The sequence below is a fragment of the Bradyrhizobium sp. IC3123 genome (assembly GCF_020193625.1).
Taxonomy (GTDB): domain Bacteria; phylum Pseudomonadota; class Alphaproteobacteria; order Rhizobiales; family Xanthobacteraceae; genus Bradyrhizobium; species Bradyrhizobium yuanmingense.
In genome coordinates, this window is sequence record NZ_JADYVF010000004.1 from 1 (window position 1) to 112,691 (window position 112,691).

Annotated in this window: 101 protein-coding genes and 2 tRNA genes (1 of these 103 running past the window's edge); 43 read left to right on the forward strand and 60 right to left on the reverse strand. The window is 65.4% G+C overall.

The annotated features are described in order from the left end of the window. The coding region (locus I6F20_RS14260; protein WP_225126671.1) for a chemotaxis protein CheA at positions 1-1,987 on the reverse strand (1,987 nt) is incomplete at its 3' end. Positions 1,988-2,185: 198 nt separating this feature from the next. Then, a complete protein-coding gene (chpT, locus tag I6F20_RS14265; protein ID WP_036009803.1) occupies positions 2,186-2,839 on the reverse strand; it encodes a histidine phosphotransferase ChpT in 654 nt (217 codons plus the stop codon). Between the two features lie 199 nt (positions 2,840-3,038). On the opposite strand from chpT, the gene I6F20_RS14270 reads away from it, so the two are divergent. After that, complete coding sequence (locus I6F20_RS14270; protein ID WP_225126673.1) at positions 3,039-3,869, forward strand: 3'(2'),5'-bisphosphate nucleotidase CysQ family protein; 831 nt, start codon at positions 3,039-3,041, stop codon at positions 3,867-3,869. A gap of 10 nt (positions 3,870-3,879) precedes the next feature. Here the strand turns inward: I6F20_RS14270 and I6F20_RS14275 are convergent, their stop codons facing one another. Then, the gene (locus I6F20_RS14275; RefSeq protein WP_036009801.1) at positions 3,880-4,365 is read right to left on the reverse strand and encodes a YHS domain-containing (seleno)protein; all 486 of its coding nucleotides are present in this window, start codon (positions 4,363-4,365) and stop codon (positions 3,880-3,882) included. Between the two features lie 139 nt (positions 4,366-4,504). Here I6F20_RS14275 and I6F20_RS14280 point away from each other — a divergent pair, with 139 nt between their 5' ends. The 4 genes from I6F20_RS14280 to I6F20_RS14295 all read left to right on the forward strand — a co-directional run bounded on the left by I6F20_RS14280 (position 4,505) and on the right by I6F20_RS14295 (position 7,509). Beyond that, positions 4,505-5,110: a DUF1134 domain-containing protein gene (locus tag I6F20_RS14280; RefSeq protein ID WP_036009799.1), complete on the forward strand. Its 606-nt coding sequence runs from the start codon at positions 4,505-4,507 to the stop codon at positions 5,108-5,110. Between the two features lie 120 nt (positions 5,111-5,230). Beyond that, on the forward strand, positions 5,231-6,544 hold the full coding sequence (locus I6F20_RS14285; RefSeq protein WP_225126676.1) for a coiled-coil domain-containing protein: 1,314 nt from the start codon (positions 5,231-5,233) through the stop codon (positions 6,542-6,544). A 160-nt stretch (positions 6,545-6,704) separates the two neighbouring features. Then, a tRNA-Val gene (locus I6F20_RS14290) sits at positions 6,705-6,779 on the forward strand. A 298-nt stretch (positions 6,780-7,077) separates the two neighbouring features. Next, positions 7,078-7,509 carry a hypothetical protein gene (locus I6F20_RS14295; RefSeq protein ID WP_225126677.1) on the forward strand — a complete coding sequence of 144 codons (432 nt, stop codon included), beginning with the start codon at positions 7,078-7,080 and terminating at the stop codon, positions 7,507-7,509. Positions 7,510-7,537: 28 nt separating this feature from the next. On the opposite strand, the gene I6F20_RS14300 is transcribed toward I6F20_RS14295, so the two are convergent. From I6F20_RS14300 to I6F20_RS14315, 4 genes are all read right to left on the reverse strand, one after another. After that, positions 7,538-8,080 carry a 2'-5' RNA ligase family protein gene (locus I6F20_RS14300; protein ID WP_225126678.1) on the reverse strand — a complete coding sequence of 181 codons (543 nt, stop codon included), beginning with the start codon at positions 8,078-8,080 and terminating at the stop codon, positions 7,538-7,540. A gap of 69 nt (positions 8,081-8,149) precedes the next feature. Beyond that, positions 8,150-8,989 carry a universal stress protein gene (locus tag I6F20_RS14305; RefSeq protein WP_225126679.1) on the reverse strand — a complete coding sequence of 280 codons (840 nt, stop codon included), beginning with the start codon at positions 8,987-8,989 and terminating at the stop codon, positions 8,150-8,152. 118 nt (positions 8,990-9,107) lie between these two features. After that, positions 9,108-9,497, reverse strand: coding sequence for a response regulator (locus I6F20_RS14310; protein ID WP_036009791.1), 390 nt, complete (start codon positions 9,495-9,497; stop codon positions 9,108-9,110). 14 nt (positions 9,498-9,511) lie between these two features. After that, entirely contained in the window at positions 9,512-12,544 is a 3,033-nt protein-coding gene (locus tag I6F20_RS14315) for a GAF domain-containing protein (protein ID WP_225126680.1), read from the reverse strand. A 288-nt stretch (positions 12,545-12,832) separates the two neighbouring features. Between I6F20_RS14315 and I6F20_RS14320 the strand changes: the two genes are divergently transcribed. Beyond that, complete coding sequence (locus I6F20_RS14320) at positions 12,833-13,606, forward strand: SDR family NAD(P)-dependent oxidoreductase (RefSeq protein ID WP_225126681.1); 774 nt, start codon at positions 12,833-12,835, stop codon at positions 13,604-13,606. A 48-nt stretch (positions 13,607-13,654) separates the two neighbouring features. On the opposite strand, the gene I6F20_RS14325 is transcribed toward I6F20_RS14320, so the two are convergent. The 6 genes from I6F20_RS14325 to I6F20_RS14350 form a co-directional block, all read right to left on the reverse strand. Further along, a complete protein-coding gene (locus I6F20_RS14325; protein WP_225126682.1) occupies positions 13,655-14,329 on the reverse strand; it encodes an SNARE-associated domain-containing protein in 675 nt (224 codons plus the stop codon). Positions 14,330-14,453: 124 nt separating this feature from the next. After that, complete coding sequence (gene greA / locus I6F20_RS14330) at positions 14,454-14,936, reverse strand: transcription elongation factor GreA (RefSeq protein WP_036009784.1); 483 nt, start codon at positions 14,934-14,936, stop codon at positions 14,454-14,456. A 55-nt stretch (positions 14,937-14,991) separates the two neighbouring features. After that, positions 14,992-15,495 carry a hypothetical protein gene (locus I6F20_RS14335; protein WP_225126683.1) on the reverse strand — a complete coding sequence of 168 codons (504 nt, stop codon included), beginning with the start codon at positions 15,493-15,495 and terminating at the stop codon, positions 14,992-14,994. Positions 15,496-15,775: 280 nt separating this feature from the next. Next, positions 15,776-16,114: a hypothetical protein gene (locus I6F20_RS14340; protein WP_128266570.1), complete on the reverse strand. Its 339-nt coding sequence runs from the start codon at positions 16,112-16,114 to the stop codon at positions 15,776-15,778. Between the two features lie 175 nt (positions 16,115-16,289). Continuing rightward, positions 16,290-16,808: a hypothetical protein gene (locus I6F20_RS14345; RefSeq protein WP_036009755.1), complete on the reverse strand. Its 519-nt coding sequence runs from the start codon at positions 16,806-16,808 to the stop codon at positions 16,290-16,292. 38 nt (positions 16,809-16,846) lie between these two features. Further along, positions 16,847-18,394, reverse strand: coding sequence for an acetolactate synthase large subunit (locus tag I6F20_RS14350; RefSeq protein WP_225113926.1), 1,548 nt, complete (start codon positions 18,392-18,394; stop codon positions 16,847-16,849). A gap of 259 nt (positions 18,395-18,653) precedes the next feature. On the opposite strand from I6F20_RS14350, the gene I6F20_RS14355 reads away from it, so the two are divergent. After that, the gene (locus tag I6F20_RS14355) at positions 18,654-19,232 is read left to right on the forward strand and encodes a L,D-transpeptidase (RefSeq protein WP_036009766.1); all 579 of its coding nucleotides are present in this window, start codon (positions 18,654-18,656) and stop codon (positions 19,230-19,232) included. Between the two features lie 71 nt (positions 19,233-19,303). Continuing rightward, positions 19,304-20,119, forward strand: coding sequence for a DUF2927 domain-containing protein (locus tag I6F20_RS14360; RefSeq protein ID WP_225126684.1), 816 nt, complete (start codon positions 19,304-19,306; stop codon positions 20,117-20,119). Positions 20,120-20,138: 19 nt separating this feature from the next. Here I6F20_RS14360 and I6F20_RS14365 read toward each other — a convergent pair whose 3' ends face one another. Beyond that, positions 20,139-21,167: a YcjF family protein gene (locus tag I6F20_RS14365; protein ID WP_036009749.1), complete on the reverse strand. Its 1,029-nt coding sequence runs from the start codon at positions 21,165-21,167 to the stop codon at positions 20,139-20,141. Then, positions 21,164-22,633: a YcjX family GTP-binding protein gene (locus I6F20_RS14370; RefSeq protein WP_036009746.1), complete on the reverse strand. Its 1,470-nt coding sequence runs from the start codon at positions 22,631-22,633 to the stop codon at positions 21,164-21,166. Before I6F20_RS14370 ends, I6F20_RS14365 begins: the two co-directional genes overlap by 4 nt. A 185-nt stretch (positions 22,634-22,818) precedes the next feature. Here I6F20_RS14370 and trhA point away from each other — a divergent pair, with 185 nt between their 5' ends. Both trhA and I6F20_RS14380 read left to right on the forward strand, forming a co-directional pair. Then, the gene (gene trhA / locus I6F20_RS14375) at positions 22,819-23,514 is read left to right on the forward strand and encodes a PAQR family membrane homeostasis protein TrhA (RefSeq protein ID WP_036009743.1); all 696 of its coding nucleotides are present in this window, start codon (positions 22,819-22,821) and stop codon (positions 23,512-23,514) included. Positions 23,515-23,558: 44 nt separating this feature from the next. Further along, the gene (locus tag I6F20_RS14380) at positions 23,559-24,353 is read left to right on the forward strand and encodes an SDR family oxidoreductase (protein ID WP_225126685.1); all 795 of its coding nucleotides are present in this window, start codon (positions 23,559-23,561) and stop codon (positions 24,351-24,353) included. Between the two features lie 163 nt (positions 24,354-24,516). On the opposite strand, the gene I6F20_RS14385 is transcribed toward I6F20_RS14380, so the two are convergent. After that, positions 24,517-24,975 (reverse strand): MarR family winged helix-turn-helix transcriptional regulator, encoded by a 459-nt coding sequence (locus tag I6F20_RS14385; RefSeq protein WP_225126686.1) that lies wholly within the window; start codon positions 24,973-24,975, stop codon positions 24,517-24,519. Between the two features lie 76 nt (positions 24,976-25,051). On the opposite strand from I6F20_RS14385, the gene I6F20_RS14390 reads away from it, so the two are divergent. Continuing rightward, complete coding sequence (locus I6F20_RS14390; RefSeq protein WP_225126687.1) at positions 25,052-25,828, forward strand: SDR family NAD(P)-dependent oxidoreductase; 777 nt, start codon at positions 25,052-25,054, stop codon at positions 25,826-25,828. A 96-nt stretch (positions 25,829-25,924) separates the two neighbouring features. On the opposite strand, the gene mdlC is transcribed toward I6F20_RS14390, so the two are convergent. The 4 genes from mdlC to I6F20_RS14410 form a co-directional block, all read right to left on the reverse strand. Beyond that, entirely contained in the window at positions 25,925-27,547 is a 1,623-nt protein-coding gene (gene mdlC / locus I6F20_RS14395) for a benzoylformate decarboxylase (RefSeq protein ID WP_225126688.1), read from the reverse strand. Between the two features lie 148 nt (positions 27,548-27,695). Next, positions 27,696-28,547, reverse strand: a complete 852-nt coding sequence (locus I6F20_RS14400; protein ID WP_225126689.1) for an HTD2 family dehydratase — start codon at positions 28,545-28,547, stop codon at positions 27,696-27,698. 14 nt (positions 28,548-28,561) lie between these two features. Then, positions 28,562-29,662 (reverse strand): CaiB/BaiF CoA transferase family protein, encoded by a 1,101-nt coding sequence (locus tag I6F20_RS14405; RefSeq protein WP_225126690.1) that lies wholly within the window; start codon positions 29,660-29,662, stop codon positions 28,562-28,564. Between the two features lie 10 nt (positions 29,663-29,672). Further along, entirely contained in the window at positions 29,673-30,842 is a 1,170-nt protein-coding gene (locus I6F20_RS14410) for an acyl-CoA dehydrogenase family protein (RefSeq protein ID WP_225126691.1), read from the reverse strand. 126 nt (positions 30,843-30,968) lie between these two features. Between I6F20_RS14410 and I6F20_RS14415 the strand changes: the two genes are divergently transcribed. Next, the gene (locus I6F20_RS14415) at positions 30,969-31,889 is read left to right on the forward strand and encodes a LysR substrate-binding domain-containing protein (RefSeq protein WP_036009724.1); all 921 of its coding nucleotides are present in this window, start codon (positions 30,969-30,971) and stop codon (positions 31,887-31,889) included. A 230-nt stretch (positions 31,890-32,119) separates the two neighbouring features. Here the strand turns inward: I6F20_RS14415 and I6F20_RS14420 are convergent, their stop codons facing one another. Together I6F20_RS14420 and I6F20_RS14425 are read right to left on the reverse strand one after the other, a co-directional pair. Then, entirely contained in the window at positions 32,120-33,394 is a 1,275-nt protein-coding gene (locus tag I6F20_RS14420; protein ID WP_225126692.1) for a cytochrome P450, read from the reverse strand. Positions 33,395-33,418: 24 nt separating this feature from the next. Continuing rightward, the gene (locus tag I6F20_RS14425) at positions 33,419-34,684 is read right to left on the reverse strand and encodes a cytochrome P450 (RefSeq protein ID WP_225113917.1); all 1,266 of its coding nucleotides are present in this window, start codon (positions 34,682-34,684) and stop codon (positions 33,419-33,421) included. 307 nt (positions 34,685-34,991) lie between these two features. Here I6F20_RS14425 and I6F20_RS14430 point away from each other — a divergent pair, with 307 nt between their 5' ends. Both I6F20_RS14430 and I6F20_RS14435 read left to right on the forward strand, forming a co-directional pair. After that, complete coding sequence (locus tag I6F20_RS14430; RefSeq protein WP_225127147.1) at positions 34,992-36,137, forward strand: DUF898 family protein; 1,146 nt, start codon at positions 34,992-34,994, stop codon at positions 36,135-36,137. Between the two features lie 3 nt (positions 36,138-36,140). Then, positions 36,141-37,250, forward strand: coding sequence for a M48 family metallopeptidase (locus I6F20_RS14435; protein ID WP_225126693.1), 1,110 nt, complete (start codon positions 36,141-36,143; stop codon positions 37,248-37,250). A gap of 18 nt (positions 37,251-37,268) precedes the next feature. Here the strand turns inward: I6F20_RS14435 and I6F20_RS14440 are convergent, their stop codons facing one another. From I6F20_RS14440 to I6F20_RS14455, 4 genes are all read right to left on the reverse strand, one after another. Further along, positions 37,269-37,481: a hypothetical protein gene (locus tag I6F20_RS14440; protein ID WP_225126694.1), complete on the reverse strand. Its 213-nt coding sequence runs from the start codon at positions 37,479-37,481 to the stop codon at positions 37,269-37,271. A gap of 68 nt (positions 37,482-37,549) precedes the next feature. Beyond that, positions 37,550-38,179, reverse strand: coding sequence for a uracil phosphoribosyltransferase (gene upp, locus I6F20_RS14445; protein WP_036009715.1), 630 nt, complete (start codon positions 38,177-38,179; stop codon positions 37,550-37,552). A 167-nt stretch (positions 38,180-38,346) separates the two neighbouring features. Continuing rightward, positions 38,347-39,585 carry a URC4/urg3 family protein gene (locus I6F20_RS14450; RefSeq protein WP_225126696.1) on the reverse strand — a complete coding sequence of 413 codons (1,239 nt, stop codon included), beginning with the start codon at positions 39,583-39,585 and terminating at the stop codon, positions 38,347-38,349. A 5-nt stretch (positions 39,586-39,590) separates the two neighbouring features. Further along, a complete protein-coding gene (locus tag I6F20_RS14455) occupies positions 39,591-40,847 on the reverse strand; it encodes a GTP cyclohydrolase II (protein WP_036028644.1) in 1,257 nt (418 codons plus the stop codon). Positions 40,848-41,195: 348 nt separating this feature from the next. Between I6F20_RS14455 and I6F20_RS14460 the strand changes: the two genes are divergently transcribed. Continuing rightward, positions 41,196-42,323, forward strand: coding sequence for a threonine synthase (locus I6F20_RS14460; RefSeq protein ID WP_225126697.1), 1,128 nt, complete (start codon positions 41,196-41,198; stop codon positions 42,321-42,323). Between the two features lie 8 nt (positions 42,324-42,331). Here the strand turns inward: I6F20_RS14460 and I6F20_RS14465 are convergent, their stop codons facing one another. After that, entirely contained in the window at positions 42,332-43,894 is a 1,563-nt protein-coding gene (locus tag I6F20_RS14465; RefSeq protein WP_225127148.1) for a glycosyltransferase family 39 protein, read from the reverse strand. 192 nt (positions 43,895-44,086) lie between these two features. Here I6F20_RS14465 and I6F20_RS14470 point away from each other — a divergent pair, with 192 nt between their 5' ends. The 4 genes from I6F20_RS14470 to I6F20_RS14485 all read left to right on the forward strand — a co-directional run bounded on the left by I6F20_RS14470 (position 44,087) and on the right by I6F20_RS14485 (position 47,964). Then, positions 44,087-45,814 carry an adenylate/guanylate cyclase domain-containing protein gene (locus I6F20_RS14470; protein ID WP_225126698.1) on the forward strand — a complete coding sequence of 576 codons (1,728 nt, stop codon included), beginning with the start codon at positions 44,087-44,089 and terminating at the stop codon, positions 45,812-45,814. Between the two features lie 220 nt (positions 45,815-46,034). Then, on the forward strand, positions 46,035-47,234 hold the full coding sequence (sorA, locus tag I6F20_RS14475; protein WP_225126699.1) for a SorA family sulfite dehydrogenase catalytic subunit: 1,200 nt from the start codon (positions 46,035-46,037) through the stop codon (positions 47,232-47,234). A gap of 12 nt (positions 47,235-47,246) precedes the next feature. Beyond that, the gene (gene sorB / locus I6F20_RS14480) at positions 47,247-47,555 is read left to right on the forward strand and encodes a SorB family sulfite dehydrogenase c-type cytochrome subunit (protein ID WP_225126700.1); all 309 of its coding nucleotides are present in this window, start codon (positions 47,247-47,249) and stop codon (positions 47,553-47,555) included. A gap of 208 nt (positions 47,556-47,763) precedes the next feature. After that, positions 47,764-47,964, forward strand: coding sequence for a cold-shock protein (locus I6F20_RS14485; protein ID WP_008563500.1), 201 nt, complete (start codon positions 47,764-47,766; stop codon positions 47,962-47,964). Between the two features lie 172 nt (positions 47,965-48,136). On the opposite strand, the gene I6F20_RS14490 is transcribed toward I6F20_RS14485, so the two are convergent. Beyond that, positions 48,137-48,598, reverse strand: coding sequence for an Lrp/AsnC ligand binding domain-containing protein (locus tag I6F20_RS14490; protein ID WP_036009699.1), 462 nt, complete (start codon positions 48,596-48,598; stop codon positions 48,137-48,139). A gap of 113 nt (positions 48,599-48,711) precedes the next feature. Between I6F20_RS14490 and putA the strand changes: the two genes are divergently transcribed. The 3 genes from putA (at position 48,712) to I6F20_RS14505 (ending at position 53,869) form a co-directional block, all read left to right on the forward strand. Further along, the gene (gene putA, locus I6F20_RS14495; RefSeq protein WP_225126701.1) at positions 48,712-51,711 is read left to right on the forward strand and encodes a bifunctional proline dehydrogenase/L-glutamate gamma-semialdehyde dehydrogenase PutA; all 3,000 of its coding nucleotides are present in this window, start codon (positions 48,712-48,714) and stop codon (positions 51,709-51,711) included. Between the two features lie 115 nt (positions 51,712-51,826). After that, entirely contained in the window at positions 51,827-53,032 is a 1,206-nt protein-coding gene (locus I6F20_RS14500; RefSeq protein ID WP_109145231.1) for a CaiB/BaiF CoA transferase family protein, read from the forward strand. Positions 53,033-53,221: 189 nt separating this feature from the next. Then, positions 53,222-53,869, forward strand: a complete 648-nt coding sequence (locus I6F20_RS14505; protein WP_225126702.1) for a glutathione S-transferase family protein — start codon at positions 53,222-53,224, stop codon at positions 53,867-53,869. Between the two features lie 158 nt (positions 53,870-54,027). On the opposite strand, the gene I6F20_RS14510 is transcribed toward I6F20_RS14505, so the two are convergent. The 6 genes from I6F20_RS14510 to I6F20_RS14535 form a co-directional block, all read right to left on the reverse strand. Next, entirely contained in the window at positions 54,028-54,192 is a 165-nt protein-coding gene (locus I6F20_RS14510) for a hypothetical protein (protein ID WP_193374981.1), read from the reverse strand. 79 nt (positions 54,193-54,271) lie between these two features. Next, a complete protein-coding gene (locus I6F20_RS14515) occupies positions 54,272-55,810 on the reverse strand; it encodes a hypothetical protein (RefSeq protein WP_225126703.1) in 1,539 nt (512 codons plus the stop codon). Between the two features lie 93 nt (positions 55,811-55,903). Further along, positions 55,904-56,899 (reverse strand): hypothetical protein, encoded by a 996-nt coding sequence (locus I6F20_RS14520; protein ID WP_225127149.1) that lies wholly within the window; start codon positions 56,897-56,899, stop codon positions 55,904-55,906. A 313-nt stretch (positions 56,900-57,212) separates the two neighbouring features. Next, positions 57,213-57,710 carry a TPM domain-containing protein gene (locus tag I6F20_RS14525; protein ID WP_225126704.1) on the reverse strand — a complete coding sequence of 166 codons (498 nt, stop codon included), beginning with the start codon at positions 57,708-57,710 and terminating at the stop codon, positions 57,213-57,215. 5 nt (positions 57,711-57,715) lie between these two features. Next, positions 57,716-58,630, reverse strand: a complete 915-nt coding sequence (locus I6F20_RS14530) for a TPM domain-containing protein (protein WP_036009682.1) — start codon at positions 58,628-58,630, stop codon at positions 57,716-57,718. 131 nt (positions 58,631-58,761) lie between these two features. After that, positions 58,762-59,370, reverse strand: coding sequence for a LemA family protein (locus I6F20_RS14535; protein WP_036009681.1), 609 nt, complete (start codon positions 59,368-59,370; stop codon positions 58,762-58,764). A 143-nt stretch (positions 59,371-59,513) separates the two neighbouring features. On the opposite strand from I6F20_RS14535, the gene I6F20_RS14540 reads away from it, so the two are divergent. From I6F20_RS14540 to I6F20_RS14550, 3 genes are read left to right on the forward strand one after another with little or no spacing between them, the layout of a single operon-like run. Beyond that, entirely contained in the window at positions 59,514-60,368 is an 855-nt protein-coding gene (locus I6F20_RS14540; protein WP_036028670.1) for an enoyl-CoA hydratase, read from the forward strand. Positions 60,369-60,373: 5 nt separating this feature from the next. Continuing rightward, positions 60,374-61,522 carry an acyl-CoA dehydrogenase family protein gene (locus I6F20_RS14545; RefSeq protein WP_225126705.1) on the forward strand — a complete coding sequence of 383 codons (1,149 nt, stop codon included), beginning with the start codon at positions 60,374-60,376 and terminating at the stop codon, positions 61,520-61,522. A 13-nt stretch (positions 61,523-61,535) separates the two neighbouring features. Next, positions 61,536-62,732: an acyl-CoA dehydrogenase family protein gene (locus I6F20_RS14550; protein ID WP_225126706.1), complete on the forward strand. Its 1,197-nt coding sequence runs from the start codon at positions 61,536-61,538 to the stop codon at positions 62,730-62,732. Between the two features lie 202 nt (positions 62,733-62,934). Here I6F20_RS14550 and I6F20_RS14555 read toward each other — a convergent pair whose 3' ends face one another. The 4 genes from I6F20_RS14555 to I6F20_RS14570 all read right to left on the reverse strand — a co-directional run bounded on the left by I6F20_RS14555 (position 62,935) and on the right by I6F20_RS14570 (position 68,564). Continuing rightward, entirely contained in the window at positions 62,935-65,259 is a 2,325-nt protein-coding gene (locus I6F20_RS14555; protein ID WP_225126708.1) for a xanthine dehydrogenase family protein molybdopterin-binding subunit, read from the reverse strand. A gap of 126 nt (positions 65,260-65,385) precedes the next feature. Then, the gene (locus tag I6F20_RS14560; RefSeq protein WP_225126709.1) at positions 65,386-66,492 is read right to left on the reverse strand and encodes a S1C family serine protease; all 1,107 of its coding nucleotides are present in this window, start codon (positions 66,490-66,492) and stop codon (positions 65,386-65,388) included. Between the two features lie 167 nt (positions 66,493-66,659). Continuing rightward, positions 66,660-67,535 carry a dihydrodipicolinate synthase family protein gene (locus tag I6F20_RS14565; protein ID WP_225126710.1) on the reverse strand — a complete coding sequence of 292 codons (876 nt, stop codon included), beginning with the start codon at positions 67,533-67,535 and terminating at the stop codon, positions 66,660-66,662. A 63-nt stretch (positions 67,536-67,598) separates the two neighbouring features. Beyond that, positions 67,599-68,564 (reverse strand): VOC family protein, encoded by a 966-nt coding sequence (locus I6F20_RS14570; RefSeq protein ID WP_225126711.1) that lies wholly within the window; start codon positions 68,562-68,564, stop codon positions 67,599-67,601. Positions 68,565-68,755: 191 nt separating this feature from the next. Here I6F20_RS14570 and I6F20_RS14575 point away from each other — a divergent pair, with 191 nt between their 5' ends. Then, a complete protein-coding gene (locus I6F20_RS14575) occupies positions 68,756-69,622 on the forward strand; it encodes a S1C family serine protease (RefSeq protein ID WP_225126712.1) in 867 nt (288 codons plus the stop codon). Continuing rightward, positions 69,619-69,990 carry a response regulator transcription factor gene (locus I6F20_RS14580; protein WP_057027757.1) on the forward strand — a complete coding sequence of 124 codons (372 nt, stop codon included), beginning with the start codon at positions 69,619-69,621 and terminating at the stop codon, positions 69,988-69,990. Before I6F20_RS14575 ends, I6F20_RS14580 begins: the two co-directional genes overlap by 4 nt. A 25-nt stretch (positions 69,991-70,015) precedes the next feature. Here I6F20_RS14580 and I6F20_RS14585 read toward each other — a convergent pair whose 3' ends face one another. Continuing rightward, on the reverse strand, positions 70,016-72,352 hold the full coding sequence (locus I6F20_RS14585) for a Tex family protein (RefSeq protein WP_225126713.1): 2,337 nt from the start codon (positions 72,350-72,352) through the stop codon (positions 70,016-70,018). A 242-nt stretch (positions 72,353-72,594) separates the two neighbouring features. Here I6F20_RS14585 and atzD point away from each other — a divergent pair, with 242 nt between their 5' ends. After that, positions 72,595-73,704 (forward strand): cyanuric acid amidohydrolase, encoded by a 1,110-nt coding sequence (atzD, locus tag I6F20_RS14590; RefSeq protein ID WP_225126714.1) that lies wholly within the window; start codon positions 72,595-72,597, stop codon positions 73,702-73,704. A 116-nt stretch (positions 73,705-73,820) separates the two neighbouring features. Further along, positions 73,821-75,293, forward strand: a complete 1,473-nt coding sequence (locus tag I6F20_RS14595; RefSeq protein ID WP_225126715.1) for an amidase — start codon at positions 73,821-73,823, stop codon at positions 75,291-75,293. Between the two features lie 220 nt (positions 75,294-75,513). Here I6F20_RS14595 and I6F20_RS14600 read toward each other — a convergent pair whose 3' ends face one another. Beyond that, entirely contained in the window at positions 75,514-75,834 is a 321-nt protein-coding gene (locus I6F20_RS14600; protein ID WP_036009675.1) for a hypothetical protein, read from the reverse strand. Between the two features lie 136 nt (positions 75,835-75,970). Here I6F20_RS14600 and I6F20_RS14605 point away from each other — a divergent pair, with 136 nt between their 5' ends. Continuing rightward, positions 75,971-76,879: a PaaI family thioesterase gene (locus I6F20_RS14605; RefSeq protein ID WP_225126717.1), complete on the forward strand. Its 909-nt coding sequence runs from the start codon at positions 75,971-75,973 to the stop codon at positions 76,877-76,879. Between the two features lie 68 nt (positions 76,880-76,947). Then, positions 76,948-77,307: a hypothetical protein gene (locus I6F20_RS14610; RefSeq protein WP_225126718.1), complete on the forward strand. Its 360-nt coding sequence runs from the start codon at positions 76,948-76,950 to the stop codon at positions 77,305-77,307. 2 nt (positions 77,308-77,309) lie between these two features. Here the strand turns inward: I6F20_RS14610 and poxB are convergent, their stop codons facing one another. The 3 genes from poxB to I6F20_RS14625 form a co-directional block, all read right to left on the reverse strand. Then, positions 77,310-79,046, reverse strand: a complete 1,737-nt coding sequence (poxB, locus tag I6F20_RS14615) for a ubiquinone-dependent pyruvate dehydrogenase (RefSeq protein WP_225126719.1) — start codon at positions 79,044-79,046, stop codon at positions 77,310-77,312. A gap of 109 nt (positions 79,047-79,155) precedes the next feature. After that, positions 79,156-79,788: a 2-dehydro-3-deoxy-6-phosphogalactonate aldolase gene (locus tag I6F20_RS14620; RefSeq protein WP_225126720.1), complete on the reverse strand. Its 633-nt coding sequence runs from the start codon at positions 79,786-79,788 to the stop codon at positions 79,156-79,158. Between the two features lie 14 nt (positions 79,789-79,802). Further along, positions 79,803-80,717, reverse strand: coding sequence for a 2-dehydro-3-deoxygalactonokinase (locus I6F20_RS14625; RefSeq protein ID WP_225126721.1), 915 nt, complete (start codon positions 80,715-80,717; stop codon positions 79,803-79,805). 234 nt (positions 80,718-80,951) lie between these two features. On the opposite strand from I6F20_RS14625, the gene I6F20_RS14630 reads away from it, so the two are divergent. Then, positions 80,952-82,049: an LLM class flavin-dependent oxidoreductase gene (locus tag I6F20_RS14630; RefSeq protein WP_036009650.1), complete on the forward strand. Its 1,098-nt coding sequence runs from the start codon at positions 80,952-80,954 to the stop codon at positions 82,047-82,049. A 115-nt stretch (positions 82,050-82,164) separates the two neighbouring features. Beyond that, positions 82,165-82,734 carry a flavin reductase family protein gene (locus I6F20_RS14635; RefSeq protein ID WP_193760499.1) on the forward strand — a complete coding sequence of 190 codons (570 nt, stop codon included), beginning with the start codon at positions 82,165-82,167 and terminating at the stop codon, positions 82,732-82,734. Positions 82,735-82,904: 170 nt separating this feature from the next. On the opposite strand, the gene I6F20_RS14640 is transcribed toward I6F20_RS14635, so the two are convergent. The 5 genes from I6F20_RS14640 to I6F20_RS14660 form a co-directional block, all read right to left on the reverse strand. After that, positions 82,905-84,758 carry a sigma-54-dependent Fis family transcriptional regulator gene (locus tag I6F20_RS14640; RefSeq protein ID WP_225126722.1) on the reverse strand — a complete coding sequence of 618 codons (1,854 nt, stop codon included), beginning with the start codon at positions 84,756-84,758 and terminating at the stop codon, positions 82,905-82,907. A gap of 96 nt (positions 84,759-84,854) precedes the next feature. Continuing rightward, positions 84,855-88,160, reverse strand: coding sequence for an acetyl-CoA carboxylase family protein (locus I6F20_RS14645; protein WP_225126723.1), 3,306 nt, complete (start codon positions 88,158-88,160; stop codon positions 84,855-84,857). A gap of 8 nt (positions 88,161-88,168) precedes the next feature. Further along, positions 88,169-89,890, reverse strand: coding sequence for an AMP-binding protein (locus tag I6F20_RS14650; RefSeq protein ID WP_225126724.1), 1,722 nt, complete (start codon positions 89,888-89,890; stop codon positions 88,169-88,171). A 146-nt stretch (positions 89,891-90,036) separates the two neighbouring features. Then, the gene (locus I6F20_RS14655; protein ID WP_225126725.1) at positions 90,037-90,708 is read right to left on the reverse strand and encodes an aspartate/glutamate racemase family protein; all 672 of its coding nucleotides are present in this window, start codon (positions 90,706-90,708) and stop codon (positions 90,037-90,039) included. A gap of 12 nt (positions 90,709-90,720) precedes the next feature. Continuing rightward, on the reverse strand, positions 90,721-92,403 hold the full coding sequence (locus tag I6F20_RS14660) for a methyl-accepting chemotaxis protein (RefSeq protein WP_225126726.1): 1,683 nt from the start codon (positions 92,401-92,403) through the stop codon (positions 90,721-90,723). Positions 92,404-92,696: 293 nt separating this feature from the next. On the opposite strand from I6F20_RS14660, the gene I6F20_RS14665 reads away from it, so the two are divergent. Together I6F20_RS14665 and I6F20_RS14670 are read left to right on the forward strand one after the other, a co-directional pair. Continuing rightward, positions 92,697-93,197: a hypothetical protein gene (locus tag I6F20_RS14665; protein ID WP_225126727.1), complete on the forward strand. Its 501-nt coding sequence runs from the start codon at positions 92,697-92,699 to the stop codon at positions 93,195-93,197. A 14-nt stretch (positions 93,198-93,211) separates the two neighbouring features. Then, positions 93,212-93,682, forward strand: coding sequence for a hypothetical protein (locus tag I6F20_RS14670; protein WP_225126728.1), 471 nt, complete (start codon positions 93,212-93,214; stop codon positions 93,680-93,682). A 3-nt stretch (positions 93,683-93,685) separates the two neighbouring features. Here the strand turns inward: I6F20_RS14670 and I6F20_RS14675 are convergent, their stop codons facing one another. Continuing rightward, entirely contained in the window at positions 93,686-94,285 is a 600-nt protein-coding gene (locus I6F20_RS14675) for a TetR/AcrR family transcriptional regulator (protein WP_074447723.1), read from the reverse strand. A 158-nt stretch (positions 94,286-94,443) separates the two neighbouring features. On the opposite strand from I6F20_RS14675, the gene I6F20_RS14680 reads away from it, so the two are divergent. Then, positions 94,444-94,821 (forward strand): tautomerase family protein, encoded by a 378-nt coding sequence (locus I6F20_RS14680; protein WP_225126730.1) that lies wholly within the window; start codon positions 94,444-94,446, stop codon positions 94,819-94,821. Between the two features lie 37 nt (positions 94,822-94,858). Here I6F20_RS14680 and I6F20_RS14685 read toward each other — a convergent pair whose 3' ends face one another. From I6F20_RS14685 to I6F20_RS14695, 3 genes are all read right to left on the reverse strand, one after another. After that, positions 94,859-95,716: an urea carboxylase-associated family protein gene (locus I6F20_RS14685; protein WP_518513057.1), complete on the reverse strand. Its 858-nt coding sequence runs from the start codon at positions 95,714-95,716 to the stop codon at positions 94,859-94,861. A gap of 88 nt (positions 95,717-95,804) precedes the next feature. Then, positions 95,805-96,734 carry a CobW family GTP-binding protein gene (locus I6F20_RS14690; RefSeq protein ID WP_225126734.1) on the reverse strand — a complete coding sequence of 310 codons (930 nt, stop codon included), beginning with the start codon at positions 96,732-96,734 and terminating at the stop codon, positions 95,805-95,807. Between the two features lie 3 nt (positions 96,735-96,737). Then, positions 96,738-98,303, reverse strand: a complete 1,566-nt coding sequence (locus I6F20_RS14695) for an amidohydrolase family protein (RefSeq protein WP_275945381.1) — start codon at positions 98,301-98,303, stop codon at positions 96,738-96,740. Between the two features lie 1,405 nt (positions 98,304-99,708). Between I6F20_RS14695 and I6F20_RS14700 the strand changes: the two genes are divergently transcribed. The 3 genes from I6F20_RS14700 (at position 99,709) to I6F20_RS14710 (ending at position 101,951) form a co-directional block, all read left to right on the forward strand. After that, positions 99,709-100,692, forward strand: coding sequence for an alpha/beta hydrolase (locus I6F20_RS14700; protein WP_225126735.1), 984 nt, complete (start codon positions 99,709-99,711; stop codon positions 100,690-100,692). Positions 100,693-100,881: 189 nt separating this feature from the next. After that, on the forward strand, positions 100,882-101,352 hold the full coding sequence (locus I6F20_RS14705; protein ID WP_036009608.1) for an aminoacyl-tRNA deacylase: 471 nt from the start codon (positions 100,882-100,884) through the stop codon (positions 101,350-101,352). Between the two features lie 179 nt (positions 101,353-101,531). Beyond that, positions 101,532-101,951: a CBS domain-containing protein gene (locus tag I6F20_RS14710; RefSeq protein WP_036009620.1), complete on the forward strand. Its 420-nt coding sequence runs from the start codon at positions 101,532-101,534 to the stop codon at positions 101,949-101,951. A gap of 320 nt (positions 101,952-102,271) precedes the next feature. On the opposite strand, the gene I6F20_RS14715 is transcribed toward I6F20_RS14710, so the two are convergent. The 3 genes from I6F20_RS14715 to I6F20_RS14725 form a co-directional block, all read right to left on the reverse strand. Beyond that, complete coding sequence (locus I6F20_RS14715) at positions 102,272-104,089, reverse strand: DEAD/DEAH box helicase (RefSeq protein ID WP_225126737.1); 1,818 nt, start codon at positions 104,087-104,089, stop codon at positions 102,272-102,274. A 117-nt stretch (positions 104,090-104,206) separates the two neighbouring features. Further along, a tRNA-Glu gene (locus I6F20_RS14720) sits at positions 104,207-104,281 on the reverse strand. Positions 104,282-104,337: 56 nt separating this feature from the next. Beyond that, a complete protein-coding gene (locus I6F20_RS14725) occupies positions 104,338-104,682 on the reverse strand; it encodes a hypothetical protein (protein WP_036009606.1) in 345 nt (114 codons plus the stop codon). Between I6F20_RS14725 and I6F20_RS14730 the strand changes: the two genes are divergently transcribed. Continuing rightward, positions 104,681-105,688, forward strand: coding sequence for an RluA family pseudouridine synthase (locus tag I6F20_RS14730; protein WP_225126739.1), 1,008 nt, complete (start codon positions 104,681-104,683; stop codon positions 105,686-105,688). The two genes, I6F20_RS14725 and I6F20_RS14730, sit on opposite strands and share 2 nt — an antisense overlap. Positions 105,689-105,906: 218 nt before the next feature. Then, complete coding sequence (gene rpoH / locus I6F20_RS14735; RefSeq protein ID WP_036009602.1) at positions 105,907-106,806, forward strand: RNA polymerase sigma factor RpoH; 900 nt, start codon at positions 105,907-105,909, stop codon at positions 106,804-106,806. Positions 106,807-106,927: 121 nt separating this feature from the next. Here the strand turns inward: rpoH and I6F20_RS14740 are convergent, their stop codons facing one another. From I6F20_RS14740 to I6F20_RS14755, 4 genes are all read right to left on the reverse strand, one after another. After that, positions 106,928-107,554, reverse strand: coding sequence for a peptidoglycan recognition protein family protein (locus I6F20_RS14740; RefSeq protein ID WP_225126740.1), 627 nt, complete (start codon positions 107,552-107,554; stop codon positions 106,928-106,930). Positions 107,555-107,587: 33 nt separating this feature from the next. Continuing rightward, the gene (locus I6F20_RS14745; protein ID WP_225126742.1) at positions 107,588-108,787 is read right to left on the reverse strand and encodes a GGDEF domain-containing protein; all 1,200 of its coding nucleotides are present in this window, start codon (positions 108,785-108,787) and stop codon (positions 107,588-107,590) included. Between the two features lie 704 nt (positions 108,788-109,491). Next, entirely contained in the window at positions 109,492-110,103 is a 612-nt protein-coding gene (locus I6F20_RS14750; protein ID WP_225126744.1) for a LysE family translocator, read from the reverse strand. Positions 110,104-110,147: 44 nt separating this feature from the next. Further along, positions 110,148-110,522 (reverse strand): response regulator, encoded by a 375-nt coding sequence (locus tag I6F20_RS14755; protein ID WP_225126746.1) that lies wholly within the window; start codon positions 110,520-110,522, stop codon positions 110,148-110,150. 121 nt (positions 110,523-110,643) lie between these two features. Between I6F20_RS14755 and I6F20_RS14760 the strand changes: the two genes are divergently transcribed. Next, positions 110,644-111,480 carry an SDR family NAD(P)-dependent oxidoreductase gene (locus I6F20_RS14760; RefSeq protein WP_225126748.1) on the forward strand — a complete coding sequence of 279 codons (837 nt, stop codon included), beginning with the start codon at positions 110,644-110,646 and terminating at the stop codon, positions 111,478-111,480. A 146-nt stretch (positions 111,481-111,626) separates the two neighbouring features. Here I6F20_RS14760 and I6F20_RS14765 read toward each other — a convergent pair whose 3' ends face one another. Then, positions 111,627-112,433 (reverse strand): lytic murein transglycosylase, encoded by an 807-nt coding sequence (locus tag I6F20_RS14765; protein WP_036030385.1) that lies wholly within the window; start codon positions 112,431-112,433, stop codon positions 111,627-111,629. A 171-nt stretch (positions 112,434-112,604) separates the two neighbouring features. On the opposite strand from I6F20_RS14765, the gene I6F20_RS14770 reads away from it, so the two are divergent. After that, on the forward strand, positions 112,605-112,691 hold the beginning of the coding sequence (locus I6F20_RS14770; protein ID WP_225126750.1) for a hypothetical protein. The gene runs 420 nt beyond the window's last position; only the first 87 of its 507 coding nucleotides appear in the window; it begins with the start codon at positions 112,605-112,607; its stop codon lies beyond the right edge, outside the window.

Genomic DNA, 112,691 nt, shown 5'->3' on the forward strand with positions numbered 1-112,691 from the left:
TGGTCTGCTCGCCACTTCCGATGTGATGGCCGGCCGCTTCGTCACCCATGCCATGGGCCGAGGAGCCGGCGGCGCCGAGCGCCTTGGCGATGCCGTTGGGATCGATGATCATGATGACCGCGCCATCGCCCAGAATGGTGTTGCCGGAGAACATGTCGATGTGACGCAGTTTTGTCGACATCGGCTTGACCACGATTTCTTCGGTGTGGAACACGCCGTCGACGACGATGCCGAAGGTCTGGCTGCCGACTTGCGTCACCACGATGAAGCCGTTCTCGGGATCGGAGGCCGCGCCGTCGTCGATCTTCAGGAGCTTCTTCAGATGGATCAGCGGCAGCAGCTTGTTGCGCAACCTGAGCACCGCGGTGTCCTTGATGCGCTCGATGCGGTGCTCGGAGTTGGCGCGGGCACGGACCAATTCCACCACCGAGAGCTGCGGGATCGCAAAGCGGTCGCCGGCGGCTTCGACGATCAGCGCCGAGACGATGGCGAGCGTCAGCGGGATCTTGATGGTGACGGAGCTTCCTTCGCCGGCCACGCTCTTGATGTCGATGGTGCCGCCGATCTGGTCGATATTGGTGCGGACCACGTCCATGCCGACGCCGCGGCCCGAGACCGAGGTGATGGCAGCGGCAGTGGAGAAGCCCGGCGCGAAGATGAACTTGTGGATCTGGGCTTCGCTCATCTTCTCGAGCTCGGCCTCGGTGACGAGACCGGACGAGAGCGCCTTGGCCTTGATCTTCTCGGTGTTGAGGCCGCGGCCGTTGTCGGCGATGCAGATGATGATGTGGCCGCCCTCGTGATAGGCGGACAGGCGAATGGTGCCCTGCTCGCCCTTGCCGCTGGCGAGGCGCTCGGCAGGGGTCTCGAGGCCATGATCGGCGGAGTTGCGCACCATGTGGGTGAGCGGGTCCTTGATCAGATCGAGCACCTGGCGGTCGAGCTCGGTGTCGGCGCCGTGCATCTCGAGCTCGATCTGCTTGCCGAGTTCGGATGAGAGGTCGCGGACAATGCGGGGCAGCTTCTGCCAGGCATTGCCGATCGGCTGCATGCGCGTCTTCATGACGCCTTCCTGCAGCTCGGCGGTGACGTTGGAGAGGCGCTGCAGCGGCACCTTGAACTCGGTGTCCTCGTTGCGGCGGGAGATCTCCAAGAGCTGGTTGCGGGTCAGGACCAGCTCGGAGACCATGGTCATCAGGTGCTCCAGCGTATCCACGTTGACGCGGATCGACTGGTTGGCGATGCGGTCGCCCTCGCCGGCCATCTCGTCGGCCATCGACTTCTTCGGCGCGGCCTTTTCCTTGGCGGGCTTTGCGGCTTCCTTCGCCACGGGGGCTTCAGCCGCGGGCTCGGCCTTTGCCTCAGCCTGAGCAACGGGCACCGGCGCTTCGATCGCGGTCTCGCGGAAGGCGCGCTCGAGCTCGTCGAGCGAAACCTCGCCCGGACGCAGCGGACGCTCCAGGGTCTGATCGACCAGCGTGCCCATGGTCATCTCCTTGGCGGGGGCGGCTGCAGCGGCGGGCGCTTCCGGCACCAGCGGCGGCGCATCGGCAACGGGAGCCGCAGTGCCGGCAGTCGGCATCGGCTGCGCCGAGCCTGACATGGCCGCCATGCCCTGCTCGACCATTGCTTCCAGCTTGTCGATGAGATCGCGGTCGTTCCCCTCGGGCTCGGCCTCGGTCGCCTCCAAGCCAGCCAAAATCTCCTTGATGCGGTCGATCGAGGACAGGATCACCGTCACCGCCTCGGCAGTCACAGGCATGCCGTCACGGAATTTGCCCATCAGGGTCTCGCCGGCATGGGCCAGCGCTTCCAGCCGCGGCAGGCCGAGGAAGCCGCAGGTGCCCTTGATGGTGTGGACCAGGCGGAAGATGTTATCCAGGATCTTGGCGTTGTTCGGCTCCTGCTCGAACTTCACCAGCTGATTGTCCACGGTGTCCAGGCTCTCGCTGGTCTCCGTCAGAAACTCCCGCAACAGATCATCCATGAAAACAGGCCTTCATACAGGAAGGGCGCGCACGAGGCGTGATGCGCCATTTCGGAATGGGGCCAGCTTCACCGCAAAGCGTTTAATATTGGTTGAGTATGTGCAAAAGAACGGCACCAACAAAGAGATAAGGCGCTCCGGACAAGCCGAAGCGCCTCGTAAAGATTGCATTAACGCGTCGGAAACGACGCTTCGCGTTTACGAAGCGGTAACGATGATGGCTTCGCCTTCCGGCTTGAGCGTCACGGTGAGCCCGCAGGCCTGCGCGAGCAGCCGCGTATAATAAGGCTGGATCGCATGCGCATCGGCAGCCGGCCCGCGCTCGCCGCTCAGGAGTTCGGAGATGTTCTGCGGCAGGCGTGCATTGTGTCCGGTCGCGGTGATGCGAAAGCTCATCACCTCGCCCTCGCCGACCGGATCGACCGTCAGCATGCCGCCGCGCGGGATCGTGTGCTGGGCGACGACCAGCATGTTGAGCAGCAGCTTGACGCGGTTCTTCGGCAGCAGCAGCCGCGGCAGATTCCAGGTGATCGAGCACTTGCCGTCCTCGATATGGCCCTTCGCCATGGTGTGGGCATCGCCGAGATCGATCTGCGCGCCGGAGGAGCCGGCCGCGCCGAAGGCAAGGCGGCAGAACTGCAGCCGGGCGGAGGCCGTCTTGGCGCTTTTGCGAATCAGGTCGAGCGCGAACTCGCGGTCCTCGGGCTTGGGATCGTCGTCGAGCACTTCGAGCCCGTTGACGATGGCGCCGACGGGGCTGATGAGATCGTGGCAGACCCGCGAGCAAAGCAGCGCGGCGAGTTCGAGCATATCGGGAGCGGCAGTGGTCGCGGGCGACGAAGCGTCAGACATATAATGGGGTCCTGGAGGGTTCCTGGAATTGCACGGCGCTGGACGCCGCGAATCACGCATGCTTGACGGATGCTGCGGGTTCTAACATTCGCAACCCCGCGGCAGCTAGCTTGCGATCGGTTCGAGGCGGCCATAAGCCCCAAGCGAATCGATCGGGGCGAATCAGTGGACGAGGAACGATATTGCCGACAGATGAGGCATGCAGGTGAAACGGATCATTGACGGAGCGGCCGCTGCCGGCCTGATGGAGCCGCTGACTGCGCTGGTGGTGAAGGCGGGCGAGGCGATCCTCGCCGTCAACCGCGCGGCCATGCGGATCGACGGCAAGCAGGATGGCTCGCCGGTGACCGAGGCCGACCTTGCCGCCGACCGCATCATCGCGGACGGACTCGCGCAGCTCGCGGGCGACGTTCCGACGCTGTCGGAGGAGCGGACCCAGCTCGCCTCCCCGCCGTTCCAGGGCAGCTTCTTCCTGATCGATCCGCTCGACGGGACCAAGGAGTTCGTCGCCGGCCGCGACGAGTTCACCGTCAACCTCGCCTTGGTGACGGACGGCGTGCCGCTGCTCGGCATCGTCTCCGCACCCGCACTCGGCCTGCTCTGGCGCGGCATCGTCAGCCGCGGCGCCGAGCGCGTGAGGTTCAACGGCGCGACGATCGCCGCCGCCGAGCCGATCCGCACCCGCAAGCTGCCGGCGCGCGGGGAGCCTTGGATCGCCACAGTGAGCCGTTCGCACGGCGATGCCAGAAGCGAGGCGTTCATCGCCGACAGGCCCAATGCCGTCAGGATGACGTGCGGCTCGGCCGTGAAATTCGGCCGCATCGCGGAAGGCGGCGCCGACATCTATCCCCGTTTCGGGCCGACCTCGGAATGGGACGTCGGAGCCGGCTGCGCGGTCGTGACCGCGGCCGGCGGCAAGGTGACCGACGGCAAGGGCGGCGAGCTCCGATTTGGCCAGCGCCGCGATACCGGCTTCATCATCCCGGAATTCATCGCGTGGGGCGACCCGCAGGCGGTAGGCTGCGACTGACCAGGGCTCGTTACTGCCCGAGCTTCTCCTGCAGGGCCGGCCAGCGCTTGCCCACCTCATAGAGGAAGCGCTCGGGATCGGCGACGAAGGCGTCGCGATTGTCTTCCCGGCTGAACAAATAGAGCCGCTGCGCCACGATCGCGAAGAAATGCGGATTGGCGGGGACGGTGACGCCGCGGGCGATATCGACCGGATCATAGCCGCCGAATTGCGGTCCGTAGATTTCGGGATGGGCCTGGAAAGAGGCGCGGTTGCCCTCGTTCCGGAAGCGCCAGACGGCCCCCCAGAGGTTCGCCTCGAACTCCGCCGTCCCCTGCACGGCCGCGCCGGCGACGAAATAAGCGACGGGGTCGAAGCCCTCGATGGCGACGCCGCTGAAGCGGTTGACGACGATCCGCTCGGTGGTGGCGGCCCCTGTCGGTCCGCCGGCACCGAGGATCCAAATGCCCGCCAGCAGGCAGAGGCGGCGGGCGATCAAGGCAATTCCGGGGCGCAAAGGGCTATCTTCCTGCCGTTGTGCCGTCATAGTTGCTGCGGATAACATCCGAGTCGAGGGGACATCCGGCGCAACCTAGGGCCATGCCTGTTGGCGTGAGGTTAAGGAAGCGACCGGATTCGGTACCAGGGGTTCTTTTATGACTTTCGCATCACGCCTTGCTGCGCTCGCGCTTGCCGCGATGATCGGCTGGATCGTGCCGGCCTCCGCCCAGCAGGCGCCGCCGCCTGACCTGCCGCCGCCGCAGCGGACCCCGACGCCCAATACCTATGGGCCGGACGAGCTCGTCACCGCCGGCCATCGCTTCTTCGGCAACGTCTCGCGCGGGCTCGCCTCGATCATCGAGAAGGCGGTCAGCCAATGGGGCCTGCCGAACGGCTACATCCTTGGTGAGGAAGGCTCCGGCGCCTTCGTCGCCGGCCTGCGCTACGGCGAGGGCACGCTCTACACCAAGAACGCCGGCGACTTGCGCGTCTATTGGCAGGGCCCCTCGCTCGGCTTCGACTGGGGCGGCGACGGCGCCCGCACCATGACGCTGGTCTACAACCTGCCGGCCACCAACGCGATCTACCAGCGCTTCGCCGGCATCGACGGCTCGGCCTACATCATCGGCGGCTTCGGCATGACGGCGCTGACCTCCAACAACATCGTGCTGGTGCCGATCCGCTCCGGGCTCGGCCTGCGCCTCGGCGCCAATATCGGCTATCTCAAATACACCCCGCGGGCGACCTGGAACCCGTTCTAGGCCCACGTCCTCCCCACTGCCCACCGATCAAGGTTAACGACAGAGCGGGGCTGGCTTTCTGCCGGCCCGCCATGGCATTGTCGTTGGTGAATTTTTCCTTAAGCTTGGGAGTTCTGGCCCATGGTCGAACCGATCATGTATCTGGCGATCGGTTTCCTACTCTCGATGCTGTGCGGGCTTGCGATCGTGCCGCTGGTGCATAACCGCGCGGTGCGCCTGACCACGCGCCGGCTCGAGGCCGCCACCCCGCTCTCGATGGCCGAGATCCAGGCCGACAAGGACCAGCTCCGCGCCGAATTCGCCATGTCCGCGCGGCGGCTCGAGATGAGCGTCGAGCAGCTCAAGAACAAGACCACGAGCCAGCTCGCCGAGCTCGGCAAGAAGAGCGACGCCATCAACCGCATGAAGATCGAGCTCGGCGAGAAGAACGCCACCATCTTCGCGCTGGAGGCGCGCGAGAAGGCGGTGAAGGAGCAGCTCCGCGCCACCGAGGAGGAATTCGCCGCCAAGACGGCGTCCTTGCGCGAAGCCGAGATCGCGTTGACGGACAAGCAGGCCGAGCTCGCCAAGATCAACTCCGAGCTGTCCGACCGCTCGATGATGGCGGAGAGCCGCCAGGTCGAGCTGGTCGCAGTGCGCGCGCAGATCGAGGAATTGAAGCACCGGGTCGGCGATGCCGAGAAGGAATTTGCCGCGACGCAAGCGCGCCTCGCACAGGAGCGCACCGAATCCGAGACCGCCTCGCGCGAGCTCGGCGAGGCGCGCGGCCGCGTCGAGAATCTGAGCCAGCGCGTCACCGAGCTCGACCGCCAGCTCATCGTGCAGGTCAAGGAGGCCGAGATGCTGTCGAGCCGCGTCGCCGATCTCGAAGGACGCCTTGCCACGCAGGGCAAGCTGCTCGCCGAGCGCGACTACGAGAACAACCAGCTGCGCCAGGCCAACGAGGCCAACGAGCGCACCATCAAGGAGCTGCGCGTCGAGATCGCGGGCCTCAGCGGCGGCAAGTCGTCGGCTGCGATGGAGCAGCTGCGCGCGGAAAAGGCCGCGCTGGAGGAGCAGCTGCGCAGCGCACGCGACGAACGCGCGAAACTCCAGCGCGACATCAACGCGATCCAGCAGCAGGCCGAGAGTTCCTGGGCGACCGAGCGCATGGAGAACGCGCTTCTGCGCGAGCGCATCAACGACATCGCGGCCGAGGTGGCAAAACTCGCGATGCAGCTCGAAGGCCCGAACTCGCCGATCGAGGCGCTGCTCGCGGCCGAGGCCGGCCAGCCGCCGAAGCCGGCGCCGCGCCCGGCCAACGACGCCGCGACGGGCGGCGCCGCGACCAGCAGCGGTTCTGCGCCCCGCCTGCCCGAAGGCGGTGGAACGCTGGCCGAGCGCATCCGCGCGCTCCAGGCCCACGCCTCCCGCGCCCGCCAGCAGGGCGCGTAACCGGCCAAAAATCCGGCTTCCCCTGCGGAAGGCGCGACCTGACCAAGGTTTTCCGCCCCGGCGACGGCTTGAAAACTTGACACCTTGGGCCGGCACTTCTAAATCGCGGGCTCCGATGTGCCGGCCGGCCCAAGGTTGCGGCCGCCTGCATGATGGTCCCGGGCGCATAGCTCAGCGGGAGAGCGTTCCCTTCACACGGGAGAGGTCCAAGGTTCGATCCCTTGTGCGCCCACCACGCTTCGCCAAGAGGCTTCGCGTGGCGCAGCCACCCCCAATGGTAGCGAAGCGTGGGCGGCGTAGCTCAAAGAGCGTAGACGGACCGGGGGTCTTGCTTCCGCTCTGAAAAGAAACTCGAAAACAACCCCATGCACAGTAGCCGACCTCAGTCGGATCAAAGGGTTACGACTTTTCCGAATTTTTCTTGCTCCGTCGGGCAAAACAGGGGCATGATGGCATCGTCGGGAGGGGCGCACGCTTGATGAGCATGCTGCGCCTGAGGGCCCGCACGGCATCGCCGGCTTAGAGATTCAGGGATGAGCTGGATGACGCTCCCTCGCCCTCCTTCGAAACTCTGGGTACGAATCGCGATCGCGGTGCTTGCTGTGGCCGGCATCGGAATCGCGGCCATGGTTGGTCTCATCTGGTTCGCACTCGAAGGATTTGCCAGCTGCCGCAACGTGGTCCTGAGCTCGACGTGGTCGCCCGACGGCACCAAGGCCGTGTTCGTCTTCAGGCAGGAATGCAACGCAACGGTTCCGGATTCCACATATGCGAGCATCGCACCGATGGACCGGACCTTTTCACCTGATCGCAACCACGCATTCCTTGGCTTCGCCGGTCACGCGGAGATACTACCCAGCTGGCGCGGGAGCAACGTCGTCGAAATTGCGATGATGCCAGGGGTCGAGGGAGGCTTCATCCGGCACGATGAGAAGGTCGGCTCGATCCGGATCGATTACAAATGATCTGCGGGCTCGACGAATGATCACCACTTCATGGAGCCCGAACCGGCAATCTCTGCTCCGCAACCACGCGCACTGGTGGAAAAGAAACGCAATCCACGACGTCGAACAGCACGCTGATGCTGCCGCTGAATGACTGCGCGAAAGCGATCGCGTCATCGCGCTTTGCGTCGGCGATTTGTGTGCCGAGCGTGCAATGAGGTCGCCAGTTTTCCGGCCGATAATGCAGCCGACACAAGGCTGGATCGATTGCAGCGCTGATGGAAGCGTGCCACCGGACGAGCGTTTCATCGAACTCCGGCTCCGCCCAGAGCACGAGCGGCGGACCTGCGAACCAACAAATTCGCCTGAACGCGACCTGCAATGGCCCTTCGCCTCCAACTGCGCGGAGCATGGTCTCCCACGCGGTCTTCGCGGTAATCTCGGGCGCATCATAAATGGCGAATGTGAAATGCGGCCGATAACCGAGCCCCCTCATCGAAGGCTGGCTCTCAAACGCGGCAACTTCATCCCACAAGGCTTCGATGCGCTCTGCGGAGGAATGGTCGGACCGAATGTTGATAGCCAAAGCCATGCGCCGGTCGCTCTGTAAAGCAATGGATTTTTGCCTCACCAATGGCGATAAAACCAGGCCTTTTGCGCGCTAGTGAGCCATAAGGACGGAGATATCCGCGTGCTCCATGATATAGCTGGTCGCTCCACCGAATATCATCTGCCGTAGCCGCGTGCGGGTGAAGGCTCCTTTGATCAATAGATCGCAACCGTGTGCCCTGGCGGCATCGAGGACCGCCTCACCAGTTTCGCGCCCGTCCAGCTCAACGCTGATCAAGCTGGCCGCAATGCCATTGTATTGGAGTTGCCGAGCGATCTGACCGGCAGACGGTCCTGGCACCGCTTGGCCGCCGACAACGGTTAGGACCGATACCCTTTCGGCCAGACGAAGCAACGGCATGGCAAATGCGTTTGCCCGAGCTTGCTCGGTACTCCCGTTCCAGTGGATCATAATGTTCGTTGCGACGCTTCTTGGTCCATTCGACGGCGCCAGTAGAACGGGCCTGCCGCTCTCAAACAGCGCGGACTCAATCGCGCGGCGGTGAGGGCCCACCGCATCAATGTCAGACCGCGCCATCACGATCAGATCGAAAGCGCGCCCATAACTTCCGACAAAGTCTTCGCCCTCAGGCGCGGTCTCCAGCCAGCCGAAGCAAGGCGGGTTCGACCCTGCGGTGGCGCGGGGAACATCATGCTTCAGCATGAATGCTTCGAAAAAGTTCCGCATGTCGTTCAGTTCGGCTTCGCTCTTCACTTGATACGTGTCCAGGAGAATGCCGGTGGCCAATTCGGCGGCCGCATATTGAGGGATGCCGAACCGGAGTGGAAAGCCTTCGATATAGGCGCCGGTGCGACGCGCTAGGCCTACGGCCACAGCGAGCGTAGCTGTCATCATCGGAATATTCTGAAGCGGGACCAGGAGCGTCTTCATTTCGAATCTCCGATTTTCTGACGAAGATTGACGGTGGATGCATGCTCTCAATTGGGGCGGCGTCTGCAACAGCTTCACTTTGCGAGCCGCTCTCGTTTGCCACCGGCAACGGTTGCAATCATGCGGCCTGCTCAAGCCTCGCATCGATCTCCTGGCGCAGCGCGGCGAAGTCGATTGGCTTGGTCAACAGGTCGGCGGCGCCCTTCTCCAGCGCCTTGCGCTTGGTCTCGGCATCACCGTAGGCCGTGATCATGATAACCGGTACATCGGGGCGGGCCGAGCGCACGATAGGCAGCATCTCCAGTCCGCTCATTCCGGGCATGTTGATGTCGGACAGGATCAGAATCAGGGTGGCATCCGCTATCTCGGCCGCGCGCTGCAATGCCAGGGGCGCCGAGGATACAAACTCCATCAGAAAACGACCGGCGCGCAGATCGCGCCGAAACTGCTGGCGGAACAGCGCCTCGACATCGGGCTCGTCGTCGACCACCATGATATAGACGCTCAATTTCTGCCTCCGCTCTACAATGGTGCCGCCCGCGTACGCGGCAGCGTAATGATGAACTCGGTATATTCGCCCGGCTCGGTATCGACCTCGATGCTGCCGCCGTGCTGCTTCACGATGATGTCGTGGCAGATCGAAAGCCCAAGGCCAGTTCCTTCGCCGGCCGGCTTGGTCGTGAAGAATGGATTGAATATCTTCTCTCTGACGTCGGCCGGGATGCCGGTGCCATTGTCGCGAATGCGAATTTCGACGGCGCCGCCGAGGTCTGTGGTCGTCGCACGCAGCCTTGGCTCGAAGCCGTCACCGACGACCTCCTTTTGTTTGCTGGCCGCGTAGAAACCGTTTGAAACCAGATTGAGGAACACCCGCGTGATTTCCTGCGGATACAGCTCGAGGGCTCCCGCAGACGGATCGAGTTTTCTTTCAAGCGTGATATTGAAGCCGGCTCTTTCAGCGCGGGCTCCGTGATAGGCCAGGTTGAGACTTTCTTCGAGGATGGCGTTGATCTCCGCCGCGCGGCGTTCGCCGGACCCCTCGCGGGAGTGCAGAAGCATATTCTTGACGATGGAATCGGCGCGCGCTCCGTGCTGCACGATCTTTTCCAGGTTACCTTGCAGCATGTGGATCAGCGCGTCGATGTCCTGCCTTTCCACCTCGCCGAGGCCGGCTGAGCGCAGCGCGTCGCCGAGCTCGTCGGTCAGTTCGGAGGATAGCGCAGCAAAATTGTTGACGAAATTGAGCGGGTTCTTGATCTCGTGCGCAATGCCGGCGGTGAGTTGCCCGAGCGAGGCAAGCTTCTCGGTCTGGACCAGCCGATCCTGCGTATTTCGCAATTCCTCGAGCGATTGCGACAATTCCATGGTGCGCTCGCGCAGTTCATTCAGCAGGCGTGCATTCTCGATCGCGATCACGCCCTGGTGTGCGAAGTTGGACACGAGCTCGATCTGCTTGTCTGTGAAGGGTTTCACTTCCTGGCGGAAGATCGTGATCGTGCCAATCAGCTCATCTTCCTTGAGCATGGGAACGATGACGAGGGTCCTTGCGCCGGCAAGGTCAGCGAGCGCGCGAACATTGGGGTTGCCTTCGATATAGGGCGGCTGCGTCCTGATGTCGTCGATATGAACGGTCTGATGACTCTTCTCGACGGTGCCGAGCCCGCTCGCGGGATGTGGGCGAATGTTCTGGTAGAGCCGGGTATCGACATAAGCTTGCGGCGCGTTGTGCAATGCGACCGTGCGAAAGCCGCCCTCCTCGTACAGATTCATGGTGCCAAAGCCGGCGCCGCAAATTCGCGTCGCATTCTCCAGCATCTTGTGGAAGACCGGAGCGAGCGCGCCCGATGAAGCGCTTATGATCTCCAGCACCTCCGACGTTGCCGTCTGCCGCGCCAGCGATTCATTCAATTGCTCGAACAGACGCACATTGCCGATGGCGATCACGGCCTGGTCGGCAAAGGTGGCGACGAGTTCGATCTGCTTTTCGGTGAAGGGCTGCACGCGCTTGCGGGCGACCACGATCGCGCCGATCGGCTCATTTTCGCGCAGAAGGGGAACACCGAGCGCCGTGCGCTGACCAGCGATCGTGATCGACGCCTCCAGGCCGTATTCGGGATCAGCAGCGACGTCGAGGATTTGCACCGGACGGCGTTCGAGGACGGCTCGACCCGTGACCGTGCCCCGGCCGGGAGCGATCGGATGAGCCCGCAGAAAGGCAATGTAGTCCTCGGAAAACCCGACCGCTGCTCCGGCCTGATATTCATCGCCCTCGCGGCGCATGATGAAGGCCATCTCCGCCTCGCACAGCCGTGCCGCCGAATCGACCAGCGTGTCGAGCACGGTTTGCAGGTCGAAGGTCGAGCGGCTGATCACCTTCAGCACGTCGGCGGTCGCAGTTTGCTGCTGGAGCGATTCGGCGAGATCGCGCGTCTTCGCCTGGACCTCATCGAACAGCCGCACATTCTCAATCGCGATCACGGCCTGATCAGCGAAAGTGGAGACCAGGTCGATCTGCTTGTCCGTGAACGAGTTCGCGGTCTTGCGGCCTAGGAATAGCACGCCGATCACTTCTCCGGACCGCAGCAGGGGTACGCCCAGAAGGGTGCGGTAACCGCCGGCCCTCTGTTGCTCGGGATAGGCATAGTCGGGATCGACCAGGACATCCGGAATCTGAACAGCCTTGCCGCACAGCAGGACGCGCCCAACGAGGCTACCGCGTCCAGCATTGAGCCGAACGCCCGCCGAGACCTTGGCCCACTCCGGCGAGAAATTGTACCGAGTTGCGTGATAGAAGGAGCCATCGGCGTCCTGCCGGAGGATTGCCGCCATGTCGGCCCCACACAGCGACGCCGCCGATTCCGTCAGCGTGTCGAGAACCGTTTGCAAATCGAACGCGGAGCGACTGATGACTTTCAACACATCGGCGGTCGCGGTCTGCTGCTGCAGCGATTCCCGCAAGTCGTCGGTACGCGCCTGCACCTCGTCGAACAGCCGCACGTTCTCTATGGCGATGACGGCCTGGTCGGCGAAGGTCTGCAGAAGCTGCACGTGATGCGGAGCGAAGGCCCCCGGCTCTGCCCGCGTGACGCTGATCATGCCGATCACCACGCCGCCAGTCGCGAGCGGAACGAACAACATGCTGCGAAAGCCGCGGGCGCGCGCGATGAATTTGATCTCGTTCGTCAACGCTTCCGTATCGGGGGTCGGCACCACCTTGCCCGCCTGTGTCCTCGCAAAACTCTCGAAATCGGTGATCGGACGCGGAAACATCTTCTTCAAAGCTTCATCGGCGGCAGAATTCGTCGGCGTGAACGCCGCCAAGTGGGCATTGCCGTCGATGAAGCGGAATACGGTCGTCGAAAAGCCGCCGAGCAAGGCATTTGCGCGCCTCGCGATTGCATCGAATACCGGCTTCACCTCCGATGGCGAGCTGGCAATGATCTTGAGAATGTCCGCGGTGGCGGTCTCGCGATCTTGTGCGGCGCGCAACTCGGCCAGGAGCCGCGCGTTCTCCTGCTGCAATTCCGCCACAACGCCCTGAGGAAGCGCGGCCATGATGAAAATCCGTGTCGGCAGCCGGTTCGCGGCCGACGTCAAAATTTAATCAAGAAAGCGCCGGGAATTATTTCACCATCAGGTGCTTCCGACCAGACATACCGTGAGTTGATTTTCGATCGACTACGCGTCAATTCGTCCTCGTGATCGACTGAAGCGGCAAGTTTCACACAATGCCGCTGGAGGCCGATTTACCTCGGGTCCGCCTGGTGCTGGCGCCAGGGGGATCCCGGGACCCACGTGCCGCGAGCGCCGTAGATTGCGTCCCGAAACACCTAGGAGAGCCCCATGGCGACCATATTCATCACCGGCAGCACCGATGGCCTCGGCCGGGCGGCGGCCCAATCGCTGCTCGATCAGGGGCACCGCGTGGTGCTGCACGCGCGTTCAGCCGATCGTGCCGCGGCTCTCGGCGGCCTCACTTCGCGTGCGAAGGGATTGGTGATCGGCGATCTCAGGAGCGCGGCGGAGACGCGGAGCATCGCCGACCAGGTCAACGCGATCGGGCGCATGGATGCGGTCATTCACAACGCCGGCGTCTACACGCGGCCGAGCCGCGGCGCGACGCCGGAAGGCCATGCCGAGACGCTGGCCATCAACACGCTTGCGCCGTTCATGCTGACGGCTCTGATCGCGCGGCCCGCTCGATTGATTTATCTCAGCAGCGGATTGCACCGCGGCGGAGAGGGCTCGCTCGACGACCTCGATTGGACCAAGCGGGCCTGGAACGCCGCCACGGCCTATGCCGAGAGCAAGCTGCACGTCGTCGCGCTCGCCTACGCGCTGGCGCGGCGGTGGCCCGACGTCCTCTGCAACGCCGTCGATCCCGGTTGGGTGCGCACGAAGATGGGCGGCGCGGGCGCCCCGGTCGATATAGACACCGGGCAACGGACCCAGACCTGGCTGGCAGTCAGCGAGGATCCCGCGGCCCTCGTGAGCGGGCGCTACTGGCATCGCCTCGAGCAGCAAGCGCCGGCCCGTGAGGCGACCGATCCGAGGTTTCAGGACCGGCTCATCGGCAAATTGACCGAGCTGACGGGCGTCGAGCTGCCGGAGGAGTGACGCACAACGATTCGTTGTCATTGCAGACTCGCAATGACGAAGCAGGCTTCAGGCGGCCTTCGGCCGCCAGGCCGTGTAGAGACCGATCAGTGTCCCCATGGCGACCAGCGCGGCTGCCAGCAGCACCTGCAATTCGCCGTTGTCGGTGGGGCCGATGGACGACACCAGCCGGGATACGATGACGAACAGAATGCCCACTGCGGCCGCGGCACCCACGCAGAGATAAGCGAGCTCGCGCGTCAGGCTGCGGCCGAGCAGTCCGAGGGCCGTGAAATACATCGAACAGGCGTTGGGATGAACGAACAAGGCAATGCGCGCATAGCGGCCATAGGCGTCGAACAGGGACTCGCATCGGCGCAAGGCCGCCTTCGAGGCCACCCGCTGCAGAAACGGCCTGAAGAAACGCGCTTGTCCATAGCTGAGAACGGCGCCCAGGATGATGGCGAGCCACGCCGCGAGGAAGACGGAGCCATCCACGGCCTTCGGACTGAGCGCCACGGACATCAGGATGAGGGCGGTGCCGGGAAAATAGCCGAAATACGGGAAGACCGCTTCCACCAGCACGCAGGCGAACATGAAGGCTGGAAACCATGCCGACCCGGCCGCGCCATGGACGATGGCGTTCAGGTCGAACAGGCTCGTCCTGTAGAGAACGAGGTACATGCACATGGCGAGGCCCGCCAGCGCATAGAACGGCAAGGCTCCAGACAAAAACCGTCTCATCCAATCATCAACTTCGTTTGGCGGAGACGACGGCCTCGCGCTGTTCCGGATCTGCTTTAGGCGAATGGGATTGAGGCTGTCGATGGCGCTCTTTGCCACGCAACTCACCTCGGCTTGCGCACCCCTACGCAATCGACAGGATCTCGATCTCCTGCGCACCTGAACCGACGACGTCGCCGACCGCCTTGCCCATCAGCGACCTCGCGACGGGCGCGACGAACGAGATCGAGCCGGCCTTGGGATCGGCTTCGTCCTCGCCGACGATGCGGTAGGTCTGGACGCGGCCGTCAGCGCGGCTGAAGCTCACGGTGCTGCCGAACGCAACGATTTCGGTCGCGACAGGATCGGGCATCACCTGCGCCGTGCGCAAGCGTTCCGTGAGATAGCGGAGATCGCGCAGGGGCACGGCGGACTGCCGGCGCTTCTCGTTGACGTCCTCGATGGCTTGCGCGGCTTCATAGGCCGCCCGCGCTTCGGCGAGCTGCGCCTGCAATGCGTTGAAGCCTGCTTCCGTCACGAGGTTCGGATGCGGCGAGATCGGGCGGTCCGGCAACAGCGTCTCGGACGCGGTTTCGGCGCTCTCTTCCTTGGTGAAGGCGACGCTCAATTGAAGATCCTGTCGAACTGTTTCGCTTGCGACGCCATGGCGCCGACGACCGAGATTATATCTCAAGTTCGACGAAACGGCGGAGCTTGAAGACGAGGTCCGGCACGGCCTGGCGGAACCGGATTGCGTTCTGGAAACTGGTGGAGAACGGCGCGAAAGTGAGCATCGCGTTCCAGTGCCGGTAACCGTAGACCGTGACCGAGACGCCGGAACTCGGGAAGTTGTCCAGCTTGCGCAGCTCGCCGAGCACGAGATCGGCGATCGCCTCCGCCGGCAGCAGCCGCTTGCCGTCCCGCGTGGTTGCGATTTGCGCGGGCGGCTCGGCCGGCTCGGCGGCCGCCGCTGCGGCATCGGGCGCGCTCTCGGCTTCGGCCGCATCGGACCTGGACTCGGACGTGGACTCGGACCTGGACGTCGCGGCCGGCTCCATGGGATCCGCCGGCACGATCGGCGGGACCTCGGCGAGCGGAGGCGGTGCAGCAGGGTCTGCGCGCTTGTTGCCTCCCAGGATGCTGCTGATCATGGCCACAAGGCCGGCATCCTTCACCTCATCGCTCATCATTCCCCCCGGGCTTCGGCCTACTCTAGCACCGCTCGCGCAGACCGCCACCGGCGATGTGGCAGGGCTATCGCACATGGGAGCTCTTCCCTTGCGGCCATCCTTCGAGACGCCCGCTTTGGCGGGCTCCTCGGGATGAGGTCCGAGTGCGCGGCAGCAGCTTCAACGAGCGCTGGTGCCGCAGAGCCTCATCCTGTGAGGAGGCGCGTAAGCGCCGTCTCGAAGGACGAGGCGTGCGCGCCGGCCGCGCCACAAGTCATAGGCGATAGCGTGCGATCCGTTACTGCTTAGCGAACGGAATGTATTGGTGGTACCGCTTGGGCACCGAGCTGCGATAGCGCGCCGGCACGGTGCCGGTGTCGACCGAATGATCGATCTCCTGCTGGCGGGTCATCTTCTTCTTCGCCGGCTTCTTCGACGCGCTCTTCTTGCCGTCAGTGGGCTGGCTGGACGTGTCGGTGGTCGCGCTTGGCGCTGTGGTCGTCGCAGCCGGCGCAGTGCTTGTCGCGGCAGGCGCAGCGGTTCCGCCCGCGGCCGGCGCGCCCTGCGCCAGCGCGAGCGGCGATTGCATCATGAGCATCAGCGCTGCCGTCGCAGCCAGCAAATATGATTTCTGCATCAGAACCTCCAAAATACCTGATCCGAATGAGCCAGCGTAGGCCTCCGGCATCGACGCGTGCAAGTCCGCCCACGATAGGCCCGATCGCACGCCGGAACTGTGGTGGGGGTCACACTCCCGGCGTGGTCTGCCTCACGACCTCGCAGCGTGCGCAGGTTCGCAATGGCGCGCTCGGCTATGCGCGAGCTGCGCGGCCGGTCTCCTCCAGTCGCGAGGCGAACCAGCGTGACAGCGGCTCGTCGACGGCACCGCTGACATAGACCTCCGACATCGTCACATGTTGCCTGTCCAGCACCAGGAGCAGGCCGATCCAATAGGGAAACCAGACATGGACGTCGGTCAGCGCCCGCAGCTTGTGCTGGTCGTGATCGAGCGGCGTGTGGTTGCTCGCCTTGCGGATCTCCACGGCGAGCAGATTGTTCGGGATCTCGCGCTGATGCACGACGACATCGGGGTAGATCGACTTACCGAGATGGTCGTCGGTCGAGATGATGGTGCCGTGCGGCAGATGCAGCGTGCGCTCGCCGAGCCGGTCGTAGTTGCAGTCGACCGACCAGCCCGAGAACTGCTTCTCCAGATGCACGGCGAAACGGTGCGTGACCGCCCGCTCGCCGACGTCCTTCTCGAACAGGAAGCCCTCGTGGGCGTAGAAGTCCCTGACAGCCGCGATCACCTTATTCAGCTCGGTCTGCATCGTGCCTCCGGGCTCACGGCGCTCTGTCTGCTGCAGTCCTACATCTGAACTTCGATCAGGCGCGGGCCGGGCTCGGCGACGGCCTCTGCCAGCGCCTTGTTGAACTCGTCGGCGTTGGTGACGGCGCGGCCGGGAACGCCCATGCCCTTGGCCAGCGCCACGAAGTCCAGGGTCGGGCGGTCGAGGCGGAGCATGTCATTGGCGCGCTGGCCGGGCTCGCCGGCGCCGACATTGTCGAACTCGCCGCGCAGGATCTGGTAGATGCGGTTGGCGAACACGATGGTGACGATGTCAAGGTTCTCGCGTGCCTGGGTCCACAGCGACTGGATCGTGTACATCGCGCTGCCGTCGCCGACCATGGTGATCACCTTGCGGTCCGGGCAGGCGATCGCGGCACCGATCGACAGCGGCGTCGAGAAGCCGATCGAGCCGCCCATGTTCTGCAGCCAGTCGTGCGGGGCGGCCGCTGCCGTCGGCGGGAAGAAGCCGCGGCCGGTGGTGAGGGATTCGTCGACCATGATCGCGTTCTCGGGGATCGCACAGGCAATGGCCTGCGCGATCGAGGCGAAGGTGAGCGCGCCGGTCGGCTTGACCAGCTCAGCCAGAGCCTGCGGCTTGACGTCCCTGGTGCTGGCCTTCACGGCGCCGGCGAGTGCCTCGAGCGCGGCGACCGAATTCTCGCCCCAGGAGGTCATGCGATGCACCTCGCAGCCCTGCGGCTTGAGCATGCTCGGCTTGTTCGGATAGGCGAAGAACGCCACGGGGTCGTCGGACTCGACCAGCACGATGTGACGGAATTTCGCCAGCATCGGCAGGGCTTGATCGATGACGTAGTGGATGCGGTCGATCGAGAAACGGCCACGGCCGCGCGCCATCTTCGGACGGAAGGTCGGGCCCATCACGGTGCAGCCGGTCTTGCCGGCGATGCGCTCGGCCAGCGCCAGACCCTGCGCGCTCAGCGCGCTGCCGGTCATCAGGAGCAGCGTGCCTTCGCCGTCGCCATGCAGGATCTTTGCGGCCTGCTCGACCGCCTGCGGCGAATAGCCGGCGCGCTGCTGCTCGGCCGGAACCTCGGCGATGCCGTCGGCCTCGTTCCAGGCGGTGTCGGCGGGCAGGATCAGGGTCGCGATCTGCGGCGGCGCGCTTTTGGCGGCGGCAATGGCGGCGGCGCCGTCCGCGGCGACCGATTTGGCATCCGGCGAGGTGCGGACCCAGGACGACATCGGCCGGGCCAGGCCCTCGATGTCGGAGGTCAGCGGCGCGTTGTAGCCGATGTGGTAGACGGCGTGCTGGCCGACGATGTTGACGATGCCGGAATTGGCCTTCTTGGCATTGTGCAGATTGGCAAGGCCGTTGGCGAGGCCGGGGCCGAGATGCAGCAGGGTCGAGGCCGGCGTGCCCTTCATGCGGAAATAGCCGTCGGCCGCGCCCGTCACCACGCCTTCGAACAGGCCGAGCACGCATCGCATGCCGGGGACACGGTCGAGCGCCGCGACGAAATGCATCTCGGAGGTGCCGGGGTTGGTGAAGCAGACGTCCACCCCGCCCTTGACCATCGTCCGCACCAGGCTTTCCGCACCGTTCATTCTGTCTGCTCCCGCAACCTGCCAGTGATCCGTTCGGTCAATCATTGTTCGCGCGGCGCGTCAAAGCAATAGCGGGCATTGCGGCCCTGCCCCGCGTGGTGAGACGCGGATTTGGCTAACGCTTTCCAGCAAATTGGCGCAGTTGCGATTTGGTAACGCCAGTCGTTAACGATGCGACCCTCACGGGCCCGTGGCTTGCGAAACGCGCGCAAATATGGCCTCTGGGTCCGGTTGAATCGATTTTTTTCTGGGGGAGATGATGATCCGGTTTTTTGCCGCACCGATGGCCGCAATGGCGCTGCTGCTGGCTGGCGCAGCCGACGCGTCCGCGACGGGGATGATAGACTTCACGGGCACCAGTTCCACCAGCTATATCGGCCGCGGCGGCGCGAGCCCGATTCCCCGCACCACCGTCATGTATAACGGCAGCTACGCCCCGGGCACCGTCGTGGTGAACACCGCCGAGCGGCGGCTCTATTTGGTGCTCGGGAACGGGCAGGCGCTGCGCTACGGCATCGGCGTCGGCCGCGACGGCTTCCGCTGGGCCGGGGTGCACAGGATCACCGCCAAGAGGGAATGGCCGGACTGGACGCCGCCCTCGCAGATGCTGGCGCGCCGGCCGGACCTGCCGCGCCACATGAAGGGCGGCATCGACAACCCGCTCGGCGCCCGCGCCATGTATCTGGGCTCGACGCTGTACCGCATCCACGGCTCCAACGAGCCGGAGACGATCGGTCAGGCCGTTTCCTCGGGCTGCTTCCGCATGACCAACGACGACGTCACCGACCTCTATAGCCGCGTCTCGATCGGCACCCCGGTGGTGGTGCTGAACAACTGACCAGGAACCCGCGCGGCGCGTGAATTTGCGCTCTTGTGCACGCGGGGCGAATGCGGCAGCGTCACAGCACGATGAGCGCATTCGTCCCGCCCTCGCCCGGCTTTCGCTTCGCCCTGCTGGCCCTCGCGACGCTCGCCTGCGCGCCTGACATCGCACCCATGGCTGCCGCCGGCGAGCTGCCCGCGGTGTCCTCGCGCCAGCGCGCCGAGAAGAAGAGCTTCACCGACGGCGAGATCATTGAAGGCTTCCTGAAGACGGCATTCGGCGCCGAATACCATCTTGCCGGCCGCGTCGACCGCATCCGCAAGTTCGACGGGCCGGTACGCGTCTACGCCGAGAGCGACCGCGAGGATCGCAAGACGCAGCTCGCCAAGGTCGTGGCCGACATCGGCAAGCGCGTGCAGCATCTCGACATCGCCATGATCGACACCAACGAGGCGGCGAATGTGCGCGTGAAGCTGGTGCGCGACCGCGATCTCTTCCGCACCATCTCGAGCTTCTACGGCGCCGAGAAGGCGCGCGAGATCCGCTCCTCGCTCGATCCGCAATGCCTGTCCGGCTTCCGCAAGAACGACAATTTCGAGATCGAGCATTCCGACGTCATCCTCACCGTCGACAACGGCGATTTCACCTTCCTCGATTGCGCCTATGAGGAGCTGCTGCAATCGCTCGGGCCGATCAACGACACCACGAGCGTGCCCTGGACCATGTTCAACGACAACGTCTCGATGGGCTATTTCGACGTCTACGACCAGTACATCCTCAACCTTCTGTACGATCCCCGCATCAAGCCGGGCATGACCGTGGCGGAGGTCAAGACCGTGCTTCCCGCCGTCCTCAAGGACGTGCGCGCCTGGGTGAAGCGGGCGAATAATCTGAAGGAGTGAGGCGGTCCAAGGGAGCGATCTACTCGTCGGCGTCCTTCTTCCGCAGCAGATCCGTCGCCAGATCCGACAGCTTCGGCGGCGGCAGGGCCGCGAACGGCAGCGGCCGCGTCACATCGATCGCGGCCAATCCCAGTCGCGCGGTCAGCAGCCCGTTCAGCACGCCTTCACCCAGGCGCTGCGACAGCTTCGCCGCGATGCCGTGGCCGAGCATCTGCTGCACCAGGCTGTCGCTCGCGGCCATGCCGCCGGTGATGGCGAGATGGGCGATGACGTGGCGAAGCAGGCGGATCATGCCGAGCGCGCCTGGGCGGCCGCCATAGAGATAAGCGAGCTGGCGGATCAGGCGCAGCGCCGCCACGAACACGAACAGCACGTCGATGGCGGCGCGCGGGCTCACCGCCGTCACGATCGAGACCTTTTGCGCCGCCGACGACACCAGCCGCCGCGCCTCGGCGTCCAGCGGCGACATCAGCTCGCGCTCGGCGAGGCGGATCATGTCGGCGCCGTCGATGATCTCGCCGGCGTGGCTCTCCAGCGTCGCGCGGGCGCGCGCCAGCTGCGGATTCTGGTGCGCGATCTTGAGCAGGTCCTGGACGATGACGCGGCTCTCCTTGCGATCGTCGCTGGCCAGCACGGAAGCTGCGCGTTGATGCAACTTCTCGATGGTCGCAAGCCGCGCGAGGCCGAACGCCTCGCGTCCGATCACCACGGCAAGCGCCAGCGCGGTGACGGCGGCGAAGGCAAGCCCGACGAAACCGAGCGTCTCGTTGCGCGCGAACAGATCCTCGATCAGATGCACCACGCCGAGCCCGGTGCCGAGCAGCGTCAATCCGGCGAGCCCCGACCAGAACAGAGTGCCCCAGGGAAAGCCGCGCCGCGCCGGGACTGCGGCTTGCACCGGCACCGGCAGCATCGCCGGGTCGGGCTCCGGCGTGATCTGGATGGTGGCGCGACCGAGACGGCCGGTCTCGTCGGCCTCGGCGACGACGACGCCGGGATCATCGAGCCGGAACGTCGCCGGCCGCCGGGGCTTCGATCGGTCGTTCATGCGAGCTTGTCTCCGATCAGGAACTGCAAGGCACGGTCGAGGCGGATGTGTGGCAGCGTCGGCTCGTCGGCACCCTCGCGTTCGAGCTTCGGCGGGCGGAAGCGCAGGAAGCGGAAATCGCTGTTCCCGGCCGCCTCCGACGCGAGCCCGCGGAACGCATCCGTCCCATTGAACAGCGGCTCGGGATCGAGCGGCAGATCGCCCGGAAAGGTCGCAACCTCGGTGTTGCCGTCGAAGAACTCGCCGCCGGCGCTTTCGCCCGCGGCAGGTGTTCCCAGGATCGACGGCAACTTGTCGCGGCCGTGCGCCACCTGCGCTTCGCGCGTGGCGCGCACGGCGGCGAGCGCGACGACGTCGATCGCCGCGCCGGTGTTTTCCGCGCGCGCGACCGCGCGCGAGACGGCGCGGCGCAGCACCGCCTCGAGCCGGTCGTGGCTGGAATGATGCAGATGATCCGCCTTGGTCGCCGCGAACAGGATGCGGTCGATGCGCGGCCGGAACAGGCTGGAGAGGATCGTGCTGCGGCCGGTGTTGAAGCAGTCGAGAATGCCGGCGAGCGCGGCTTCGAGATCGTGCAGCGCCTCGGGGCCGGAGTTGAACGCGGCGAGCGCATCGGCCAGCACGATCTGACGGTCGAGCCGCGCGAAATGATCGCGGAAGAACGGCCGCACCACGACGTCCTTGTAGGCTTCGAAGCGCCGCACCATCATCGCCCACAGCGATCCCTCGCCCGCCTGCCCGCCAGCAGGCACGTCCAGCGGCGCAAAGGTCAGCGCCGGCGTATCGGCGAGATTGCCGGGCATCAGGAAGCGACCGGGCGGCAACAGGCTCATCGCAAACCGCTCGTCGCGGCAGGCGCGCAGATAGTCGGTGAAGAGCTTTGCGGCCGTCAGCGTCGCCTGCTCGTCCTCGCGCGCTTCGGGCTTGAGCGTCGCGAGATGACTGTGCCACTCGGCCGCGAGATGCGCGCGCGGCGCCTCGCGCGACAGCGCCAGGCTCTCCGCCGACCATTGCTCGTAGCTCTTGTGGAGCAGCGGCAGGTCCAGCAGCCATTCGCCGGGATAGTCGACGATGTCGAGCGTCAGCGTGCGGTCGGCGCCGTTCGGGCGCTGGTAGTCGATCACGAGCCTGAGCTCGCTGATGTCCACGGTCGAGCTCGGCCAGCGCCGTTCCTCGATCAGCGCGCGCAGATGGCTCTCATATGCAAAGCGCGGCACGGCATCGTCCGGCTGCGGCGCCAGGTGCGCCCGCGCGATCCGGCCCGAGGCGTAGGCCTCGAACACCGGAAACCTGCCGCCACGCGTCAGTCCATGGATCAGCGCGGTGATGAATACGGTCTTACCGGCGCGCGACAGACCGGTGACACCAAGCCGCACCGTCGGGTTGAAGAAGTGCTCGCCATAGTCGATCAGCGCCCGCGCCGACAGCCGCGCTTCCTCGACCATATCCTGGAAACTGAATGCCATATGAACGTGAGGGGATCTCGGGCGAGGGATACGCAAAACGGATTAGTCACAAAAGTGGCAATTGCCTGAAGAAATTCAAGCTTTCATACTTCCACCGCCTTTCTCGGCAAATCAGCCGTTTGAACGACCCGCCGGTCCTGAAACACCCATCTAGAGGGCATTGCCTCGAGCCTTTGCGGATTGCCATGACCGTCTTCCAGTTGAAGCAGCTTGCATCCTCTTCCGTCCACGCCGCAGCCGACGCGATCGGCTGGGACTACGATCGCGCCGAGCTGATCGCCGACGGCATCGTCCACGGGATCGGCGTGCTCGCGGGCATCATTGCCGCGACGGTGCTGGTGGTGCTGACGGCGGTCTATGCCGACGCCACCGACATCGTCGGCGTCTCCGTCTATGTCGCCGGCCTGCTCTCGATGCTGGTGCTGTCGGCGACCTATAATCTCTGGCCGGTCTCGCCGGCCAAATGGCTGCTGCGCCGCTTCGACCATTCCGCGATCTATCTCTTGATCGCCGCGACCTACACGCCGTTCATCCTGGAGCTGAAGGACAGCGTGTTCGCGTTGGTGCTGCTGGCCGGCGTCTGGTGCGTCGCAATCCTCGGCATCGTGCTGAAGCTGCTCTATCCCGGCCGGTTCGACCGCGTCTCGGTCGGCATCTATCTCGCGATGGGCTGGAGCGGCATGATGCTCTACGATGCCGTGGTCAGGGCGTTGCCCACGCTGGTGCTGGGCTTCATTCTTGCCGGCGGCCTGCTCTACAGCTTCGGCGTGATCTTCCACGCCTGGCGGCGGCTGCGCTTTCAGAATGCGATCTGGCACGGCTTTGTCTTGGCCGGCGCGGCATGCCATTATACCGCGGTGCTCGACCTCGTGTTGAGCTGAGAAGTTTCCGCGAAGCGGTATAAGAAGACGAGAGGAGACGTCGCATGCAGGTGACCGGCAAGGTCGTGGTCGTCACGGGCGGCGCAAACGGCATCGGCAAGGCGCTGTGCGAGGCCTTTCACAGTGCGGGTGCGGCCAAGGTCGTGGTCGCGGACATGGACGCGGCCAATGCGCGAGCGGTCGCGGCCATGGTCGATGGCGCCGCGTTCAAATGCGACGTCGCGCAGGAAAAGGACATCGTCCACGTCATCGAGGAGACCGAGCGGCAGTTCGGCCCGATCGCGCTGTTCTGTTCCAACGCCGGCATCGGCGGCGGCTTCGATCCAATGTCGGAGAACGCCGGTGGCGCTTCCGACGAGCCTTGGCAGCGCAGCTGGGCGATCCACGTCATGGCGCATGTCTATGCGGCGCGGCATCTCGTCCCTCGGATGAGGGCGCGCGGCGGCGGCTATTTCCTCAACACCATCTCGGCCGCGGGCCTGCTGTCGCAGGTCGGCAGCCCGGCCTATTCGACGACGAAGCACGCGGCGGTCGGTTTTGCCGAGAATCTCGCGATCTCGCACAAGGCCCACAACATCAAGGTCTCGATCCTGTGTCCGCAGGGTGTCGACACCAACATGCTGCGCTCGATTCCCAAGGGCCCGCAATCCGGCGACGGCGACCTGACGCCCGAGCAAGTGGCGAAAGACGTGCTCGCCGGCCTCGAGCAGGAGACGTTCCTGATCCTGCCGCACCCGCAAGTGCTCGGCTACATGCGCAAGAAGACCGAGAATTACGACCGCTGGATCGGCGGCATGGCCAAGATCCAGGCGAAGATGCGGGAGGAGTTCGGGAAGTGACCGTTAGGTGCTCCCACGCTAGACGCTGTCATGCCCCGCGGAGGCGGGGCATCCAGTATGCCGCCCCTGTCGGCTCAACCACAACCGTCTCAGAGTACTGGATCGCCCGCCTTCGCGGGCGATGACACCGAGCGTGTAGAAGCAGCTTCAGCAACCTCGCGCATCACACCACCGCCACCGTCTCCCCCACCCGGCTCGCGCGCAGCGCCTGCGCATAGAGCATCATGCCCTCGCACACCGTGCGCTGCTCGGCCGGCGTCAGCGCCGCCAGCGCGCCGCGGACCTGCTGCCGGCCGAACGCGTGGAGGGCCTCCAGCGTGCGCCGGCCCTTCGCCGTCAGCGACAGCAGCTTGCTGCGCGCATCCACCTCGTCCGGCGTCTCCTTGAGCTCGCCGCAATCGATCAGCTTGCGCACCAGACGGCTGACGCTGGATTTCTCCAGCCGCAGGAAATCGCCGAGTTCGCCCGACGTCATGGGGCCGCGGATGCCGATCTCCAGGATGGTGTGGACCGCCGAGGGGGGATAGCCCGAGGCCGCCACCGTGGCGTCCATGAAACCGAGCTCGCGCACCATCAGGCGCGAGGCGGCGCGGATGTCGTCGATCAGCGAAAGCTCGGCCATGGCTTGACTCGACCCATATAGTTGTATCATACAACTATATGGGCGCAACGGCGCGCGCAAGTGTTTGGAGTAGACCATGAGCGAAGCCTTGCCGACCGGTCAGCGGATGAGCGGCAAGGTCTGCCTGGTCACGGGCGGCGGCAGCGGCATCGGGCGTGCGACGGCGCTGAGGATGGCGGCCGAAGGGGCGGAAGCGATCGTCGTCGCCGGCCGGCGCGAGGCCGAGATCGAGGCCACCGCCGCCGCGTGCCGCGAGCTCGGCACGGAGGCGATCGCGCTTCAGACCGACATCACGAAGGAAGACGAGGTCGCGCGCCTCGTCGGCACAGCCGTCGGGCGCTGCGGCCGGCTCGACGTTGCCTTCAACAATGCCGGCTTCCAGGAGCGCCGCGCGCCACTGGAGGAGCAGGGCACGGAGATCTACGACAGCGTGTTCGACACCAATGTCCGCGCGCTGTTCCTCTGCCTGCGCCATCAATTGCCGGCGATGCTGGCGCAGGGGCGCGGCAGCATCGTCGTCAACACCTCCGTCAGCGGGGTGCGCAATCCCAATCCAGGCTTTTCGCTCTACTCGGCCTCAAAGGCCGCCGCGATCTCGCTGACGCGCTCGGCGGCGATGGAGAACGCGCCGCGCGGCATTCGCATCAATGCGATCGCGCCCGGCCGCGTCGTCACAGACATGATGCTGCGCGCCGGCGTCGGCGATGTGGCGACGGTCAGCGCAGGCCTGCCGCTGCGGCGGATGGGCAGCCCGGAGGAGGTCGCCGAGGCCGTGGTGTGGCTGTCGTCGGATGCGTCGTCGTATGTCGTCGGGCATGTGCTCGCGGCCGACGGAGGTTTTTTGGCGTCGTGATGTCGTAGCCTGGATGGAGCGCAGCGCAATCCAGGGCCGACTCGCCTGTGGCAGGATTCCCGGATGACGCTGCGCTCCATCCGGGCTACGAGACGGTCAATGCTTCTGCCCGTACAGCACAGGCACTGCGGAATCCACGACGACCTCAACGAGGCTCGTGCCCGCATACGCCATGCCGCGCTTCAGCGCTTCGCCCAGCTCCGCGGCCTTCGTCACCCGCACCGCATGACAGCCCATGCCTTCGGCAAGCCGCACGAAATCGATCCCCGGCAGCTCCAGCCCCGGTACATTGCGCACCTGCATCACCTGGCTGAACGAGCGCATCGCGCCGTAGCCGGAATTGTTGATGACCACGACGGTGAGCGGCAGCTTGCGCTGCACGGCGGTCCAGAGCGCCTGGATCGAATACATCGCCGAGCCGTCGCCGATCAGGCACACCGTGCGCTGCTTCGGCTTGCCGAGCGCCATACCGACGGCGGCGGGCAGAGAATAGCCGAGGCCGCCGCTCGACATGGTGTAGAAACTGTCCTGGCCGCGCATCGGCAGGAATTTTTGCATCGCCGGCCGGTGCGAGGGCACTTCCTCGACAAGTGATGCATCATCCGGCATTGCCTGCGACAGCGAATGCAGCAGGAATTCGACCGGCAGCGGATCGACGGGCTGCGGCGCCGGCGGCAGCGTGCGGCCTTTTGGCGCCGCGCGCTTGCTCTCCGGCAGCAGGTCGAGCAGCAGGCTCAGCGCCGGCTCCATCGTCGCGATGATGCTGGTGCCTGATGGCGTCACCGCGGCGGCATCCGCGTCATCCGTGATCTGGAAGATGGTCGCGCCGCGGTCGAAGATCGCGGCATGGCCCTCGACATGGAAGGTGAACACCGGCGCGCCGATGACGATGACGACATCGTGCTCGCGCAGCGCGTCGGACAGTTGCGCCGGCGAGGCATGCAGAAAGCCCGCGAATTGCGGATGCCGCTCGGGGAACGAGCAGCGTGCCGAGAACGGACTGACCCAGACGCTCGCCTTGGCCTTCTCGGCAACGCGCACCATCAGCTCCACCGCACCGGCGCGATCGATTCCGGGGCCAACGACGAGCGCAGGGTGTTTGCTTGAGGCGAGCGCCGCAACCAGCGCCTTCATCGGCTCCAGCTCAGGGCCGATCTCGCGGCTCACTTTCCGCGCCTCGACCGGCGCGCAGGCATGGGCCCAGTCGTCGATCGGGATCGACACGAAGGTCGGCCCGCACGGCGGCTGCATCGCGGTGTAATAGGCCCGAGCGATCGCGGCGGGCACGTCCTCCGGCCTTGCCGGCTCGACGCTGTATTTCACATAAGGCCGCGGAAACTCGGAGGCGCGCTCGGCATAGAGGAAGGCCTGTAAGGGCAGGATCGAGCGCGCCTGCTGGCCTGCGGTGATCACAAGCGGGGTCTGGTTGCGATGCGCGGTGTAGATGTTGCCGAGCGCATTGCCGACGCCGGCCGCCGAATGCAGATTGACGAAGCCGGCATTGCGCGTCGCCTGCGCATAGCCATCGGCCATGCCGACGGCGGAAGCTTCCTGCAGCGCCAGCACGTAGTCGATATCGTCGGGCCAGTCGCTCAGGAACGGCAGTTCGGTCGAACCAGGGTTGCCGAACACCCTGTCGATGCCGAAGGCGCGCAGAAGGTTGAGCGTCGCCTGCTTCACGGTGACGGGCTTGGTGCCAGTCTTGCCGTTCTTGGCCATTGGTTCCGTCCCCGTGTTGTTGATTGAGGGTAGCAGCCTCACCCCGTCATTGCGAGGAGCGAAGCGACGAAGCAATCCAGATTATCTCCGCGGAGGGATTCTGGATTGCTTCGCTACGCTCGCAATGACGGGAAGAAACAGTGGTGGCTCACCACACCGCCGTGCCCTTCATCGTCGGCTGCCCCTCCGCGTTCGCGGTCCACAGCTCCATGCCCGCCTCAGTCTCGTTGGCGTTGACCGAGAACTCCGTGCCTTCGAATAGCGGCTGCACGCCGCGATACGAAAACTTCTTCGGCGCCTTGCCGCCACGAAGCTTGGCCGCCATCTCGACGATCAGCGCTGCCTGTAGTGGACCGTGGAAGATCAAGCCCGGATAGCCCTCGACCTCAGTGACGTAGTCGCGGTCGTAGTGGATGCGGTGGCCGTTGAAGGTCAGCGCGGAATAGCGAAACAGCAGCACGGGATCGGACACATGCGTTTCGCGATGCTGCGCCTGCGGCGGCGGAGGCGACGCCTTGCCGCCAGCCGGCGCGCCGCCGGTCATCTCGCGATAGACGATGTCCTGCCGCTCGCGGATCGCCGTGCCCCGCGGTGAGGAGATGCTATGCTCGACCGAGACGAAGCACAGCGTGCCGGTCGATCCTGATTTCACCTGCACGTCGGCAATGCGCGAAGTCCGCGTCGATTCATCGCCGACGCGCAAGGGCTGCAAGAACTCGATCTCGCCGCCGGCCCACATCCGGCGCGGCAGCGGCACCGGCGGCAGGAAGCCGCCGCGGGTCGGGTGGCCGTCAGGACCGAGCATCGACATTGGAAACACCGGCTGCGCCAGGCACCAATGCACCGTGAACGGCGCAGCGTCGCCCGCCTTGGGCTCGCCGACCTCCTGGAACAGCGTCGCGCGCAGGCCCTTCACGAGCTGCGCGGTGACGATGTCCGTGGCCTCCTGGCTGCGGCCGATCCATTGCCTGAGATGATCGATGTCGAGCTTCTCGGTCATGGCGCCTCGCTCTCTTACTTGGACTGGGGACGCTCGCCGATGGCGGGCACGGCGCCGTAGCTGCGCGCCTCGCCGACGATGATCGGCGCCGGCGCGGGATAGCTGACGCGGCCGTTCGGCGTGTCGACCTCGATGCGGCGCAGATGCGGATGGTTGGCGAGGTCGGCCATGGTGTTGACCTCGGCGAATGCGATGTCGGCGTCCGACAGCCGCTTCAACAGCTCGTCGCGCGTCATCCTGCCGAAGATGTCGGCCACCGTCGTGTCGGTGAAGTCGCGGTTGCGCACGCGCTCGACCATGTTGGCGACGCGGGGATCGGCCGGCAGGTCCGGCTGATCCAGAACCTTCGCGCACAGCGTCTTCCACTCGCGCTCGCTCTGGATCGAAATCAGGATGTCCTTGCCGTCCTTGGAGGTGAACACGCCGTAGGGTGCGATCGAGGGATGGCGCAGGCCCATGCGCTTGGGCGGATTGCCGGCTTCGGCATTGAGCAGCGGCACGGTGCACCAGTCCGCCATCACGTCGAACATGGAGATGCGGATGTCGGCGCCCTTGCCGCTGCGCCCGCGCGCGATCAGCGCTTCCAGAATCGCCGCATGCGCGGTGGCGCCGGTCGCAACATCCACGATCGACATGCCGACGCGCGAGGCGCCGTCGGGATTGCCGGTGATCGAGGCAAGGCCGCTCTCGGCCTGGATCAGGAGATCATAGGCCTTGCGATGAGCATAGGGGCCCTCGTCGCCATAGCCGGTGATCGTGCACGAAATCAGCCTGGGATAGTCCTTCAGGAGCCGCTCGCGCGAGAAGCCGAGCTTGTCCATCGAGCCGGGTTTCAGGTTCTGGATCAGCACGTCCGCGCTCGCGATCAGCTTCTCCAGCTCGGCGCGGCCTTCCTTCGTGGTGAGATCGACCACGACCGATTGCTTGCCGCGGTTGAGCCAGACGAAATAGCTGCTCTGGCCCTTGGCCGCCGCGTCATAGCCGCGGGCGAAATCGCCTTCGGGCCGCTCGATCTTGATCACCTCCGCGCCGGCATCCGCCAGGCGCGAGGAGCAGAACGGCGCCGCCACCGCCTGCTCGACCGCAATCACCCTGATCCCGTCAAGTGCTCCCATGGCTGTGGCCTCAGTACGAGCGCGGCATGCCGAGCACGTGCTCGGCGACGTAGGACAGCACGAGGTTGGTCGAGATCGGCGCCACCTGGTAAAGCCGCGTCTCGCGGAACTTGCGCTCGACGTCGTATTCCTCGGCAAAGCCGAACCCGCCATGGGTCTGGATGCAGGCATTCGCCGCTTCCCAGGACGCATCCGCCGCCAGCATCTTGGCCATGTTGGCCTCCGCGCCGCAATCGAGCCCGGCCTCGTATTTGCGCGTGGCTTCCTTCACCATCAGTTCGGCCGCGCGCATCGAGGCATAGGCCTTGGCGATCGGAAACTGGATGCCTTGATTCTGGCCGATCGGCCGACCGAACACGGCGCGCTCCTTGGCGTAATTCGTCGCCTTCGCGATGAACCACTTGGCGTCGCCGACGCATTCGGCCGCGATCAGGATGCGCTCGGCATTCATGCCGGAGAGGATGTAGCGAAAACCCTTGCCTTCCTCGCCGATCAGGTTCTCCGCCGGCACCCTCATGTCGGTGAAGAACACTTCGGTGGTGGCGTGGTTCATCATGGTGCGGATCGGGCGGATCTCGAGGCCGTTGTTCTTGGCCTCGCGCATGTCGACGATGAACACCGACAGGCCGTCGGTGCGCTTCTTGACCTGGTCCTTCGGGGTGGTGCGCGCCAGCAGCACCATCAGATCGGAATGCTCGGCGCGGCTGGTCCAGATCTTCTGGCCGTTGACGATGTAGCTGTCGTTGCCGTCCTTGCGCGCTAACGTCTTCAGCGAGGAGGTGTCGGTGCCGCTGGTCGGCTCGGTGACGCCGAACGCCTGCAGGCGCAACTCGCCGCTCGCGATTTTCGGCAGGTATTTTGCCTTCTGCTCGGCATTGCCGTGCCTGAGCACCGTGCCCATCGTGTACATCTGGGCATGGCAGCCGCCGCCGTTGCAGCCCGCGCGCTGGATCTCTTCCAGGATCGCCGCGGCCGCCGACAGCTTCAGGCCCGCGCCGCCATATTCCTCGGGGATCAGCACCGAGAGATAGCCGGCCTCGGTCAGCGCATCGACGAACGCCTTGGGGTAGGCCATCTCGCGGTCTAGCTTGCGCCAATATTCGCCGGGGAACTGCGCGCAGAGCTTGGCTACGGCCTCGCGGATGTCGGCGTAATCTTCGGCGTGGTGTTCTTGACTCATGGCGTTTCCAATTCTCAGCGGCAGTTAAAGATAACGCCGGCCAACCCACGGGCGTTGTGAAAACAATGCCCGCCCCCTATGCTCATTTGTTATAGCGTATGGAGTAGCCTTCCAGGATTGGCAAGCATGGATTTCCGGCAGCTCAGGACCTTCAGTTGCGTGGCGGAGCTCGGCAGCCTGTCCAAGGCCTCCGACACCTTGCGCGTGGCGCAGCCGGCGCTCTCCAGGCAGATCAAGCTCCTGGAACACGAGCTGCGCACCGAACTCTTCACGCGCAACGGCCGCGGCATGGTGCTGACCGAGGCCGGCCGCCTGCTGCTCGCACGCACCTCCGGCATCGTGCGGCAGATCGACCAGATCCGCGACGACATCCAGTCGGCCAAGGGGCCGCCGTCCGGCCAGGTCGTGCTCGGCCTGGTTCCGACCGTGAGTTGCGTGCTGTCGGCGCGCTTTGCACGGCGCTGTGTCGAAAAATTTCCCGGCATCTCGCTGCGCATCGTCGAGAGCTACAGCGGGCATCTGGTCGAATGGCTGCATCGCGGCGAGATGGATCTCGCCATCCTCTACGGCCGCTCGGCCGACCTGCACCTCAACGTGCAGAGCCTGGGGCGCGACAACATCGTCGCGGTAGGTCCGCGCGGCTGCGGCTTGGCGCGCAAGAAGAGCGTCGACATCGGCTGGCTGCTGCGGCAACGCCTGGTGCTGCCCTCTCATTCCCACGGCCTCCGCGCGCTGATCGAGCACGCCGCGGCCCAGCGCAAGATCAAGCTCGACGTCCAACTGGAGGCGGATTCGTTTCGCGTGCTGACGAGCCTGGTCGAGGAGGGCCTCGGCTTCGCGCTGCTGCCGCCGTCCTCGGTCCACGGCGAGGTCGCGGACGGGCGGCTGGAAACCGCCCCCGTATCCAAGCCGATGACGCGCGAGCTCATCTTTGCCTCTCCAATCGACCGCCCGGCCTCGACGGCCTCGCTCGCCATCACCGCGCTGCTGCGCGAGGAGGTCGCCGCCTGCCGCAAGGACGGCGTGTGGGACATCAGGTTGAGTTAGATGGCGTGTCGTAGAACAGCCGCGCGCGGTCGTGCCTTCGCATCTGGCGCGAGCTGTCATGCCGGAATTTTATAGCTGGGGAGTGCCGTGCCTGCCGGTGCGGGCGTGACGAGCAGGTGTGTCCAGGACCCCGTCATTGCGAGCGCAGCGAAGCAATCCAGAAATCCCTCCGCGGTGACAGTCTGGATTGCTTCGTCGCTTCGCTCCTCGCAATGACGGTAGGAGAGAGCTCAGCCCGGAATCCGCACCGGCAGCGTCTCATATCCCTTGATGAAGCTCGAATAGATCCGCTTGGGCTCGCCGACCACCTCGATGCGGTCGAAGCGCTTCAGCATCTCCTCCCAGACGATCTTGAGCTGCAGCTCGGCGAGGCGCATGCCGACGCAGCGGTGGATGCCGAAGCCGAAGGAGAGGTGCGTGCGCGGGCGGGGGCGGTCGATGATGAACTCGTTCGGCTTGTCGAACATCTCCTCGTCGCGATTGCCGGAGACGTACCACATCACGACCCGGTCGCCCTTCCTGATGTGCTTGCCGCCGATCTCGGTATCGGCAAGCGCGGTGCGACGCATATGCGCCAGCGGCGTCTGCCAGCGGATCACCTCCGGCACCATGGAATCGATCAGCTCCGGATTGGCGCGCAGCTTTTCGTATTGCTCCGGGTTCTCGTTCAGCGCCAGCACCGAGCCGGTCATGGTGTTGCGCGTGGTGTCGTTGCCGCCGACGATGAGCAGGATGATGTTGCCCATGAGGTTGTCGGGGTCCATGTGGCGCGTGGCCTCGTTGTGGGCCATCAGCGACAACAGGTCGTTGCGCGGCGCGGAGTTGACACGCTCGTTCCAGAGCTTGGACATGTAGGCGTAGCACTCGTCCATCTCGCGGCGGCGCTCTTCGGCGCTGGCGACGATGCCGCTCTTGGGCAGCGCGGTGGAAACGTCGGACCAGCGCGTCAACTTGCGCCGCTCCTCCCAGGGGAAGTCGAACAGGGTCGCCAGCATCTGCGTGGTCAGCTCGATGGAGACGCGCTCGACGAAGTTGAACGTCTCGTTGCGCGGCAGATTGTCCAGCACGGTCTGCGAGCGCTGGCGGATCAGCTTTGCCAGCTCGTCCAGGTGTGTCGGCGTGAACATCGGCGACACCGTCTTGCGCTGCGCCGAATGCCGGGGCTGGTCCATCGCGATGAAGCTCGGATAGTCGTAGCCTTCCGGCACGTCGCGGATCGAGATGCCGCCGAGCTTGGAATCCGAGGAGAAGATGCCGTGATTGGTGTCGACATGCATGATGTCGTTGTACTTCACCACCGACCAATACGGCTCGATCGGCGCATTGGTGCAGTAATGCACCGGCTCTTCCTTACGCAGCCGCTCGAACCAGGGCCACAGCGTGTCGTCCTGGAACAGCCGGGGCGCGCCGGGGTGGAATTGCGACAACGGCGTCGCATAGGCCTCGTCGCGCGCCTTCCGCATGCGTTCGGCCTTGTCCACTTTAACCGGCGCTTGGATGTTCATGATCGTGGCTCCGTTGCGTTCGACTCACGCAGCAATCTTCACCGGCAGCGTTTCGATACCCTTTACAAAACTCGAATAGACCCGGGTGGGTTCGCCGACCACATCAATATGGTCGAACCGCTTGAGAATTTCCTCCCAAATAATCTTGAGCTGGAGCTCGGCGAGCCGCAGGCCGACGCAGCGATGGATGCCGAAGCCGAAGGACAGGTGCGTACGCGGGCGGGCGCGGTCGATGATGAACTCGTAGGGCCTGTCGATCACGTCCTCGTCGCGGTTGCCCGAGACGTACCACATCACGACCTTGTCACCCTTCTTGATCTGCTTGCCGCGGAACTCGAAATCGGAGAGCGCGGTGCGGCGCATATGCGCGAGCGGCGTCTGCCAGCGGATCACCTCCGGCACGAAACTGTCGAGCAGGTCAGGGTTCTCGCGCAGCTTGCGATATTGCTCCGGATGCTGGCTCAGCGCGAGAAGCGAGCCCGACATGGTGTTGCGCGTGGTGTCGTTGCCGCCGACGATCAGGAGGATGAGATTGCCGAGGAAGTTCTTCGCATCCATGTCGCGCGTAGCAGTGCCATGCGCCATCATCGACAATAGGTCGCTCTTCGGCGGCTGTTCGATGCGCTGCTTCCACAGCTTCGAGAAATAGGCCGCACATTCCGTCAGCTCGGCCTGCCGCTCGTCCTCGGTCGCGACCAGGCCGTCAGGCCCGGGAATCGTGGTGGCGACGTCGGACCAGCGCGTCAGCTTGCGGCGATCCTCCCAGGGGAAGTCGAACAGCACCGCAAGCATCTGCGTGGTGAGCTCGATCGACACGCGGTCGACCCAGTCGAACACCTCGCCGCGGGGAAGGTTGTCCAGGCACTCGGCCGAGCGCTTGCGGATGTTGATGGCGAGATTGTCCAGATGCGTCGGCGTGAACATCGGCGCCACGGTCTTGCGCTGGGCGGCATGGCGCGGCGGGTCCATCGAAATGAAGCTCTCACGGCGTAGATCCGGATCGATGTCGCGGATGGTGATGCCGCCAAGCGCGGAGGCCGAGGAGAACACCGCATGGTTGGTCTCGATCTCCATGATGTCGTTGTAGCGCGTCACCGACCAGTACGGCCCGAACATCGAGTCCTTGCAGTAATGCACGGGATCCTCGCGGCGCAGCCGGTCGAAATAGGGCCAGAACGTATCGGTTCTGAACAATTCGGGGTCGCCGGGATCGAACTGCTCCAGCGGCAGCGACATGGCGCGCTCGCGCAAGGCGTCGAGCTTGGCCGCGCTTTCGATGGTCCCATGCATGACCGTTCTCCCTGGATATGAACCGCACGTCGTTGAATTCTGCGCTGCGGTATTTGATTTGCAATTACAGCCGGTTGTCTGCGCCGGGGCAAGGGAGAGTTTTGCCTCATCCAGCCTTCACGAGCGCGTTGCACGATCGTCACGGCCACGAGAACGTGACCTCCCGCACGTCGAACGACAGAGAATCGTGCGAGAAGCCCGCTGGAATCGAGCTAAATCGAACCCGCTCATCTTGGGGATCGACTAATCTCTGATCTATAGTTTGGCCGGAACAGATCCGCATCCCGAGGTTGCCGCCGTGAACGACATGCAATGGACCCCGATCGGGTCCGAACCCTTGCCCCCGCCGCTGCCGGCGACGCGGGTCGATTTCTCCGGCAGCCGCTCCGAGTTCCGCAAAATGGTCACCAAGGGTGCCATGCTCGAGCTCGTGACCTTCGGCTTCTACCGGTTTTGGCTCGTCACCGACATCCGCCGTCATCTGTGGACGCACACCGCGATCGATGGCGATGCGGCCGAATACACCGGACGGGCCAAGGAGCTCCTGGTCGGCTTCCTGTTCGCGCTCGCGATCCTGGTGCCGATCTATCTCGCCTATTTTCTCATTGGCATCGAGTTCGAGCGCTGGCAGGCCTTTGCCTCGACGCCGCTATTCATCGCCTTCTACGCCTTCGGCCAGTTCGCGATTTTTCGCGCGCGGCGCTACCGCCTGACCCGCACGGTCTGGCGCGGCGTCCGCTTTTGGATGGACGGCTCCGGCTGGGCTTACGCGTTTCGCGCCATGCTATGGGGCTTGCTGGTGCTCCTGACGCTCGGTCTCGCGCTGCCCTGGCGCGCGGCGGCGCTCGAACGCTACAAGATGCGGCACACCCATTACGGCGATCTCCGCGGCGATTTCGACGCCGACGGCTGGACCTTCTTCAAGCGCGGCTGGTGGCTCTGGCTGCTCAGCCCGATCGCGCTCCTCATCTTCCCGCTCGCACCGTTCTTCTACGCCGAGTTCAAGGCGCGCGAATGGCGCTGGTGGCTCGACGGCATCCGCATCGGTGGCGTCAGCCTGTCCTCGGAATTGCCTCATGATGCCTTCTACGGCCTGTATTGGAAAGTGATCGGCTGGTGGATGCTGCTCACGGTCGCGTTCGCAGCCTATATGGGCGGCAGCGCCTTCCTGGTCGTCTCGCTCACCGGCGTTTCCGCCGAGGAGATCTTCGCCGGCGACAATGCGACGAAGAGCATCCCGATGGTGGCGATGATGGTGATCGGCTATTTCGCGCTCGCTCTTGCCATCAACATCGTCATGCGGGTCTATCTTCAACGCGATCTTTGGGCCAAGGTGCTGGAGACCGTCGAGGTGCACAACATCTGGGCCGCGGCGGACGTGCGCGGCAGCGGTCAGCTTGCCGGCGCGCTCGGCGAAGGCTTTGCCGACGGACTCGATGTCGCGGGATTCTGAGCTGTGAGTGACGTGTTTGCCGAGACCCCGGCGCAGTCGGAGAGTCCGACCATCTTCTTCGACGGCGTGTCGAGCCGCAGACGGCAGGTGACGCTGACGCTCAGTGATGCGCTCGAGATCGCCGAGGACGGCGCAACGCCTGTTCGCTGGGCCTATGCCGACGTTCGCCGCGCCGACAGTCCCCCCGGAATCCTGCGCCTGGCTGCGACGTCCGCACCGCCTCTGGCGCGGCTGGAGATCCGCGATGCCGTGCTCGCCGCGGACGTAGCCGCGCGCTGCACGCGCCTCGACGAGCACCGGACGACGCGCAGCGGCGTCGCGAAAATCGTGGGCTGGTCGGTTGCCGCCGCCGTCTCCATCGTCTGCGTCGTCCTGTTCGGCGTGCCGCTCGCCGCCGACCGGCTCGCGCCGCTGGTGCCGAAGCCCGTGGAACGGCGCATCGGCGACGCCGCCGAAGTGCAGATGAAAACCATCTTCGGCCGCGGCGTGTGCGAAGACCCCGCGGGCAAGGCCGCGTTCACGAAGCTCGTCAACCGCCTGCGCGATGCGGCCGGCCTCGACGACACAATGACGGCCGGCGTGCTGCCGAGCTCGATACCGAATGCCTTCGCGTTGCCCGGCGGCAAGGTGTTCGTGCTGAAGGGCCTGCTCGACAAGGCCGAGAGTCCCGACGAGCTCGCCGGCATCCTCGCCCACGAGCTCGGCCATCTCAAGCATTACGACAACATGCGCGGCCTGATCTACAACGGCGGCACCTCGTTCCTGATCGGCCTCTTGTTCGGCGACATCACCGGCTCATCGGCCGTGATCTTCGCCTCGCGCAGCCTGGTCGAAGCGTCCTATTCGCGCGAAGCCGAGACCGGCGCCGACACTTTCGCGATCGAGATCATGCATGCGCTCGGCCGGTCGCCGAAGCCCGCGGCCCAGCTGATGTTCCGCATCACCGGCAAAGAGGGCGGCTCCGGCCTGACGAATATCCTCGCCAGCCATCCGCTGACCGAGGACCGCCTCGCGCGCATGACGAAGGAGGACCGGCCCGCCAGCGGCCCGCCGCTGCTGACCGACAAGGAGTGGCAGGCACTGAAGGGCATTTGCGGCAGCGGGAAGGTGTGACGGCCCGCTCCTAGCGCATCACTTCGCCGGCGGAGCAGGTGGATTCGATCCGGTGGTGACGTTCGGCGCCGTGTTCGGATTCGAGGTCGTGGTCTGGGGACCGAACTCGCGACCATTGTAGAAGAAGACGGCCGCGACCACGGCGATCACGAAGATCGCGCCGACCGCCCAGCCGACCGGGCTGTTGCGGCGCGCTCTGTCGGCCCTGCGGTCGTCATTCTGATAGGTCATCGTTGCTCTCCATCGCAAAGCAGGAGAACCTCGCGCGGTGGAAGCTGTTCCTAAAACGCGCCCAGCACTTACCGCGTTCCGTAGGCGCGGTCGCCGGCATCGCCGAGGCCAGGCAGGATGAACCCGTTGTCGTCGAGCCCTTCATCCACGGCGGCCGTCCAGATCGGCACGTCCGGATGCAATCCGCGCAGCCGTTCGAGCCCCTCCGGGGCGGCGATCAGGCAGGCGAGGCGGATGTCCCTGGCGCCGCGCTCCTTCAGCCGGTCGATGGCGGCGACGGCGGTGTTGGCGGTGGCGACCACCGGCGTCACCACGATGGCGAGGCGCTCGCTGAGGTCAGACGGCGATTTGAAGAAATACTCCACCGCGGCAAAGCTGTGCGGCTCGCGGTAGAGCCCGATATGGGCGACGCGCGCGGTCGGCACCAGATCCATCATGCCGTCGACGAAGGTGGTGCCGGCGCGCAGCATCGGCACGAATACCAGCTTCTTGCCGGCGATCTTGGCCGAGTGCATCGTCGCCAGCGGCGTCTCGATCACGGTGTCGGTGAGCGGCAGGTCGCGCGTCACCTCGTAGCACAGCAGCATGCCGATCTCCTTGATCAGCTCGCGGAACGACTTGGTCGAGATGGACTTGTCCCGCACCAGCGTCAGCTTGTGCTGCACCAGCGGATGATCGACGATCGTGACGCCTTCCATGATGAGATGCTCTTGCTTTTCCCTTCTCCCCTTGTGGGAGAAGGTGGCGCGAAGCGCCGGATGAGGGGTATCTCTCCGCGAACTCCAACTGAGAGATGTGCCCGCGGCGACAACCCCTCACCCGGCTTCGCTTCGCGAAGCCACCCTCTCCCACTAGGGGAGAGGGTTTAAAACACCGTGCCGTCGCTGATCACCTTGAGCGGCGGCGATCCATCGGGACGGCGTGCAAATGCGATGGCGCGGCCCGCCGCCCACGTGCCGCCTTCGAGGATGCTCGCAAGCGGCAAGGTCCGAGGGGTGCGGCCGAGCTTGGCGCGAATGCGCCCCGCCAACCTGTCGAGCAATGCAATTGTCAGCGCGCGCCACTCCACGACGAGCAGCGAATCCACTTCATGCGCACGCGCGGCATCGGCGGCATCGCGCAGGCGCAGCACGTCATGATCGACGAACAGACCGCCGTTGCGGTATTCGGCGAGCCCGGTCAGGCCATCGATGTCGGTCACCTCAAAGCCGGCGCGCTGCAGCGGCTCGATCAGCGAATAGCTCAGCCATTGCGACAGCTTGTGCAGCGGCACGAGGCCTGCCGTGCCGTCGTCCGCCTTGATCGCCGGATGTCGCCAGCAATCGCCGAGCGGCACGCCCGCAAGCTCAAGTCGCGACGGCCAGATCGGCCCGAGCCGGTTCAGCACCGCGGACAGGATCGCGGGCGCAGCGACGGCGCCGCCGATCGCATGCGCTGCGATATGATCGAACAGCCCGCCCGGCCGCGGCGTATCGTGCAAGCCGAACACGTCCGCACGCTCCGAGACCTCCCTGCCCAGACGCCGCAGCAGGTCGGTGCGTCCCTCCAGGCCGAGCAGCGGATTGGCCTCGGTCACCTGAAAGGCGGAGGTGAGTGAGCCAAGAGGCAGTCTTTCAAGCACCTCCGCATCGGCCCTGAACGGCGCACGCGCATCGCGCGAAAACAGCCCGCTCGCGAACATGTCGAGGCTCGCGATCGCGAGCCCTTCCGATCGCCCTACGTCTGCTCCCGTCACGCTGTCGCGATAGCGCCAAGCTGCGCCGGCGCCGGCATCGAGCAGCACGCTGACGATGGCGAGGTCGAACTCGGCGCGCGCTTGCGCCGCGCGATCCGGCCAGGACGCAGCATCGGCAAGCCGGGCCCAGCGGTCGACGCCGCCGAGCACGAAGTGCCGCCAGCGCGCATGGAAGGGAATGTCAAGCGTCGGATAGGCTTTACGGGTCACCGCGAGCACGGCATCGGCAACGCCATCGATGCGGTCGAGATCGACCGTGAAATGGGTGAGCCCGCCGGCAAGGCCGAGCTCGAGCATCTGCCCGGCGCGCGCGCGCACCGCCTTTGCGGTGAGCAGCGCGCGTGCCTGCGATTCCAAAGCGTCCGCCATCGCGATCAGTATTTTTCCAGCGAACGCCCGACCACGCCGTTCACGTCCTTTTCCGGTGCGATGTCGGTCGAGTAGTAGCCCGCGGCCTTCTTGGCGGCGATCTCGACATGGGCGTCGGCGGGAATCAGCTCCAGCGGGATCGGCACACGCTCGACGATGTCGATGCCTTGCGAGGTCAACGCGTCGTATTTCATGTCGCTCATCGACAGGAAGCGGTCAATGCGCTTGAGGCCGAGCCAATGGATCGTATCCGGCATCAATTGCTGGAAGCGCGCGTCCTGGACGCCAGCCACGCACTCGGTGCGCTCGAAATAAGCGGCGGCCGCATCGCCGTCCTCCTGCCGCTTGCGCGCATTGTAGACTAGGAATTTGGTGACCTCGCCGAGCGCGCGGCCTTCTTTGCGGTTGTAGACGACGAGCCCGAGCCCGCCCTCCTGCGCGCCGCGCGCGGATTCCTCGATGCCGTGGATCAGATAGGGCCGGCAGGTGCAGATGTCGGAGCCGAACACATCGGACCCGTTGCACTCGTCATGCACGCGGCAGGTGATCCTGGTGCGATGGTCCGGCAGTTTCGTCACGTCGCCGAACAGGTAGACCGTGGTGCCGCCGATCGGCGGCAGGAATACCTTCATGTCCGGGCGCGTCACCAGCTCCGGGAACATCCCGGCGGTCTGCTCGAACAGCGTGCGCCGCAGCTCGGTCTCGCCGGTGCCGAAGCGCGCCGCAAGGCCCGGCAGGTACCACACCGGATCGATCGCGATCTTCACCACCGATACGCTGCCACTGGCGTGCACGACCTCGCCATCGGCGCGCAGCCGCTTTGCGGCGAGCGCATCGCGAATCTCCGGCAGGTCGAGCCGCGCCCGCGTCACCGCGATGCTCGGGCGGATGTCCGCGCCCTCGGCGATCTCCTGGCGAAAATTCTCGGCGACCAGATGCCCCCAGGGATCGAGCGCGACGATTTTTGTGGGATCGGTCCATTGCTCGAACGGACCGATGGTGGCGGCCGGAAAGGTATTGGTGAGGTCAGGACGCCTGATCGGGTCCAGCGCCCCGGCGGAGACCGCGAGCGCGCGGTACATCGCGTAGGACCCGCCATGGCTGCCGATCACGTTGCGATCCCCGGCGCGCGACACCGTACCGATGATCGGCCCGCGCGCGCGCGCATCAGCGGCGCCCCAATGGATGGGAAAGGCGGCCTTCCGGCCCGGCTCCGGATGGGAGGTCAGGCGGATGTGGTCGGTACGGTTGGCACGGCTCATGTCCAGGCTCCCAAAAAGCCAACGGCCCGCCGCTCGGACGGGCCTGGCTCACTTGCGACGCCGAACCGGCGGCGCAAGCTCAATCCAACATATTGTAGCGGCCGGCGACGACAGACAAGTTAATCGTGGCAGGGCGCAGGGGCCGTTCGGGGCCAAATTCCCGTCATCGAGAGGGCCGTCAGGCCGTCGCATCCGATGCCAGCGCGCCCATCGCGCTTGCCGCTCGGCCTGCGAGGCCAGTTTAAGGAATTGAAATAGTTCCATTTTTCGTGTTTTCAAGGTGTTGCTTCGTTTGGTGCGGTGGGCTTCAAGTTCGGCGCACCGCGCTGCCCTGCCTTGGAGACTGCTATGCCTGCCGCCAGCTACATCGATCCCCGCAACGGAAAGCTCTATCCCATGGACCAGCCGCGCTGGTGCTCGGACGAGCGCACGCCGCTGCTGGTGACGCCGGGGGCGGGCATCTCACGCGAGGACATCGATGGCCGGACGCGCTCGCTGTGGCGCTACCGGGCGGCGCTGCCGGTCGAGATCGAGAACCCGATCACGCTCGGCGAGGGCTGCACGCCGCTGGTCCAGCAGGACTGGGGCGCGCTGCGCCCGCTGTTCAAACTCGAATGGTTCAACCCCACTGGCAGCTTCAAGGACCGCGGTTCGGCGGTGATGCTGTCGTTCCTGCGACAGATCGGTGTCGACGCCATTCTGGAGGATTCCTCCGGCAACGGCGGCTCATCCATGGCGGGGCTGGGTGCGGCCGGCGGCATGCGCGTCAAGATTCTGGCGCCGGCCTCGACGTCGCCGGCCAAGATCGCGCAGGTGCGCGCCTACGGCGCGACCGTGCAGCTCGTGGAGGGCCCGCGCGAGGAATCCGAGGCCGAGGCCATCCGGCAGTCGAGCCGGACCTTCTACGCCAGCCACAATTGGCAGCCGTTCTTCCTCGAAGGCACCAAGTCGCTGGCCTACGAGATCTGGGAAGATCTGGGATTCCGCGCGCCCGACAACATCATCGTTCCCGTCGGCGCCGGCAGCAGTCTGCTGGGTTGCGCCTTCGGCTTCCGCGAGCTGATGAAGGCCGGGCAGATCTCGAAGCTGCCGCGCCTGTTCGCGGCGCAGCCGCTCAATTGCTCGCCGATCGATGCAAGCTTCAAGGCCGGTGTCGATACGCCCGTCGCGCGCGGGGTGAGCAAGACCGTTGCCGAGGGCACCGCGATCAAGACTCCCCTCCGCCTGCGTGAGATCATCGCCGCCCTGCGCGAGAGCGGCGGCGCCACCATCGCGCTCACCGAGGACGAGATCGTCGCCGCCCTGCGCCGCCTCGCGCGCCAGGGCCTGTTTGCCGAGCCGACCAGCGCCAGCGCGGCTGCGGCGCTCGACAAGCTCGCCGCAACCGGCGCCATCAATGCGAACGAAACAACGGTCGCCGTTCTCACCGGCACCGGCCTCAAGGCCGCAACCACCGTCGCCGACCTCGTGCAGTAGTCTCGCGCTTACCCTCCCGCTCCAGGCTCCTGGAGAGGCTTGGAGAGAGAACGCGAGCGCCCGCCGGCGTCCGCCAGCACCTTCCACTGGAACAGCGGCGAGTCCTTTGGCGGCGAGAGCTGCGGGGTCCAGCCGGTGAGCTTTTCGATCACATAAGTATCAGCCACGACGCCGCGCCAACGGCGTTCGACCGTGGCGAGTTGCTCGCGCTGCGCCGGAATGTGCTCCCACAGTGATGCGCGGTTGTCCGGCTCGCGCCCGACATAGATGCCGGCATGGCCCTTGATCCGGTCCATGCCAGGGTCGCGGAAATCCTGGAAACGGCCGCGCTCGTTGATCTCGATCACGGGCACGCGGCCCCGGAACAGCCAGCGCATCATGGCGTAGGTGCGGTAGTCCGTGGTTGCGATCCAGGTCGCGCCTGTTACGTCGAGGGCCGCTTGCGTGCGCGCGGCGACCTGCTCGTAGCCGGCCTCGGCGCCGATCGGGTCGATCTTGCCGAGCAGATTCCAGGGCGCGGCAACGTAGTAGAGGAACACGATGATGACGAAGGGAATGCCCGAGACGATCGCTGTCCTGGCCCAGAACAGCGAGGACCTCAGCATTCGGGCGGACCATCCCTCTTTCCTCATCGTGACGAGGTTGACCGCGGTGGCGGCAAAACCGACCGGCCACATGAACATCGGCCAGGTGTCGCCGACGCGAAGCGTCAGCGACTTGAAGAAGAAGTAGACGAACGGCACCAGCACCGCGCTCGACAAAAGGATCGCGACCGGCTCGCGCGTGCGATAGCCGCGCCACGCCGTCAGCACCAGGCCCATCAGCACCACCGGCAGCAAGACGAAACCGACCAGACCGAATTGCAGGCCGATGTAATCGCCGATCGTACGCAGCGAGATGCCGTAATTGGCGGTGGCGCGCACGCCCTGGAAACGGAACGAGGCCCAGTCGTGCTGCGCGTTCCAGATCAGCACCGGCGAGAACACCGCTAGCGCGACCAGCACGGCGAGATAGGGGTAAGGACTGCGCAGCCAGCGCCAGCGCCAATCCGGCACCAGCAGAAAGGCGGCGACCGCCGGCGCGAACATGACCACGGTGAATTTCGACAGCATCGCGAGGCCCGCGAACAGACCGGCCGCCAACCACCAGCGGCCATCGCCGCTTTGCGCCAGCCGCACCAGCGACCACATCATCGCGACCGCGAACGGGATCATGGCGACGTCGGGCGCGACCTTTGCCATCAACAGGCCGTAATAAAGCGCGGCCTCCGGCATCAGCACCGCGAACACGATCGTGCGCGCATCATGGGTGAGGCGGCGGACGATGTCGGCGAGCAATAGCTGCGTCACCAGCATGGCGACGATGCCGCCGAAGCGGACGCCGAGATTGGTATCGCCGAAGATCGCGGTTCCGAAGCGGATCAGCCAGGCGATGCCGGGCGGATGATCGAGGAAGCTGAGCGCAGCCTCCTTCGACCAGGTCCAGTAATAGGCTTCGTCGGTGCGCAGCTCGATGGCCGAGGCATAGACGATGCGGAGCAGCGTCATCGCGGCGATGATCGCTGCGGCCATGAGGATCAGACGCCGTTCGGCGCCGTCAGGCTTTGCAGAGATGTCGGGAGCGATCGTCACGGCGGCGCTTTTCCCCGACTTGGAAGGGGGAGTCAATGTGGGGCCGTCGTCCCTGTGATCCTGCTGGCTGTCCATATCGGAAATTAAAGGTTACGCTGGCTGGTCTCCTCCAGGACCTGACACAACCGAATCATGGCCACCGCTCCCACACAGATGTCAGTCGTCCGCGCCGCCGGGGTGCGGCAGGTGCGACTCGTTTGCGGCATCATCCTGTTCGCCTTTGTGGTCAGTCATTTCCTCAACCACGCGCTCGGCAACATCTCGGTTGATGCCATGGAGACCGGGGTCTACTACCACACGCTGTTCTGGCAGTTCCTCCCGGTCGCGATCGTGTTCTACACGGCCGCCCTCACCCATATGGGCCTCGGCGTCTACGCGCTGTATCAGCGCCGCCAGTTCCGCTGGCGAACGATCGAGCCGCTCCAGCTCGTGCTCGGCTTGAGCATCCCCGTCCTCGTCATGGGCCATGTCATCGGCGTGCGGCTCGCGCAGACGCTGTACGGACACGAGAAGCTGTATCCGCAGGAGCTCTATTTGTTCTTCGTCGCGGCGCCGGGCCTGCTCTGGCAGATGACGATCCTGCTTCTCATCGCCTGGGTGCACGGCTGCATCGGCGTCTATTTCTGGCTTCGGCTGAAGCCGTTCTTCACACGCGCGGCGCCCTATCTGCTCGCGGCCGCCGTGCTGATCCCGACGCTATCGCTGCTCGGCATCTACCAGGGCGGCCGCAGCGTCGCCGCCGACAGTGACGACGGCGAATGGCGTAAGCAGCATCTCACCCGCAGCAAGGTCGGCACGGTTGCGGAAGGCAACACGCTCGAGCGCATCGCGGGCGGTCTCACCATGGGCTATTTCGGTCTGTTGGGACTGGTGCTGGCGGCGCGCGGCGTGCGCGCTTTGCGCGAACGGCGCGGCGGCATGATCGCGCTGTCCTACGGCAACGGCAAGACGGTGCGGGTCCCCAAGGGCCTGTCGGTGCTGGAGGCGAGCCTGCGCCACAACGTGCCGCACGCCAGCGTCTGCGGCGGCCGCGCCCGCTGCTCGACCTGCCGCATCCGTATCATCGGCGATCATGATGCCCTGCCCACTCCGTCGCAGCGCGAGGCTTTCGTGCTCACCCGCGTCGGCACCGCCGATCCCTCGATCAGATTGGCCTGTCAGCTGCGTCCGACCTCCGATCTCTCGTTCTTCCAGCTCTTCGCAGCTCACACGCATGCAACGGACGGAGCCTCGACATCGGCCAGTATCGGCCAGGAGCGCTATCTCGTCAGCCTGTTCGTGGACATGCGCGGCTCGACGCAGCTGGCCGAGAAGCGCCTGCCGTTCGACACGGTCTTCATCGTCAACCGCTTCCTCGGCGCGGTGTCGCAAGCGGTGATCGAGAACGGCGGCCAGCCGAACCAGTTCGTCGGCGACGGCATGCTGGCGCTGTTCGGACTCGCGGCCGACCCGCAAACCGCCTGCCGGCAGGCGATGAAGGCCGCCGCGGGAATCGCTGCGCATATCGACGAGCTCAACGATCTCCTGAGCCACGATCTGCGCCAGCCGATCCGCTTCGGCATCGGCATCCACGGCGGCGAGGTCATCATCGGCGACATCGGCTATCGCGATCACATCGTCTTCACCGCGCTCGGCGATGCCGTCAACGTCGCCGCCCGCCTCCAGGACATGACCAAGACGCTGGCCTGCGAGGCGATCGTCTCGGACGAAGTGCGCCGTACCGCTGATATTGCCGAGGACGCCCTGCCGCAGCAGGAGGTCGCCATCCGCGGCCGCGACCAGCCGCTCGCAGTGCGCGTGGTGGCGAATGCGAGGGAGCTGGCGGCGCTGGTCGATCGCAGCAAGCGCGTGGCGGCGTGATTCTTTACCTCTCCCCGTAAGAACGGGGCGAGGGAGCGCACCGTCGTCGCGGCCTACTGCTCGTCAATCTCGTTACGAGCACAACACCGGCCTGCTGCAACGCAGCGGCATGGGCTTGCTGCGAAAGCGCGAATTGACTTCACGCAAATGGTTGCGACAGATGAGCGCAGGATCGTGCTGATGACCGCCGATCCAACGAGAAGCTCCGGGAGGAGAAAGAATGTTCGATCGACGCGACCTGCTCAAGGGAGCAGGCCTTGCCGCCATGGCGGCCACACTGAATTCCACCAAGGCGCTGGCCCTCGACACGGTGACCCTGCCCTTCGCCAATGGCGAACGGCCGCTGGTGAAATATCCGCAGAAGCGGCCGATGATCGGCCTGACCAGCCGGCCGCCGCAGCTCGAGACCCCGTTTGCGGTGTTCAACGACGGCCCGATCACGCCGAACAACGCGTTCTTCGTGCGCTACCACCTCTCCGACCTGCCCTACGATCTCAACCCCGACAAGTTCACGCTGGAGGTCAAGGGCAAGGTCGACAAGCCGCTGAAATTGTCGCTGAAGGACATCCGCAAGATGAAGGCGACGGAGATCGTCGCCGTCAACCAGTGCTCCGGCAACAGCCGCGGCTTCTTCGAGCCGCGCGTCGCCGGCGGTCAGCTCGCCAACGGCGCGATGGGTTGCGCGCGCTGGCGGGGCGTGCCGCTGAAGAACGTGCTGGAGATAGCCGGCGTGCACAGCGGCGCCAGGCAGGTCACCTTCAACGGCATGGACGGACCGGTCAACGACAAGACGCCGGATTTCATCAAGGCACTCGACATCGATCACGCCACCGACGGCGAGGTGATGCTGGCCTATGGCATGAACGGCGAGGACCTGCCGTTCCTCAACGGCTTTCCGCTGCGCCTGATCGTGCCCGGCTATTTCGGCACCTACTGGGTCAAGCACCTCAACGAGATCACCGTCATCGACGACGTTTATGACGGCTTCTGGATGAAGTCGGCCTACCGCATCCCCGACACGCCGAACAATGCGGTCGAGCCGGGCACCGCGCCAAAGGCGACGATCCCGATCAACCGCTTCACCATCCGCTCCTTCATCACCAGCGTCCCCGATGGCGCCAAGCTGAAGGCGGGAGCCGTGACCCTGCGCGGCATCGCGTTCGATGGCGGCAAGGGCATCAAGCAGGTCGAGGTCTCCACCGACGGCGGCAAGACCTGGGTCGGCGCCAAGCTCGGCAAGGACCTCGGCAAATACGCCTTCCGCGAATGGAAGCTGCCGGTGAAGCTCGCGGCCGGCAGCCACGAGCTCAAGGTCCGCGCCACCGGCAATGGCGGCGAGACCCAGCCGGACATGCCGCGCTGGAACCCGGCGGGTTACTTGCGCAACGTCGTCGAAACCGTCCGCGTCAGCGTGGCCTGAAGGAGACTGACCATGCAGCGCATCGTTCTCCTCGCCATCTCACTCGCCGTCGCCGCATTGATGGGCTCGTCACTTGCAGCGCCCGTCAATTACAAGACCCCCGACGAGGTCGCCGCCTTCAAGCCCGGTCCCAATCTCGAGGTCGTGCAGGGCAATTGCAGCGCCTGCCATTCGTCCGACTACGTCGCCACGCAGCCGCCGATGAAGGACAAGAGGGCGTTCTGGCAGGCCGAGGTGACCAAGATGATCAAGGTCTATGGCGCACCGATCGACGATGCCGATGTCGGCAAGATCGTCGATTATCTGACCGCGACCTACTGAGGGATGGCATCACGCGCTCCTGCCATTTGACCGCGAAACGGGCAAAACCGGCAAAAACGCCGCGAAGTTGAGCGGAATTCGGCGAAATGGCGATGTGGTTTGAGCTACCAAGCCTGCCACATTCCGCGTATCCTGTTAGGACCGAACCGGCCGGTTGGCGGGGACTGGCGGTTCGAGATCTCGGAGGAAGACCCGCGGAGAAGTCGTGATGGCTAAAGGTACGGTCAAGTGGTTCAACCCGACGAAGGGTTATGGATTTATCCAGCCTGCGTCGGGTGGCAAGGATGTGTTCGTGCATATCTCGGCAGTGCAGAAGGCCGGTCTGTCGACCCTCAACGAGGGACAGACGGTGGAATACGAAGAGATCGCAAACCGGGGCAAGACCTCCGCGGAAAACCTCAAAGTATAAGCCCGCGCCAGCCTTTGCTGCCTCCCGGATTTGTCCGGGAGCGGGCCAAGAAAATTTAAGAAGACGGCCGGTGCATTCGACGACAGGCGTTGCGATTGCACAAGGATAGCTATTTTTTCCTTGTGAAGACCGCTCATCGAACCACAGCAATGACAATCGCGACTGCACTTCGCTAACCCACCGGCAGCGGTGCGTCGCGCTTGATCTCCTCCATCACCGCATAAGTTCGCGTCTCGCGCACGCCCGGCATCGACAGCAGGGTCTCGCCGAGAAAGCGTCGATAGGCGGTCATGTCTGCAAGCCGCGCCTTCACAAGATAGTCGAAGCCGCCGGCAACCATGTGACACTCCAGCACTTCAGGGGCGAGCCTCACGGCTCGGGCGAACCGCTCGAAATTGTCGGGCGTGGTCTTGTCGAGCAGCACCTCGACGAACACCAGGAGCCCAAGGCCGAGCCGGTGCGGGTTGAGCCGCGCGCCATAGCCTTCGACAAAGCCCTCGCGCTGCAGGCGCTTCAACCGCTCGCCGATCGAGGTCGGCGACAGCCCGATGCGCTCGGCGAGCTCGACATTGGCGATGCGCCCATCCTCCTGCAGGATCGAGAGGATTTTCCGGTCTGTTCGATCGAGTTCCATATCTTATCCGGCCAAATGGCTAATCCTCTTCATTTTCTAAGGCACACTAGCTAGATTGTCTATCGAACTACGGTCACGCGGGCCTTATCCTGATTTCAGCCACAGGACACGCCATGCCGAACATCCCGCCCCCCTTCTCCGCGCCTTACGCCCCCGATGATTCCGAGATCGCCGCAAAGGTTCTGCCGGCCTCGCATCTCATGCCGGCACGGGAGGCCCGGATCGACCGCATCGCGACGCGGCTGATCGAGGCGATCCGCAAGCGCGACGACCGGCTCGGCGGGGTCGAGGACATGCTGCGGGAGTTCGCGCTCTCGACCAAGGAGGGGCTGGCGCTGATGGTGCTGGCGGAAGCGCTGCTGCGCGTGCCCGATGCGCGCACGGCCGACCAGTTCATCGAGGACAAGCTCGGCGAGGGCGATTTCATCCATCACGAGACCAAGTCCACCGCGTTCCTGGTCAACGCTTCGGCCTGGGCGCTCGGCCTGTCGGCGCGGGTGATCCAGCCCGGCGAGACGCCCGACGGCACCATCGGCCGATTGGTGAAGCGGCTCGGCGCACCGGCGGTGCGCACCGCGACGCGCCAGGCGATGCGGTTGATGGGCAACCATTTCGTGTTAGGGGAGACGATCGAACAGGCGCTGGAGCGGGCTCGGCCGCGCTCGGGCCAGAAGCCGCGCTATTCCTTCGACATGCTCGGCGAAGGCGCGCGCACGGCCGCCGATGCCAAGCGCTATTTCGACTCCTATGCCAGCGCGATTGACACGATCGGCAAGGCTTCGGGCAACCATCCCCTGCCCGACCGGCCCGGCATCTCGGTCAAGCTCTCGGCCCTGCATCCGCGCTTCGAGGCGATCAGCCGCGGCCGCGTGATGGCCGAGCTGGTGCCGCTATTGCTGGACCTTGCGCAGCGCGCCAAGACGCATGACCTCAACTTCACCGTCGATGCCGAGGAAGCCGACCGGCTGGAGCTGTCGCTCGACGTGATCGCGGCGACGCTCGCCGATCCCTCGCTTTCCGGCTGGGACGGATTTGGCCTCGCGATCCAGGCCTATCAGAAGCGTGCTAGCGCGGTGATCGACTATGTCGATGAACTCGCCCGCGCGCATGACCGCAAGCTGATGGTGCGCCTGGTCAAGGGCGCCTATTGGGACACCGAGATCAAGCGCGCCCAGGAGCGCGGGCTCGACGGCTATCCCGTGTTCACGCGCAAGGCGATGACCGATCTGAACTTCGTCGCCTGCGCGACGAAGCTTCTCGCCTTGCGGCCGCGCATCTTCCCGCAATTCGCCACCCACAACGCGCTGACGGTCGCGACCGTGCTGGAGCTCGCAGCAGATGGCGGCGGCTTCGAGTTCCAGCGCCTGCATGGCATGGGCGAAGCGCTCTACGAGCAACTCGCAAAGGATCATCCTGACATCGCCTATCGCACCTATGCGCCGGTCGGCAGCCATCGCGACCTGCTCGCCTATCTGGTGCGGCGCCTGTTGGAGAACGGCGCCAACTCGTCCTTCGTGGCGCAGGCGGCCGATTATCGCGTGCCGGTTTCGGCGCTGCTGCAGCGCCCGGCGAATGCCATCGGCCAGGCATTGCAGGCACCTCATGCCAAGATTCCGTTGCCGGCAGATCTGTTCGCGCCGGAGCGGCGCAATTCGCGCGGCGTCGAATTCGGTGAGCGTGCCGCCCTCGACCAGCTGCTGACGGACGTGAAGGCCGCGGCGGCCGACCTCAAGCCTGTCGCTGACGCAACACGGGATCAGGCCAACGCGGCGGTGACGACTGCGCGCGCCGGCTTTACTGCCTGGAGCCGGACACCTGCAGGCACACGCGCGGCGGCGCTGGAGCAGGCCGCGCATCTCCTGGAAACCCGCGGCGCCCGTTTCATCGCGCTGCTGCAAGCCGAGGGCGGCAAGACGCTCGACGACGCTCTGTCCGAGCTGCGCGAAGCCGCTGACTTCTGCCGCTACTATGCCGCGCAGGGCCGCAAGCTGTTCGGAAACGATGCCGCCATGCCCGGCCCGACCGGCGAGAGCAATGTGCTTAGCCTGCGCGGCCGCGGCGTGTTCGTCGCGATCTCGCCGTGGAATTTTCCGCTCGCAATCTTCCTTGGCCAGGTGACCGCGGCGCTGATGGCCGGCAACAGCGTGGTGGCGAAACCCGCCGAGCAGACGCCGCGCATCGCGCGCGAGGCCGTTGCCCTGCTGCACGAGGCCGGCATCCCCAGAAGCGCGCTGCATCTCGTCACCGGCGACGGCCGCATCGGCGGCGTCCTCACCGCGCATCCTGATGTCGCCGGAGTAGTCTTCACCGGCTCGACCGAGGTCGCGCGCCAGATCAACCGGACGCTGGCGGCCAAGGACGGGCCGATCGTGCCGCTGATCGCGGAGACCGGCGGCATCAATGCCATGATCGCGGATGCGACCGCACTGCCCGAGCAGGTCGCCGACGACGTCGTGACCTCTGCGTTCCGCTCCGCAGGCCAGCGCTGCTCGGCCTTGCGGCTCCTGTTCGCGCAGGAGGATGTCGCCGACCGCATGGTCGAGATGATCGCGGGCGCCGCGCGCGAACTGAAGATCGGCGATCCCGCGGATGTCGCGACCCATGTCGGTCCGGTGATCGATGAGGAGGCCAAGCAGCGCCTCGATGCGCATATCGCGCGGATGAAGCGCGAGGCGCGGCTGCATTTTGCGGGCACCGCGCCGGATGGCTGCTTCGTCGCGCCGCATATCTTCGAGATCAAGGAGGCCGGTCAGCTCACCGAAGAGGTGTTCGGCCCGATCCTGCATGTCGTGCGCTATCGCGCGGAGAACCTCGAACGTGTATTGCAATCGATTGCGCGCACCGGCTACGGGCTCACCCTCGGCATCCATTCGCGCATCGACGACACCATCGAGGCCATCGTCGACCGCGTCCAGGTCGGCAACATCTACGTCAACCGCAACATGATCGGCGCCGTGGTCGGCGTGCAGCCGTTCGGGGGCAGCGGCCTGTCCGGAACCGGCCCCAAGGCCGGCGGCCCGCATTACCTCGCGCGCTTTGCCACCGAGCAGACGGTGACGATCAACACGGCTGCGGCCGGCGGCAATGCCGCATTGCTTGCGGGGGAGGAGTGAGGCCCTGCGCCACGCGCCGTTGCATCCCGGCAAAACATCGGTCTAATGCTCTCATCACGCGCCCGCGCCAATTCCAGCGCGCGGGAAACGATTGAAGCGAGGGAGCGACGCCGCGATGGAGAAGGGCATTTTTGCAGGCCTGAAGGTTCTGGACTGCGCGAGCTTCATCGCAGCGCCCGCGGCCGCGACCGTGCTGTCGGATTTCGGCGCAGACGTTATCAAGATCGAGCCGCCCGGCACTGGCGACCCCTATCGCAACCTGCCGAACCTGCCGGGCTATCCCTCAGGCGAGCACAATTTCGCCTGGCTGCTGGAGGCGCGCAACAAGAAGAGCATCGCGCTCGACTTGTCGAAGCCGGAGGCGCAAGCCGTGCTCTACAAGCTCGTGGCGGAGGCCGACGTCTTCATCACCAACATGCCGCCGCCGGTGCGCGCCAAGCTCGGCATCACCTATGATCATCTCGCCCATCTCAACGACCGGCTGATCTACGCCTCCTTCACCGGCTATGGCGAGAAGGGCGAGGAAGCCAACAAACCCGGCTTCGACAGCAACGCCTATTGGGCGCGGTCCGGCCTGATGGATCTCGTCCGCGCCGACACCGACACCACGCCGGCGCGCTCGGTCGCGGGCATGGGCGACCATCCCTGCGCCATGGCGTTCTACGGCGCGATCGTCACCGCACTGTATCAGCGCGAGAAGACCGGCAAGGGCTCGCACGTCGCTTCCAACCTGATGGCGAACGGGGTGTGGGCCGCGAGCGTGCTGGCGCAGGCCAAGCTCTGCGGCGCCAAGTTCGGCGAGCGGCGCCCGCGCGAGCGCGCGCTTAACGCGGTGGCCAATCATTACCAGTGCAAGGACGGCCGCTGGCTGATCCTGTCGCTGCTGAATGAGGAGAAGCAGTTTCCGACGCTGGCCAAATGCCTGGGCCGTGAGGATCTGATCAACGACCCTCGCTTCGTCACCAAGGCCGACCGTCACGCCCGCTCGGTCGAGCTGATCAGGATTTTGGACGAGACCTTCGCCACCAGGGATCTCGCCGAATGGCGGAGAATCCTCGACGGTAACGGCCTCGTGTTCGGCGTCGTCGCCATCCTGGACGACATCCCCAACGACAAGCAGATGCTCGACAACGAGGTGCTGGTGCCGTTCGAGAACGACACCATGCTGACCATCAACAGCCCGATCTGGATCGACGGCGCCAAGAAGGTGCAGCCGCGCAAGCCGCCAGCCGTCGGCGAGCACAGTGACGAGATTTTGCGCGGGGCGGGATTTGACGAGGCGGCGATCAAGGCGCTGCGGGGGTCGGGAGCGGTCGGTTAGGAGCGCGCCGCTCTAACCTCGTCATTGCGAGCCAACGGGTCCGCGCGGAGCGCGGCCCGATGACAGGCTCCGCGAAGCAATCCAGAGTGTCTCCGCGGACGCATTGCTGGATTGCTTCGCTGCGCTCGCAATGACGGCGTGGGGCGATCTCGCTTATAATCGCAGCAACAACACGCCTCGCGAGGTCCTATGCCTAGCTACCGCCTGCACTACTTCCCCGAATCCGGCAACAGCTACAAGCTGGCGCTGATGCTGACGCTCTGCGGCGAGACGTTTGAGCCGGTCTGGACCGATTTTGCCGGCGGCGTCACGCGCACGGCGGAATGGCGCAAGGCCGTCAACGAGATGGGCGAGATTCCCGTGCTCGAGATCGACGGCGTGAAGATGACGCAGACTGCGCCGCTGCTGCTGAAACTGGCCGAGCAATACGGCCGTTTCGGCGCCGAGACGGAGGACGAGAAGTTCGAGCTGCTGCGCTGGCTGTTCTGGGACAACCACAAGCTCACCGGCTACATGGCGACCTACCGCTTCATGCGCGCCTTCACCGAGAAGAACGATCCGCAGGTGCTGAAGCATTTTCGCCGGCGGCTCGAAGACTTTCTCGGTATCCTCGACGGCCATCTCCAGCACAATGCATTCGCGATCGGCGCAAGGCCGACGGTCGCGGACATCTCGATGATGGCCTATCTGCATTATCCCAGCGACGAGCATGGCTTCGATTTCGCATCGAGCCATCCCGCCATCCATGCCTGGCTCGGCCGCATGGCCGCGCTGCCGGGCTGGAAGCCGGCCTACGAGCTGCTGCCGGGAAAACGGATGACGAACTACGCGACGTGAGGACTCTCTCTTCTCCCTCTCCCCGTTCTTACGGGGAGAGGGTTGGGTGAGGGGCTTCTCTCCACATGTGAGTTCGTCGAGGGACCTGTACCCCCTCACCCGAATTCGATCTGCGATCGAATTCGACCTCTCCCGCAAGCGGGGAGAGGTAAGCAAGCTCACCTCAACGACAGCCAGCCCAGCGTGAACAGAATGCCGCCGACGATGACGGCCACCGCGACGGCCCAGATGCTGACGCGGGCGCTGCCGGTGACCTGCTTGACTTCCTCGTTCCGCGCGATCTCGCGATTGCGCGCCTTGTTGGCGTTGCCGGTATCCGTCATGGGTCATCCAAATCGCTTGAGACCTTATCTTGCGCGTGATCCTTCGGAAAACCGCTCCACACTTTTCCTGGATCACGCGCTAACGCGTCTTGATGAAGCACATGCCGATGCGGCGCGAGGCCGCGGCGGCCTGGCAGGTCAGACCGCTAGCACAGCTCCATGACGTAAAACTCCTGTCCGGCGTTCCCGATCCCGGATCTTGCAGGGAACAATGCGCGCCCCAGCCGTCCTGATATTCGCTGCCGGCGAGCTCGCGACTGCCGCGGGTCTGCGGCCGACTGGCAAATCCGCGTGAGAAATCAGGGATCTTTCCGGCCGCGAACGCGGTCAGGATGTCGCGGCGGCGGAGTTGGTCGCCGAAGAAGTGCGGCGAGGCCGCCACGATGGCGGCATTCGACGGTCTGTCCGCAAGCCAATCGACGCCCGGGAAATGGAAGCCGCCGATGCCACGGGTCTGGTGACAGCCGGTGCAGGTGACGTCGTTGAGACGGCGCTGGAAGCCTGCGACCGAGCGGACGTTCTGCATGTCGAGGCCGTGGGCCGCCGCCTGCTTCAGCGCGCCGACCACGTCATTGTCGGTAAAGACGGGATCGCCTTTGCCCTCCCCCTGCATCATGCCGAACTCCGGCTGCAACGCCGAGGCGTCGAGGCCGGCGGGGGTCGGCACGATTGCGGCCCTGGCCAGAAATTTCTCCGGGATCAACACGGTGCCGCGATCGAACGCGCGTAAGTTCTCCGGCGCGAGCAGCCACGCCTTGAAGTCGCGCCGCAGCGCATCGTCGGCAAGAATGCGATCGCGGTCGATCTGGTTCTCCAGCGTCGATTCCACGAATGTCCTGGTGGCGGCATTGTACTTGAACACCTTGAGAAGATAGTCCGAGCGGAAATCGTGCAGCGCCGATTTCGGCGCGACCGAGACCTGGATGTTGGTCTCGATGCTGTCGAGCATGGCGTCGTCAGGCGGAGCGCGACCGCCGATCAAGCCCTGCCAGTCGCCATTGTCGAGCCAGCGCCGCGCGATCTCGGCGCAGCTGATCGGCTTGCCGTTCGCATCCGTCTGGCGCCCATCGCGCGCCTTCATCACGAGGTTGAATGTCATCGGCAGGCGCGTTGCGGTCTTGCCGCCATCCGGCCCGCTGTCGAAGCGCGCCAGACGATAGATCAGCCGGATCTCGCCACAGGACTCTTCCGAGACATAGGCACGATCCATGCGATTGACGATGCCGGCCAGCACGAAGCGCGCCTCGCGCGATTTCAGATTGGCCCGATCGAACAATTGTACGCCGAAACCCTCGCCGACGCCGATGGTCTCGCCCGGATAGGTCGCCCTGAACCATGCGATATAGCGGTCGAATTCCGCATCGATCGCGGGCAGAATGTCTTTCAGCTGCGGCAGCGAGGCGAACATCGGCTCGGTCGTGAGCGGGACGTCCGAATTCCGCTCCGGCGACAAAAGACGCGAGATCGTCAGCGTGTTGTTCTGGTCGAGCTTGCGCAGGAGATCGGGATCGGTAATCGCGGTGCCGCGCGTCAGCGCGGCATTCTCCGCTGCGAACAGCGAAACCACACCGCCCAGCAATGCGGCGGCAGCAACGAGAATTCGCAAGGCGCGGCCCATGCCTGAGGTAACACCGCGCAGGGACACCTATTCAAGCAAAAAGGCGCCTCACATCGCAGTGAAGCGCCTCTTCGAAAGTCGGATATCGGCCGCTCAGCGTCCGGTGATCAGCCCCCTCGAGGTGACGACCACCCAGCGGCCATCCTGGCGGCGGATCGCATCGACACGGCCGACGCCGGGGATGGGGTCGCCGGGATAGACCTCGTAGAGGCCGTCGCGGCCCTCGATCAGCGCGCCGCCATTGCCGGCGCTGCGCAGCCGCCAGCCTTCGATCGTCGGCAGACGCCCAACTTCGGTCTTGGGAGCTGCGGGCGCCGGGACCGGTGCGGCCGCCGCGGTCGCGACCTGCGTCGGCGCGATCGAGCCGGTGGTCTCCTTGGGCACCGCTGCAGCGGCCTGCGCAGGCGCGGCGGGCGGCGTGGCGCGGAGCTTGTCGACGGCCTCGGACAGCTTTGCGATCCTGGCCAGCGGCTCGGCCTGCGCCTTTTCGAGCTTGTCCAGGCGGTCGTTGGCCCGGTTGAACTGGGTGAGGCCGGTCTTCGAGCTCTGCTCGACATTGGCCTTCAGGGCGACGAGGTCGGCGTCGATCCGCGCCACGGACGCATCCAGCGCGCTGGTATCGGCGACCTGGACCGGAGCCGGGGCGTGTGCGGCGAAACGCATCATGCCGGCGGTCGCAAGCGCGCCGCTGATCGCGCCGACGCTGGCGGCAATCGCCACCACCGCGGCCATCGCCGACAGCCGGCGCTTGCTGCCGGACTCGCGCGGCTCGTCCGCCTTCCCATGCGGGGCGAACTCCTCGCGCTCCCAGGCGCGGTCGGCGGGCGGCATGACGATGAGCTTGCCGTGCTTCGGCTCAGGCTTGGCCTCAGCTTTGGCGTCAGTCTTGGCCTCAGTCTTGGCCTCAAACTTCGGCACTTCGATCCGCGGCGGCTCAATCTTCGGGGCGTCCGCCTTGACCGGATCGGGCTTGGGCGGCGCTTCGTGGTCGGGGGCGATCGAGGGGGCCTCGATACCCGCGGCAGCCTCGATGGCCTGCGGCGCTGCCGCGTCGATGGCAGCGGAATCCTGGGCAGCCTGCTCGGGCATTGGTTCGCTCACGGCTCAAATACTCCAGTCTCGGTTGACCTTTTGGTAACTTTCATTGCTTGCGAAATCCTTACCTCGGGACCCGCTTACCGAAATTTTAGGAATTCATCCGGGGCCGAATTGGGCCGGGAAAGTGGAACCGGTGTGGCGGGCGTGAAACAGTTCGTAATCGGGGGAAGATGAATGGGGGCGGAATGGCCCCCATGGCGTCATTGCGAGCGCAACTCCGCGGAGGCAGTCTGGATTGCTTCGTCGCAAGGGCTCCTCGCAATGAGGGAGCGCGCCGCGCGCGCTCCGATCAAATCACTATCCGTCACATCACGACGGGAGCATCCGGCAGCTCGTTCGCATGCGGCCCTTGCTTAGGAAAATGCTTTGCCATTTCGCGCGAGACGGCCTCGATGCCACTGATCACGCCGCGTTCGAACCGGCCCGATCTGAACTCGGCCTCTATCGCGCGGCAGATCGTCTCCCAACCCTCCGCGCCGACCTTCGCGTCGATGCCGCGATCGGCGATGATCTCGACGTCGCGGTCGGCGAGCAGGAGATAGATCAGAACGCCGTTGTTGTGAGCGGTGTCCCAGACGCGCAGATGCGAGAACACGTCGAGCGCGCGCTCGCGGGCCGGCTGGTTACGGAACAGCGGGCGGCCGTCGAGCGCCCCTTCGACGACGAAGCGGACCTGGCCGGAATGGGTGGATTCGCCGCGCTTGATCGCCTGCTCGATGCGGTCGAGCACCGCTTGCGGAAAGATCTGCTTCGCCCGCCAGTGATGCTGCACGAGATGCCGGGCAATGCGCTTGATGCTCATGATAGCTACCAGCTCCCCGAGGCGCCGCCGCCGCCAAAACTGCCGCCGCCGCCGCTGAAGCCGCCGCTACTCGACGATCCGCTACTCCATCCGCCGGAGGAGCCGCTCGACCACGAGCCGCCGCGCGAGCGGCCCGTGCCCGGCGTGATCGCCGAAAACAGATCGGCGATGAATCCGACGATGAAGCCGAGGATGCCGACAGCCGCCGCGAGCGCCGCGGAGCCGAGAATGAGCCAGGTTACCGCTGCGATGATGCCCCCGGTCACCAATGATCCGAGCAGCCGCCCCAGGATGGCGCGGAAGAACCCGCCGACGCCGATCGAGGCAAACAGCGCCACCGCAAACACCGGCGCCAGATCATCCAGACTATTGTGGGCGAAGTTGACGCTGCGCGAGGGTGACGGCAGCGGCTCGCCGTCGATCACCCGCAACATGCGGTCCACGCCTGCGCTGATGCCCGCGGCGAAATCGCCACTCCTGAACTTGGGGGTGATCGCCTCGTCGATGATGCGCCGAGAGGTGACGTCGGTGAGCACGCCTTCGAGACCGTAGCCGACCTCGATGCGCAAATGCCGGTCGTTCTTGGCGACGACGAGAATCGCGCCGTCGTCGACCTTCTTGCGACCGATCTTCCAGGCCTCCGCGACGCGAATCGAGAATTGCTCGATCGTCTCCGGCTGCGTGGTCGCGACGATCAGGACAGCGATCTGGCTGCCCTTGCGGTTTTCGAAGTCGCGCAGCTTTTGCGTGAGCGTGGCGATGTCGCTGCTGGAGAGCGTGCCGGTCTGATCGACGACACGGCCGGTGAGCTGGGGGACGGCGACGTCGGCATGGGAGGGGAAGGCAAAGGTGAGGAGGAGGGCGATGGCGAACACAAAAGAGGCGATCGCTCGATGCGCCCACCAAATCCTCGCTGTCATCGCCCGGCTTGACCGGGCGATCCAATATTCCAGAGACGCCCGTGGGATGCGGAGAGGCTGCGGCGTACTGGATTCCCCGCCTTCGCGGGGAATGACAGCGGAGTGTGGGGCGCGCATTCGAAACGACGCGCTTACTTCGACGGCGCCGGCGCCGCGTTAAAGTCCACCTTCGGCGCGGTCGAGATCGCCTTCTCGTTCTCGACAGAGAAGTTCGGCTTCTCCTTGTAGCCGAACGCCATCGCGGTGAGATTGGTCGGGAACGAGCGGACGGTGACGTTATAATCCTGCACCGCCTTGATGTAGCGGTTGCGCGCCACCGTGATGCGGTTCTCGGTGCCCTCGAGCTGCGACATCAGGTCCTTGAACAGGGCATCGGACTTCAGCTGCGGATAGTTCTCGGTGACGACCAGAAGGCGCGACAGCGCGCTGGAGAGCTCGCTCTGCGCGGCCTGGAATTTCTGGAACGCGGCGGGATCGTTCAGCACCTCCGGCGTCGCCTGAATGCTGCCGACCTTGGCGCGTGCATTGGTGACGCCGAGCAGCACGTCCTTCTCCTGCTGGGCAAAGCCCTTCACCGAGTTGACGAGATTGGGCACGAGATCGGCGCGGCGCTGATACTGGTTCACGACCTCGGACCAATTGCCCTTGATCTGCTCGTCCTCGCTCTGGATCGCGTTGTAGCCGCAATTGGTCAGGCTCAGCGAGGCCAGGGCGGCCAGCACGGTCAGGATCTTGCGCATTAAATTTCTCCCGGTGGAATCCGGCGCAAACTATCAGATTGCGCGCCTGAGAAAAGCAGCAGGCTGACGCAAGCCTCTTGCCTCGCACCGGCCGACATAGTCAACTCCGGCAAAACAAGAGCGGAAACACCAGGGGGAACGCGATGTCCTCGTTCGAGACCATCCTCGTGGAACGGCCTGAGCCGGCGATCGTCCGTGTCGTGATGAACCGGCCCGAGGCGCGCAACGCGCAGAACCTGCAAATGACCTACGACCTCAACGCCGCCTTCGACGCGGCGGTGCAGGACGATGCGGTCAAGGTGATCATTCTCGCCGGGAACGGCCCGCACTTCTCCTCCGGCCACGACCTGCGCCCCGGAGACAAGAATACCGCAGGGGTCGATTTCCCGCCGATTGGAAATTGGGGCGGTTTCGCCGAGCCGAACGCCCATGGCCGGTTCGCCCGCGAGCAGGAGATTTATCTCCAGATCACCCGGCGCTGGCGCAATCTGGCAAAGCCCACCATTGCCGAGGTGCATGGCAAGTGCATCGCCGGCGGCTTGATGCTGGCCTGGGCCTGCGATCTCATCGTCGCCAGCGACGATGCGCAGTTCTGCGATCCCGTCGTCACCATGGGCGTGTGCGGCGTCGAATGGTTCGTGCATCCCTGGGAGCTGGGACCACGCAAGGCCAAGGAGTTCCTGTTCACCGCCGACAGCTGGAGCGCGCAGGAGGCGCACCAGCTCGGCATGGTCAACCAAATCGTGCCGCGCGCCGAGCTGTCGTCGCGCGTGCTGGAGCTGGCGCGAAGGATCGCAACAAAACCGTCCTTCGCGCTGAAGCTGACCAAGGAGGCGGTCAACCGCTCGGTCGACGTCATGGGCCAGCCGGCCGCGATCGACCAGGCCTTCGCGCTGCATCAGCTCTGCCACGCGCACAATCTCCAGGAGTTCGGCATGATCGTCGATCCATCCGGCCTGCATCCCTCCGTGCGCAAGCCGCCGGCCGCCGCGGAGTAGACGCGATGGATCTCAATCTCAGTGACGAGCAAAAGTTGCTGCGCGAAAGCGCGGAACGTTTCGTGGCCGAGAGCTACGATGCCGAGCACCGCCGCAGAATCGCGAATGATCCGCTCGGCTTCAGCCCGGCCGTTTGGAAGCAATTCGCCGAGCTCGGCTGGCTGGCGCTGCCGCTTCCGGAAGAGTTCGGCGGGCTCGGCGGCAGCGCGGTCGATATCGGCATCTTGATGGAGGCCTTCGGCCGGGGCCTGGTTTCTGAGCCTTATGTCGCAACAATCGTGCTCGGGGCCGCGCTGATCGCCAGATGCGGCACCAGCGAGCAGAAGCAGGCGAGCCTGCCCAAGGTGGCGGACGGATCACTGAAGCTTGCCCTGGCGCATTCGGAGCGCGCCGCCCGGTTCGATCTTGCCAAGGTCACGACCAGCGCCAACAAGACCGGACAAGGCTGGCGCCTTTCCGGCAGCAAGATCGCCGTGCTCGACGGACATGCCGCCGACGAGATCATCGTCTCCGCCCATATCCACGATCATCGGGGCCCCTCGGGCCGGATCGGCCTGTTCCTCGTGCAGGCGACGACGTCAGGCCTCGTCATCAGTGATTATCCGCGTCTCGGCGGCGGACGCGCCTGCAACATCGAGCTGTTCGACGCGCATCTGCCGGAAGACGCCCTGCTCGGCGACGGCAGCGACGCCGTGCCCGCGATCGAATGGGCGATCGATCGCGCCATGGCCGCGCTCGGTGCGGAAGCTGTCGGCATCATGCAGACGCTGCTCGACACCACGCTCGACTACACCAAGATCCGAAAACAATTCGGCCGGCCGCTCTCCGCCAACCAGGTGATCCGCCACCGCCTCGCCGACATGGCGATGCAGGTGGACGAGGCCCGCTCGATGGCGCTGCGCGCGGCGTTGAAGGCCGATAGCGCGCCGATCGAGCGTGCCCGGGCAGCCTCGGGCGCGAAGGCGAAGATCGGCAAATGCGCGCGCTTCGTCGGCGAGCAGTCGATCCAGCTCCATGGCGGCATGGGCGTCACCGAGGAGCTTGAGGTCGGCGCCTATTTCAAGCGCCTCGTCGCGTTCGACACGCTGTTCGGCGGCAGCGCGCATCACTATGCCCGCCACGCCGAGCTGAGCCGCAGGGCCATCTCTGCTTAACAAGGAGCGCATCATGGACCTGTCGTTCAATGCCGAGGAGCGCGCCTTCCAGAGCGAGGTGCGCGGCTTCATCGCCAAGAATCTCACCGAGGAAATGAAGCGCGCGACCGCGTTGACGCCATCGGTGTTCTCCGATCCCGACATCGGCATGGCCTGGCAGCGCGCGCTGCACGCCCAAGGCTGGGGCGCGCCGGGCTGGCCGGTCGAATATGGCGGCCCCGACTGGACGCCGGCGCAACGCTGGATCTTCGAGACTGAATGCGCCCGCGCCGGCGTGCCCAACGTCAACGTGATGGGCGTGAAGATGGTCGGGCCCGTCATCATCGGCTTCGGCAGCCCCGAGCAGAAGAATTTCTACCTGCCGCGGATTCTCTCCGGCGAGGATTATTGGTGCCAGGGCTATTCCGAGCCGGGCTCCGGCTCAGATCTGTCGTCCCTCAAGACGCGCGCGGTGCGCGACGGCGACGACTACATCATCAACGGCACCAAGATCTGGACCACGCATGCGCATCACGCCAACCGCATGTTCGCGCTGGTGCGCACCAGCGACGGGGCGCGGCAGCAGGACGGCATCAGCTTCATCCTGATCGACATGAAGACGCCTGGAATCACCATCCGTCCGATCCTCACCATCGGCGGCGACCACGAGGTCAACCAGGTGTTCTTCGACGACGTGCGCGTGCCCGTGGCCAATCGCGTCGGCGAGGAAGGCAAGGGCTGGACCTACGGCAAATATCTGCTCGAGTTCGAGCGCGGCGCGGGCATCGCCTCGGCCAAGCTGCGCGAAGGATTGAAGGCGGTTGCCGATCTTGCCGAGTCCGACCTCACGGGCCGCGCCATCGACAGCCCTGACATCGCGACGCGGATTGCCGAGGTCGAGGTCGACATCGACGCGCTCGAGATGACGGAGCTGCGCGTGCTCTCGGCACTCCAGACCGGCCAGAATCCCGGCGCGGTGTCGTCGATCCTGAAGCTGCGCAACAGCGAGATCCGTCAGGCCGTGACGCGGTTAGGAGCCGACGTGATCGGCCACGACGCCCTCGCCGTCGAGCCGATGCGCCCGCTCTACAAGCTCAACCACGAGCCGGCGACGCCTGAGGAGATGCTGACGGTGATGCCGGAATATCTCAACGGCCGCGCCTACACCATCTTCGGCGGCACCTCGGAAATCCAGCGGGATATTATCGCGAAGATGATGCTGGGGATTTAGGGCGAACCGGCGCCACATCCTCAGTGTCGTCCCCGCGGAGGCGGGGACCCATAACCACAGGCCGAGGTGGTTACGGGGACTCGGAGTTGCCAGCTTCGCGCGACAACCACTCCCTGTGGTTATGGGTCCTGGGCTCGCGCTTTGCGCGCCCCGGGACGACGAGCTGAGTTTGGTGCAATAGCCTGCGCAACAGCTAGCGCACTTACCCCGCCGCCTTCGCGTCCCGGATCGCCTGCCAGATCTTCTGCGGCGTCAGGGGCGTGTTCAGCTGGGTGATGCCGAGCTCGGCGAGCGCGTCCATCACGCCGTTGGTGACGCAGGGCGGGCCGCCGATGGCGCCGGATTCGCCGCAGCCCTTGGCGCCGAGCGGATTGGTGCGGCAGGGCGCGGAATCATCCAGCGTCACTACGATCGGCGGCACGTCGTCCGCGCGCGGGATGCAGTAATCCTGGTAGCTCGCCGTCAGCAGCTGGCCGTCGGCATCATACGACACGCCTTCATACAGCGCCTGGCCGATGCCTTGCGCGACGCCGCCATGGATCTGGCCGGTGACCAGCATCGGGTTCACGGCGACGCCGACGTCGTCGACCGTGGTGTAGCGCACGACCTTGGAGACGCCGGTCTCGGGGTCGATCTCGACCTCGCAGATATGCGTGCCGTTGGGCCAGCTCGGACCATCGACCTCGCCTTCGGAATCGACGCTGAGCTTGGCGCCGCTCTCCTTCTCGGCGAGATCGAACAGGCTGATGCGGCGGTCGGTGCCGACCACGGTGAGCATGCCGCCCTGATATTCGATGTCCTCGACCGAGGTCTCCAGCACGTTCGCTGCTTTCTCGCGCGCCTTCTGGATCAGATCGTTGGAGGAGACCGCGACCGCCGTGCCACCGACGAACAGCGACCGCGAGCCGACGCTGCCGAAGCCCATGGCGAGATCGGTGTCGCCCTGCACCACGTCGATCTTGTCCATGGCAATGCCGAGCGTGTCGGAGATCATCTGGGTGTAGGTGGTCTGCAGCCCCTGCCCCATCGCCATGGTGCCGGAATGCAGCACAACGCGGCCTTGCGAGGTCGCGTGCAGGCTGACCTTCTCGGTGTGGGCGCGGCCGCCGGTCCACTCGATGTAGGAGGTGAGTCCGCGGCCGTAGAGCAGGCCCTTCTTCTTCGCGGCCTTCTTGCGCGCGGCAAAGCCGTCCCAGTCAGCGAGCTTCACGGCGCGGTCGAGCATGTGCGCGAAGGCGCCGGAATCGTAGACCTGGCCGGCCGCATTGGTGTAGGGCAGCTGCGCCGGCTTGATGTAGTTGGCCTTGCGGATCGCGCGCGGATCCATGCCGATTTTTCGCGCAGCGGCGTCGAACAGGCGCTCGACGATGAACACCGCCTCAGGGCGGCCGGCGCCACGATAGGCCCCGACCGGCGCGGTGTGGGTCATCACCGACTGCACCTCGAAGTGCACCAGCGGCAGGTCGTAGACACCGGTCTGTACGAACGGCCCGAGCACCAGCGGGATGATGTTGGCCGCGCCCGAGGAATAGGCCCCGGTGCAGCCGATCGACTTGACGCGATAGGCCAGCACCTTGCCCTTCTCGTCCAGCGCGAAGGACGCCGTCGACGTGAGATCGCGGCCGTGGGTGCCGCCGACGAACTCGTCGGTGCGGTCGCCGCGCCAGCGGATCTTCTTGTTCAGCTTGGTCGCGGCATAGGCGACGATGCCGTCCTCGGGATAGAGATTGGTCTTCTGGCCGAAGCCGCCGCCGATGTCGCCGACCAGCACGCGGACGCTGTCCTTGGGACGCTTGAGCACGGCTTCCGCCAGCACGTCGCGGGTCGAGGCCGGCGTCTGCGACTGCACGTGCAGCAGGAGACGGCCGGACTTCTTGTCGATCTCGGCAATGGTCGAGCGCGGCTCCATCGAGGACGGAACGAGACGCTGGCTGACGATATCGAGCTCGACGGTGTGCGCGGCCTTGGCAAAGGCCTCGTCGACCTTCGCGGCGTCGCCGTAAGACATCGCGCCGACGATGTTGTCGGGCGCCTCCGGCCACACCACGGGCGCGCCTGATTTCACCGCCTCGACGGGATCGACCACCGCGGGCTGCACATCGTATTCGACCGCGATCGCCTCGGCCGCGCTCTGCGCCTCCACGCGCGATGACGCCACCACCGCGGCCACGGCCTCGCCGGCGTAGCGGACGACCTCGTGGGCGAGCAGCCGGCGCGGCGGCACGGTCATCGGCTTGCCGTCCGGGCGCTTGAAGATGTTCAGCGTCGGGATGGTGCCGATGTCGTCCTTGACCAAGTCCGCGCCGGTGTAGATCGCGGCAACGCCCGGCATCGAAGCCGCGGCGCTGGTGTCGATCGAGACGATCTTGGCGTGGGCGTGCGGCGAGCGCAGCACGTGCAACCACAGCGCGCCGTCGGCCGGCTTATCGTCGATGAACTGTCCCTTCCCGGTGAGCAGCCTCTGGTCTTCCAAACGCTTGACGGGCTGCCCCGCTCCGAAACGCAAATTGCCGGGAAGAATGTTCATTCCGCTGTATCCTCGAGATCGGGAAAAACGACGGCGGCGGTTTTAACCGATTTTGCGCGCCAGACAACCGAGCCCCGGCACATCTGCGATGCGCGTCAGAGCCCCTTGCAGGGGCGGATTGGGCGGCTAGGACCTGTCGATATCGACAATGCTCACATTCACGTCACGGGTGTCCGAGCCGCGCTTGACCGTGAGCCGAACGGTCTTTCCGGCCCCGGCCTGCTCGAGCGCATCGGTCAGGTCGGCAAGGCGCCGCACCGGCTTGCCTTCCACCGCGGTGATGATGTCTCCGACCGCTCCCGTGGAAAAGTTGACGCCGCGAATCCCCGCCCGCTCGGCAGGACTGCCGGGGGCCGTCCGCACCACGATCACCCCTTCGACAGCAAGCCGGGTCGACACATCCTCGCCGGCGGCCACGATGCCGATGCCCGGCGTCGGCACGCGGCCGTTGCGGATCAGCTCGGGCACGATCCGGTTCACGACATCGACCGGCACCGCGAAGCCGATGCCGGCGTTCGATCCGGAGGGCGAGATGATCGCAGTCGTGACGCCGATCAGCCGGCCGGCGGAATCCAATAGCGGCCCGCCCGAATTGCCGGGATTGATCGCGGCATCGGTCTGGATGACGTTCGCGATCTCCCGGCCGCCATGGGTCGGGAGCCGGCGCTTGAGCGCGCTGATGATGCCAGAGGTCATCGACTGATCCAGCCCGAAGGGATTGCCGATCGCGAAGGCGGATTGTCCGACTTTCAGGTCATTCGAACTGCCCAGCGCAATCGGAGCTGGAAGCTGGCGCACGCTGCGGATGCGCAACACCGCGAGATCGTAATTGGGCGCCGTGCCGACCAGGTCGACCTGGGCCACCTCACCCGAGGCAAAGCGCACGGCGATCTCGCCGCCATTGGCGACAACATGATTGTTCGTCACCAGGTGGCCGTCGCGGTCCCAGACAAATCCCGTGCCGGAAGCACCACCGCCGGCCTGAGTTTCTTCGCCCATGAGGGGACTTGCCGCCGACTTGGCCGCAACCTGAACGACCGACGGCGATACGCGCTCGAAGATGTCGATGGTCGCCTTCTCGCCGTCCCACAGCGGCCCGCGCTGCTCGACGGCACGTGCGGAGGGCGCGGCCCATGGGACATACGAGACGGGGACATGCAGGATCTTCGCGGCCGTGACCGCGACCAGCAGGGCGGCGAAGGCTGCCGCGGCAATCGCATAGCGACGATTCATTGGGTGATCACCGTGTCTTGTGCTGAATGCGGGCTGTGAGATGCACATGCATGAAGTGGCAGGATCTCGCTTACGCAGCAACGTCGCAAACGCGCGGAAGTTTCTCGGTCAGGTATGGACCATTTTGCGCCCGGCACAGATGCCGGGGCATATTGCCGCGTGGCGAGCTATTCCAGCTCGCGTAGCGCCGTTTCCACGATTTTGCGCGCATCCGCCGTCAGTGGCGCCTGCGGCGGGACGGGGCCGCCGACGTCATAGCCCTGGATCGCAAGGCCGGCCTTGATGCACGCCGCGAGATTGAAACGGGCGAAGGCTTCGTTGATCCGCCACAGCCGCCGCTGCAGCGCCATGGCCTCGTCCCAGCGGCCGGCCGTGCAGAGCTCGTACAACGCGACGCTCTGGCGCGGGATGATGCAGGCAGGTCCCGCCATCCAGCCGCGGCCGCCGATCAGCATCACCGCTGCCGGAATGTGGGCGGAGGCGGAGAACACGCGCAAGGCGTCGCCGCAGCGGTTCATGATCGAGAGCAGCCGTCCGGTGTTCGTGGAGGCATCCTTGATGTAGCCGATGCGCGGATGCTCGGCGAGGCGCGCGATGACGTCGAGCGTGAGATCGGAGCGCTGGAATTGCGGATTGGTGTAGATGACGACGGGAATGTCGACGGCATCGGCAATGGCGCGGAAATAGGATTCGACCTGCGCATCGGCCAGGGGGAAATACGCCTCCAAAATCGCAAGGATGCCGTCGGCCCCACACTTCTGGCAGGCTTTCGCCTGCGCCACCGCATCCGCCGTTGCGGTGGAGGCGACGCCGGCGATAACAGGCACGCGCCCCTGCGCGGCCTCAATCGTGGTCTGCACGACCGCCATGCGTTGCGCGGCGTTTAGGTAAGCGAATTCGCCGGTCGAGCCCAACGGCGTCAGCCCGTGCACGCCGGCGCCGATCAGGTCGTCGCAGAGTTTTGCCAGCACGTTGGTTCGCACCGTGCCGTCGGCATCGATGGGCGAGACGAGATACGGAAAGACACCGTGGAATTCGGACATGCGGCGCTGATCCCGGTCGATTGGTTTGCGGCTGACCGCTATTACCAATGCCAGCGCCGGCGATCAAACCCTGAGCAGACGCACCCGCGTGCCCCAGGGATCAATCGCCTCCACCCCATCCGCAAGCGCCGTGACCTTCACACCGCCTTTGCGCAGCCGTTCTTCCTGCGCGGCGAGCAGCTCCGGGTTCGCCATCACCAGCGAGAACCAGGCAAGACCGGTCGTGGACTCGTCGCGCTGGCCGGCGCCCTGGCTCTGCCAGACATTCATGCCGAGGTGATGGTGATAGCGGCCCGACGCCAGGAACGCCGCGCCGCTGCGGCGGCGGGTCGGGTCGAGGCCGACGGTGCCGTGATAGAAGCTCTCGGCCTGGGCGAGATCGCCGACGCGCAGATGCATGTGGCCGATGCGCATTCCATCCGGCGCCTTGGCATAATCGGGAACGCGCGTATTGGTGAGCGACAACAGGTCGGGAATGTTGAGCTCGTCGGTCGCCATCTTCACGCTACCCTCGCTCCATTGCCATTGCGAGGGGTCGCGGTCGGCATAGACCTCGATGCCGTTGCCTTCGGGGTCGTCGAGATAGACGGATTCGGAGACGAGATGATCGGCAAAGCCCGACAACGGCACGCGGTGCGAGGCGGCATGAACCAGCCAGCGCGCCAGATCCTTGCGGGTCGGCATCAGGAAGGCGGTGTGGTAGAGGCCTGCGGCGCTGCGCGATTCAATCGCGGCTTCGGGACGGGCCTCCAGCACCAGCAGCGTGAGGCCTGATGTGCCGAGCTTGGCTGTGGCCGCCGAGCGCTCCATCACGGTGAGCCCGATCACATCGCGGTAATAATCTGCGACTTTGTCGAGGCTCTTCACCCGCAGCGTCACCATGCCGACCCGCATCGGCGTACGGCTGGCAAAGGTGGGGCCGCCGCCCTGCGCTGTGCCCTCGGCACGGGCCGCGGCTGTGGCGGCCATGGCGAGCGAGGTGGCGCCGGCGAGCTGCAGCAGGGTGCGGCGGGTCAAGTCGATGGTCATCGGTCGGGCTCGCTGGAAATCCTCGAGGCCAAATGGCCCAATTTTGGGATTGCTACACGTTCCCGTGAGGCGCTCCCAATCACATGTTCGTCGGTCGCGGTCTTGCGGAGGCCGTCCTGGTCCTGGCCACCCGGCCAGTTTCGCAATCGCCCGCGGCATCCCAGATTGAGGACAACTTACGGGAGCCCGCCATGACTGATCTTAGTCCCCTGTCCTCACTGTCCTCCGCGCTCGCGGACATTGTGGCGCGCACCGCGCCGTCCGTCGTCTCCGTGCATTCGCATCGCTCTCGCGCGACCGGCTTCGTCTGGAGGAGCGGCCTGATCATCACCGCAGATGAGGCCCTCGCCGACGAGGGTGAGGTCGAGATCGGCCTCGCCGACGGTAGTCGGGTCGCTGCCACGATCGCCGGCCGCGACCACACCACCGACATCGCGCTGCTGCGCACTGAGGCCGCGGTCGCGCCGGTCAAGCTCGCCGCAACCCTCCCGCCGCTGGGCGCATTGTCGGTCGTGGTCGCGACCAGCCGGGAGACACCAAGCGCGGCGCTCGGGATGGTGTCGGCGTCCGGAAAGAGCTGGCGTTCCCTGCGCGGCGGCGACATCGATGCGCGGATCGAGCTCGACGTCCGCCTGCGCGGCAGCCAGCAGGGCGGGCTCGCGCTCGATGCATCGGGCGAAGCCTTCGGCATGGCCGTGCTCGGGCCGCGGCGCGTGCTGGTGATCCCGACCGCGACGATCGAGCGTGTCGCGCCCCAGCTGGAGGCGCGCGGCCGCATCGCGCGCGGTTATCTCGGCCTTGGTCTGCAGCCGGTGCGGCTCGACGACGGTATCGGCGCGATGGTGATGAATGTCGACAAGGCCGGGCCTTCGGCCGCGGCCGGCATTCGCCAGGGCGACGTGATCGTGGCGGTCAACTGCCAGAAGCTCTCGGGCGTGCGCGCACTGTCGCGAACGCTGGGACCTGCGAGCGTCGGCGCGGTGGTCGACGTCGCCGTGCACCGTGGCGGCGAGCCGGTCAGCTTCAAGGTCACGGTCGGCGAAAGGCCGGAGGCGTGAGCGAGGACAAGACGGCCGAGATCGTACTGTCGCTTGAGATCGACGATTCCGCCCTCGCCGATCGCCTCGCGGCCCTGCTCGGCAATGTCGCCGGGCTTCGCCTCGCAGCGCCCGGCGAGCAGCCCGCCGCAACGATCGTCGCCCGCGATACGCGCATCATGCCTGCGGACATCGCGCTGACGCAGCGCGAGCTCGACGTGCTCGCGCTGATGGCCGAGGGCGCGTCCAACAAGATGATCGCGCGGCAGCTCGGCATCTCCGTGCACACCGTGAAATTCCATGTCGGCTCGTTGCTCGACAAGCTCGACGCCACCGGCCGCACCGATGCGGTGGCGCATGCGGCGCGCCGCGGCGTGATCGAGCTTTGACAGCCCTAACGGCGCCGCTCAGCCGCTACACCCGCTTGCCGTTGTTCTTCTCCGCCGCGCGGCGCAGCGCTTCGGCGAGCGCGCCGCCGCCCGAAGATTCCTGCTTGCGCGGCGCGGACGACGTCATGCGGCTTGCGTTGCGCTGATTGTTGTCGCGCTGCATGCCGGGGGCGTCCTTCTTAGGCCCGACCTCGTCGTCGAGGCGTAGCGTCAGCGAGATGCGCTTGCGGGCCACCTCGAAGTCCAGCACCTTCACCTTGACGATGTCGCCGGGCTTCACCACCTCGCGCGGGTCCTTGATGTAGGTCTTCGACATCGCCGAGATGTGCACGAGGCCATCCTGGTGCACGCCGATGTCGACGAAGGCGCCGAAGGCGGCGACGTTTGTCACGGTGCCCTCGAGGATCATGCCCTTCTTGAGATCCTTGATCTCCTCGACGCCTTCCTTGAACACCGCCGCCTTGAACGCAGGGCGCGGGTCGCGACCGGGCTTTTCCAACTCGCGAAGGATGTCGGTGACGGTCGGCAGACCGAAGGTCTCGTCGACGAAATCCTTCGGCTTCAGCGTGCGCACGACGTCGCTGTTGCCGATCAGCGCCTTGATGTCGCTCCTGGTCGCTTCGAGAATCCGGCGCACCACGGGATAGGCTTCTGGATGCACGCCGGAGGCATCAAGCGGATCCTCGCCGCCGAGGATGCGCAAGAAGCCCGCGCACTGCTCGAACGCCTTCGGCCCGAGCCGCGGCACGTCCTTGAGCGCCTTGCGCGACTTGAACGGACCATTGGCGTCGCGATGCGCCACGATGCTCTGGGCGAGGCCGGAGCCGACGCCCGAGACGCGCGCCAGCAGCGGCGCGGAGGCGGTGTTGACGTCGACGCCGACCGCGTTCACGCAATCCTCGACCACGGCATCGAGCGATTTGGCGAGCTTGGCCTGGCCGAGGTCGTGCTGATACTGGCCGACGCCGATCGCCTTCGGCTCGATCTTGACCAGCTCGGCGAGCGGGTCCTGCAGGCGCCGCGCGATCGACACCGCGCCGCGCAGGGTGACGTCGAGGCCGGGCAGCTCCTCCGAGGCGAAGGCCGAGGCCGAATAGACGGACGCGCCGGCTTCCGACACCACGATCTTGTTCATCTTCAGCTCAGGCAGACCCTTGACCAGCTCGGTGGCGAGCTTGTCGGTCTCACGCGAGGCGGTGCCGTTGCCGATCGCGATCAGCTCGACGCGGTGCTTGATTGCGAGCCGGCCGAGCGTCGCCAGCGACTCGTTCCATTGCCGCTGCGGCTCGTGCGGATAGATCGCGGTGGTGTCGACCACCTTGCCGGTGGCATCGACGACGGCGATCTTCACGCCGGTGCGGTAGCCGGGATCGAGCCCCATGGTGACGCGGGTGCCGGCGGGCGCGGCCAGCAGGAGGTCGCGCAGGTTCGAGGCGAACACGCGCACGGCCTCGGTCTCGGCCGAATTCCACAGCCGCATGCGCAGATCGATATTGAGATGCACCTGGATCTTGGTGCGCCAGGCCCAGCGCACGGTATCGATCAGCCAGCGGTCGCCGGGACGCTTGAGATCGGCAATGCCGAACCGCTTCATGATCTTCAATTCATAGGCGCTCGGCACGCCCGGCGGCGGCGCCTCGGCCTCGGGCTGAATTTGCAGGTCGAGAATTTCTTCTTTCTCGCCGCGGAACATCGCGAGGATGCGGTGCGAGGGCAGTTTTGTCAGCGGCTCGGAGAAATCGAAATAGTCGGCGAACTTCTCGCCCTCGGTCTTCTTGCCGTCGCGCACCTTGGAGGCCATGCGCGCATTGGTCCACATCTCCTCGCGCAGGGCGCCGATCAGATCGGCGTCCTCGTCGAAGCGCTCGACCAGGATGGCGCGGGCGCCGTCGAGCGCGGCAGCGGCGTCAGCGACGCCCTTCTCGGCGTTGATGAAGCCTTCGGCGACCACCTTCGGATCATTGCCGGGCTCAGCCATAAGCTGATTGGCGAGCGGCTCGAGGCCGGCTTCCTTGGCGATCTCCGCCTTGGTGCGGCGCTTCGGCTTGAACGGCAGATAGATGTCCTCCAGGCGGGCCTTGCTGTCAGCGGCCATGATGGTGGCTTCCAGCGCGGCGTCGAGCTTGCCCTGCTCGCGAACCGATTCGAGGATGGCCTTGCGGCGGTCCTCGAGCTCGCGCAGGTAAACCAGGCGCTCCTCCAGAGTGCGCAATTGCGCGTCGTCGAGCGCACCGGTCGCTTCCTTGCGGTAGCGGGCGATGAAGGGAACCGTGGCGCCGCCGTCGAGCAGCGTCACCGCCGCCTCGACCTGCTCGGCGCGAACCCCAAGCTCCTGCGCAATTTTCTGGTTGATGTTGGCCACGCGAGATTCCCTCTAATCCAAGCACGCGGGCGCAGGGGCGAACCACCGGCCGCGGGACGCCGCTTATGGACCAACCAAGGTTGATTCATCAAGGTGCGGTGCGCAACCGTCGACAGAGGATTTTTTGCCCGACCGATGCGATCTCGCCACATTCGTGGGGGCGCGGCGACTTGACATCGGCCCCGCGTTCCGCGCCTGCTTGTTCCCGCCGGGCCAATGAACTCTCCGCACGAGGACCAATCATGCGTACCACATCGGTCGGCGTCTTCAGGATCGCCACCACGGGACCCGGCGACGTCTCCGGCCTGATGGACTTGATCGTTTCAGGCGCGATCGATACCACCTCGATCCTCGCCGTTCTCGGCAAGACCGAGGGTAACGGCGGCGTCAACGATTTTACCCGGGAATACGCGGTGGCCGCGCTATGTACGGCGCTGGCACCCAAGCTTGGCCTGTCGGCGGAGGCAGTCGAGCAGCGTATCGCCTTCGTGATGTCCGGCGGCACCGAGGGCGTGCTGAGCCCGCACATCACGGTGTTCACGCGCAGCGAGGCCGAGCGCCCGGCAGGCCTCTCCGGCAAACGCCTCGGCATCGGCATGGCGCACACGCGGGACTTGCTGCCCGAGGAGCTCGGCCGCTCCGCGCAGATCACCGAGACGGCCAAGGCCGTGCAAACCGCGATGGCGGATGCCGGCATCAACGATCCCGCGGACGTCCATTTCGTGCAGATCAAGTGCCCGCTGCTGACCAGCGAGCGCGTTGCCGCGGCAAACGCGCGAGGCAACAAGACGGCGACGACAAACGCTTACGGCTCGATGGCCTATTCGCGCGGTGCGTCCGCGTTGGGCGTTGCGGTCGCGCTCGGCGAGATCAGTTCCAACGTCGGCGACGAGGACGTGCTGCGGCGCTATGATCTGTTCTCCAAGGTGGCCTCGACCTCGTCGGGGATCGAGCTGATGCATAACGTCGTCATCGTGCTCGGCAACTCGGCATCTTCAGCGAGTGAGTTCGAGATCGGCCATGCCGTGATGGAGGATGCGATCGACGCCGCGGCGGTGGTATCGGCGTTGAACAGCGTCGGGCTCGGCGCGGCGCCGCAAACCACCGCCGGCCGCGCGCTCATCAACATCTTCGCCAAGGCGGAGGCCTCGCCGGACGGCACCGTGCGCGGCTTCCGCCACACCATGCTTGAAGACACCGACATCAGCGCGACACGCCACGCCCGCGCAGCGGTCGGCGGCCTGATCGCGGGCCTTGCCGGCACCGGTGCAATCTACGTGTCCGGCGGCGCCGAGCATCAGGGGCCGGCCGGCGGCGGCCCGGTTGCAGCGATCGCACGACTGTCGGATTGATAGCCGGCAGCCCGACCTCTCCGCCGGGCGCAACCCTGCCCCTCGTGGCGCCTCGGTTGATTCACGCGGGCCGTTGCGAAAAAGGTGACGCCGCGGCCTTAAGGGGATTTGACTTCATGACTTTGCCGATGAGCTGGAATGAATGGGCACAGCACGATGGCGTCGCGCTGGCGGGGCGCGTTCGCAAGGGCGAGCTGACGGCGAAGGAGCTGGCGCGCCAGGCCGCCGCGGGCGTTGCCAAGGTCAATCCAGCGCTGTCCGGCGTGGTCGAGCTGTTCGAGGACGTGATCGCCGATCCCGCCAAGGACGGCGCCAATCTCGCAGGTCCGTTCGCCGGCCTGCCCTTCCTGATGAAGGACCTCGGACCGACCATGAAGGGCCGGCTGCAGGAGATGGGATCGCTGCTGATGCGCGGCAATCGCGCGAGCGCCGATACGTTCCTCACCGGCAAATTCCGTCAGGCGGGGCTCAACCTGATCGGTCGCACCACGACGCCAGAATTCGGCGTGTGCTCGTCGGCCGACAATCCTGCCGTCTACGTCACGCGCAATCCCTGGAATACGGACTACACCACCTGCGGCTCATCGGCAGGCAGCGCGGCGATGGTGGCCGCGGGCGTGGTGCCGATCGCGCATGCGACCGACGGCGGCGGCTCGATCCGCATTCCCGCCGGCGTCAACGGCAATATCGGCCTGAAGGTCTCGCGCGGCGTGTTCTCGCTCGCGCCGCACATGTCGGACCTGACCGGCCTCGTCTCGATCCAGGGCTGCCAGTCGCGCTCGGTGCGCGACACTGCCGCCTTCGTCGATCATGCGCGCGGGCCTGCGCCCGGCGAGTTCATGCCGTTCTGGACCACGGCGCAGCCTTATTGCGAGATGATCAAGCGCGATCCCGGCAAGCTTCGCATCGCGCTGTCGCACACATGGGGCAATTACACCGCGACGCCCGAGCTCGCTGCCGAGCTGGAGAAGGCCGGACGCTTCCTCGAAGGCCTCGGCCATCACGTCGACTATGCGCTGCCGGAGATCGACCTCCCGGCCGCCTTCGAGGCGCAGACCACCTGCTACATCTCGAACTTCGCGGTGGTGATCTCCAACATGCTCGCTGCGCGCGGACTGGAAAAGCCGCCGGAGGATCTGATCGAGCCGATGAACATCCGCATCTGGGAAGCCGGGCGCCACACCAGCTTTGCCGAGCGGGCGAAGATGCAGGCCGTGTTCAACACGACCTCGCGCGGCTTCGGCAGCTTCTTCGAGCAATGGGACGTGATCCTGACGCCGATCACGGCGCTGCCGACGCCGAAGGTCGGCACCAGGGAATATCTCACCATCTCGGACAATCCTGATGTGCGCGACTGGTTCGACAATCTGTGGCGCTTCTTCGCCTTCACGCCGCTCGCCAATCTCTGCGGCATGCCGGCGATTTCGATGCCGATGGCAAGCCAGGACCACGGCCTGCCGCTCGGCATCCAGGCGATCGCCAAGCAGGCCAATGACGGCCTATTGCTGCAGCTCGCCGCCCAGATCGAGCGCGCGCTCGACGGCAAGTGGAACGGCGGCAAGAAACCGAAGGTGCATGTAGGCTACTAGAGCGTGATGAGATCAGTTCGATCGCTACGGCGGAGGTGCACTCCCTCTCCCGCTTGCGGGAGAGGGCTGGGGAGAGGGTGTTTCCGCGATGGGACAATCCAGCCCTCACCCGCGCCTTCGGCGCGACCTCTCCCGCAAGCGGGAGAGGTTGCAGCGAGCCCGTGGCATGGATCTCGCTTTAGCAAGTGTGCGATCGCATCGATACGCGATCGCAACAGCCTCAGTTCTTGACCGCCGGTATCTCCTCCGCCACCGGCTGCTTCTGACCCTGCTGATACATCGCGAGCGCCTTTTCGAGGGCTTCGCGCAGTGCCAGTGCTGCGGCGACACTGCAACGCAGATGCGCGGTCTGGACCACGTCGACCCTGACGGCAGCGCCGACCGGCATCAACAGGTTTGCGGCAAGCTCGATCTGGATCGCGCCGTTGTGGTGACCGAAGCAGGATGCGCCGTCGAAATAGATGATCGGCGCCCGCTCGGCGCTGGAGGTGGAAATGGTGACGGGCCCCTGGGCGGTCGAGGGCGTTTCGGGGTCGGCCATGGGCGCTCCTTGCAGTTCATCGACGAACGAAGCGCCCACCATCGACGCTTCGGCGCGCCCTGTCGAGACCAAACCGTCCCATGCGGGGCTCATTCGGGATTTTGCGCGAGGCCCGACACTGGTCTAGAAGGTCCCCATGAGCACCACGCCGACCACGCTTGCCTTCGAGGAACTCGCCGAGGCCATCAAGGGCCGCCGCTCCGATTACGGCCATATCAGCGGGCTCCAGCTCGACCGGTTCGCACCTGGCGAGGCTTGGTCCAGCCTGCCCTATCGACCGGTCTTCGTCGGCGACACCGCGACCGGCGTGCTGCATGGCGGCGTCGTCACCGCGATGCTGGACGAGAGCTGCGGCATGGCGGTGCAACTTGCGCTCGACGGCACCCGCGCGATCGCGACCCTGGATCTGCGCATCGACTACCAGAAGCCGGCAACGCCCGGCCTCGACATCAAAGCGCATTCGGTCTGCTACCGCACCACGCGCTCGATCGCCTTCGTGCGCTCCACCGCCTATCAGGAGTCCGAGGACGATCCGGTCGCGACCGCGACCGCCTGCTTCATGATCGGCGCCAACCGCACCAACATGCTCGCCGACCGCCGGATGGATGCGCGCAGCATCCCGACGCTGGAGGCGCCGGAGGATCCGGACGGGCCCTTTGCGCGCAGCCCGTTCGCGCGCGCGCTCGGCATCCGCGTCAACGATGACGGCACGCTGACGATGCCGTTCTCGCCGCAGATCATCGGCAATCCGATCCTGCCGGCGATCCATGGCGGCATGACGGGCGCCTTCCTCGAGACCACCGCCATCATCGGCGTGGCGCGGGAGCTCGGCGCTAGCGCACCGCCCAAGCCGATCGGCCTCACCGTCAACTACTTGCGCTCCGGACGCGCGCTCGACACGTTTGCCGACGTCTCGATCGTGAAGCAGGGCCGACGTATCGTCGCCTTCGAGGCGCGGGCCTGGCAGGACGATGCGACAAGGCCGATCGCCACCGCTTTCGGTCACTTCATGCTGCGTCCGACGCCTGGAAGTGACGAGGAATAAGCCCATTTTGACTTGACGGCCGCAATCCCGGCCCCAACGATTGCGCGCCTTTCGCCAGAGGAATTGGATTGCGGAAACCGCTCGACATCGTTGCCATGTTCGCCGCACTCTGGCTGCTGGCCTCGATGGTGCTCGACGCGCTGACGCCGAAGGAGCTGACCGCGATCATGATCGGCATCGCGATCGGCCCGGCCATGGTCATCACCGCCGTGTTCTATTACCTGCGCTGCCCGCGAACCGATTTTGCGGTGATGTTCGCAGCGCTGTGGCTGATCTCCGATATCGCCATCGCCTTCATCTCGCCGAAGCAGCTGCCGCATTTCCTGATCGCGCTCGGCTTTCTGCCGGCGCTGCTAATCGGCGTCGTGCTGCACTGGCAGACTTTCACCTCTCCTCGGCGGGGAGAGGTGAACCACCGCGCCGGCTGATATCACCGCGGCAAGAGATTCGTCTTCGCGAGGTCCAGCACCTCGTCGCCACGTCCGTTCATCACCGCGCGCAGCACCCAGAGGCTGAAGCCCTTGATCTGCTCGGCCGTGATGGTCGGCGGCATCGACAGCTCCTGCTTGGCGGTGACGACGTCGAGCAGCGCCGGCCCATTATGCGCCAGCATCTCCTTCATGGCGCCCGGAAGCTCGCCGGGATCCTCGACGCGCTTGGCGAAGATGCCCATCGCGCGCGCCATCGCGGCGAAATCCGGGTTCTCCAGGTCGACATTGGTGTCGACGAAGCCCGCCGCCTTCATCTCCAGCGCGACGAAGCCGAGCACGCCGTTGTTGAAGACGACCACCTTCACCGGCAGCTTCTCTTGCGTCAGCGTGATCAGGTCGCCCATCAGCATGGTGAAGCCGCCGTCGCCAGAGAGCGAGATGACCTGGCGCCCGGGCTGTGCAGCCTGCGCGCCGATCGCTTGCGGCATGGCATTGGCCATCGAGCCGTGAACGAAGGACCCGATCAGCCGGCGGCGGCCGTTCATGTCGAGATAGCGCGCCGCCCACACCGTCGGCGTGCCGACATCGGCGGTGAAGACGGCATCGTCGGAGGCATGGTCGCTGATGACCTTGGCGAGATATTGCGGGTGAATGGGCTTGCTGCCCGGCGTGCCCTTGGCAAGCGAATCGAGGCCCTCGCGGGCTCTCTTGTAGTGCGCGACGGCGTCGTCGAGATGCTTGCGCTGCGTCTTCGTCTTGAGCAGCGGCAGCAGCGCCTCGATGGTGAGCTTGACGTCGCCGACGAGGCCGAGATCAATCCTGCACCGCCGTCCCAGATTCTCCGGGCGGATATCGATCTGCGCGATCTTCGCATCATCAGGGAAGAACTGCTTGTAGGGAAAGTCGGTGCCGAGCATCACCAGCGCGTCGCAGGCGTGCATCGCGGCATAGCCTGAGGAGAAGCCGATGAAGCCGGTCATGCCGACGTCATAGGGATTGTCGTATTCGACATGCTCCTTGCCGCCGAGCGCGTGCACGATCGGGCTCTTCAGCGCTTCGGCAAGCTGCATCAAGGGCGCGTGTGCGCCGGCGCAGCCGCGGCCGCAGAACAGCGTGATGCGCTCGGCGCCGTTGAGAAGATCGGCGAGCGCCTTCAGCTCGTCCGGCTGCGGCACGACCTTCGGCGGAGCCAGCGCAAGGCCGCGCGTCGTCGACAGCGCGCGCTTCGGAGGACTGCGGAAGGCGACATCGCCGGGCATGGCGACGACGGCGACGCCGCGCAAGCCCACCGCCGCGCGAATCGCATTCTCCAGCACGTAAGGCAGCTGGCTCGGGTCCGACACCAGCTCGCAATAATGGCTGCATTCGCGGAACAGGTTTTGCGGATGCGTCTCCTGGAAATAGCCGCCGCCGATCTCAGCGGTCGGGATCTGCGCCGCGATCGCCAGCACGGGAACGCGGCTGCGATGCGCGTCGAACAGGCCGTTGATCAGATGCAGATTGCCGGGGCCGCAGGAGCCCGCGCAGACCGCGAGGCTCCCGGTCATCTCGGCTTCGCCGGCCGCAGCGAAGGCCGCGACCTCCTCGTGGCGGACATGAATCCATTCGAGCGTGCCGCGGCGGCGCAGCGCCTCAGTGAGCGCGTTCAGGCTGTCGCCGACGATGCCGTAGATGCGCTTGACGCCGGCCTGTTCGAGCGTTGCCACGAACAGATCGGCTACGTTGTTGATCGCCATGTCGGTCTCCTGATTCAGCCAGTCGCATAACACGATACGCGCATGTCGGCATCGCGCCACCCTATGGCAGAATAGACCATGTCAGGATCACGGCTAGTTTATTGTCGGCTCACTCTTTCTGAATTGCCCGATCGTAAGCGGCAATCGTCACCTCTGCGCGAACCGCGACATCTGCTGCACTCATGCCGGGCTTGTAGAGGCTGGAGCCGAGCCCGAAGGCGGTCACCCCGCCCTTAATGTACTCGGCAAAATTCTGGTCGGAGACGCCGCCAACGGCGGCGATCATCACGCCTGCCGGCAGCACGGCACGGATCGCGGCGATGCCGGCAGCGCCGAGCACGCTCGCCGGAAAGAATTTCAGGCTCGACGCGCCCGCGCGCGCCGCCAGCAGCGCCTCGGTCGGCGAGAACACGCCGGGCATGGTCACCATGCGATGCTGATGCGCGCGCGCCAGCACTTCGGTGTCGACATTGGGCGAGACCATCAGCCTGCCGCCGACATCGTTGAGACGATCGACGTCTGCCGTCGTCAGCACCGTGCCGGCGCCGATCAACACGTCTGATGGCGCGAGCTTCACGGCAAGCGCGATCGAGCGGAACGGATCGGGTGAATTCAGGGGGATCTCGATCGCGGTCATGCCGGCCTCGACCAAGACGCCGACGATCGCTTCGGTCTCCTCAGGCTTGATGCCGCGCAGGATCGCGACCAGCGGCCGCTGCATCGGCGGAAAGGAAACGCTCATCTCTCGCAGTCCTTCTACTTCGTCCAGATCGCGGCTGCCGCCATCGACAGGCCGCGGCGGACGGCTTCATCCGCATCGACCGGCTTTGCGGTCACCGAGAGCGCCTCGAATGCCAGCCGATACAGCACCGCAAGCCGCCCCGCGGCAATCAGCTGGACGCCCGCTTGCGGCACGGTGCCGGAGAGCCCTGCCGCGAGCTCCACACCGATCAACGTGCCCGACAGCGTCTCACGTGCCGCTGCCGGCGTGCCGCCGAACAAGAGCTGTCGCGACCGTGCAGTGAACAGCAGGTTGGCGGCGAAGGCCGGAGCGTCGAATGCGGCCTTTACGGCTGCCTTGAAGCTCGCGAAATCTTCGGCGTCATCAGCGCCGGCGACCGCGAGCGACAGGATCGTCTCGCGCGAGACGGCGCTGAACAGCTCGCCGGTCATGAAGGTGGAGAAGCGCTCGACCGTGCCGTCTTTCACCCGCACCCATTTCGAATGCGTGCCGGGCATGCAGACCAGCGCCTCGCCCGCGGCATCGAGGCCGAGCGCGCCGAGCAATTGCGTCTCCTCGCCGCGCATGACGTCCGGCGCCTTGGCATCGCGCTGGGCGATGCCCGGCAGGATGCGAATGTCGCGCGTCTCGCCCGGCACGCGCACGGCCTGTTTCAGGACGGCTGAGAGCTTTGCCGGCGTGTTGACGTAGCCGGCCTCGACCCAGCCGGTCTTGGCACCGGCCATGCCGCAGACCAGAACCGGCAGATGCGCGGGCGCTTCGACCGCGGCCAGATGCGCTTGCAGCACGGCAGGAAAACCGGTCCTAGCCGCCGCCAGCATGCCCTCACCGCTGCGGCGCTCGGCCAGCACCTGACCGGCGGGATCGACTAGCCAGAGCCGGAAGCTGCTGGTGCCCCAATCCACCGCGACATAGGCGGGTTCGGTCATGTCAGGTCTCGTCCTCGTCTCATGGCCAAGACGCCGTCTCGCGACACATGAGACGATGTCCAGCAGGCTCCCGTCGAGATATCGGTTATTGCGCGGGCAAACCAGCCCTTTCTCTTAATTTTGAGGCTCCGCCGCGCTGGCACACCGCTTGCTCAAGGTTCATCACTCGACAAGGTTCATCACTCAACTCCGTCAACGCGCGACAAGACGCGTCAACATCAGATGAGGAAACCCATGGAGATCGGCTATTTCACGATGCCTTCGCATCCGCCGGAGTGCGGCCTCAAGGAAGGCAACGACTGGGACCTGCAGGTCATGCGCTGGCTCGACGAGCTCGGCTATCAGGAGGCCTGGGTCGGCGAGCACCACACCGCGCCCTGGGAACCCAATCCCACGCCGGACCTCCTGATCGCGCAGGCCTTGATGCAGACCAAGCGCCTGCGCATCGGGCCGGGCGGCTTCCTGCTGCCCTATCATCACCCGGCCGAGCTCGCCAACCGCGTCGCCATGCTCGACCATCTCTCCGAAGGCCGGCTCAATTTCGGCGTGGCGGCGAGCGGGCTGCCGAGCGACTGGGCGATGTTCAACGTCGACGGCATGAGCGGGCAGAACCGCGACATGACGCGCGAGGCGCTGGAGATCATCCTGAAGCTGTGGACCGAGCCGGCGCCCTTCACCCACAAGGGGAAGTACTGGACGGTGACCAAGCCGGACACGATGTTCGACTTCCTCAAGCCCCATATCAAGCCGCTGCAGGCGCCGCATCCGCCGATCGGCGTTGCGGGCCTTTCCAAGAACTCGGACACGCTCAAGCTCGCCGGCGAGCGCGGCTTCATCCCGATGAGCCTCAACCTCAACCCGGCCTATGTCTCGAGCCATTGGGACTCGGTCGAGATCGGGGCCGCCAAGACCGGCCGCAAGCCGAACCGCCAGGACTGGCGCCTAGTGCGCGAGGTATTCGTCGCCGACACCGACGAAGAGGCCTGGAAACTCTCGACCGGCGACATGATGGGCCGAATGATGAGCGAGTACTTCCTGCCGTTGCTCGGGCATTTCGGCTTCAAGGACTATCTGAAGCACGCGCCCGATGTGCCAGACAGCGACGTCACGGTCGAATATTGCGCGAAGCGGAACTGGATCGTCGGCTCGCCCGCGACCGTCGCCGAGAAGATCGAGAAGATCTACGACGAGGTCGGCGGCTTCGGCGTGCTGCTCGTGTTCGGCTTCGACTACAAGCATAAGGCCGAGGCCTGGCACCACTCGCTCTCGCTGCTGAAGAACGAGGTGATGCCGCGCCTTGGGCATCTCGGCTCCGCGAAGAAGGCGGCTTGACGCAAGCATGATCCGGAAAAGTGCATAGCGGTTTTCCGAAGAGATCATACTAGACTCTTGGCGCCGGGTGCGGCGCGATCGTGCCGCACCCGCTTCTATTGTCGGAGATTTCCGCGTGACGGTGGACGGCAATTCTTTCGACGCCAATCATTTCAAACAGGCGATGCGACAATGCGCCGGCGCCGTGGCGCTGGTGACGGTGGGCGCCGAGCACGGCAGGCGCACGGGGCTGACGGTGACCTCGGCCTGCTCGTTGTCGGACAAGCCGCCCTCGCTGATCGTCTGCGTCAACCGCAACGCCAGCGCCCATGCCCGCATCCGGGAGGAAGGTGCTTTCGCCATCAACTTCTTGCATGAGGATCACGCGCTGCTCGCCCTCACCTTCAGCGGCCAGAAGGGCGTCGACGGCGACGATCGCTTCGCCTTCGGGCAATGGACGCGTGGCGTGACCGGCGCACCGGTGCTGGCGGACGCGGTGGCCGCGTTCGACTGCGTGCTGGCGCAGGAGTTCGAGACAACGACGCATTCGATCTTCGTCGGCGAGGTCCGCAGCGCCTCGCATTCCGCTGCCGTCACGCCGCTGGTGTACTTGCGCAGCAATTTCCACACGCCACGAGAACTCCGCGAGAACGTGACGATCGGCGATCTCGACGCACGGCATCTGAGCTGGACGGATTTTTCGTAGGACGAGTGCTCGCTTTCTTCTCCCCTTGTGGGAGAAGGTGGCGCGAAGCGCAGGATGAGGGGTATCTCTCTGCAAACTCACCAGAGTCATCCGCGGAGAGAGACCCCTCACCCGTCTCGCCGCGGCGCGGCGAGCCACCCTCTCCCACAAGGGGAGAGGGGAAGAAAGAGCTACTGCGTCGTCTCGATCTTCAGCTGCTTGATCTTGCGATAGAGCGTCGCGCGGCTGAGCTTCAGTGTACGTGCGGCTTCCGTCACGCGGCCATCATGCTTACGTAGCGCCGCGACAATCGTCGCACGCTCGGCTGCTTCGAGATCAGGTTCCGTCCGTCCGCCAAACGGCGGCAGATCGAGATCGGCATCGGTGATGACGCCATCTTCTGCCGTGCAGCCGGCGAGCCGCAGCACGTGGCGGAGCTGGCGCATGTTGCCGGGAAACGGGTAGGCCGCGAGCTGCGACCATGCCTCCTCCGAGAGCCGGCAGCTCGGCGCCTCCTCGCGCGCGATCTGGCGGATGATGTCGTCGCGGTCGGCGCGCTCGCGCAAGGCGGGCAGGCGCACTTCGATGCCGCGCAGGCGAAAATAGAGGTCGGCGCGGAAGGCCCCCGCTTCCGCCATGCGGCCGAGATCGCGATGCGTGGCGCTGATCAGGCGAATATCGACGGTGACGGGCTTTAGCGCGCCGAGCGGCCAGACCTCGCGGTTTTCCAGAACGCGCAACAGGCGCGTCTGCAAGCCGATCGGCATGTCGCCGATCTCGTCGAGGAACAGCGTGCCGCCGTCGGCCTGCACGATCAGGCCCTTCGAGCCCTCGCGCCGCGCGCCGGTGAAGGCGCCCGCCTCGTAGCCGAACAGCTCGGCGTCGATCAGGCTTTCCGGCATCGCCGCGCAATTGAGCGCGACATAATTGTTGCGCGCGCGGTTGCTCGCACCGTGAATGGCCCGCGCGAACACGTCCTTGCCGACGCCGGTCTCGCCATGCAGCAGCACCGGCAGATTGTGGTCGCCGATGCTCCGCAGCCGTTTGACGCTTCGGATCAGGCCGGGGTCGCGGCCGGCGAGCCGGTGCAACGCATCAAACCGATCGACTTGCGCATCGCGACGCGGCGCATGCGATCTCGCACGCAGGGGCGGAGCAACATGCCCCTGCCCCAACGGACGGCCGTCGCCATGGCGCAGCTCGACGATCTCGCCGCTGCCACGCGCAGCGTGATGGTCGAACTTGAGGTAGCGCGACAGGTCGATGCCGGAGGCGATCATGCCGTCGGTGAGGCCGAGCAGCGCACGCGCCGAGCGGCAGGCGCCGACGATGCGGCGGTCGTCATCATAGGCGACGAGGCCGCTGCCGCCGTCACCGGGCACGGTGGCGATCCAGGCATTGCGGAAATGCCCGCGGAAGATCGCACCCTCCATCCGCCGCGTCGCCTCCATCGTCACCGCAAGTGCAAGCTGATGCGCGGCGCGCTCCAGATCCTCACGGCAGGAGGTGATGTTGACGGCACCGGCGAGCCGGCCGGCCGGATCGAACAGCGGCGCCACCGCGCAGGAGAACATGTGCCATTGCGCCCGAAAATGCTCGTCGCGATGCACCAGGATCGGCTTCTGCTCGGCCAGCGCGGTGCCGAGCCCATTGGTGCCCTCGCAAGCCTCGGCGAAGTTCGAGCCGGTGTAGATCTTCCAATCCAGAAACATCCTTGCATCGGCTTCGCCCGGCAGACGGCTGAACAGCATGGTCGCGTTGACATCGGCGAGATTGACGCAGTAGCCGGCGTCGCGCAGCACACGGGCGAGATCGTCGAGCTCGGGCGTAACGAGCCGGATCGTCTCCTCCATCGGCTCGGCGACATGGCGGATTTCGGCTTCGGTGAGCGTCTGGGGTGGGCCCTGGCGGGCGGGATCGAGCTTGTGGTTCACGAGGCAGCGCCGCCAGGAACTCGCAATCCGCGAGGAGGCATCGACGTCGGCCACATGATTGGCGACGGACAAGACACGGGCGACATGGTTCGAGGCCGAGAGGCTGGCCATCGCGGACGTCTCCACCCTGTATTATTGTGCAAAGTCTGGCAGCAAAGGCGGGGATGTCAATCGGGAACCGGGAAAGCAGCTATTGCTGCACCGCCCTCACCACGTGTCGATGCACGGCCGCTTCTTCGCCGTCCTCGGCTCGGGCTTCGGCACCGTGCGCAAGCCCGCCATGATCCAGCGCCGCGTCTCGGCCGGGTCGATGACGTTGTCGATCTCGAACACGGAGGCGATCGAGACCGCCTTGCCGTTGGCATAGAGCTCGGCGACCTTGTTGCGGTAATAGGTCTCGCGCTCCTCGGGATCGGCGATCGCCTCCATCTCCTTGCGGAAGCCGAGGCGGACGTAGCCCTCCAGGCCCATGCCGCCGAACTCCCCGGTCGGCCAGGCCGCGGTGAAGAACGAGGCGTGGAAGCCGCCGCCGATCATCGATTGTGCGCCGAGACCATAGCCCTTGCGCAGCACGATGCCGAACAGCGGCACGGTGAGGCTGGCGCCGGTCACGAACATGCGTGAGACGTGGCGCACGATCGCGGTCTTCTCCGCCTCGGGGCCGACCATGAAGCCGGGCGTGTCGCACAGCGAGACAACAGGCAGATCGAAGGCGTCGCAGAGCTGGAGGAAACGCGCAGCCTTGTCGCCGGCATCGGCATCGATTGCGCCGCCGAGATGGCGCGGATTGTTGGCAATCAGGCCGAACGGCTTGCCTTCGATTCGGATCAGTGCGGTGATCATGCCGACGCCGTAGTCGCGGCGCAGCTCCAGCACGGAATCCTTGTCAGCGACGAGGTCGATCACGCTGCGGATGTCATAGACGCGCAGGCGGTTCTCGGGGATGGCGCGGCGGAGCAGGCGCTGGTCAGCAGCCTCCCAATCCGCCACCGCACCCTGGAAATAGGACAGATATTTTTGCGCGACGCGGGTCGCTTCCTCCTCGTCCTCGACCAGGATGTCGATGACGCCGTTCGGGGACTGGAATGATACGGGGCCGACCTCGGCCGGATGATAGACACCGAGGCCGCCGCCCTCGATCATGGCAGGACCGCCCATGCCGATCGAAGCGTTCTTGGTGGCGATGATGACATCGCAGCAACCGAGCATCGCGGCGTTGCCGGCGAAGCAATAGCCGGAAACAACGCCGACGACAGGCACAAGGCCCGAGAGCCGCGCGAACTGCACGAAGGACGGCCCGTCGAGGCCGGTCATGCCGAGCCGGTCGGTGTCGCCGGGCCGGCCGCCGCCGCCTTCGGCATAGAACACCAGCGGCACGCGCCAGTCTTCCGCCAGCGTCAGCATGCGATCGATCTTCTTGTGGTTCATGTGGCCCTGCGTGCCCGCGAGCACGGTGTAGTCATAGGCGACGACGATGCAGCGCGCGCCTTCTGGCCCGAACTTCTCGGCATTGACCGTGGCGACTCCCATGACAAGGCCGTCCGCCGGCGTGTTCTTGATGAGATCGTCGAGCTTGCGCCGGCGGCGCTGCGCCGCGATCGCGAGACTGCCGTACTCCATGAATGAGCCGTCATCGACGAGCTGGGCGACGTTCTCGCGCGCGGTGCGCTGGTTGGTGTTGCGGCGGCGCTCGACCGCAGCGGGGCGGTTCTCGTCGAGCGTGTTGGCCTGGCGGGCGATCAGCTCGGCAAGATCGGGACGGATATGGTCGAGATCGATGTCGGCTTCCGCCGCCGCGCTGTCGGCGGCGACGTCGAGCGGCTCGAGATAGAGGATCGGCTCGCCATGCAGCAGCGTGACGCCGTCACCTGCGACGAGTTTTGTCACCCGCCCGCCCTGCTCGGCCATGACGAGGTGCTCCATCTTCATGGACTCGATCACGGCGAGTTGCTGGCCGGGGCGGACGATCTCGCCTTTCTTCACCTGGATGGTGACGATGGTTCCCTGCAAGGGGGCCGCGACCATCACCGTGCCTTCGGGTACGGCTGGCGCGACATGCACCTCCGCGCTGTGACCGGCGCCACGCTCGGCCGCGGCGAAGTAAAGCGGCTTGGCGGCACCATCCGATGCTTCCACGAGCCTGGCAATGTTGCGGTCGATGAAATCAGTCGCGATGCGGTTGGTCCTGAAATCGGGATGTGCGAGCACCGCCTGAAGAAACGCGATGTTGGTGACGACGCCATCGATCCGGAACTCGCGTAGCGCACGCGAGGCTTTCGCGACGACGTCATGCCAGGCCTCGCTCGGCGTGTGCACGATCACCTTGGCAAGCAGCGAATCGAAGGCCGCGCTGGTCTTGTAGCCGGCATAGCCGAAACTATCGACGCGCACGCCGGGGCCCGACGGCGGCTCGAATACCGCGAGCACACCGCCGGTCGGATGGGTGGCGCCTGACACGTCCAGCGTCTCCATGTTGACGCGCAGCTGCATGGCATGGCCGCGCGGCTTCGGGATCGATGCCTGCGCAAGACCGAGCGAGCTCAATGTGCTGCCTGCGGCGACCGCGAGCTGGGCGCGGACGAGATCGACGCCGAGCACCTCTTCGGTCACGGTGTGCTCGACCTGGAGCCGCGGGTTGGCCTCGATGAAGGCGAAGCTGTCCTCGGCGGTTCCGTCGACCAGAAACTCGAACGTGCCGAGATTGTCGTAAGACGCGGCGCCCGCCAGCTGCTTTGCCGCTTCGATGATGCGGCCGCGCAGGGCATCGCTCAATGACGGGCTCGGCGCCACCTCGATCAGCTTCTGGTGCCGGCGCTGGATGGTGCATTCGCGTTCCCAGAGATGGGAGATCGCACCATGGCGGTCACCGATGATCTGGACCTCGATGTGGCGCGCCTGCCGGATCAGCCGTTCGGCATAGACGCCCTCGAAGCCGAACGCCGCCTTGGCCTCGGACTGGCAGCGCGCATAGGCTTCCGCAAGATCGGACGCGTTCTCCACCACGCGCATGCCGCGGCCGCCACCGCCCGCCATCGCCTTGATCACGATCGCAGCATTGCTGCCGAGCGAGGTAAAGAATGCCGTGATCTCCTCGAGGCTCGACGGCCCGCTGGTGCCGGCAATGATCGGCACGCCGCAGCGTTTGGCCAGCTGACGTGCCGCAACCTTGTCGCCGAACAGCTCGAGCGCAGCCGGTTTCGGCCCAACGAAGGTGATTCCGGCGTCGGCGCAGGCTTTCGCGAATGCCGCGTTCTCGCTGAGGAAGCCATAGCCGGGATGCACGGCATCGCAAGCTGCGCTCTTGGCCGCCATCACCACGGCCTCGATGTCGAGATAGGCCCGTGCGCCGCGGCCGGGGATCTCAATCGCCTCGTCCGCAACGCGCCCGTGCAGCGACAACGCATCGTCGGCAGGATGGATCGCGACCGTTGCAATGCCGGCATCGGCCGCCGCGCGTGCGATGCGGATGGCGATCTCGCCGCGATTGGCGATCAGGAGCTTCTTGAACGACATCGTCTCTCTCACTGGACGGCAGGAGGATTTGGATTGAGGTCCTGCTTCCTGACCTTGCCCGTTGCCGTCAGCGGCAGCGCATCGATAAGGCGGACTTCCGGAACCTTGTAGACGGCCATGCGCTCGGCGCACCAGGCGCGCAGTTCCTGTTCTGAGACCGTGCCGATCGCTTCCGGCTTGAGCTGGATGTAAGCGACCGGCACCTGGCCCTTGTCCGGATCATCACGGCCGACCACGCCCGAGCCCAGCACCTTCGGATGCTGCCCCAGCAACGCCTCGATCTCCGGCGGAAACACGCTCATGCCCTTGACCTTCAGCATCTCCTTGCGCCGGCCGAGGAAGTGCAGAAAGCCGTCCTTGTCGATGGTTCCGATATCGCCGGTGCGCAACCAGCCGTCGACGAGCGATTCCGCCGTCGCCTCGGGCTTGTTCCAGTAGCTCTTGAGCAGCGACGGCGTACGCACGCGGATCTCGCCTTCGGCTCCCAGCGGCAGCAGCGCACCGGTCTCGAAATCGGTGATCTTGAACTCGGCGCCGGGGACCGGCAGGCCGACGAAGATCGGCTGGCTGTTGAGGTCGAAATCCCCGTCCTGAAAGCCAGCGGTGAAAGTATTGGAGGTGTGGGTCTCGGTCATGCCCCAGGCCGCCTCCATCAGGATCGTGCCGGTGAGATCCTTCCAGCGCCTGCGATAGCCGGCGTTGAGCTTCTTGACGAAGGAGACCACGCGCACCTGTTGCAGCGACGACAGGTCGAACTCGCTCCAGCGCGGATGGTCCATCATCTCGACCGCGCTGTCGACCGGCATCGCCGTCATCGTGACCTTGTACTTGTCGATCGCCGCCATCGCGCCGACAGCGTCCCAGCGCGCGAGCAGAACCAGCGTGCCGCCCGAGAACAGCGGGAAGATCAGACCGGAATTCTCGCCCGCAATCCAGAACTCCGGAAAGAACGACAGGAACACGCTGCTCTCATCCGAGGGAAACGAGATGCCGTAATTGGCGGCGGCCGTGTAGACCATATCGCGATGGGTATGGACGCAACCCTTGGGCATGCCGGTGGTGCCGCCGGTGTAATTGAGCGCGGCGACATCATCGAGGTGAGGCGGCGGCAGCGGGGTCGGTGCGGGCAGTGCCGCGAGCGCCGGCAGGAGATCAGTTGCGCCGGAGACCGCAACGCGCGGCGTGCGGATCGAGTCCGGCGCGGGAAACGCAGGCGCCGCCGGCACGACATCGGCGAAGCTGGTGACGATGATCTCGCGCAGGCGCACCTCGCCGCGGACCTGATCAACGATAGGCATGAGCTGGTCGAGCGCGACGATCACCTCGGCCTGGGTGTCGTTGACCTGGTAGGACAATTCGAACGCGCGCGACAGCGGGCTGATGGGAACGTGGATCGCGCCGAGCTTCAGGATACCGAAGAACACGACGTGGAATTGCGGGCAGTTCGGCAGGAAGACGGCGACGCGATCGTCCTTGCGAACGCCCTTTGCCTGCAACAGCGCCGCAAAGCGATCGCTCTTCTGATCGAGATCGGCATAGGTGGTCACATGCCCGTAGAAGATCACCGCGGGCCGCTCCGGACTCCGCTTTGCCCAGGTGCGCAGATATTCCGTCAGGGGAACTTCGCCGTGCAGATAGTTGGGCGAGCGCGGCAGGCCCTTCGGCCAGGCCTTGTCCCACAGGCCGCGCAAGGTGGCGAGGTAGTCATTCTCGTCGAGGCCCGTGTTCATGACGTCCTTCCCGTGTTGCTTTTCTTTTCGCGAGGGACGCAAGGCAGCATCGCTCGACCTCGTTACACGTCGAGCACCGCAGAGTTCATGTCAAGGAAAACAGTTTTCCGCAGCACGGCCGATGCCGCGGCGCGGAAAAACCGGGGCTACGCCGCGACGAGACGAATGATCCGTCGCACGGCAGATGGGATCGGGGCGATGATTGGCGCCGCGAACATTGGCTGAAGCTCGCGCGCCGCTTCACCCAGCGGCCCGCCGCCGATGATGACCGCTTCCGCTCTGTCTAGCACAATGCAGGCCTCAACCGCGCCGGCGAGCGCTGCGCGCAGCTGCGCCGGATCGCGCATCAGCTGTTGCGGATCACCATCGGCGAAGCGCGTGCCGGTGTAGCTCGCGCGCAAGCCCAGCGTATCAGGCAATGCATCGATCTTCGCTTTCAGCAACGGCGTCGTGGTCGCCACGCCGAACCGGCGACCGTTCCCGGCGGCTTCCAGCATCGCGGATTCGCCGATGCCGACGGCGGGCAGCTTCATCGCCGCCTTGATTCCGGCGAGGCCAGGATCACCGAAAGCCGACACGATGACGCCGTCGCACTCGCCGTCACGGAGACGCGCGATCTCCTCGACCTCCAGCGCAGCCGCCTCCAGCGCGTCCGCCGAGACGATCATCGTGGGCGCACGCGTTGCCGTGGCGCCGACGATGTCGAAACCATCGGTGGCAGCGGACCTTGCGATCGCCACCATCATCGTGGTGGTCGCCTCGTTGCTGTTCGGATTGATCAGGAGGATGCGCGCGCGTCGATCGGAGTTTTGGCCCATCCTCCCGTTATACTAAGCCGCCCGCACGCCCGCAACGAAGGCGCTGACCTCGTCCTGCAGCGATTGCAGCTTGTGCGTCAGCCGGCCGCTCGATTGCAGTACGAGGCCGGCGGCCTGTCCGGTCTCGGCCGTCGCGTCGGTGACGCCGGAGATGTTGTGCGAGACCTGGTCGGTGCCGGAGGCCGCCTCCTGCACGCTGTGCGCGATCGCCTTCGTCGCGGCGCCCTGCTCCTCGACCGCGGCGGCGATCGACGAGGAGATCTCGTTGACCTCCATGATGGTGGCGCGGATGCTCTCGATGTTGCCGACGACCTGATTGGTCTCGGCCTGGATCGCGGTGATCTGCGCGCCGATCTCGTCGGTCGCCTTCGCGGTCTGACTCGCCAGCGACTTCACTTCGCTCGCGACCACCGCAAAGCCCTTGCCGGCCTCGCCCGCGCGCGCCGCCTCGATGGTGGCGTTGAGCGCGAGCAGATTGGTCTGCGAGGCGATCTGGTTGATGAGGTCGATGACCTCGCCGATCTTGTGCGCGGCGGCGGCAAGGCCCTGCACGGTGTCGTTGGTGCGCTGGCCGTCGGCGGCGGCCTTGTCGGCGACCGTCGCGGCCTGTGCCACGCGCTGACTGATCTCGGCGATCGAGGCCGATAATTCGCCGGCGGCGGAGGCCACCGTCTGCACGTTGCTCGAGGCCTGTTGACACGCGGTGGCGACGAAGCTCGCACGGTCACTCGCCTTGTTCGCGGTTTCCGACATGCCCTGCGCCGCCTGCTGCATCGCGCGGGCCTCGTCGAAGACGTCGCGAACGACGGCCTGGACGCTCGCCTCGAACTTGCCGGCGAGATCGGTCATGGTCTTGCGCTTCTCCTCGTCGGCCTTCTGCTTCAGCTCCTGCTGCTCGGCATGCATCCGGCTCACCGCCGATGCATTGTCCTTGAACACGGCGAGCGCCTTGGCGAGGCCGCCGACCTCGTCGCGGCGGTGGGTGTAGGGCACGTCGAAGGCGCTGTCGCCGGCGGCAAGGCGCTTGGTCAGCGCGGTGATCCGGGCCAGCGGCCGGGTGACGCTGCGGCCGATCAGGAAGGAGGCGCCGAGCACCACGACCAGCACAGCGAGACAAATATAGGCGAAGGTCATCGCGTTCTGGCGGAAGGCGGCATCGACGTCGTCCAGATAGATGCCGGTGCCGATGATCCAGCCCCAGGGCGCAAAGCCCTTCACATAGGAGATTTTCCCGACCGGCTGGTCGAAGCCGGGCTTCGGCCAGAGGTAGCCGTAGAAGCCCGCACCCTGCTTGTTGACGACGTCAACGAAGCCCATGAACAGCGCATTGCCGGCGGGATCCTTCATCCCGGAGAGATCCTTGCCGTCAAGCTCGGGCCTGATCGGATGCATGACCATCTTGGGGGTCATGTCGTTGATCCAGAAATACTCGACCCTGTCGTAGCGCAGACTCTTGATCTCGGCCATCGCGCCGGCCTGCGCCTGCTCGCGCGAGAGCTTTCCTTCGCTCTCGAGCTTCTGGTAGTGCGCCAGGATGCCGTAGCCAACATCGACCATCTGCTGCGTCTTGGCCTGACGGTCGGCGACCATCTGCGTGCGCAGGGTCGAGAGGGCGACCGGCGCCAACGCGATCATGCCGAGGAGGCTGATGCCGACAATCAGGACCAGCTTGAAACTGATGCGGGAGAAAATCATCGGTGCTCACAGGAATTGGAAGGGCTGATATGCCAGATTATCCCGCGTCTCTTAGCAAAGCTTTAAGCATTCGGGTTCCCGAACCCCGGAGTTTCGCGGGAAGCGATGCCGGCACGCTCGTATGGCCCACGAGACAAGCGAGACCGACCTCACCCGAGATACGAATTCTTCCAATCTAGAACACCTCGACATCGCCTCTCCGCGCGTTGACTTGGAGAGCTCTCTGGCAGAACGATCGGCGCAGATCATCCGCGCCAGCGCTGGCGTGAGCGCAGCCGGAGGCCAGAAGCACAATGCATCGATCGACATACACCAGGCCCGTCGATCTTCCTGCGCTGAGCGCAGCGGAGCGTCTCTTCATCTGGGGATTTCGGGCGAAGGCGCGTAGCGGAAGCGCCGTCCCGACGGCGGCCGATATCCAGCAGGTGTACGACCATTTTCGCGTCGGCGATGCCGTGCTGTCGCTGGATTCCATCATCGAGATCTTTGCCTGCACCGCGCATACCGCGATCGAAGTGCACTGCCCCACCTGTCCGCGCATGTCCGACAGCGAGCGCGGAATCTTGCGCGCGATTGCCGCGGCCCAGCAGGACCGCGTCGATGTCGCGCGCGAGCAGTTCGAGCGCTGGCTGCCGCCGATCGGCGCCGATTGGGCGCTCGCGCCGCTCCTGGGGCTTGCGACGATCTTCCGCATGGCCGGCCTCGTCCTGCCCGACCGGCACGTGCAGCCTGTCGAGCATGACGGGATGTTGGCGATGAAGAGCTGGTTCGTGGGCAGCGCGACGTTGCATTGACGAGATCGTTCACGATGCGGGCCAGTTGCGATTCCGAGCCGACGTCGGACGCTGGTGAGCCGCTGCTCTGTCCACTCGAGGCCGCGCTTGCGACCCGGCCGGACATCGACAGCTACGATGATTTTTCCCGCCTCGCGCTGGCGCTGCTCCGCTTCATCGGAGCGGCCTATGCGACCGGCGCATCGGATTGCTGGGAAGCGGCCTATCGCTTTGCCGAGGAAGCGCCCGGCATTGCCGACAGCCCGCTGCTGGTCGCGCGCGCGGCCGCGCTCGTCAGGATCCTGCGCAAGGAGCGGCCCTGCGAACTGTGCTTCATGCCGCCGTCCTGCAGGCGGCTTTCCAAGGACGAGGCGGAATTGATGCGACTGCTGGCGGTCGCGCGCCGCAAGCAGCCGGGCGAGCTCGAATCCACCGTTGGCCAGGTCGTTGGATCCGGCAGGGAGGATGCTGCGACACGCGCGGTCAACGCGCTCGCCCTGTGCTGACACCTATCCGCCATTCCTGCCGAGCACGAGATCGATCGTGTGCGCGGCGATCTTGCGCAATTGGGGCTCGTCACCGAAGGCACGCTCGAGCACGGCGAGGCCGCGCGTCACGGTGACGATGTGCAGCGCCGCAGCCGCGGGATTGCCGTCGAACTCGCCCCGCGCCGCGCCAGCGGCCAACGTGTCCTGAAGCAGTGCGGTGATGCGCGAGATCAGGTTCGCAAAAGCCTGGCGCGCGTTGTCGTCGAGCCCCTCGCCTTCGGCGCCGCCGAGCTCCATCAGCCCGCGCGTCGTCGGACAGCCGCGCGGCGGTGTGCCCGAGCGGAAATTGGTGATGGTCAGATCGAAGAACGCGGTGAGGCGCTTGCGCAAGGAACCTGCCCCGAGCGCCTTTTGCAGCTTGGCGAGATAATCCCCCGCGTAGCGTTCATAGGCCTGCAGGAATAGCGCCTCCTTGCTGCCGAAGGCATTGTAGAGACTCCCGCGCTGGACCGCCGCATCGCGCGCAATGTCGGACAGCGAGGTGCCGCGCACGCCCTTGCGCCAGAACTGGTCGAACGCGATGCGCAGAACCTCGTCATGATCGAACTCGCGCGGTCTCAAGCTTGGCTCCGCAAAGTATTTGACATGACGTCAAGAACATGCTTTCTCGACATCGTGTCAAAAACTGATCAAGATTGATAGTCCGTTTTTCTCAATTGGCCGAGCCGGCGGCGTTCACATCGCCGTGTCGGCCGGGGCCGCATGCAAAGGGCCGCGTGATGCCTCTCCTCCACATTTCGATGCGCGCCGGTAAGCCGCAAAGCTACCGGCAGGCGATTCTGGACGGACTTTACCGCGCGATGCGCGACGCCCTGAACGTGCCCGAAGGCGATGCGTTCATGGCCATCACCGAGCATGAGCCGGCCAACTTCCGCTGCGGCAATGCCTACGGCGTCGAGCGCAGCGAAGACGCCCTGCTGATCCAGATCACCGTGTTCGCCTCGCGCACGGCCGAGCAGAAGAAGGCGCTGTATCGCCGGATCGCCGACCTGCTCGGCGAGAACCCGGGGATCAGGCCCGAGGACGTGTTCGTCAACGTGCTCGACGCGCCCAAGGAGAACTGGTCCGTCGGTCACGGCATCGCGCAGTTCGCGTGAGGTGCACGGCGACGGATTGCCGGTCGAAGACTGAGATTCAGCGTCCTGCATGCGCACCGTGGTGACGGTGATACGCGCTCGGGGTAGGCCAGGTCCAGCCTTTCAGGGCCGTTCGATCCGGCTCGAAGATTTCGATCTTGAGCGGATGGCATGCCGCGGCATCGCTGGAATGGGTTGCGCTGCAGTCTCCACCCGGACAGGCCGACAGCGCGCCGAGCAGGTCGATCTCCGCGAAGAGCTCGATGAAGTCGCCGGGGCGGACCGGACTTGCCTTCATGAAATATTGGTGCGTGTCCCTGGTGAAGCCGGTGCACATGAAGACGTTGAGCACGTCGTGGACATGATGCTCCACTGCGGCCGGATTCGCCTTCAATTCGATGGCGAGGGCGCGGGACAGGTTGGAGTGGCAGCAAAAATCGTAGGCCGTGCCGTTCAGCAGGAGATTTGTATAGGGATCGCAGCGCGTGCCAATCACATCGTGAATGCCGGCGCCGTCGGCGTCGAAGCCGTACCAGCCGAGCGTATCGTGGCTGATGGTCGCCATCGGCCGAAGATAGGGCATATTGCTCCAGAGCCGGTCACCGATGCCGACATGCGTGCCATGGAGCGCCCGCGTCTTGCCGCTGAAGAAGCGCTCGGAGAGATCGTCCGCGTTCCAGATATTGAGGTCGCCGACCTGAGGGCCTTCGATGCTGACGATGCGGAAGAACTGGCCGCGCGCCACGCGAAAGGCACGGGCATCGCGCGGCGGCACGACAAGCTCGTGCGTCTTGACCGCAGCACGGCGGGCTGCTTCGAGCGTAGCCATATCCGGCCCGGGCATCGTCCCGGCCGGATAGACGATGGCCGGCTTGGCAGCGCGGCGCGAGGCGGCATCAGCGGGGGCGAGTGGCATATTTGGCGGCATAGTTCGGCCTCGGATCGACTCGGCAAGAGGAGAGGTGGTGGCTAATGGCGGAAGCGGTTGACCCTACCCCCTCACCTCAGCCGCCGGCAACGCACGCCTCCATGACTTCATCGAGCTCCGCCTTCGAGAGCATGCCAAGCTCGGCAATGAAGACGATGCGCGTCCGCGCCGCGCCCGGTGTCGGCGCATCGCCAGGCGCCAGGGTCGCGCGGCCGGCGGCGAACTGAAACACCATCGTGCGGCCGGGCTGCTCGAGCGTCTCGAACAGGCCCTTGGCGCGCGCCAGCTTCGGTGCAAGGCGGCTGATGGCCTGCTGCAGGCGCGGCAGCGAGACCGGCTTATCCGAGGTCCAGCTCAGTGCCTCGAAGCGCTCCTCCGCCGGCCGTTTCGGTCCCACCTCGCGCGGCGCCGGAGCGCGGTCGGCACCGGCGGGAAACAGCAGCGCGGGCGGAATCTCGCCGTGCTGTGCCTCGACCACCACCGCGGGCACGCGCTGGGCGCGAATGGCGTCACGCATCCGCACCCCCGCGCCCGCGCCCACCAGATCCAGCTTGCTCAATGCCACGATATCGGCGACGCGCAGCTGCGACCGCATCAGCGCGTCGTCCAGAGCCGAAGGCGGTGTCCCTGCGTCCAACACGCAAAGCACCGTCTCCAGCTGCGCCTCGCGCAGGATCACGGGGTCCATTAGGTTGCGCACGATGTCGGCGGGATCGGCAACGCCACTGGTCTCGATGACGATACAATCGGGCTTGGGATCACGCCGCAGCAGCGTCCAAAGCGTGCGGAGCAGATCGCCCTCGAGCGAGCAGCAGATGCAGCCATTGGCAAGGCTGACCACGCCGTCGCTCGCACCCGCGATCAGCTCCGCATCGATGTTGATGGCGCCGAAATCGTTGACGACGGCAGCGATCCGCCGCCCCTCCGCATGCGCCAGCAGATGGTTGACGACCGTGGTCTTGCCGGCCCCCAAGAAGCCCGTCACCAGGAGAATGGGGACCGCCATGGATCAGCCCTCGACGATTGGGCGGCGCACGGGCCTGCCCGGCCGCGCGGTCACATCGAGCATGCCGTCGCTGATCAGCACCTGGCCGCTGACGACAAGATGCCGGACGCCCTCAGAGGGCCGGTTCATCGCGGTGAAGGTCGCACGGTCCGAGAGCTTCTCGTAGTCGAACACGACGATGTCAGCATCCGCGTCCTTGGCGAGCCGGCCCTTGCTCCGCATCGCCGGCGTGCTCTGCGAGAGGATCTCCGCCGGGATCAGCGCGCATTTGCGCACGCCTTCCAGCAACGACACGGCTTTACGCTCGCGCACCCATTCACGGATGAACTTCGTGAAGCAGCCGGCCGAGCGCGGATGCGAGGTCGCATCATCCGGCAGCGGCCAGGCATCACCGGTGTAGGTTGAGCCGTCCGACAGCGTCCACGGCATCGCGTCGGAGGCGATCGCCCCGCCGGGATACAGCACCGACATATCGAGCAGGTCGCGGTGGTGCGCATTGTTCTCGGTGTCGAGAATGTGCCAGAGCACCAGCGAGGACGGCTCCTCGGCCTGCGCCTTCAAGAGCTCCTCGCGGTCGTGGAAGCGGTAGCCGTCGGTGACGCGCTGCACGGAATCGTAACCGGTGCCGTTGCGCTCGACGAACTGGGGATCACTGAAGAAGGCCGCGGCCAGTACGGTCGAGCCGGTGCCGTAAGGATAAGCCTCGACCGTGATCGGCAGGCCCTGTCCTTGCGCCTTCTCGATCAGCACGCGGCAACGCTCGACGTCGGTCTTGCTCGACGAGTTGAAATGGCAGATGTGCATGTGCGCGCCGGTGGCGCCGGCATAGCCGATCAGGCGGATATAGGCTTCCACTGCGCTCTCGGGATCGATGCGCGACATGAAGGCGACATGGGTGAAGGTGGGGACGTCCTGCTTCGCGGCCAGCTGGCACACTGCGGTCAGCTCCTGCACGCCGGCGCCGGGCGCATAGGCGTTGAGGATGCCGATGCCGATACCGCCTTCGTTGAGGCCGCGGGCCAGACGCTCGAGAATGCCCGAGACCTCCGCATCGGTTGCGACATTGTCCATCCAGCGGCGGTCGCGCATGGCGTTGCCGAACGCTTCCAGCGAGCTCTCCGCGTTGGAGCCCGTCATCGCGCCGATGCGGGCAAAGGCCCAGTTGGTGGCCGCGCCATAATTCAGCACGCGGCCCTTTCGCGCCTGGCGCTCATACCAGGACCCGACCGGCAGCACGCCGGCCTCGAGATCGAGGGTGGTCGTGACGCCGTCGAACGCCTGCATGCGATCGGCCGGGATCGACTGGCCATGGGCATGCAGATCGATGAAGCCGGGCGCCACAACGAGGCCGGTGGCGTCGATCACCCGCTCGGCGCCGCCGAGGCCCGTGCCGACGGCGGCGATCTTGCCGTCCACGACCGCCACATCCCCAACGGCGTCCATCCCGCTCGCGGGATCCACCACCCGGCCGCCAGAGACCACCAAACCGCTCATCTCGTCACTCCGAAAAGCAAATTGCCAGAATTTCCGAAGGCCCGGCAGCAGCTTCGGAGGCGCATCGGCGCGCATAGTGCATATTCTCGTGAGAACGACCACCACCACTGATGCCGATGCAGCATGCTTGCAAGAAGTGTATCGGACCGGAGCCCAACAATGCCGCTGCGTCAATCCGCCGATCCAATCGGCATACCCTCGCGTTCTCGCGGCTTGATCCGCCCGAGCTATGCTCCGCTTCACACACCCCTCAAGGAAAGGGCGCAGGGAAGACCGGGCGCCAGCTGGCACCCATAAGACCCCTGCGCTGAACGAATGCACACGCAGTGCACAGGGGAGACACAGGGCAGCCGAAACCAGGCCTTCCCTGCGCGATGGTTTGACGGCCTATGCCGCGCTCTCCCGGGAGCCGAGTTCCTTGTGGCCTCCCTCGCCTCCGCAAAAGTCACGGCACCGCGCCGGTTGACGCGATGACGTCTTCGCCAAGGCTTGACCGTAGCAACGACGGCCAGGACCACACCGTTTCGCCGTACGCAGGGGCGCCGTTCGTCTTCGCGGGTCCCGCATGCTCACGAGGTTCATCTCGCCCTGCACGCGCAAGCTCCGCCTTTAACGCCGCCCGCGTCCACCGCAACTTCCAGCCCGCGCTCGAAACGACGTACGACCGCCCCTTGGTGGGCTGGAATGGCCGATACATACGACAAATCCGAATTTCGGTAAAGTGGAATATTTTTGGCGGGAGGGGTTGACAGCGGATCGGTGTGTTCTGCCGTCGACGCCGGGGCAGTTGCCTTCTGGACACGGCGAGGGTTCATTGCCTCGAAGGACGATCCGCTTATACTGTTCGGGCCGATTGCAGACATTGCGGCGTCGGTCCATTGGCAAGGTGTCCAATGCGCGTGAAATTCGGAGACATCCTCCAGGCTTTTGAGTTCGCCGACATCAGCGGCGTTGTGGAGTGCCGCACCTTCGTCTGCAGGCAGACAAGAAAGATCTACTACCAGTTCGATCAGGACGACCTCCAGAGCTCGAGGACGACGAACTGCCTGACGATATCGAGGACGAGACCAAATACTTGCAGATCCCGAACTCACGAGACCTCGACCTCGGCAAGCCTCTCGTGATTGCCTTCGTCCGCGAGTTCCTGCCGAACGATCTGGACGACGTTCGCTATATTTCAGCAAACGTGGCGCCTATCAGAAGTTCAAGGGCCTGCTCTCCCGACGGGGAGCGATCGATGCTTGGCATGACTACCGCAACAAAGCGAGGGAGCGGGCATTGCGCGAATGGTGCGAGATCCAGGCAATCGAGATCACCGACTGACCCGCCATTCACTTGAAGGCCACGACATGCGCGAGGCGGCTCCGCCGCGATCTCGCCCCCATTGTCATTCAGAGAGCAGATGGGGCGATGCTGTCGGGGGCAAAGTTCCCATGGGTTCCCAGTGATAGGCCGACGTCTTCTCCAAACAAATCATTCCATGTCGCGCCGCGCTCTCATCGGCGGTCTCCTGTCGACGGGTAGCGCGCTGGCGCTTGGCGGATGCGCTGGCCTCGGTGCGACCGGCGCGCGCTACGACGCCTCCTCGCTCTCCGTCGACCCGACATTGCTTGTCGTCACCACGCGCAAGCCCGTGAACGGTGCTCGCGCAAAACCCTGGTTCGGGCCGGAGCGTGCCGCAAGCATGACGGTCGCGCGGGCGAAGCTGACGGCGCCGGACGAGAGCCGACTTTCCCTCGCCTCGGTCGGACTCGAGAACTGGCGTCTCGACCGGATCGAGCCGGTCCCGGCCGACGCCGGCGATCTCGCTGCGCAGGCCGGCGGCGGGGACGTGCTGATCTATGTGCACGGTTTCAAGCAGACATTCGAGACGGCGGTGCTGGATGCAGCCCACCTTTCCGATGGGATCAAGTTCCGCGGCCGGACCATGGCGTTCTCCTGGCCTTCCAAGGCAGGACTGTTCGACTACGCCTATGACCGCGACAGCGCGATGTGGTCGCGCGATAATTTCGAGCGCGTGCTCTCTGCGCTGGTGTCGGCGCCGGGGGCGGGGCGCGTGCACATCGTCGCCCACAGCATGGGAACCATGCTGACCCTCGAAAGCCTGCGCCAGCTCCATGGGAGATACGGCGACACGGTGACGAGCAAGATTGGCGCGGTGGTGTTTGCCGCGCCCGACATCGACATGGACGTGTTCTCGTCGGCGATCCAGCGCATCGGCCCTCTCGCCGGCAAGATCACGGTGATCGCCTCGACCAACGATCGTGCACTGGCGCTGTCGGGGCAGCTCGCCGGCGGCATGACCCGCGTCGGCGCGGCCGAGAAGGCCGCCATCGCAGGGCTCGGTGTGCGCGTGGTCGATGCCTCCCAGGAAGGCTGGGGCATCATCAACCACGATTTGTTCCTGTCTAATACGGAAGTGCAGCGGGTGATCCGCCGCTCGATCGACGGCACGACGGCGTAGGAGAGCGCCGAGCCACGCGAAAAGCCTGCTCCTGCCCACACCCGTTGCGGCTCCGAGGGGAATTGCATTGCAGCTTGCGGATGGAAGACCTATGTTGGGTAGCTAGTCAGGCAGCCGCCCATCGAATGGCGAGAGTCTGCAGGATCGCCTCACGGTGGATGGTTTCCATTCCGCATCGGAGGTGATGCCATGGCCATTGCTCCCACCCTCCAGAAATACCTCGCCGCTGAGAACATCCAGTACGAGGTGATCCCGCACGAACTCAGCATGACGTCCGCCCGAACGGCGCAGGCATGCCATATCTCCGGCGATCGCCTCGCCAAGGGCATCGTGTTGCGGCGCGACGGCGGATACATGCTGGCCGTCTTGCCCGCATCGCATCACCTCCGCCTGTCGGACCTGAGGACAAGCCTCGGCGACAATGTCCACATGGCCAATGAAACCGAGATCAATCGGCTGTTCAGCGACTGTGCACACGGTGCAGTTCCTGCCGTCGGCAAATGCTACGGATTGGATATCATCGTCGACGACAGCCTCGAGGCACAGCCGGACATCTATATGGAAGCCGGCGATCATGAGACGCTGCTTCACATGGGTCACGCGCAGTTTGCGCGCCTGACGGCCAACGCACCACACGGCCGCTTCAGCGCGCATGACTGAGGACCTGTGCGCCGCCCATTGTCCTTGCGGCCCTGGGCGGGAACTCTAGCCGCAAGTTCGCCGTCATACCGTTCCGCAGGGTGGCGAAAGTGTCTGCGCTTTGTCTGGTCGGAGTTCGGAAGATGGGGGTGCCGCTGCATTGCATCAACGCACTTGAAACCCACGAACGGAGGCTCGCCATGAAAGTCAAAGACGTGATGCACAAGGGTGTCGACTGGGTCAGCCCCGACACCCCAATCACCGAGATTGCCAAACTGATGCGGGCACATGACATCGGCTGCATTCCGATTGGCGAGGATGACAAGCTGGTCGGAATGGTGACCGACCGCGACATCGTCTGCAAAGGACTCGCGAGCCACAGCTTCGATGCCGGCCGCGCGACGGCACGTGACGTGATGACCGAGGGCATCCATTGCTGCCGCGAGGACGATGACCTCGCCAAGGCGATGCATCATATGGAGAAGCTGCAGGTCCGCAGGCTGCCGGTGATCAACAAGAGCAAGCGGATGGTCGGCATCATCAGCCTGGGTGACGTCAGCCATTCCTCATCGGGTGACATGCTCACCGAGACCGTCAGAAGCGTTTCGGCGCATCACTGAAGTTACCGCCAAAACGTATGGCCACGGCTCCTCTCGCGATCCCCCCGAATAGGGTTGAGGGGGAGCCCGAGTCATGCGCTCGTGGTGCAACTATCGCGCGGCGCAGAAGCGACGACGCGATGCGGCTCATTTTGCGCCGGAGTGAATGCAAGTTGCGCCGGAACGGATGCAAGGCCCGTTCACTCGATCACGTCATCATCGATGACGCTGCGACGCGCAACCTACCACGATGTGTTTCTTTCGAATGCGGACGTGCAGCGGGCGATCCTCCGCTCGATCGACTGCACTACCGCGTGAAAGAGCGCCTGCGCGGCGTCGGGCTACGCGATCAAGCGCTGCACCAATGCCGACTCGCTCGAATACGTCAGGAGCGCCTCGTGAGTTGCCCGGGTCACCCCGACATAGGTCAGCCGGACACATTCCTCGACGGTCTCGCCGTGGCGGCCGAGCAGGCCCAAGCCGGCGATGGCGACGCAGGGAAACTCCAGCCCTTTCGCGCTGTGCATGCTCAGGAATCGCACGGCGACCCGCTTGACCGAAACCCGGTTGCGATTGTCCTTGGCGATGTCGATCGGCGCACCATGCCCGGCGAGAATCTGCGCAACCCGTCCGCCGATCCAGTGCTCCGGGTAGAGACACGCCATCTGCGACCACTCGTAGCCGGCTTTCTTACGGTCGAGAAACCACTCGGCAACGCAGTGAGCTTCCGCCTCGATGCTCACGCACCGCCGCACATCCGGCTCCAGTCCCTGCCGACCCGCATCTTCGGGCAGCAGGATGGCGTGCTCGTCGTCGGCCGTGATGCCGGGAGCGCCGATGACGTCCGCGGCGAAGCGTCTCGCGAAGGCAACGATTTGGGCGGTGTTGCGATAGTTCACCTTCAGTACGGTCGTTCTGCCCTTTGCTTCAATGCCGAGCTGGCTCCAGACCGGCCGTTCACGCCCCTTATAGATAGCCTGGATATCGTCGTAGACGACCATCAGCGCCTTGGTGCGCGGGTTCACCATCTTGGCCGCAAGCGCGAGCCATTGCGGTTCGAAGTCGTGCGCCTCGTCGATCAGGACCGCGTCGTACTGCTCCGCCGGGATATGGCCGTGATCGACCGCCTTCACGACCTCTGAAACGCTCGCAGCCAGGCGCTCCGCGTAGTCCGGATAGTCTCGCTCGGATGGGGCGGTAATCCCGTACGTCCGCAGCATCCGGTAGCACCACGAGTGGAAGGTGAGAACCTGAACGCGGTCCTCGACGCCCCTGCTCTGCATGGCATCTTCAAGCCGGCCGGCGATGCCGTTGGCGTAACACAGGATCAGCACCGGCTTTGCCGCCGCACGTGCCAGATACTCGGCGCGAAAAGCGAGGATCAGGGTCTTGCCCGATCCGGCGACGCCGCGAATGATGCGATGCCCCTCGCCCAGGCTGCGCGCGAACTGCTCCTGATGAAGGTCCATGACCGCGAGCGTCCGATCCGAAGAATCGGCGCGAGGCGCATCGTCCAAAGGCAGGGCAATCTGTCGTATCCGAACCTCCGGAAACAGCAGCGCGCGCAGGCGGTCGAATTGCGGCATGGACAGCGGCTCTTCGAGACGCGGATGAACCATGCGCCACAATTTCGACCGGAATTCCTCGGGGTCCGCGCCCTCGGTCATCTCGTCCTTGAACAGGCAGAGATGCCCGGAGAACACCTCCTTGAGATCGGTCTGATCGAACTGCTTGCGGGTGATGTTAGTGAACACGGCCCCGAAGCCGAACGGAACGATGGACCGGCCCGCGAGGCGATGTCCCGCCGGAAACAACAATTGCCCGTCGCGCTCCAGCGTGCGCACGACCTCGAATGTATATTTGCGAGCCTGCTCCAGCGGATTGCTTTCCCGCACCACACCACGACTTGTCAGCAGTTCGACCTTCGTCTTGTCGGCCGACACGATCGTCTCCAGGCGCCAATCCTTCACCTCGAGCACGAGCAGGCCGTTCGCGGGATGAATGATGATGAAGTCCGGATGCCGGTTGCGAGGCCCGACAGGCAGGTTGTGCCAAACGACGGCGTTCTCCTCGAGGAAGTCCTTCAATCGTTCCGCCAGTCGTAGCTCACCACGGCTGTCGAAGCGCGCGAAGCCGAGACTCGGGATCAGGATAGCCATGTCACGACCGCGAGCACCATTTGCGGACCACCTTGTGAGGCAAAGTGCAACAGGGCGGTCTCTCCAGGCTGACATGGTCGCCTAGAGTGTGCAGGTTTTCAATGGCTTAGGATCAGCTGGCGCTCCCTAGGGGAATCGAACCCCTGTTTCAGCCTTGAGAGGGCCGCGTCCTAACCGCTAGACGAAGGGAGCGTGAGGGCTAGCCAATAGCCTCGAAATTTGTCCGCCGCAAGGACCCCGAGGGGCTTTTACGGCTCATTGGCGAATTTCAGCCGTCCGGCCGACTTCAGGGTATGGGCATCGAAGGTGCGGATCTCGATGATTCCGCCGAGATCCAGCGTCACTACGAGGCGGTCGCCGGCGACCCCGGTCGAGACGATTCTGGCGCCCTTGGGCAGGGTGGCAGTGACATCGCTTGCCGCTTCGACCGCCCTTCCCTCAGACTTGAAAAGGCGGTAGCCCACCGCGATCAGCACGGCGCAGAACGCCAGCGCCGTGGTCAACCCCGCGATCAGCATCATCCGCCGCACCCGCGCGAACAGCGCGGCCTGCTCGGGGGTCGGTTCGGGAACAGCGGTATCAGACGTCGTCATGGAAAGCCCTGGGTCAGCGCAAAGGTTGGAGGTTGTGGTCGAAGGCTCCGAGGGCTCGGCCCGGCTCGACCGCGTGCTGGCGGCGCGCCTGCCGGAGCTGTCGCGATCGAGGCTGAAAGCCCTGATCCTGGCGGGCGCAGTGCACCTGAAGGCCTCCGCGGTCCGCGACCCCGCTTATCACGTCGCATCCGGCGATACGATCATAATCGACGTGCCGGAAGCGGCGCCCGCCGAGCCCAAGGGGGAGGACATCGCCCTCGATATCGTGTTCGAGGACGACGACATCGTCGTCCTCAACAAGCCCAAGGGCCTCGTCGTGCACCCCGCGGCCGGCCACGAGACCGGCACCTTGGTGAATGCGCTGATCGCCCATTGCGGCGCCTCGCTCTCCGGCATCGGCGGAGTGCGCCGGCCCGGGATCGTGCACCGGCTCGACAAGGACACGACGGGGCTAATGGTGGTTGCCAAGAACGATCTCGCCCACGCTTCATTGACGGCGCAATTCGCCGATCACGGCCGCACCGGCGCGATGCGGCGCGGCTACATGGCATTCGCCTGGGGCGTGCCGAACTGGCACCGCGGCACCGTCGATGCGCCGATCGACCGGCATCCGCATGCACGCGAGAAGATGGCCGTGCGCCAGGGTGGCCGCGAGGCGGTGACGCATTGGGAAATCCTGGAGAGCTTTCATGGACGCGACGGCAAGGGCGTCGCCGCCCTGCTCGCCTGCGAGCTCGAGACCGGCCGCACCCATCAGATCCGCGTCCATCTCGCCCATATCGGCCACCCGCTGATGGGCGATGCCGTCTATGGCCCGCATTTCAAGACCAAGGCCAACCAGCTCGGCCCCGAGTCGCAGGCAGCTTTGGCGGCGCTGGGGCGGCAGGCCTTACATGCTTACCTGCTGGTATTGGAGCACCCGAGGACGGGAGAATTACTGCACTGGGAGGCGCCTTTGCCGGAGGATTTGCTTCTCCTGGAACGTGCGCTCAAGGCGGCGCTATGACGCAGGCCGCTTCAGAAAGCCTTTACATTACAAAAAGTTATAGCTGCCACACGGGGACGTGACGTCAGCAATCCTTCCCTTTTTGACCCCCGATGGGGTATATTGCGTCTGCGTTGAAATGACCAACGCGGAACATCGCAGCTACGGCCGGCTTTAACACAGCGGTCGTCTGCCTGGCCCGCCGCTATCGGGGGCCTGAACCTTTTGGAGGGCGCACTATGGCCCGTACCGCTGCTTTGCCGGTCCTCAATGGAGAATCCGGCCTTTCTCGCTACCTCGCCGAGATCCGCAAATTCCCGATGCTGGAACCGCAGGAGGAGTACATGCTCGCCAAGCGTTGGCGTGAGCATGACGATCGCGACGCGGCACACCAACTCGTCACCAGCCATCTCCGCCTCGTGGCCAAGATCGCCATGGGCTATCGCGGCTACGGCCTGCCGATCTCCGAGGTCGTCTCGGAAGGCAATGTCGGCCTGATGCAGGCGGTGAAGCGATTCGAACCCGAGAAGGGATTCCGTCTCGCCACCTACGCCATGTGGTGGATCAAGGCGTCGATTCAAGAGTACATCCTCCGTTCGTGGTCGCTCGTGAAGATGGGCACCACCGCGAACCAGAAGAAGCTGTTCTTCAACCTGCGCAAGGCGAAGAGCAAGATCAACGCGCTGGACGAAGGCGATCTCCGCCCCGACCAGGTCAAGTTGATCGCCAAGCGCCTCGGCGTCACCGATCAGGACGTGATCGACATGAACCGCCGCCTCGGCGGCGATGCGTCACTCAACGCACCGATCCGCGACGATGGCGAAGCCGGCGAATGGCAGGACTGGCTGGTCGACAACACGCCCAACCAGGAAGCCATGATGGCGGAGCACGAGGAGTATGATCACCGCCGTGACGCGCTGAACGGCGCCATGGGCGTGCTCAACCCGCGCGAACGCCGCATCTTCGAGGCCCGCCGCCTCGCCGATGAGCCGATGACGCTGGAAGACCTTGCTGCCGAGTTCGGCGTGTCGCGCGAGCGCGTCCGCCAGATCGAGGTCCGCGCCTTCGAGAAGGTGCAGTCCGCGGTCAAGGGCACGATCGCAAAGGCCGAACAGGCCGCGCTGGAAGCCGCGCATTAAGCGCGGCGGCTCAGCGCCAGAGATTGGCGGATCGAAAGAGACGAAAAGCCGGCGGCAACGCCGGCTTTTTTGTTGGTGTGATGCGAACTGCGCCCGATAGCGGTGCGTGTGGGCACACCGCCTACTCCCCCCATTGCCTTGCCATCGTCGCGAGCGTGCAGCCTTCGCAATAGCGGGCGTCCTTGTAGTCGATCCAGTTGTGCGCGTAGACCCGCTCGAGCGGGATGTCGTAGCGCGCGCGCAGCACTTTCACGAGGATCCTCCACGCCGCGACCTGTGCCTCGGTCGGCCCCGCCGTCACGTCGGGATAATTGCCGGCGAACTCGACGCCGATCGAATTGTCGCGCACCACCTGGCGGTAGGTCGGACGGTTGTCGATGTACTTGTTGTCGTTGCGGTTGGCGCCGTCGCCGTGGGTCGGCACGAGGTTCTCGGCGACCGCCCAATAGACCGTGCCGTCGGTCTCGACCCAGACCGTGACGCCGCGCCGCGTCGGGTTCTTCGCCTGCGCCTGCGCGCCGCCGCGGGCCGAGCCCGCCGGTCCCTCGGTCTGGTGCACGATGATGTTGCGCCAGGATCTTGCGCTAGCGAGGTCGCCCCACGGCGCCAGCCAGACGATCTTCAAGCCGGGGATGTCGGGCGTGCCGGAGGCGCGCGCGAGCCTGGCGAGCTCGGCATCCGTGGCCGCTGCGGGGACGATCGGAAGGAGAGCGGCCAACACGGCCGCGAGCAGGCGAAATATCATCATGCAGGGTCCAATGCGACCCAAGCCTAACAGGCTTTACGCGAATGTCCTCACCGTCCCGACAGACTCGGGCGATAACGGCGGGGTGGGGTCATAGACCGCAAAATCGTTCTTGCCGTTCTTCTTGGCGGCATAGAGGGCATGGTCGGCATTGGCCATCAGGCGGTCCGGGAATTCCCCGATGCCGCGATCCCACTCCGCAACCCCGATCGAGATCGCGATCGGAATGTCGCGGCCGCTGCAGCTGACGGCATCCTGCCGGCAGACCTCAAGCACGCGGCGGGCGATCGCGGCAGCCTCGCGCAGCGACGAGGACGGCAGCACGATGCAGAACTCGTCGCCACCGGTGCGGGCGAGCATGTCGCCGGGCCGCAGGCGCGTCTGCGCCATCAGGGTGAAGTGCTTGAGGCAGGCATCGCCGGCGGCATGGCCATGGGTGTCGTTGATGGTCTTGAAGCCGTCGAGGTCGATCAGCAGCAGCGAGAACGGCTCACCGCTGCGCCCCGAACGGGCGCATTCCTCGGTCAGGCGCTGCAAGAGATGCCGCCGGTTGGCAACGCCGGTGAGATCGTCGAGCAACGCGAGGTCGGCAACCTCGCCCCGCAACCGGTCCATCGCCATCAGCAGGAAACCGAAATTGAGCGTCATCGACAGGAACAGCAGCCCGAGCACCATGATCGCATGGGCCTGGCCGCCGGCGCGCGCCGAGAGATCGTAGCCGAGCAGATTGCCCACGGTGCGCACGAGCAGGATCGCGATGATGCTGAGGATGACGATGCCGGACAGCTTGGCGCCCGGACTGACGCGGCCTTCCGGCGACAACAACAGACGCAGCGCCAGCACCAGCGGCAGGGCCTGACCGAACGTGTAGCTCAGCATGCGCAATTGCATGTGCTCGAATCCGACCATGAAGAGCACGACGCCGACAAGGCTCAAGCACCCTGTCGCGGTCATCAGGCGCCACGAGACCGGCCGGTCGTAGAAGCGCTGAATTCCCATGGCGGCAAGGCAGCTCGCAGCGATGACACCGCCGGCGCCGAGCAGCAGCGGCAGGGGAGAGGCGACGAACAGACGGATCAAGGCCGTCATCGCGCCGGCGGCACCGACGAAGGCCGATGCCATCCAGAACCGCGCAGCCGCGAAATTCGGATAGGAACGCGTCACGTAGGCCCAGATCACGCCGAGCGCCAGGAAGTTGACGACGAAGACCGTCCACAATGTCGGTACGTTCAGCATGACGCGTACAGCACGCGCAGCGTCCCGCCCCCCGATCCCGGCAGCCGTCCGTCCATGACCCATCCCCGTTTTCTTGCGGAAGACAATGCGATGGTTGCGCTTAATGGAGTCTCACTGCGGCTCGCGAAAACGCGCCCTTGGTTTTGGATTCATGAACGGCACGCGGCTATTGCCGGATCATTAAGGCTGTCGCGCCCGATGGCCTGACGCGTGGAGCGGATTCGCGCCAAAAATCACCCGAAAGTGCATCTGAGCTGTGGATAACAGGATGACACGGATGTGACGACGCGGGGCAGCCGGCTCCGAATCTGCTGAGTTTGTCGTCGAGGATGTTGCGAGGCTGGCCCTCCGCCGAGCACCCTCGTGTCGCGTTCCACCATTAACCCTTGAGAGGATACTATGGCTAAGAAAGCGAAGAAGGCGGCGAAGAAGAAGGCGAAAAAGGCCAAGAAGGCGAAGAAGAAGTAACGAGGCTTCTGTTTCTTTGCCCGGGTGGAGTGAGCTCCGCCCGGGCGTCGGGTCGATCGAAGGTGGCGGGCGCAAGGCCCGCTTTTTTATTGTGCGAGAGTTCGAAGTGTACCCGCTCTAACAGCGTCATGGCCGGGCTTGTCCCGGCCATCCACGCCTTGCCGCACAGTCCGAAGAGCGTGGATGCCCGGGACAAGCCCCGGCATGACGAGACCTTTCGAGAGGTAACGAAGAAGCTACCTTTCCGACAATGCCAGCTTGGCGCCGAGCGCGGCGAAGCCGGCGGCGAAGGAGCGGCGCAGCCAGGCCATGACGGCCGGGCGGGAGATGACGCGCTCGCGCACCGCGGCGGCGCAGAGGCCGTAGAGGACGAACACCGCGAAGGTCATCACCATGAAGGCGCCGCTCAATTCCAGCATGCGCGCCAGCACATGGGCCTCGTCCGCCGCGACGAATTGCGGCAGGAAGGCGAGGAAGAAGATCGACAGTTTTGGATTGAGGATGTTGATCAGGAAGCCGGTGACGATGACGCGGCTGCTCGACCGCTCGCGGATGTCGCCGCCAACCGCCAGCGCCCCGGTCTCGCGCAGCGCCTGCCAGGACATGTAGAGCAGATAGGCGACGCCGCACCATTTCAGCGCGGCGAAGGCGAGCGCGCTGGTGTGGAGCACGGCGGCAAGACCGAGCATCGCCGCCGCCATGTGCGGCACGATGCCGAGCGTGCAGCCGAAGGCGGCCGCCACGCTGGCGCGCGAACCGCGGGTCAGCGCCGAAGCGAGCGTGTAGAGCACGCCGGTGCCGGGGGAAGCGACGACGATGAGCGAGGTGAGCAGGAAGGACCAGGTCATGGGCCGACCTTATCACCGCAGCGCGCTGCGAGAAAGCGGGCGCGTCAGGACAGCTGAGCGATCTCGGCCTCGCGCAGCACGTCGAGCGGCGCCCAGGGCTTGGCCCAGAACTTGGCGCCGTCGGGCAGGGCCTGCTTCAAGGGCCGGCCCGAGGTGACGACGACGTCGAGCTTCGGATTGCGGTCCTTGGCGACATGCGCGAGCTCGACGCCGTTCATGCGGCCGGCCAGCTGGACGTCGGTCAGCATCAGACAGAGCGCGCCGGCGTTCTTGTCGAGCACGCGCTCGGCGGCCTCGGCGCTTTCGCACTGGATGACCTCGTAGCCGCTCTCCTCCAGGAGGACGCAAAGCATCTCCCGCTGCATGGCGTCGTCTTCAACGATCAGCGCTGTCGCGCGTAATGGCGTCGCTTGTCCCATCGGCGGCTCCCAATGCATGCCCTCATAACGGATGTTAAAAACCCAGGCGGACGTGGGTTCGGTTTCATTTCAAAAAAAAGTAATTCATAGTTCCATCATCGGGGACTTGACGGGGGAACTCATGACGACGATTCGGGGCGCCGCCGCCATCACGGGAGCCGCGAGCGGCATCGGCCGGGCGCTGGCGATCGAGTTCGCGCAACGCGGCTGCGACCTCGCACTGGCCGATCGCGACGAGGGTGGATTGAAGGCGCTCGCGGCGGAGATCGGAACAACGCGCAAGGTCAGCCTGCACCGCGTCGACGTCGGCGAGGCCGGCGACATCGCGCAGTTCGCGAGCGAGGCCATCGCCGCGCATCCTTCCCTCGGCATCGTCGTCAACAATGCCGGCGTTGCGCTGATGGGCACATTCGAAGAGATCGACCAGGCCCAGATGGACTGGCTGTTCGACATCAATTTCTGGGGCGTGGTGCACGGCACACGCGCCTTCCTGCCGCACCTGAAGACGATGAGCGAGGCCCACATCGTCAACCTCTCCTCGATCTTCGGCATCATCGCCCCGCCGGGCCAATCGGCCTATGCCGCGGCGAAGTTCGCAGTGCGCGGCTTCTCGGAGAGCGTGCGGCACGAGCTCAGCGTCGCGGGCAGCTCGGTGAAGATGTCGGTCGTGCATCCCGGCGGCATCGCCACCGCGATCGCGCGCAACGCCCGCACCGGCGTCGGCGTCACCGACAATGCCCGCCGCGCGCAATCGATCGAACGGTTCGAGAACGCGGCGAAGACCTCGCCGAAGGACGCGGCACTGCGCATCATCAGGGGCATCGAGCGGAACGAGCCGCGCATCCTGATCGGCAACGACGCCCGCTTCATGGACCTGCTGCAGCGCTTCCGCCCGGGAACCTATTGGGCGCCGCTGCAGCGGCGGCTGGAGAAGATGGCGAAGGGGATAGAAAAGTAGCCAGGAGCGCAACGTCCTCCACACCCACCGCTGTCATTCCCCGCGAAGGCGGGGAATCCAGTACGCCGTGGCTTCTCGGCTCTAGCCGCGCCGTCTCTGGAATACTGGATCACCCGCCTTCGCGGGTGATGACACCGATGATGTGGTCACTGCCCCATCAGCCGATCGGCGAAATAGCCGATGGTCTTGCGGTACACCACCGCCCTGTTCCACTCGCGCATCGCCTCGAAGTTCGGCGTTCCCTCGCCATAAGGCTGGCCCATCTTGAAGCCGCTCGTGTGCAGGAGGTTCGCGGTCGAGGCGAGCACGTCGGGGATGCTGTGGCGGAGATCGACATGGCCGTCGCCGTCGAAATCGACGCCGTACTTGATGTAGGACGATGGCAGGAACTGGGTCTGGCCGATCTCGCCGGCATAGGCGCCGATCATGTCGCGCAGCTGCAGGTCGCCGCGCTGCACGATCTTGAGCGCGGCGAGCAGCTCGCCCTGGAACAGATCGGTGCGGCGGCAATCATGCGCGAGCGTCGCCAGCGTGCGGACCACCGGCAGCTTGCCGGTGTCGCCCTTGCCGAAATCGCTCTCCAGCCCCCAGATCGCGACCAGGATATAGCGGGGCACGCCGAACTTCTGCTCGATGCGCGACAGCAGCGCGGCATGCCGCTGCAGCATCGCGCGCCCGCCATTGACGCGGCCGGGGCCGACCCGGGTCGAGACGTACTGCTCGAAGGTCTTGTTGAAGGTGTAGCGCTGGCGCCGGTCGAAGGCGAGAACCGCAGGGTCGGGCGTCACGCCGCCGAGCGCCGCATTGGTCACGCCAGCCGAGACGCCGGCGGCCTGAGCCTCCTGCGCCATGCTGGCGACAAAACTGTTGAAGTCGCCGCCGCAGCGGGCGGCCTGCGCCGACCCGCCGGCCAGAGACACGACAAAGGCGGCAGCGAGAAGCAGTCTCAGCATGTGGAGCAATCCCCCAAGAATCCCAGCGCGAAGCAGCGCTGAGGATCATGCCCGGGAACGCCACGAGCGTCAAAGCGCAAGGCTCGAAGACAAGGCTCGAAGCAAGGCTTGATCCGCATCAAACCGTCTCACGCCATGCTTTCTAGACTGGACCGAGCAGGAGAGCCGCACATGACCGGAATTACCTTGACCGCCGAGCAGATCCGCAATGCGCCCGCCCCGGTGCGGCAATGGATCGAGCAGGAGGTGATCGCCGCG

Coding starts and splice junctions, on each gene's coding strand:
- I6F20_RS14335 (WP_225126683.1), bottom strand. CDS start 15,495: ATGAGCGATGAGGTGAAGGATGCCGGCCTTGTGGCCATGATCAGCAGC.
- I6F20_RS14660 (WP_225126726.1), bottom strand. CDS start 92,403: ATGATTTTCTCCCGCATCAGTTTCAAGCTGGTCCTGATTGTCGGCATC.
- I6F20_RS14500 (WP_109145231.1), top strand. CDS start 51,827: ATGGAGAAGGGCATTTTTGCAGGCCTGAAGGTTCTGGACTGCGCGAGC.
- I6F20_RS14520 (WP_225127149.1), bottom strand. CDS start 56,899: ATGCCCGAGCAGGCTGCCCAGGATTCCGCTGCCATCGACGCGGCAGCG.
- I6F20_RS14625 (WP_225126721.1), bottom strand. CDS start 80,717: ATGACCGAACCCGCCTATGTCGCGGTGGATTGGGGCACCAGCAGCTTC.
- I6F20_RS14450 (WP_225126696.1), bottom strand. CDS start 39,585: ATGGCGGACGCTTTGGAATCGCAGGCACGCGCGCTGCTCACCGCAAAG.
- mdlC (WP_225126688.1), bottom strand. CDS start 27,547: ATGGCCAAGAACGGCAAGACTGGCACCAAGCCCGTCACCGTGAAGCAG.
- I6F20_RS14560 (WP_225126709.1), bottom strand. CDS start 66,492: ATGAATCGTCGCTATGCGATTGCCGCGGCAGCCTTCGCCGCCCTGCTG.
- rpoH (WP_036009602.1), top strand. CDS start 105,907: ATGGCCCGTACCGCTGCTTTGCCGGTCCTCAATGGAGAATCCGGCCTT.
- I6F20_RS14390 (WP_225126687.1), top strand. CDS start 25,052: ATGAGCGAAGCCTTGCCGACCGGTCAGCGGATGAGCGGCAAGGTCTGC.
- I6F20_RS14555 (WP_225126708.1), bottom strand. CDS start 65,259: ATGAACATTCTTCCCGGCAATTTGCGTTTCGGAGCGGGGCAGCCCGTC.
- atzD (WP_225126714.1), top strand. CDS start 72,595: ATGCGTACCACATCGGTCGGCGTCTTCAGGATCGCCACCACGGGACCC.
- I6F20_RS14300 (WP_225126678.1), bottom strand. CDS start 8,080: ATGGCTTTGGCTATCAACATTCGGTCCGACCATTCCTCCGCAGAGCGC.
- I6F20_RS14470 (WP_225126698.1), top strand. CDS start 44,087: ATGGCCACCGCTCCCACACAGATGTCAGTCGTCCGCGCCGCCGGGGTG.
- I6F20_RS14655 (WP_225126725.1), bottom strand. CDS start 90,708: ATGGGCCAAAACTCCGATCGACGCGCGCGCATCCTCCTGATCAATCCG.
- I6F20_RS14405 (WP_225126690.1), bottom strand. CDS start 29,662: ATGGGAGCACTTGACGGGATCAGGGTGATTGCGGTCGAGCAGGCGGTG.
- I6F20_RS14380 (WP_225126685.1), top strand. CDS start 23,559: ATGCAGGTGACCGGCAAGGTCGTGGTCGTCACGGGCGGCGCAAACGGC.
- upp (WP_036009715.1), bottom strand. CDS start 38,179: ATGGAAGGCGTCACGATCGTCGATCATCCGCTGGTGCAGCACAAGCTG.
- I6F20_RS14755 (WP_225126746.1), bottom strand. CDS start 110,522: ATGGGACAAGCGACGCCATTACGCGCGACAGCGCTGATCGTTGAAGAC.
- I6F20_RS14650 (WP_225126724.1), bottom strand. CDS start 89,890: ATGAACACGGGCCTCGACGAGAATGACTACCTCGCCACCTTGCGCGGC.
- I6F20_RS14540 (WP_036028670.1), top strand. CDS start 59,514: ATGTCCTCGTTCGAGACCATCCTCGTGGAACGGCCTGAGCCGGCGATC.
- I6F20_RS14320 (WP_225126681.1), top strand. CDS start 12,833: ATGGCGACCATATTCATCACCGGCAGCACCGATGGCCTCGGCCGGGCG.
- I6F20_RS14545 (WP_225126705.1), top strand. CDS start 60,374: ATGGATCTCAATCTCAGTGACGAGCAAAAGTTGCTGCGCGAAAGCGCG.
- I6F20_RS14360 (WP_225126684.1), top strand. CDS start 19,304: ATGAGCGCATTCGTCCCGCCCTCGCCCGGCTTTCGCTTCGCCCTGCTG.
- I6F20_RS14685 (WP_518513057.1), bottom strand. CDS start 95,716: ATGCCACTCGCCCCCGCTGATGCCGCCTCGCGCCGCGCTGCCAAGCCG.
- I6F20_RS14385 (WP_225126686.1), bottom strand. CDS start 24,975: ATGGCCGAGCTTTCGCTGATCGACGACATCCGCGCCGCCTCGCGCCTG.
- I6F20_RS14715 (WP_225126737.1), bottom strand. CDS start 104,089: ATGGCTATCCTGATCCCGAGTCTCGGCTTCGCGCGCTTCGACAGCCGT.
- I6F20_RS14455 (WP_036028644.1), bottom strand. CDS start 40,847: ATGAGCCGTGCCAACCGTACCGACCACATCCGCCTGACCTCCCATCCG.
- I6F20_RS14510 (WP_193374981.1), bottom strand. CDS start 54,192: ATGACGGATACCGGCAACGCCAACAAGGCGCGCAATCGCGAGATCGCG.
- I6F20_RS14515 (WP_225126703.1), bottom strand. CDS start 55,810: ATGGGCCGCGCCTTGCGAATTCTCGTTGCTGCCGCCGCATTGCTGGGC.
- I6F20_RS14620 (WP_225126720.1), bottom strand. CDS start 79,788: ATGAGCGTTTCCTTTCCGCCGATGCAGCGGCCGCTGGTCGCGATCCTG.
- I6F20_RS14550 (WP_225126706.1), top strand. CDS start 61,536: ATGGACCTGTCGTTCAATGCCGAGGAGCGCGCCTTCCAGAGCGAGGTG.
- I6F20_RS14575 (WP_225126712.1), top strand. CDS start 68,756: ATGACTGATCTTAGTCCCCTGTCCTCACTGTCCTCCGCGCTCGCGGAC.
- I6F20_RS14535 (WP_036009681.1), bottom strand. CDS start 59,370: ATGCGCAAGATCCTGACCGTGCTGGCCGCCCTGGCCTCGCTGAGCCTG.
- I6F20_RS14340 (WP_128266570.1), bottom strand. CDS start 16,114: ATGCAGAAATCATATTTGCTGGCTGCGACGGCAGCGCTGATGCTCATG.
- I6F20_RS14530 (WP_036009682.1), bottom strand. CDS start 58,630: ATGACAGCGAGGATTTGGTGGGCGCATCGAGCGATCGCCTCTTTTGTG.
- I6F20_RS14600 (WP_036009675.1), bottom strand. CDS start 75,834: ATGGCCGACCCCGAAACGCCCTCGACCGCCCAGGGGCCCGTCACCATT.
- I6F20_RS14410 (WP_225126691.1), bottom strand. CDS start 30,842: ATGAGTCAAGAACACCACGCCGAAGATTACGCCGACATCCGCGAGGCC.
- I6F20_RS14305 (WP_225126679.1), bottom strand. CDS start 8,989: ATGAAGACGCTCCTGGTCCCGCTTCAGAATATTCCGATGATGACAGCT.
- I6F20_RS14745 (WP_225126742.1), bottom strand. CDS start 108,787: ATGCTGAACGTACCGACATTGTGGACGGTCTTCGTCGTCAACTTCCTG.
- I6F20_RS14485 (WP_008563500.1), top strand. CDS start 47,764: ATGGCTAAAGGTACGGTCAAGTGGTTCAACCCGACGAAGGGTTATGGA.
- I6F20_RS14460 (WP_225126697.1), top strand. CDS start 41,196: ATGCCTGCCGCCAGCTACATCGATCCCCGCAACGGAAAGCTCTATCCC.
- I6F20_RS14565 (WP_225126710.1), bottom strand. CDS start 67,535: ATGTCCGAATTCCACGGTGTCTTTCCGTATCTCGTCTCGCCCATCGAT.
- chpT (WP_036009803.1), bottom strand. CDS start 2,839: ATGTCTGACGCTTCGTCGCCCGCGACCACTGCCGCTCCCGATATGCTC.
- I6F20_RS14430 (WP_225127147.1), top strand. CDS start 34,992: ATGCAATGGACCCCGATCGGGTCCGAACCCTTGCCCCCGCCGCTGCCG.
- I6F20_RS14695 (WP_275945381.1), bottom strand. CDS start 98,303: ATGCGCGCCGATGCGCCTCCGAAGCTGCTGCCGGGCCTTCGGAAATTC.
- I6F20_RS14370 (WP_036009746.1), bottom strand. CDS start 22,633: ATGGCATTCAGTTTCCAGGATATGGTCGAGGAAGCGCGGCTGTCGGCG.
- I6F20_RS14690 (WP_225126734.1), bottom strand. CDS start 96,734: ATGGCGGTCCCCATTCTCCTGGTGACGGGCTTCTTGGGGGCCGGCAAG.
- I6F20_RS14750 (WP_225126744.1), bottom strand. CDS start 110,103: ATGACCTGGTCCTTCCTGCTCACCTCGCTCATCGTCGTCGCTTCCCCC.
- I6F20_RS14355 (WP_036009766.1), top strand. CDS start 18,654: ATGATCCGGTTTTTTGCCGCACCGATGGCCGCAATGGCGCTGCTGCTG.
- I6F20_RS14700 (WP_225126735.1), top strand. CDS start 99,709: ATGTCGCGCCGCGCTCTCATCGGCGGTCTCCTGTCGACGGGTAGCGCG.
- sorB (WP_225126700.1), top strand. CDS start 47,247: ATGCAGCGCATCGTTCTCCTCGCCATCTCACTCGCCGTCGCCGCATTG.
- putA (WP_225126701.1), top strand. CDS start 48,712: ATGCCGAACATCCCGCCCCCCTTCTCCGCGCCTTACGCCCCCGATGAT.
- I6F20_RS14270 (WP_225126673.1), top strand. CDS start 3,039: ATGCAGGTGAAACGGATCATTGACGGAGCGGCCGCTGCCGGCCTGATG.
- I6F20_RS14490 (WP_036009699.1), bottom strand. CDS start 48,598: ATGGAACTCGATCGAACAGACCGGAAAATCCTCTCGATCCTGCAGGAG.
- I6F20_RS14665 (WP_225126727.1), top strand. CDS start 92,697: ATGCATCGATCGACATACACCAGGCCCGTCGATCTTCCTGCGCTGAGC.
- I6F20_RS14710 (WP_036009620.1), top strand. CDS start 101,532: ATGAAAGTCAAAGACGTGATGCACAAGGGTGTCGACTGGGTCAGCCCC.
- I6F20_RS14325 (WP_225126682.1), bottom strand. CDS start 14,329: ATGAGACGGTTTTTGTCTGGAGCCTTGCCGTTCTATGCGCTGGCGGGC.
- I6F20_RS14595 (WP_225126715.1), top strand. CDS start 73,821: ATGACTTTGCCGATGAGCTGGAATGAATGGGCACAGCACGATGGCGTC.
- I6F20_RS14570 (WP_225126711.1), bottom strand. CDS start 68,564: ATGACCATCGACTTGACCCGCCGCACCCTGCTGCAGCTCGCCGGCGCC.
- I6F20_RS14645 (WP_225126723.1), bottom strand. CDS start 88,160: ATGTCGTTCAAGAAGCTCCTGATCGCCAATCGCGGCGAGATCGCCATC.
- I6F20_RS14765 (WP_036030385.1), bottom strand. CDS start 112,433: ATGCTGAGACTGCTTCTCGCTGCCGCCTTTGTCGTGTCTCTGGCCGGC.
- I6F20_RS14415 (WP_036009724.1), top strand. CDS start 30,969: ATGGATTTCCGGCAGCTCAGGACCTTCAGTTGCGTGGCGGAGCTCGGC.
- I6F20_RS14605 (WP_225126717.1), top strand. CDS start 75,971: ATGAGCACCACGCCGACCACGCTTGCCTTCGAGGAACTCGCCGAGGCC.
- I6F20_RS14740 (WP_225126740.1), bottom strand. CDS start 107,554: ATGATGATATTTCGCCTGCTCGCGGCCGTGTTGGCCGCTCTCCTTCCG.
- I6F20_RS14345 (WP_036009755.1), bottom strand. CDS start 16,808: ATGCAGACCGAGCTGAATAAGGTGATCGCGGCTGTCAGGGACTTCTAC.
- I6F20_RS14730 (WP_225126739.1), top strand. CDS start 104,681: ATGGAAAGCCCTGGGTCAGCGCAAAGGTTGGAGGTTGTGGTCGAAGGC.
- I6F20_RS14465 (WP_225127148.1), bottom strand. CDS start 43,894: ATGGCCGCAGCGATCATCGCCGCGATGACGCTGCTCCGCATCGTCTAT.
- I6F20_RS14440 (WP_225126694.1), bottom strand. CDS start 37,481: ATGACCTATCAGAATGACGACCGCAGGGCCGACAGAGCGCGCCGCAAC.
- I6F20_RS14525 (WP_225126704.1), bottom strand. CDS start 57,710: ATGAGCATCAAGCGCATTGCCCGGCATCTCGTGCAGCATCACTGGCGG.
- trhA (WP_036009743.1), top strand. CDS start 22,819: ATGACCGTCTTCCAGTTGAAGCAGCTTGCATCCTCTTCCGTCCACGCC.
- I6F20_RS14640 (WP_225126722.1), bottom strand. CDS start 84,758: ATGGCCAGCCTCTCGGCCTCGAACCATGTCGCCCGTGTCTTGTCCGTC.
- I6F20_RS14400 (WP_225126689.1), bottom strand. CDS start 28,547: ATGACCGAGAAGCTCGACATCGATCATCTCAGGCAATGGATCGGCCGC.
- I6F20_RS14285 (WP_225126676.1), top strand. CDS start 5,231: ATGGTCGAACCGATCATGTATCTGGCGATCGGTTTCCTACTCTCGATG.
- I6F20_RS14295 (WP_225126677.1), top strand. CDS start 7,078: ATGAGCTGGATGACGCTCCCTCGCCCTCCTTCGAAACTCTGGGTACGA.
- I6F20_RS14365 (WP_036009749.1), bottom strand. CDS start 21,167: ATGAACGACCGATCGAAGCCCCGGCGGCCGGCGACGTTCCGGCTCGAT.
- I6F20_RS14725 (WP_036009606.1), bottom strand. CDS start 104,682: ATGACGACGTCTGATACCGCTGTTCCCGAACCGACCCCCGAGCAGGCC.
- I6F20_RS14350 (WP_225113926.1), bottom strand. CDS start 18,394: ATGAACGGTGCGGAAAGCCTGGTGCGGACGATGGTCAAGGGCGGGGTG.
- I6F20_RS14705 (WP_036009608.1), top strand. CDS start 100,882: ATGGCCATTGCTCCCACCCTCCAGAAATACCTCGCCGCTGAGAACATC.
- I6F20_RS14670 (WP_225126728.1), top strand. CDS start 93,212: ATGCGGGCCAGTTGCGATTCCGAGCCGACGTCGGACGCTGGTGAGCCG.
- I6F20_RS14505 (WP_225126702.1), top strand. CDS start 53,222: ATGCCTAGCTACCGCCTGCACTACTTCCCCGAATCCGGCAACAGCTAC.
- I6F20_RS14425 (WP_225113917.1), bottom strand. CDS start 34,684: ATGCATGGGACCATCGAAAGCGCGGCCAAGCTCGACGCCTTGCGCGAG.
- poxB (WP_225126719.1), bottom strand. CDS start 79,046: ATGGCGATCAACAACGTAGCCGATCTGTTCGTGGCAACGCTCGAACAG.
- I6F20_RS14420 (WP_225126692.1), bottom strand. CDS start 33,394: ATGAACATCCAAGCGCCGGTTAAAGTGGACAAGGCCGAACGCATGCGG.
- I6F20_RS14760 (WP_225126748.1), top strand. CDS start 110,644: ATGACGACGATTCGGGGCGCCGCCGCCATCACGGGAGCCGCGAGCGGC.
- I6F20_RS14630 (WP_036009650.1), top strand. CDS start 80,952: ATGGAGATCGGCTATTTCACGATGCCTTCGCATCCGCCGGAGTGCGGC.
- I6F20_RS14315 (WP_225126680.1), bottom strand. CDS start 12,544: ATGGCCGCGCTTCCTCAGGGCGTTGTGGCGGAATTGCAGCAGGAGAAC.
- sorA (WP_225126699.1), top strand. CDS start 46,035: ATGTTCGATCGACGCGACCTGCTCAAGGGAGCAGGCCTTGCCGCCATG.
- I6F20_RS14280 (WP_036009799.1), top strand. CDS start 4,505: ATGACTTTCGCATCACGCCTTGCTGCGCTCGCGCTTGCCGCGATGATC.
- I6F20_RS14680 (WP_225126730.1), top strand. CDS start 94,444: ATGCCTCTCCTCCACATTTCGATGCGCGCCGGTAAGCCGCAAAGCTAC.